88 protein-coding genes, 1 tRNA gene, 1 pseudogene and 1 other annotated feature are annotated in these 102201 nt (G+C 38.0%); of the genes and pseudogenes, 73 read left to right on the top strand and 17 right to left on the bottom strand.

Annotated features, from left to right (window positions below):
• The first annotated feature begins 516 nt into the window (after positions 1-516).
• The 11 genes from nirB to LI954_RS06850 all read left to right on the top strand — a co-directional run bounded on the left by nirB (position 517) and on the right by LI954_RS06850 (position 11551).
• Positions 517-2919, top strand: a complete 2403-nt coding sequence (gene nirB / locus LI954_RS06900) for a nitrite reductase large subunit NirB (protein ID WP_202066743.1) — start codon at positions 517-519, stop codon at positions 2917-2919.
• A gap of 1 nt (position 2920) precedes the next feature.
• Positions 2921-3229, top strand: a complete 309-nt coding sequence (gene nirD / locus LI954_RS06895) for a nitrite reductase small subunit NirD (RefSeq protein WP_202066744.1) — start codon at positions 2921-2923, stop codon at positions 3227-3229.
• Positions 3230-4195, top strand: a complete 966-nt coding sequence (cobA, locus tag LI954_RS06890) for a uroporphyrinogen-III C-methyltransferase (protein ID WP_229444050.1) — start codon at positions 3230-3232, stop codon at positions 4193-4195.
• A 232-nt stretch (positions 4196-4427) separates the two neighbouring features.
• Positions 4428-5210 carry a formate/nitrite transporter family protein gene (locus LI954_RS06885; protein WP_202066746.1) on the top strand — a complete coding sequence of 261 codons (783 nt, stop codon included), beginning with the start codon at positions 4428-4430 and terminating at the stop codon, positions 5208-5210.
• A 125-nt stretch (positions 5211-5335) separates the two neighbouring features.
• Positions 5336-5737 (top strand): hypothetical protein, encoded by a 402-nt coding sequence (locus LI954_RS06880; protein ID WP_229444049.1) that lies wholly within the window; start codon positions 5336-5338, stop codon positions 5735-5737.
• Positions 5738-5876: 139 nt separating this feature from the next.
• Complete coding sequence (gene hemC, locus LI954_RS06875; RefSeq protein ID WP_229444048.1) at positions 5877-6782, top strand: hydroxymethylbilane synthase; 906 nt, start codon at positions 5877-5879, stop codon at positions 6780-6782.
• Complete coding sequence (locus LI954_RS06870; protein WP_202066749.1) at positions 6783-7469, top strand: uroporphyrinogen-III synthase; 687 nt, start codon at positions 6783-6785, stop codon at positions 7467-7469.
• 58 nt (positions 7470-7527) lie between these two features.
• Positions 7528-8064: a dihydrofolate reductase family protein gene (locus tag LI954_RS06865; RefSeq protein WP_202066750.1), complete on the top strand. Its 537-nt coding sequence runs from the start codon at positions 7528-7530 to the stop codon at positions 8062-8064.
• Positions 8065-8221: 157 nt separating this feature from the next.
• On the top strand, positions 8222-8662 hold the full coding sequence (locus LI954_RS06860; RefSeq protein WP_202066751.1) for a CopY/TcrY family copper transport repressor: 441 nt from the start codon (positions 8222-8224) through the stop codon (positions 8660-8662).
• A 111-nt stretch (positions 8663-8773) separates the two neighbouring features.
• Positions 8774-11242 carry a heavy metal translocating P-type ATPase gene (locus LI954_RS06855; protein WP_229444046.1) on the top strand — a complete coding sequence of 823 codons (2469 nt, stop codon included), beginning with the start codon at positions 8774-8776 and terminating at the stop codon, positions 11240-11242.
• Positions 11243-11347: 105 nt separating this feature from the next.
• Positions 11348-11551, top strand: a complete 204-nt coding sequence (locus tag LI954_RS06850; protein WP_229441583.1) for a heavy-metal-associated domain-containing protein — start codon at positions 11348-11350, stop codon at positions 11549-11551.
• 52 nt (positions 11552-11603) lie between these two features.
• On the opposite strand, the gene LI954_RS06845 is transcribed toward LI954_RS06850, so the two are convergent.
• Positions 11604-12986 carry a PH domain-containing protein gene (locus tag LI954_RS06845; protein WP_229444076.1) on the bottom strand — a complete coding sequence of 461 codons (1383 nt, stop codon included), beginning with the start codon at positions 12984-12986 and terminating at the stop codon, positions 11604-11606.
• A gap of 21 nt (positions 12987-13007) precedes the next feature.
• Entirely contained in the window at positions 13008-13379 is a 372-nt protein-coding gene (locus LI954_RS06840) for a GntR family transcriptional regulator (RefSeq protein ID WP_202066754.1), read from the bottom strand.
• A 141-nt stretch (positions 13380-13520) separates the two neighbouring features.
• On the opposite strand from LI954_RS06840, the gene LI954_RS06835 reads away from it, so the two are divergent.
• From LI954_RS06835 to LI954_RS06810, 6 genes are all read left to right on the top strand, one after another.
• Complete coding sequence (locus tag LI954_RS06835; RefSeq protein WP_229441582.1) at positions 13521-14849, top strand: C1 family peptidase; 1329 nt, start codon at positions 13521-13523, stop codon at positions 14847-14849.
• Positions 14850-15461: 612 nt separating this feature from the next.
• A complete protein-coding gene (locus tag LI954_RS06830; RefSeq protein WP_202066756.1) occupies positions 15462-15695 on the top strand; it encodes a hypothetical protein in 234 nt (77 codons plus the stop codon).
• A 105-nt stretch (positions 15696-15800) separates the two neighbouring features.
• On the top strand, positions 15801-16532 hold the full coding sequence (locus tag LI954_RS06825) for an acyl-ACP thioesterase domain-containing protein (RefSeq protein WP_202066757.1): 732 nt from the start codon (positions 15801-15803) through the stop codon (positions 16530-16532).
• 128 nt (positions 16533-16660) lie between these two features.
• On the top strand, positions 16661-17494 hold the full coding sequence (locus LI954_RS06820) for a DUF72 domain-containing protein (protein ID WP_229444045.1): 834 nt from the start codon (positions 16661-16663) through the stop codon (positions 17492-17494).
• Positions 17495-17502: 8 nt separating this feature from the next.
• Positions 17503-18363 (top strand): Cof-type HAD-IIB family hydrolase, encoded by an 861-nt coding sequence (locus tag LI954_RS06815; protein ID WP_229444044.1) that lies wholly within the window; start codon positions 17503-17505, stop codon positions 18361-18363.
• The gene (locus LI954_RS06810) at positions 18350-18865 is read left to right on the top strand and encodes an HAD family hydrolase (RefSeq protein WP_202066760.1); all 516 of its coding nucleotides are present in this window, start codon (positions 18350-18352) and stop codon (positions 18863-18865) included. The genes LI954_RS06815 and LI954_RS06810 overlap by 14 nt, the downstream gene beginning before the upstream one ends.
• A gap of 93 nt (positions 18866-18958) precedes the next feature.
• Here the strand turns inward: LI954_RS06810 and LI954_RS06805 are convergent, their stop codons facing one another.
• Positions 18959-20308, bottom strand: a complete 1350-nt coding sequence (locus LI954_RS06805) for an aspartate kinase (RefSeq protein ID WP_229444043.1) — start codon at positions 20306-20308, stop codon at positions 18959-18961.
• Positions 20309-20803: 495 nt separating this feature from the next.
• Here LI954_RS06805 and ezrA point away from each other — a divergent pair, with 495 nt between their 5' ends.
• The 7 genes and pseudogenes from ezrA to LI954_RS06770 form a co-directional block, all read left to right on the top strand.
• The gene (gene ezrA, locus LI954_RS06800) at positions 20804-22525 is read left to right on the top strand and encodes a septation ring formation regulator EzrA (RefSeq protein ID WP_229444042.1); all 1722 of its coding nucleotides are present in this window, start codon (positions 20804-20806) and stop codon (positions 22523-22525) included.
• A gap of 163 nt (positions 22526-22688) precedes the next feature.
• A complete protein-coding gene (locus LI954_RS06795) occupies positions 22689-23837 on the top strand; it encodes a cysteine desulfurase family protein (RefSeq protein ID WP_202066763.1) in 1149 nt (382 codons plus the stop codon).
• 642 nt (positions 23838-24479) lie between these two features.
• Positions 24480-25694 carry a tRNA uracil 4-sulfurtransferase ThiI gene (gene thiI, locus LI954_RS06790; protein ID WP_229444041.1) on the top strand — a complete coding sequence of 405 codons (1215 nt, stop codon included), beginning with the start codon at positions 24480-24482 and terminating at the stop codon, positions 25692-25694.
• A gap of 314 nt (positions 25695-26008) precedes the next feature.
• Positions 26009-26653 carry a redox-sensing transcriptional repressor Rex gene (locus LI954_RS06785; RefSeq protein WP_229441575.1) on the top strand — a complete coding sequence of 215 codons (645 nt, stop codon included), beginning with the start codon at positions 26009-26011 and terminating at the stop codon, positions 26651-26653.
• A gap of 73 nt (positions 26654-26726) precedes the next feature.
• Positions 26727-27218, top strand: a complete 492-nt coding sequence (gene tpx / locus LI954_RS06780) for a thiol peroxidase (protein ID WP_202066766.1) — start codon at positions 26727-26729, stop codon at positions 27216-27218.
• Positions 27219-27293: 75 nt separating this feature from the next.
• Positions 27294-27518, top strand: a binding site (T-box leader).
• Between the two features lie 86 nt (positions 27519-27604).
• Positions 27605-30250 carry a valine--tRNA ligase gene (locus LI954_RS06775; RefSeq protein WP_229444040.1) on the top strand — a complete coding sequence of 882 codons (2646 nt, stop codon included), beginning with the start codon at positions 27605-27607 and terminating at the stop codon, positions 30248-30250.
• Between the two features lie 208 nt (positions 30251-30458).
• Positions 30459-30755: pseudogene (locus LI954_RS06770) on the top strand (transposase); the annotation flags it as partial.
• Here the strand turns inward: LI954_RS06770 and LI954_RS06765 are convergent.
• Positions 30724-33285, bottom strand: coding sequence for a YfhO family protein (locus tag LI954_RS06765; protein WP_229444039.1), 2562 nt, complete (start codon positions 33283-33285; stop codon positions 30724-30726). The pseudogene LI954_RS06770 and the gene LI954_RS06765 sit on opposite strands and share 32 nt — an antisense overlap.
• A gap of 463 nt (positions 33286-33748) precedes the next feature.
• Here LI954_RS06765 and LI954_RS06760 point away from each other — a divergent pair, with 463 nt between their 5' ends.
• The 5 genes from LI954_RS06760 to LI954_RS16050 all read left to right on the top strand — a co-directional run bounded on the left by LI954_RS06760 (position 33749) and on the right by LI954_RS16050 (position 37160).
• On the top strand, positions 33749-35071 hold the full coding sequence (locus LI954_RS06760) for a bifunctional folylpolyglutamate synthase/dihydrofolate synthase (RefSeq protein ID WP_229444038.1): 1323 nt from the start codon (positions 33749-33751) through the stop codon (positions 35069-35071).
• Complete coding sequence (locus tag LI954_RS06755; RefSeq protein ID WP_202066770.1) at positions 35058-35720, top strand: HAD family hydrolase; 663 nt, start codon at positions 35058-35060, stop codon at positions 35718-35720. Before LI954_RS06760 ends, LI954_RS06755 begins: the two co-directional genes overlap by 14 nt.
• Positions 35721-35772: 52 nt before the next feature.
• Positions 35773-36474, top strand: coding sequence for a RadC family protein (radC, locus tag LI954_RS06750; protein ID WP_202066771.1), 702 nt, complete (start codon positions 35773-35775; stop codon positions 36472-36474).
• A 147-nt stretch (positions 36475-36621) separates the two neighbouring features.
• Entirely contained in the window at positions 36622-36822 is a 201-nt protein-coding gene (locus tag LI954_RS06745; RefSeq protein WP_202066772.1) for a cold-shock protein, read from the top strand.
• Between the two features lie 209 nt (positions 36823-37031).
• Positions 37032-37160 (top strand): hypothetical protein, encoded by a 129-nt coding sequence (locus LI954_RS16050; protein ID WP_267491442.1) that lies wholly within the window; start codon positions 37032-37034, stop codon positions 37158-37160.
• A 75-nt stretch (positions 37161-37235) separates the two neighbouring features.
• Here the strand turns inward: LI954_RS16050 and rnjA are convergent, their stop codons facing one another.
• A complete protein-coding gene (gene rnjA, locus LI954_RS06740) occupies positions 37236-38912 on the bottom strand; it encodes a ribonuclease J1 (RefSeq protein WP_202066773.1) in 1677 nt (558 codons plus the stop codon).
• Between the two features lie 3 nt (positions 38913-38915).
• Positions 38916-39128: a DNA-directed RNA polymerase subunit epsilon gene (locus tag LI954_RS06735; RefSeq protein ID WP_202066774.1), complete on the bottom strand. Its 213-nt coding sequence runs from the start codon at positions 39126-39128 to the stop codon at positions 38916-38918.
• A 537-nt stretch (positions 39129-39665) separates the two neighbouring features.
• Here LI954_RS06735 and LI954_RS06730 point away from each other — a divergent pair.
• From LI954_RS06730 to LI954_RS06715, 4 genes are all read left to right on the top strand, one after another.
• Positions 39666-41396 carry an ABC transporter ATP-binding protein gene (locus tag LI954_RS06730; protein ID WP_202066775.1) on the top strand — a complete coding sequence of 577 codons (1731 nt, stop codon included), beginning with the start codon at positions 39666-39668 and terminating at the stop codon, positions 41394-41396.
• On the top strand, positions 41393-43159 hold the full coding sequence (locus LI954_RS06725; protein ID WP_202066776.1) for an ABC transporter ATP-binding protein: 1767 nt from the start codon (positions 41393-41395) through the stop codon (positions 43157-43159). Before LI954_RS06730 ends, LI954_RS06725 begins: the two co-directional genes overlap by 4 nt.
• A 312-nt stretch (positions 43160-43471) precedes the next feature.
• Positions 43472-43969 carry a gamma carbonic anhydrase family protein gene (locus LI954_RS06720; RefSeq protein WP_229444037.1) on the top strand — a complete coding sequence of 166 codons (498 nt, stop codon included), beginning with the start codon at positions 43472-43474 and terminating at the stop codon, positions 43967-43969.
• 66 nt (positions 43970-44035) lie between these two features.
• Positions 44036-44395: an iron-sulfur cluster biosynthesis family protein gene (locus LI954_RS06715; RefSeq protein ID WP_202066778.1), complete on the top strand. Its 360-nt coding sequence runs from the start codon at positions 44036-44038 to the stop codon at positions 44393-44395.
• Positions 44396-44444: 49 nt separating this feature from the next.
• Here the strand turns inward: LI954_RS06715 and LI954_RS06710 are convergent, their stop codons facing one another.
• Together LI954_RS06710 and LI954_RS06705 are read right to left on the bottom strand one after the other, a co-directional pair.
• Entirely contained in the window at positions 44445-45065 is a 621-nt protein-coding gene (locus tag LI954_RS06710; protein WP_229444036.1) for a flavin reductase family protein, read from the bottom strand.
• A gap of 31 nt (positions 45066-45096) precedes the next feature.
• Positions 45097-46068, bottom strand: a complete 972-nt coding sequence (locus LI954_RS06705) for a ring-cleaving dioxygenase (protein WP_229444035.1) — start codon at positions 46066-46068, stop codon at positions 45097-45099.
• 164 nt (positions 46069-46232) lie between these two features.
• Between LI954_RS06705 and LI954_RS06700 the strand changes: the two genes are divergently transcribed.
• Entirely contained in the window at positions 46233-46886 is a 654-nt protein-coding gene (locus LI954_RS06700; protein ID WP_202066781.1) for an HAD family hydrolase, read from the top strand.
• Between the two features lie 553 nt (positions 46887-47439).
• Here the strand turns inward: LI954_RS06700 and LI954_RS06695 are convergent.
• Together LI954_RS06695 and LI954_RS06690 are read right to left on the bottom strand one after the other, a co-directional pair.
• Entirely contained in the window at positions 47440-47928 is a 489-nt protein-coding gene (locus LI954_RS06695) for a hypothetical protein (protein WP_202066782.1), read from the bottom strand.
• A 149-nt stretch (positions 47929-48077) separates the two neighbouring features.
• Positions 48078-49274, bottom strand: coding sequence for a hypothetical protein (locus LI954_RS06690; RefSeq protein ID WP_229444034.1), 1197 nt, complete (start codon positions 49272-49274; stop codon positions 48078-48080).
• Between the two features lie 239 nt (positions 49275-49513).
• On the opposite strand from LI954_RS06690, the gene nox reads away from it, so the two are divergent.
• The 8 genes from nox to LI954_RS06650 all read left to right on the top strand — a co-directional run bounded on the left by nox (position 49514) and on the right by LI954_RS06650 (position 57799).
• On the top strand, positions 49514-50845 hold the full coding sequence (nox, locus tag LI954_RS06685) for a H2O-forming NADH oxidase (protein ID WP_202066784.1): 1332 nt from the start codon (positions 49514-49516) through the stop codon (positions 50843-50845).
• A 186-nt stretch (positions 50846-51031) separates the two neighbouring features.
• Positions 51032-52459 (top strand): endolytic transglycosylase MltG, encoded by a 1428-nt coding sequence (gene mltG / locus LI954_RS06680; protein WP_229441564.1) that lies wholly within the window; start codon positions 51032-51034, stop codon positions 52457-52459.
• A gap of 239 nt (positions 52460-52698) precedes the next feature.
• Entirely contained in the window at positions 52699-53172 is a 474-nt protein-coding gene (gene greA / locus LI954_RS06675) for a transcription elongation factor GreA (protein ID WP_202066785.1), read from the top strand.
• Between the two features lie 1034 nt (positions 53173-54206).
• Entirely contained in the window at positions 54207-54941 is a 735-nt protein-coding gene (gene liaF / locus LI954_RS06670; RefSeq protein ID WP_202066786.1) for a cell wall-active antibiotics response protein LiaF, read from the top strand.
• Positions 54941-56044 carry a sensor histidine kinase gene (locus tag LI954_RS06665; protein WP_202066843.1) on the top strand — a complete coding sequence of 368 codons (1104 nt, stop codon included), beginning with the start codon at positions 54941-54943 and terminating at the stop codon, positions 56042-56044. Before liaF ends, LI954_RS06665 begins: the two co-directional genes overlap by 1 nt.
• Positions 56019-56651 (top strand): response regulator, encoded by a 633-nt coding sequence (locus LI954_RS06660; RefSeq protein WP_229441563.1) that lies wholly within the window; start codon positions 56019-56021, stop codon positions 56649-56651. The genes LI954_RS06665 and LI954_RS06660 overlap by 26 nt, the downstream gene beginning before the upstream one ends.
• A 111-nt stretch (positions 56652-56762) precedes the next feature.
• The gene (locus LI954_RS06655; protein ID WP_202066788.1) at positions 56763-57428 is read left to right on the top strand and encodes a potassium channel family protein; all 666 of its coding nucleotides are present in this window, start codon (positions 56763-56765) and stop codon (positions 57426-57428) included.
• Between the two features lie 62 nt (positions 57429-57490).
• On the top strand, positions 57491-57799 hold the full coding sequence (locus tag LI954_RS06650; RefSeq protein WP_202066789.1) for a HesB/YadR/YfhF family protein: 309 nt from the start codon (positions 57491-57493) through the stop codon (positions 57797-57799).
• Between the two features lie 1071 nt (positions 57800-58870).
• Here the strand turns inward: LI954_RS06650 and LI954_RS06645 are convergent.
• Positions 58871-60361, bottom strand: coding sequence for a helix-turn-helix domain-containing protein (locus LI954_RS06645; protein ID WP_229444033.1), 1491 nt, complete (start codon positions 60359-60361; stop codon positions 58871-58873).
• A 271-nt stretch (positions 60362-60632) separates the two neighbouring features.
• On the opposite strand from LI954_RS06645, the gene LI954_RS06640 reads away from it, so the two are divergent.
• Positions 60633-61568, top strand: coding sequence for a glycosyltransferase family 2 protein (locus LI954_RS06640; protein ID WP_229444032.1), 936 nt, complete (start codon positions 60633-60635; stop codon positions 61566-61568).
• Between the two features lie 428 nt (positions 61569-61996).
• Here LI954_RS06640 and LI954_RS06635 read toward each other — a convergent pair whose 3' ends face one another.
• Positions 61997-62950 (bottom strand): phosphoglycerate dehydrogenase, encoded by a 954-nt coding sequence (locus tag LI954_RS06635; protein WP_229444031.1) that lies wholly within the window; start codon positions 62948-62950, stop codon positions 61997-61999.
• A 99-nt stretch (positions 62951-63049) separates the two neighbouring features.
• On the bottom strand, positions 63050-64141 hold the full coding sequence (ispG, locus tag LI954_RS06630; RefSeq protein ID WP_229444030.1) for a flavodoxin-dependent (E)-4-hydroxy-3-methylbut-2-enyl-diphosphate synthase: 1092 nt from the start codon (positions 64139-64141) through the stop codon (positions 63050-63052).
• Positions 64142-64640: 499 nt separating this feature from the next.
• Between ispG and LI954_RS06625 the strand changes: the two genes are divergently transcribed.
• From LI954_RS06625 to LI954_RS06500, 26 genes are all read left to right on the top strand, one after another.
• A complete protein-coding gene (locus LI954_RS06625; RefSeq protein ID WP_229444029.1) occupies positions 64641-65243 on the top strand; it encodes a superoxide dismutase in 603 nt (200 codons plus the stop codon).
• Positions 65244-65372: 129 nt separating this feature from the next.
• Entirely contained in the window at positions 65373-66344 is a 972-nt protein-coding gene (gene dapF / locus LI954_RS06620) for a diaminopimelate epimerase (protein ID WP_229444028.1), read from the top strand.
• A 91-nt stretch (positions 66345-66435) separates the two neighbouring features.
• Positions 66436-67242: a YveK family protein gene (locus LI954_RS06615; protein ID WP_229441557.1), complete on the top strand. Its 807-nt coding sequence runs from the start codon at positions 66436-66438 to the stop codon at positions 67240-67242.
• Between the two features lie 10 nt (positions 67243-67252).
• The gene (locus LI954_RS06610; protein WP_202066797.1) at positions 67253-67945 is read left to right on the top strand and encodes a CpsD/CapB family tyrosine-protein kinase; all 693 of its coding nucleotides are present in this window, start codon (positions 67253-67255) and stop codon (positions 67943-67945) included.
• A gap of 28 nt (positions 67946-67973) precedes the next feature.
• Complete coding sequence (locus LI954_RS06605; RefSeq protein ID WP_229441556.1) at positions 67974-68738, top strand: tyrosine-protein phosphatase; 765 nt, start codon at positions 67974-67976, stop codon at positions 68736-68738.
• Between the two features lie 18 nt (positions 68739-68756).
• Positions 68757-70556 (top strand): polysaccharide biosynthesis protein, encoded by a 1800-nt coding sequence (locus LI954_RS06600; protein WP_229444027.1) that lies wholly within the window; start codon positions 68757-68759, stop codon positions 70554-70556.
• A gap of 16 nt (positions 70557-70572) precedes the next feature.
• The gene (locus tag LI954_RS06595; protein ID WP_229444026.1) at positions 70573-71688 is read left to right on the top strand and encodes a DegT/DnrJ/EryC1/StrS family aminotransferase; all 1116 of its coding nucleotides are present in this window, start codon (positions 70573-70575) and stop codon (positions 71686-71688) included.
• Positions 71689-71705: 17 nt separating this feature from the next.
• Complete coding sequence (locus tag LI954_RS06590; RefSeq protein WP_229444025.1) at positions 71706-72347, top strand: sugar transferase; 642 nt, start codon at positions 71706-71708, stop codon at positions 72345-72347.
• Positions 72334-73512: a pyridoxal phosphate-dependent aminotransferase gene (locus tag LI954_RS06585; RefSeq protein WP_229444024.1), complete on the top strand. Its 1179-nt coding sequence runs from the start codon at positions 72334-72336 to the stop codon at positions 73510-73512. The genes LI954_RS06590 and LI954_RS06585 overlap by 14 nt, the downstream gene beginning before the upstream one ends.
• The gene (locus LI954_RS06580; RefSeq protein ID WP_229444023.1) at positions 73509-74474 is read left to right on the top strand and encodes an NAD(P)-dependent oxidoreductase; all 966 of its coding nucleotides are present in this window, start codon (positions 73509-73511) and stop codon (positions 74472-74474) included. Before LI954_RS06585 ends, LI954_RS06580 begins: the two co-directional genes overlap by 4 nt.
• A 10-nt stretch (positions 74475-74484) precedes the next feature.
• A complete protein-coding gene (locus LI954_RS06575) occupies positions 74485-75453 on the top strand; it encodes a hypothetical protein (protein WP_229444022.1) in 969 nt (322 codons plus the stop codon).
• Between the two features lie 20 nt (positions 75454-75473).
• Positions 75474-76445 (top strand): ATP-grasp domain-containing protein, encoded by a 972-nt coding sequence (locus tag LI954_RS06570; protein ID WP_229444021.1) that lies wholly within the window; start codon positions 75474-75476, stop codon positions 76443-76445.
• Positions 76442-77653 (top strand): glycosyltransferase family 4 protein, encoded by a 1212-nt coding sequence (locus tag LI954_RS06565; protein ID WP_229444020.1) that lies wholly within the window; start codon positions 76442-76444, stop codon positions 77651-77653. The genes LI954_RS06570 and LI954_RS06565 overlap by 4 nt, the downstream gene beginning before the upstream one ends.
• 14 nt (positions 77654-77667) lie before the next feature.
• The gene (locus tag LI954_RS06560; RefSeq protein ID WP_229444019.1) at positions 77668-78690 is read left to right on the top strand and encodes a polysaccharide biosynthesis protein; all 1023 of its coding nucleotides are present in this window, start codon (positions 77668-77670) and stop codon (positions 78688-78690) included.
• Entirely contained in the window at positions 78687-79796 is a 1110-nt protein-coding gene (locus LI954_RS06555; RefSeq protein ID WP_229444018.1) for a capsular polysaccharide biosynthesis protein CapF, read from the top strand. The genes LI954_RS06560 and LI954_RS06555 overlap by 4 nt, the downstream gene beginning before the upstream one ends.
• A gap of 2 nt (positions 79797-79798) precedes the next feature.
• Positions 79799-80923, top strand: a complete 1125-nt coding sequence (gene wecB / locus LI954_RS06550; RefSeq protein ID WP_229444017.1) for a non-hydrolyzing UDP-N-acetylglucosamine 2-epimerase — start codon at positions 79799-79801, stop codon at positions 80921-80923.
• A complete protein-coding gene (locus LI954_RS06545; RefSeq protein WP_229444016.1) occupies positions 80920-82218 on the top strand; it encodes a hypothetical protein in 1299 nt (432 codons plus the stop codon). Before wecB ends, LI954_RS06545 begins: the two co-directional genes overlap by 4 nt.
• Positions 82219-82235: 17 nt before the next feature.
• Entirely contained in the window at positions 82236-83177 is a 942-nt protein-coding gene (locus tag LI954_RS06540) for a glycosyltransferase family 2 protein (protein ID WP_229444015.1), read from the top strand.
• A 61-nt stretch (positions 83178-83238) separates the two neighbouring features.
• A complete protein-coding gene (locus tag LI954_RS06535; RefSeq protein WP_229444014.1) occupies positions 83239-84294 on the top strand; it encodes an EpsG family protein in 1056 nt (351 codons plus the stop codon).
• A gap of 227 nt (positions 84295-84521) precedes the next feature.
• Positions 84522-85619 carry a polysaccharide pyruvyl transferase family protein gene (locus LI954_RS06530; protein WP_229444013.1) on the top strand — a complete coding sequence of 366 codons (1098 nt, stop codon included), beginning with the start codon at positions 84522-84524 and terminating at the stop codon, positions 85617-85619.
• A 27-nt stretch (positions 85620-85646) separates the two neighbouring features.
• Positions 85647-87155, top strand: a complete 1509-nt coding sequence (locus LI954_RS06525; protein ID WP_229444012.1) for a lipopolysaccharide biosynthesis protein — start codon at positions 85647-85649, stop codon at positions 87153-87155.
• Positions 87156-87175: 20 nt separating this feature from the next.
• Positions 87176-88570: a Coenzyme F420 hydrogenase/dehydrogenase, beta subunit C-terminal domain gene (locus tag LI954_RS06520; protein ID WP_229444011.1), complete on the top strand. Its 1395-nt coding sequence runs from the start codon at positions 87176-87178 to the stop codon at positions 88568-88570.
• A 293-nt stretch (positions 88571-88863) separates the two neighbouring features.
• Entirely contained in the window at positions 88864-90048 is a 1185-nt protein-coding gene (locus tag LI954_RS06515; protein WP_229444010.1) for an LCP family protein, read from the top strand.
• 882 nt (positions 90049-90930) lie between these two features.
• Positions 90931-91632, top strand: coding sequence for a glucosamine-6-phosphate deaminase (nagB, locus tag LI954_RS06510; protein ID WP_229444009.1), 702 nt, complete (start codon positions 90931-90933; stop codon positions 91630-91632).
• A gap of 176 nt (positions 91633-91808) precedes the next feature.
• A complete protein-coding gene (locus tag LI954_RS06505; protein ID WP_202066809.1) occupies positions 91809-92555 on the top strand; it encodes a tyrosine-protein phosphatase in 747 nt (248 codons plus the stop codon).
• Between the two features lie 569 nt (positions 92556-93124).
• The gene (locus tag LI954_RS06500; RefSeq protein WP_229441541.1) at positions 93125-93787 is read left to right on the top strand and encodes an HAD family hydrolase; all 663 of its coding nucleotides are present in this window, start codon (positions 93125-93127) and stop codon (positions 93785-93787) included.
• A gap of 108 nt (positions 93788-93895) precedes the next feature.
• Here the strand turns inward: LI954_RS06500 and nrdF are convergent, their stop codons facing one another.
• From nrdF to nrdH, 4 genes are all read right to left on the bottom strand, one after another.
• A complete protein-coding gene (gene nrdF / locus LI954_RS06495) occupies positions 93896-94858 on the bottom strand; it encodes a class 1b ribonucleoside-diphosphate reductase subunit beta (RefSeq protein WP_202066812.1) in 963 nt (320 codons plus the stop codon).
• Positions 94859-95277: 419 nt separating this feature from the next.
• Positions 95278-97437 (bottom strand): class 1b ribonucleoside-diphosphate reductase subunit alpha, encoded by a 2160-nt coding sequence (gene nrdE / locus LI954_RS06490; protein ID WP_229444008.1) that lies wholly within the window; start codon positions 97435-97437, stop codon positions 95278-95280.
• Positions 97418-97795 carry a class Ib ribonucleoside-diphosphate reductase assembly flavoprotein NrdI gene (gene nrdI, locus LI954_RS06485; RefSeq protein ID WP_229441539.1) on the bottom strand — a complete coding sequence of 126 codons (378 nt, stop codon included), beginning with the start codon at positions 97793-97795 and terminating at the stop codon, positions 97418-97420. The genes nrdE and nrdI overlap by 20 nt, the downstream gene beginning before the upstream one ends.
• A 2-nt stretch (positions 97796-97797) precedes the next feature.
• Positions 97798-98019 (bottom strand): glutaredoxin-like protein NrdH, encoded by a 222-nt coding sequence (gene nrdH, locus LI954_RS06480; RefSeq protein ID WP_202066815.1) that lies wholly within the window; start codon positions 98017-98019, stop codon positions 97798-97800.
• A gap of 871 nt (positions 98020-98890) precedes the next feature.
• On the opposite strand from nrdH, the gene LI954_RS06475 reads away from it, so the two are divergent.
• The 4 genes from LI954_RS06475 (at position 98891) to LI954_RS06460 (ending at position 101945) form a co-directional block, all read left to right on the top strand.
• Positions 98891-99361, top strand: a complete 471-nt coding sequence (locus LI954_RS06475) for a ferrous iron transport protein A (RefSeq protein WP_202066816.1) — start codon at positions 98891-98893, stop codon at positions 99359-99361.
• Positions 99362-101512 (top strand): ferrous iron transport protein B, encoded by a 2151-nt coding sequence (gene feoB / locus LI954_RS06470; RefSeq protein WP_229444007.1) that lies wholly within the window; start codon positions 99362-99364, stop codon positions 101510-101512.
• A 3-nt stretch (positions 101513-101515) separates the two neighbouring features.
• Positions 101516-101650 carry a FeoB-associated Cys-rich membrane protein gene (locus tag LI954_RS06465; protein ID WP_202066818.1) on the top strand — a complete coding sequence of 45 codons (135 nt, stop codon included), beginning with the start codon at positions 101516-101518 and terminating at the stop codon, positions 101648-101650.
• 222 nt (positions 101651-101872) lie between these two features.
• Positions 101873-101945, top strand: a tRNA-Lys gene (locus LI954_RS06460).
• Positions 101946-102201 lie beyond the last annotated feature (256 nt).

The following is a 102201-nucleotide window of genomic DNA, read 5'->3' as shown; positions in this document are numbered from 1 at the left end:
ACGAGTAACCGCAGGAGCAAGAGTAGGTACGCTCGCCGCTTGTAAGCTCTAAATTGTGATGAGCACTTATGCGAGAAAATATCGAATTACTTCATTCTTCGATGCAATAAGGCGGACAATCCGAAATTTATCAAGAGATACTATTTTTGAATTTACCCAAAATTTTAGAAACTAATACAGAGAATCATTGAACTAACAGCATTTCGAAGCGTATTTCATTTGTTTAGAAAACAGCTTCTGTAACTACTGATATAATGGGATTTTTAGTGAATAATGGGTAGATTCAAAATACTATTCGATGGAATGAATAGATGTTGATTGGTCCTTTCTTGGAGCTTCCAAGATTTTTAGTATAGTTCGATTTATTTCCGAAGAGAGTTGGGAACTTTTATTTCTGTCCCACTCTCTTTCTTTATGCTTGATTTATTAGGAAATTCCCTAATAGTCAAAAAGAAAATAGATTGTTATGCTAAAAAATAGATTGTTCAAATGATCACAATTGGGAGGAACACACAAATGAAAGAAAAGCTTCTGTTGATTGGCAATGGGATGGCTGGCGTCCGTACGATTGAAGAAATTCTGGAAAGAGACCCAGATAAATACGAGGTTACGATTATAGGGGAGGAGAGTTACCCGAACTATAATCGAATTATGCTTTCCAATGTCCTTCAGAAAAAAATGACGGTAGATGAGATAATTACAAATCCTTTAACCTGGTATGAAGAAAATCAGATTCAGCTGATTAATCATGATCCGGCTGTTAAACTGGATGCGGAAAATAAATGTGCGACAACGCAGTCAGGAAAAGAAATTTTTTATGATAAATGTATTCTTGCTACAGGCTCAAGAGCGTTCATCCTGCCGGTAGAGGGCTCAACATTGCCCGGAGTTGTCGGTTTCCGAACAATTGATGATACAGAAGCAATGTTGGATGCCGCCAAAAACTTTAAAAAGGCAGTTGTTATCGGCGGCGGGCTGTTAGGACTGGAGGCAGCAAAAGGTTTGGTTGATCAGGGAATGGATGTGACTGTTGTCCATTTGGAGAAATGGCTGATGGAGACACAGCTGGATGCCAAAGCCGGAGAAATGCTTAAGGCAGACCTTGAGAAGCAAGGTTTGAAATTTTTAATGGAGAAACGGACAGAAAAAATTCTTGGAACAGATCGTGTAACTGGAATGACATTCAGTGATGGAACAACAATTGAAACAGATTTGATTGTGATGTCTGTAGGGATTCGTCCGGAAGTGACTCTGGCAAGAACTGCCGGACTGGATATCAACCGCGGGATTTTGGTTAATGACTTTATGCACACCAGTAATACACATATTTATGCAGTGGGAGAGTGTGTGGAACATAACGGACTGGTTTATGGCTTGGTGGCACCTTTGTTTGAGCAAGGAAAGGTTCTGGCGGATGTTTTAACTAACAGAGAAACAAAGCCGTATCAGGGCAGTACTACCTTTACCTCTCTGAAAGTTTCGGGCTGTGACCTTTATTCAGCTGGTGAGATTAAAGAGTGTGAAGGCGTAAACAGTATCGAAGCATTTGACGGGATTAATTTCACCTACAAAAAGATCTTTATCAGAGAAAATCAAGTAGTCGGAGTTGTATTGTATGGCGATACAGCAGAAGGAAACCGTTATTACAATATTCTTAGAAAAAAAGAGATCATTGATGACTATACACCGGTTTCACTACTGCATATGGCAGGAGAAGAAGCAAGTACGGATGTTGGGGAATGGTCAGATGACGAGATGATCTGCGGCTGTAATGGGGTAACAAAAGGAACGATTGTTAATGCCATTAATGAAAAGGAACTGACCTCTGTGGCAGATGTGACAAAGTATACAAAAGCCGGCGGTTCCTGTGGAAAATGTAAAACTGTTATTGGTGCTGTACTGGAACATACACTTGGCGGAGAAATAGTGAGTGCACCGACTGGAATCTGCAGCTGTACGCCATTAACAAGGGATCAGATTGTGACTCAAATCCATGCAAAACATCTGACTTCTTCAGAAGAAGTTTACAAAGAACTTGATTTCACTAATGCAGAGGGCTGTCCCAAATGTCGTCCTGCGATTAATTTCTATTTAAATGTTGCTTGGCCGAAAGAGCATGAGGATGAACGAGAGTCCAGATATGTCAATGAGCGGATGTATGGAAATATTCAAAATGATGGAACTTATTCGGTGATACCAAGGATGCGTGGAGGAAAGACAGATCCGCAGCAGCTGATTTTGATTGCCAAAGTTGCTGAAAAATATAATGTTCCGATGGTGAAAATTACAGGAAGTCAGCGGATTGGTCTATTCGGAGTGAAGAAAGAAGATATGCCGAAGATTTGGGAAGAACTGGATATGACAGCCGCCGCAGCTTACGCCAAAGCAGTTCGTTCTGTTAAAACATGCGTAGGAGCGAATTTCTGCCGATTTGGAACACAAGACTCACTAGGCTTGGGAATTAAACTGGAGCAGCGGTTTGAATTTATTGATACGCCGCATAAATTTAAAATGGGTGTTTCAGCTTGTCCAAGAAGCTGTGTCGAAAGCGGCGTGAAAGACTTTGGAATTATTGGTGTTGAGAATGGCTTCCAGATTTATATTGGCGGAAACGGCGGAACAGAAATAAAAGAAGCACAGCTGCTGACGACTGCAGAAACAGAAGAGGAAGTAATCGAAATCTGCGGTGCGATGCTGCAATATTATAGAGAAACAGGTGTCTATGCAGAACGGACTGCTCCGTGGATTGATCGTCTGGGCTTTGAAACAGTAAAAGAAGTTCTGTTGGATGCCGAGCATCGGAAAGAGCTGATTGTACGTTTAGATGAAGCTGTTGCAGGACGTCGAGGTAATCCTTGGGAAGAAGTTGTCAACAGTCAGGAATTACAAAATGAAATGTATACAGTAGGGAGAGCATAAAATGGAAAAAATATTTGTAGCCTCTTTAAGTGAACTGGTACCGCGAATCGGAAGAGAAGTTCTGATTGGAGATCAAAAGATTGCGGTCTATCGTTTAAGTGATGACCGTGTGAAAGCAATAGAGAATGTCTGCCCCCATAAACAGGGACCGCTTGCTGAAGGGATTGTGTCTGGTGATTTTGTCTTCTGTCCATTGCATGACTACAAAATTTCCCTAAATGACGGGATTGTACAGGACCCTGATGAAGGCTGTGTACGTACATTTGAAACAATGGTTGAAGGCGATAAAGTCTACGTTATGGTGGACTAGATGGGGAAAGTTTATTTTGTAGGTGCCGGTTCAGGAGATCCGGAATTACTGACTCTAAAAGGCAAAAGACTGCTGGAAACAGCAGATGTCATCATTTATGACCGCCTGGTTCATCCAATATTTCTGCATTTGGCTAAAGAGGAAGCACGATTCATTTTTAGCGGAAAATATCCAAAAAATCATGTATTGAAGCAGAAAAATATTAATGAGCTGTTGAAGGAAGAATGCCGGAAGGATCAGTTAATTGTACGTTTGAAAGGCGGCGATCCAAGTATATTCGGCCGTGTGGGAGAAGAAATCGCTGTTCTCAGAGAACAGGGCGCGGTTTACGAAGTTGTCCCTGGAATAACAGCCGCTTCGGCTGCCAGCAGCTACAGCGGCATCTCACTGACACACAGAGAACACAGCAGTAAAGTAACATTTGTCACTGCTCATCGCAAACAGGGAGAGCAGCTGGACTTTAAAGGTCTAACGGAAAAAGGGACTGTCTGCCTATATATGGGGGTGGAATATGCTGCTGAAACACAGCAAAAGCTGATGGAACAAAATGTTTCTGCGGAATTGCCTGTTGCTATTATTGAATGGGGAACAATGGGAAGACAACGTACCTTTACGACGAATATCCTTCAGATGATTGACTGTATTGCTCAGAATCAAGTCAAAAATCCCTCGATGATTGTTGTGGGAAATGTAGTTTCTGAACGGAAGGGTCCGGACTGGTTTGAACAAAAACCACTATTCGGTAAAAGACTGCTGCTGGTAGACACAAAGAAAATCTGTTTTGAAACAATCCTTGAGTACACAGAGCAAGGTGCTGATGTCTATGTAGTTCAGGTCGGTGAAGAAAGAGACCGGCGTTTTGATGAAGTAGACCGACAATATCTAAAGGATTATACATTTGATGAAGTGGTTTATTTAAGTAAACAAGTAACCGAAATAAATAAGAAACACTTACAGTATTTATAAATAGTTTTGACGGGAGAGCTCTACTCTCTCGCTGATATAGGGGACAGCGAGAGAACGAAGAGCAGCAGTACAGTGAGTTTATTTATCCAATGGAGACTGCATAAAGAGTAATGAAAAGATTGAACAGCTGGGGCATGCTTAAAGATGAACGAGGAATCTAAATTTTTTGGACAGTTCCCTGTTTGTGGTCTGCTCACAGGAATGAATATTCACAAAGAAAAGGAGATAGAGTATGGGGTCACTTCAACCACCGGAAATTGTAGATTTCACAATAGAAAAAGGAATACAAAAGGCACGAGGCAGCTTTTTGACATTAGCAGTGTTAGGGTTTTTAGCAGGAATGTTCATAGCTATTGCAGGAGTTGCCATGATTCGGACAATGGGGACAATGCCGAGCGAATGGGGGTCTTTGGTAAATGTTATTGGGGCAGCTGTTTTCCCTTTTGGGTTAATCTGTCTGCTGTTGGCAGGCGGAGAGCTGGTTACGGGGAACATGATGGTCGTTTCCATGGCTCTTTTTGCAAAAAAAATCAGCGGTAAAGAATGGCTGAGAAATATTGTCATTGTGACGGTGTTCAATTTAATTGGGTCGCTGTTTGTTGCGTATTTCTTTGGCTATCTCAGTGGTGCACTTCAAGGCGATTTTGCAGAACGTGCAATTCAGGTTTCCTTGGGGCGAACAAAAGACACCTTATTACAAGGGTTTTTATCAGGGATTGCCTGTAATATTCTAGTAAGTACAGCTGTTTATCTACAGTTCGCAGCGAAAGATTTTATTGGGAAAATTGTAGGGATTTTTCTGCCAATTATGGGCTTTGTCATTTGCGGCTATCAGCACGTTGTTGCGAATATGTTTCTGATTCCGATGGGGATTATTCTTGGAGGAAATACATGGGCAGAGTTTGGTAAAAATATGGTCAGTGTTTATTTCGGAAATTTAGCAGGCGGCGGAATTTTTATCGCCGGCATGTATTTTCTTGCATATAAAGTGGGTACACGAAAGCTTTCAAATTAGGGAGTTACTTGTGTAGCGCAGCTAACGTGCAGCTTCTAAAGAGGTTGCACGTTTTGCTTGTCCATATAATTGAGGTTGTGCCGAAGCTTCTCCATACGACGAGAAACCGCAGGAGCAATCTTTTTGTGCGACGAGAAATCGCAGGAGCAATCTTTTTGTGCGACGAGAAATCGCAGGAGCAATCTTTTTGTGCGACGAGAAATCGCAGGAGCAAAGGTCTTCATGCGACGAGAAATCGCAGGAGCAATCTTTTTGTGCGACGAGAAATCGCAGGAGCAAAGGTCTTCATGCGACGAGAAATCGCAGGAGCAAAGGTCTTCATGCGACGAGTAACCGCAGGAGCAAAGGTCTTCATGCGACGAGTAACCGCAGGAGCAAAAGTCTTCATGCGACGAGTAACCGCAGGAGCAAAGGTCTTTATGCGACGAGAAATCGCAGGAGCAAAGGTCTTCATGCGACGAGAAATCGCAGGAGCAAAGGTCTTTATGCGACGAGTAATCGCAGGAGCAAATACTGTATGTGTATGACAATACGTGGGATACGGCAACATTCCTTCTTTAAATAGAACTAGCCCATATCTATTTTTTCAAAAAGACCTGCGGCTAGAATTTTTGGATAGGTCCTAGTATGATAAGAGTAAATGTAGAAAAAGGAAGAGACTAAATCATGAGAACAGTTCGTGTAGGAACCCGCAATAGCCCGCTGGCTATGAAGCAGACAGAAATTATTATTGAACTACTTAAAGCAGTACACGGAGAGTTTCAAATTGACATTGTTCCCATGGTTACCACAGGGGATCGTTTGCTTTCTGTCAGTTTATCTAAAATCGGCGGGAAAGGTCTTTTTATAAATGAAGTGGAGAATGCTTTGGTGGCAGAAGAGATCGATTTTGCGGTTCACAGTTTAAAGGATATGCCGGCGGTGATGGCAGAGGGCTTGACGCTGGCTGCATTGCCTAAACGAGGAAAACCAACGGACTGTCTGATTTTCCGCAGAGTTCAAAGTATTTCTGAGCTGCCGGCAAATGCCAGAATAGGCACCAGCAGTCTGAGAAGAGACTTTCAGATGCGGCATTTGAAAACCGGCATACAAGTTGAATCTATTCGTGGAAATGTCGGAACCCGACTGAAGAAAATGGAGGAACAGAAACTGGATGCGATTGTTTTAGCATCAGCTGGATTGGATCGCTTAGACTGGTTTGAACAGTCAGAGTATGCGTATCAGGAGCTGCTGGTGGAAGAGTGTATCCCTGCAGTAGGTCAAGGCGCATTAGCTGTGGAATGTCGCGCGAAGGATCAGGAAATGATTGATTTCTTAAAGGTCATTGATGATCAGGAAAATCGCAAGCTCGTAACAGAAGAGCGTGCATTTCTTCGTGTGCTGAATGGAAACTGCGAGCTGCCTGTGGGTGCATATGCGCGGAAAATAGCAATTGGTTATCAGATGTTCGGTTTTTTGGGAGATAAAACGCAGCAGCATTCTGTTCAGAAAAGCCTTATCGTTGATGAAATTACCGGTGCCGGCAGGAAGCTGGGAGAAGAGCTGTTGAAAGAACTTGGGGACAGTGAATAGATGAGAAAAATTCTTTTGACCCGTTTACCTGAAGACAATATAGACGACAAACTGTATTTTCAACAACAACACTATACATGTATGGAAATTCCTTTGATGAGGCTGAGACCGCGGCTGATTGAAGAGAAACAAATAAAAAAATTGATTGATGCGGAGTGGGTCTTTTTGACTAGTCAGCACAGTGCAGCTTTTTTTATTAAATTATTGAAGGAACAAAAACTTCTTTCTGTTTTTCAGATTAAGAAATTCGCAGTAATTGGAGAAAAAACAGCAAATGCGTTAAGAGAAGCAGGGATTGAACCTGTTTTTCAATCGATTGTTCAAGCGAAGAAAAGTATGTTTAAGCAATGGATAGCAGATTGTTCAGAAGAACCAGTTAAAATTGTTTATCCTAAAAGCAGCCTTGCTAATGCGATCGGTGAAGAGTTGTTGTTGAAAGATGGGCATGAGCTTTTCACTTTTACCCTGTATGACAATGTATTCTCGGAATCAGCACGCCAGCAGTTGAAAGTCTATCTGGATGATCCGGAATTGTCAGCAGTTTATTTTACCAGTCCTTCTCTTTGGACCCGATTCTATGAAACTTGCAAGGAAATCAATTTCAACAGGGAACTTCATTTCTATTGTGTGGGTCAGACAACTCAGGCAGCAATTCATAAAGACGGTTTTAATGCTGAGATTAGATAGTCGGTTATCAGCATGTTCTACTGTATAATGAAAGTTGAAATTCATTAAAAAGGATGGGATGAATGTGCGGAAAGTGATCTTGTATATTGCGACAAGCTTGGACGGTTATATAGCAGAGACTGATGGTTCCATTGATTTTTTAACGGTAGAGACGGATGCACCGGAAGAAGATAACAGTTATGAAGAACTGTTGGAGCGGATTGATACAGTCGTTCTCGGAAGAACGACCTATGATCAGGTGGTAAACGAGCTTTCACCGGAGCAGTATCCGTATGAGGATAAAACATCTTATATTATTACGCACCATGAAAAACCAGAAAATGCTGATCTGATTTTTACAGCTGAACAGCCAGATAAGCTGGTTGAACGTTTGAAAAAAGAAGAAGGAAAAGATATTTGGATTGTTGGAGGCGGACAAGTGATTACTCCGCTGATTAACTGTAACCTCATTGATGAATATATTGTTACAACGATTCCGGTGATTTTAGGACAGGGAATTCCTTTATTTCAATCAATTAAGCAGTCAGTGGTATTAAAGAGTGTTGATTCCTATTGCAAAAACGGTATGATTACATCAACATACAGTAAGGTATAAGAATAATTGTAAATCCAGCGAGAATCAACTTTCAGTCTATAAGAAAGTTGATTTTTCTTTTTCTTAAATAAAAGTTTTGACAAGCAAAAGAAGATCAGGTAATATAAGAAATGAAGAAACGACTACAAATGTAAACGTAGGTAAGAAGAAGGTGATAATGTTGACGGAAACAAAAATTACAGATGCAGAATGGGAAGTTATGCGTGTTGTCTGGGCACAGGAAGAAACAACCAGCAATGACGTTTATACGATTCTGAATGAAAAGATGAAGTGGAAGAAGAATACCATTAAAACGCTTTTAAGCCGTCTGACTGAAAAACAGCTGTTGGCAACAAAGCCTTCTGGAAACAAATTTATCTATTATCCCTTAATAGAGGAAAGAAAAAGTCTTCGTACGCTTTCTGAAGAATTGCTGACAAAAGTCTGCAGCAGAAAAGTGGGACAAATTGTAGAAGTGATTATTAAGGAAAGTACGTTAAGCTTTTCCGATATTGAAAAGCTGGAGCAGCTGCTTCAGGAGAAAAAGGCGTCTGCAGCGGCAGAGGTAGCATGCAATTGCATACCGGGACAATGCCAGTGTCATTTAATTAAGGATTGAAATTAGTTGCTTTGAACGTAAAATTTTATTGAAGGGAAAGCAGAATCTTGGAGGAATTACGCCTGCATATAGATTTAAAATAATAGAAATCAACGCAAGGAGTTGAATAATGTGGAAACAAAAACTTTTGATATAGAAGGGATGAGCTGTGCTTCCTGTGCTCAAACAGTGGAAAAAGCTGCTGGCAAACTGATCGGAGTTGCCAAAGCGTCGGTTAATCTTGCAACAGAAAAGCTGACGATTCAATATGATGATCAAGTATTATCTGAAAAAGACATTAAACAGGCCGTTTCAGATGCGGGATTTCAAGCAGTCAGTCAGACTGTGCAAAAAAACTATTATATTGAAGGCATGACTTGTTCCTCCTGTGCTCAGACAATAGAAAAAGCAGTGAAGCATTTGAAAGGTATTGATTTGGCATCAGTAAATCTGGCTGCAGAAAAGATGGTGGTTCAATTTGATCCAGGGATTTTGAGTAGCGAAGAGATTTCATCTGCAGTGGAAAAAGTCGGTTACCAGGCTGTTGAAGAAGCAGGAAAAATCGATACGACAGATCAAGATCAGGAAAAGAAACAAAAACATATTAAAGAGATGTGGCATCGTTTTTGGCTGTCTGCAGTGTTTACCGTACCATTACTGTATATTGCTATGGGTCATATGATCGGTCTCCCGCTTCCGGCAGTGATTGATCCAATGATGAACAGCTCAGTCTTTGCTGTTTTACAGCTTATTCTGACAATCCCGGTTCTATATTTGGGCAGAAGCTTTTTCACAGTAGGCTTTCGTTCACTTTTTAAAGGGCATCCCAATATGGATTCTCTGGTTGCATTGGGAACAAGTGCAGCATTCCTTTACAGTTTATATGGGACGTTTATGGTATTTGAAGGACATGCCCACTTTGCAATGGAATTGTATTATGAATCTGCAGCCGTTATCTTAACTTTGATCACTTTAGGGAAATATTTTGAAGCTGTATCTAAAGGAAAGACGTCTGAAGCCATAAAAAAACTGATGGGACTGGCGCCGAAAAATGCTCGCGTGATCAGAGACGGCATGGAAATCGATTTGCCGATTGACAGTGTGAGGTCTGGCGATACGATTATTGTTCGCCCAGGTGAGAAAATTCCGGTGGACGGCATTGTCATGGAAGGCTCAACGTCTATTGATGAATCTATGCTGACAGGAGAAAGTATCCCTGTGGAAAAGAAAACAGGAGATTCAGTGATTGGAGCCAGTATCAATAAAAATGGCACCATTCAGTTTAAAGCAACAAAAGTAGGCAAAGAGACCGCTTTGGCTCAAATTGTAAAATTGGTTGAAGATGCGCAGGGCTCAAAAGCGCCAATTGCCAAAATGGCCGATAAAATTTCGGGTGTTTTTGTTCCAATCGTCATGGGCTTGGCTGTTTTATCAGGTTTATCATGGTATTTTATTGGTCAGGAATCATGGGTGTTTGCCTTGACTATTACAATTTCAGTTTTGGTTATCGCCTGTCCCTGTGCACTGGGCTTGGCTACTCCAACTGCTATTATGGTTGGAACAGGTAAAGGGGCTGAGAACGGTGTACTGATTAAAAGCGGAGATGCGCTGGAAACGACACACAAAATTCAGACCATTGTCTTTGATAAAACAGGGACAATCACAGAAGGCAAACCAGTTGTCACAGATATACTTGTGAAAAGCGGACTATCTGAAGAGCGATTACTACAATTTGCTGCTTCAGCTGAAAAGGGATCAGAGCATCCGCTGGGAGAAGCGATTGTCGCAGCGGCAGAAGAAAAAAGATTGTCATTGTACACGATGGAAAATTTCCAGGCTATTCCCGGACATGGAATTGAAGGTGTGATTGAGGGCAGTAAGTTTTTACTTGGTAATAAAAAGCTGATGATCGAACAGAAGATTGACCTGTCAGATTTTTTGGAACGCTCAGACAAACTGGCAGAGCATGGGAAAACCCCTATGTTTATTGCAAAGGATCAGCAGCTTGCAGGAGTTATTGCAGTGGCTGATACCATCAAAGACAGCAGTAAAGCAGCAATTGACTGCCTGCACAAGATGGGGCTTGAGGTGGCGATGATTACCGGAGACAACAAACGTACTGCTGAAGCGATTGCCAGACAAGTGGGAATAGACCGCGTTTTCAGTGAAGTACTGCCGGAGGATAAAGCAGCAGAGGTTAAAAAGCTGCAAAGTGAAGGGCTGAAAGTGGCGATGGTTGGCGATGGAATCAATGATGCACCGGCTCTGGCTCAGGCAGATATCGGTATAGCAATTGGCTCCGGTACAGACGTTGCCATAGAGTCAGCTGATATTGTGTTAATGCGCAGTGATTTGATGGATGTGCCTACAGCTGTTGAATTAAGTAAGTCCACCATAAAGAATATCAAGGAAAATCTTTTCTGGGCTTTTGCCTATAACACATTAGGTATTCCTGTTGCGATGGGTGTCCTTTATTTATTCGGCGGTCCCTTGCTGAACCCAATGATTGCAGGAGCGGCAATGAGTTTCAGCTCAGTTTCAGTTTTGCTGAATGCCTTGCGGCTAAAGAGATTTAAACCGTCATCAGTTTCAAAAAGATGAAGAGCAGAGTAGCTAGAAAGTGTCTGAAACGAAGGATGGAACACTAAAATAAATTAATTCTCAAATTAGAAAAATAAATAAACATACATCAAAGGAGAACGTGTTATGAACCAAACAGTAGCAATTGAAGGAATGAAATGTGACGGATGCGTAGGAATAGTTAAAGAAAAATTTGAAGCAATTCCCGGTGTGAAAGCTGTAGATGTACAACTGGATGAAAAAAAGGCAACGATTACAGCCGATAATGAAATTTCCAAAGAACAGCTGCAAGCAGCATTGGCAGATACGAAATTTACAGTAGCAGGATAATGCTGAGCAACCAAAAAAAGACCTTCGACATCTGAGGATGCCGAAGCTTTTTTTATTTGTTCACTTTTTTTATCAGTTCTTCATACTCTTTTTTCGTCTTTTCACCATCTTTATTTGTGTAGTAGTAGGTATAATTTTCTGTTTTTATTTCAATGATAGGCACTTCGTTGTTATAGACCAGCAAATAGGCGGATTCATCTCCTATACGGAATTCCCCGGTAAGATAATGGTCTGTTGCTGAACCGAACATACGAATTCTGTTGGCAGGAAGCTTATCAATCAGTTGAACAGAAGTGATTATATCCAAAGGGATTTCTCTCGTTTTTGAAAATGGTGCAGATAAAGAGATATCATCTGTTGTAACCGTCATTCGAAACGGATTACTTGAGAAATCACTGATCATTAATGGAATACTGGAAAGAGCCACTGCAGCTACTGCTACAATAAGCAATACAATCATTGAAATCTTACCGGCAGGTCTTCCCAGATTGGTTGATATATTCATCCCTAATCGGTCTGGAACGAAGATTCTGGGATCTTCCGGATTGATGTAAATACCGTAACGCCAGTATTGGTCTTCATCTCCATAGCGGTAATCCTTTGCCTGCATAATCAGCTGATCCTGCGTACGTCTGAGTTTAAACAGAAGGTAAAAAATGAAACCGACATAAATAGTGAGCAGAATGAAGTAGGCAATTGTTAAAATCATTCCAGACTGGTAAGACAATGTAATAGAAAGTATCGGTATAAATGACAGTGGACTAAAAATAAATGCAGATGAAACTAGCAGCAGAGACCAGTAATGACGCATGGCATCATTCACTTGTTGATTAATTATTTCATCATTCGTCAGCGGTTTTACTGGCAGCCGACTGACAAGATAGTGCAGGAAGATGAAAAGACCAGCCATAAGCAGAGAAATCACTCCAAAAATCGCTGTTCCCAAAGCCTGTTGATAGTTGGTGAAGCTGTAGATGGTTCCTCCCAGAGAAATCAGAATCCCAGGTAAATACCAATAGTAACTAAGCAGCTTCCGATTTTTATTTTGAATTAATTTAGTATCTACCAATAAAGGCTTTGTAGGGAGAATCCAGCCGTTTGTTATCTTCACGTGGGTCATTTTTCGAATGTAAAGTATCTCTGTGTAGTAGTTGACACCAAGCATCATAAACAAAGACAACATGAAGAACAGTAGGGTAATAGAATCATAGGTGGTAAGTAGTATCAGCAGATCAAAAATAGAAAAAGCTGCAGCAATCAATAACAGTCTCTTTTTGTATTCCTGCCGAACGTTCAGAACCTGCGGCTCGTTTAGTTTATCTTTTGGCAGGGTGGTCTCCAATATAATGTTTTTATGAGGATTGGCAATAATTCTGCCGAGCAGAGCCATTGAAAGATTTATGCCCAAAAGTATTAGTAAAAAAATTATGTTCATATTCATAGAAGCACGTCCTTATTATTTGAAATTCTGTAAAATCTGCGTCACAATCGCATGGATATCCTCATCATTTAACTGATGAATTGCTGCTTTCGCCAAAGTCAGCTCAAGTGCCTGATTAAATTCTTCGATAAATTCTTCTGTTGCGGGGGGAAATTCTGCCACCTTTGTTCCATTACGACGATCTGTGATGATGTAGCCTTCAAGCTTTAGTGTATTGTAGGCTTTTGAAACGGTCATCATATTTATACCGATTTCATCCGCCATTTGACGCACGGAAGGCAGTGACTCATTCGCCCCCAGTTTTCCTGAAGCAATTCCTAAAATGATTTGATTTCTGATTTGCTGATAAATGGGGATAGCACTTTTCATGTCTATTTCCATTAACATCTGCAGCACCTCGCAATTATAATGTATTTTGTATTATATAGTGTAATACATGTGGTGCAAAAAAGCAATAAACTTTCAGTTGTGAGATTTTCTAAGGAGTCCTATAATGGGAATGAGCTATTTTTAGGAAGGATGAGGAACATGTCAGAAATTAACAATGAAATAACTGGTAAATATAGAGAAAGGTTTGCAGAAAGTGATAAAAAACGAGCATTGCAAAACGCAGTAGTCAAAAACGGAATCACTGAATCAGCGGAAACGCAAGAAGCACAAGTTGAAAATGTACAGGTTTTTTCAGTAGATCTTTCAACTGGAAAAGCAGCAGACCAGAAGAAAAGCGGTCGCTGCTGGATGTTTGCTGCACTCAATACTTTTCGTCATAAAATGATCGACAGCTTTCGATTAAAGGAATTTGAGCTGTCACAAAACTACACTTTTTTCTGGGACAAGTACGAAAAATCTAATTATTTTTATGAAAATATTATTGCAACAGCAGATCAGAATCTGGACTCACGTAAGGTCGCATTTTTGTTGGCAACGCCGCAGCAAGATGGCGGGCAATGGGATATGATTGTTTCTCTGTTTAAAAAATATGGTGTGGTTCCTAAATATGTGATGCCGGAAAGCAGGAACAGCTCTAATTCTCAGGATCTAAACAAATACTTGAATAAGAAGCTGCGCAAAGATGCTGTGACATTGCGCAAGTTGATTGAGGCGGGTGAAGCACCTGAGCTTGTTCAGGAGAAGAAGACAGAAATGCTTGGAGAAATTTACAATTTTCTGGCGATTTCGTTAGGGACACCGCCTGAAACCTTTGATTTCGAATACAGAGATGAAGACAAAGAATATCACATTGATAAAGGTCTGACTCCCTTATCTTTCTATGAAAAATATATAGGAGTGGATCTGGATGACTACATTAGTGTGATCAATGCTCCAACTAAGGACAAACCTTTTAACAAAACCTATACAGTTGAAATGCTTGGTAATGTTGTAGGCGGTAAGCCGGTAAAATACCTGAATGTGGATATGCCTGTATTTAAGCAATTGGCTGTTCAACAGCTGGAACAAGGAGAATCAGTCTGGTTTGGTTGTGACGTAGGTCAATCTTCTACTCGGAAAAGCGGAATAATGGCATTAAATGCATATGAAATAGATGAACTTTTTGATATTGATTTTTCAATGACAAAAGCAGAACGTCTGGATTATGGTGAAAGCCTGATGACCCATGCAATGGTACTAACCGGTGTGGATGTGATCGATGGAAAGTCTGCAAAATGGAAAGTGGAAAATAGCTGGGGAGAGAAGATTGGAAACAAAGGCTTCTTCGTGATGAGTGATGCCTGGATGGATGAATACACGTATCAAATCGTGATTCGGAAAGATATCCTGACCAATGAGCTGTTGAAAGCTTGGAATGAAGAGCCTAAAATGCTGGCTCCATGGGACCCTATGGGAGCTTTGGCATAAATAATTGTGAACATAGAATGGTCTAAATAATTATTCGAACAAGGGACTGTGACAAAAGTATGTCTGAGATCCCTAAAACCGAATAAACGGTGTTCCAGAAGTTGTCTCTTCGGAAATAAGTCGAACTATACTGAAAATATGAGTAGCTATTTTCGTATATTCCGACTTATTTCTTGAGACAGAACACTTCTGTCACAACCTCTTTTTTAGACTAAAAATCGACTTAAGTGACGGCATAAAAATGACAGACAGTATCATTTCCGACTGGCTGTTTTTTCTTTGATGAAGCGAACTGGATACACAATAGTTTAAATACTTTGTTTGTCAGCTTTTTGTAGGTAAAAATTGATAAGCTTTTTCATAATGAAAAATAGACGTTTTCGTATTTTTGTCGAGGAGTTTTTAATAACTCTTATTGATAAAATGTATGTTAGGTATGGTTGATTCATTTCTTTGTTGAGAGAATAAGGGACAAGGATTGATCATTTTTCAGTAACTGTGAAAAACATTGAAAAAATGAAGCTTCTTAATAAGGAAGTGTCAACTCCGTTGAATGGGGAAATAAAATAGTTTAGCCAATTTTAGTTATCAAGATGCTCCAAGAGGTTCCATTTGGATTGCAGCAGGAGAGCCGGCAAGCTGGACACTGTCTTTTATGTTTCGTCTAAAGAAGTAGTTCAGACCATATATAAAACAGCATTGAAGGCAGGCGGGAAGGATAATGGGGAGCCAGAATACAGATCTCAATACAGTGAAAATTACTATGCGGCATTTGTCCACGACGTAATTCAGCATGGTTTGATTATTCATTCAAAAGATATGCTTCTATTTTGTTATTATATTTAATGATATTATTTTTAGTATCTATGAAATACAAGGATTTTTATCAGTATGTTATACTTTTAAAGAATGGAAACTGAAGCAGGTGACAAGGAAAAAGGAGAGGATTTAATGGGAAAAAGTTATACAATGCCCTACGAAGTTGCATATTATGATGGCGACATTACGAAAAGAATGACTCTGCCGTCTATGCTGGCAGTAGTCATCAAGACATCGGAGGAGCAAAGTGCACTTCTTGGTAGAGGAGCGGAATTTGTTGCCGGATTTGGTTTGGGCTGGGTGATCACCAACTATGAAATTGAAATAAAAAGATTACCTATGGTTGGGGAGAACATTCAGATAACCACTCAGGCGATGTCATATAATAAATATTTTTGCTACCGGAATTTTTGGATACATGATGAAGCAGGGGAAGAATGTGTTCAGATCAAATCTACTTTTGTACTGATGAATAAAAAAAATCGTAAAATGAGCAACGTACTGGAAGAAATTATTGCTCCGTATGAAAGTGAGAAAATCAAAAAAATTTATCGAAATGAAAAAATAGAGAAGATTGAAAGCGGGGTTTTTCATAATTATCGTGTTCGTTTTTTTGATATTGACGGGAACCAGCACGTAAATAATGCAATTTATTTCAACTGGCTGCTGGATGTACTGGGTTATGAGTTCCTTTCCAAGCATCAGCCGTTAAGAGTCAATGTAAAATTTGATAAAGAAGTTGAATATGGACATGAAGTGGAGAGTCATTATGAAGTACTGGAAAATGAAACAGGCCCATGGACACGTCACGAAATTCGGATAGAGGATCAGCTTTATTGTGAAGCAAATATCCAATGGATATAGCATACTAACAGAGTATGAACAAATGCAACAAAGTGAACGGAACGTGTTTTATTTTACAATTTATTTGTTCTTTAGATATGATAGAAAGAAGGAAAAGAAAGCTGAACGGCTAAACACTGGAGGAAAAAATGATACGATTGGGACTAACATCTTTTAGTGAACATGAAAGACTGACGGGGAAAAAACGCTCTACACTTTATGAATACGCCGGGCATTTACCACTAGTTGAAATGGATACTGCGTACTATGGCATTCCAAAGCAGGAATCTGTAAAAAGATGGGTGGAATCTGTTCCGGCAAATTTTAAATTTGTTGTTAAAGCATACAGCGGTATCAGCTGTCAGGGAGATTGGGAAACCTATTACAAAAATGAAGAGGAAATGATTCAGTCCTTTCTTCACAGTATGCAGCCAATTATTGACAGCGGAAAATTGTTTGCGTTTTTAGTTCAGTTTTCAGCCAGTTTTGGATGTACAAAGGAAAATGTCCGATATCTCGAAAAAATCGAAAAGTGGTTTAATGGTTTGCCGGTCGCTGTTGAACTAAGAAATGGAAGCTGGTATCAGGCTGATTATATTAAGTCCACTCTTGCTTTTATGAAAGAGCGAAAATTTTCTTTGGTTGTTGTTGATGAGCCCCAGATACCGATAAATCCAGTGCCCTTTTTTCCGTTTGCGACAAACCAAGCATTTATACTCCTTCGGTTCCATGGAAGAAATGCTGCCGGTTGGCTGGCCAATGATAAAGAGTGGCGAAAAAAACGGACACTTTATCGGTATAATTCAGCTGAGATTGCCAGTCTGAGTGAAGCGGTTAGAAAAATGTCTTTGGAAGTCAAAGAGACAGGGGTTATTTTCAATAATAATTCGGGCGGAGATGCAGCCGGAAATGCACTTGAAATGAAAAAGGTACTTAATCTGAAATATGAAGAACTGAATCCGAAGCAGATGGATTTGTTTTAAGGTGATGTATGATTAAAATAATTTTCTTTGATATTGATGGAACATTGGTTGACAGACGTGCGAAAGCTCTGGATTCCACCAGAAAAGCGATCTCCCAGGCTCAAAGTCAGGGGATTCTTTGTGGTGTTGCAACAGGGCGAAGCCCGATTCATTTGAGTGAACAGATTGATGCGCTGAATTTTGACGTTTTTGTAACCTACAATGGTCAGCTGGTCTATACAAAAGATGAGACTCTATATGAACGCATTTTCTCCAAAGAGGTACTTGAACAGATTGTTGATTTTGCTGATACAGGAAATCGGCAGTTGATGTTTGGCGGACGGCTGAAGATGGAAGGCAGCTCACTGATGAGGTTTGGACAGAACAGCAAAGCGAGAAAACTTGTGCGCTTTATACCTAAATGGTTCCCAGTTGCTGCTGCTCAGAATCTGCTGATTAAATATCGCTCAGTGAAGGAAGAATGCAGGTATCACGAACTGAACATTTTAAATGAAGAAATCTATCAGTGTGTTCTTCTCAGTTCTGCAGAAGAAATGGAAGATTTAAACAGACAGCTTCCTGACTGTACCATCACACGTTCGAATCCTTATGTGGTGGATATTATTCCGCAGGGTGGCTCGAAGCTTCGGGGAATTATGAAATGTATTGAAACCTTTGGATTTTCATTGAATGAAGTGATGACCTTCGGAGACAACTGGAATGATGTGGAAATGCTTGAAGGAACTGGAATTGGTGTGGCGATGGGAAATGCCCCGGATGGAGTAAAAGCGTCGGCAGATTTTGTTACTGCAACCAATGAGGATCACGGAATTTATCAGGCGATGGTTCATTATAAGATTATTGAGGAGGCAGTGTATGAAAATAGATAACCCATTTGATAAGACTGAAGAATTTCACCGGATATTTGATAATCGGAGACCTTCAGCACCTCAGGCTTTCACAGCGAAAACGGCATCAGCCAGAGCTGGTTTTAAAGCAGAAGAGCTGGTGGAATTTTTATACTCCTCAGCAAACAATGATATGGAAGAGTTTCATCGGTTGGTTGAACAGCTGAAAACAGATGTTGACACTGCTGAAAAGAAAATACTTGAAAAAGGTAAACAGATTGAGGAGGTTTTAGTTGATCAGGTAGATGCTTTAATAGACCTTCTCTATTTCACCTATGGCTCATTTTCTTTGCTGGGTGTTGATCCTACTGAATTATTTACCATTGTTCATGAAGCAAATATGGGAAAATTGTTTGAAGATGGCAAACCTCGTTATCATGAGGTCACTCATAAAGTGCTGAAGCCGGATGACTGGGAAGAGAAGTATGCTCCTGAACTCAAAATTAAAGCGGAGCTGGAGCGGCAGAAAAAGGAAAGCAGATAAAAAGAGCCCAGGAGAGAAAGATTTTCGCTCTGAGCTCTCTTATAAATAAAAGGTGCGGCTGTAAGTAAGTTAACTCACAGGACCGCATTTTTTTTAATTAAAAAACATATCATAAAGTGCCCGGATGGCTTGATTTTCCTGTTCTTTACGAATACCGAACATGATACTGACTTCTGAAGAGCCCTGGTTTATCATTTCCAGATTGATCTCATTTTTAGCCAATGCCATGGTACTGTCGGCAGTAACCCCGATGCGCTGGCGCATCCCTTCACCTACAATCATAATCATTGAAAGACCATGAGTAATACGCAGTTCATCCGGCTTTAACACTTCCTCCAGTTTGCTGATCAGCTGTTTTTCAATTGTTGGAGTTAGCTGACGCTCACGTAAAATAATGGAAATATCATCAATTCCAGAAGGCATATGCTCATAACTAAGACCCAGATTCTCCAAAATTTCCAAAACTTTACGACCAAAGCCAAGCTCTCTGTTCATCAGGTATTTACTGATATAGATATTTGCAAAATTTTGATCACTTGCAATTCCAACTACCGGCTCATGATCAGCTGCCCGCTTCGTTGTGATTAGTGTTCCCGGATGGGATGGGTTGTTGGTATTCTTGATAACTACCGGAATATTTGCTTTATAAGCCGGCATCAGCGCTTCGTCATGGAAAACGGCAAAGCCTGCATAAGCCAGCTCCCTCATTTCTCTGTAGGTCAGTTCCTTAATTGTTTTCGGATTGCTTACAATTCCCGGATGAGCAACAAAGATTCCGTCAACATCAGTAAAGTTTTCGTATAAATCAGCTTGAACACCTGCAGCCACAATAGAACCAGTGATATCTGATCCGCCTCTGGAGAAGGTACAGATTTCTCCGGCCTCTGTGTAACCGAAAAATCCAGGAATAACCAATATCTCATCTGTTTCTCTGAACTGACTGATTTTTTCGTAGGAAGATGGCAGAATACGGGCATTACCAGGTTCGTCTGTAACAATAATTCCTATATCACGCGGATTTTTATAAACAGCCTGCAGCCCGTTATCCTGGAAGAATGCTGCAACCAGCCGTGCGTTATTATTTTCTCCTCTTGCCAAAAAGGCATCAAATAAATGAGGATTGTTTTCTTTAGGAAGTGTGGTCAGTTTTTCAATAGACTGGCGAATATCTGTCAGAATATTCTTATTCATCCCCAGCTCGTCCATAATTAATTCGTAACGTGAAATAATCTGCTCAATGATCTCTTCTGTTCCTTCATTTTTCAGATACTTCGAATGATAACTGATTAAAAGATCCGTCACTTTAGTATCGTTGTCTGAACGCTTTCCAGGAGCAGAGACAACAACGAATTTTCGGGAAGGGTCCTCTTTTACAATTTGTAATACCTTTTGCAATTGTTCTGCAGAAGCCAGTGAGCTTCCGCCAAATTTAATTACTTTCACCTTTTCAGCTCCCTATTCTTTTAGAAATACGATTACTTTGATCTGGAATCCGATAAAAAAACAGTGATAATCGCACCTTTAATTCTCATCTTTTTATAATCTTAAGTAGTAAAAGAATACCTAAATTTCCACTGAAAAGCAACAGAAAATAGAACTTTTAGTTCTTTTTCCGAAAGCTGTAAATAATTCTCTTCATTTTTGTTTAAATCTTTGATACACTGAAAGAAGTGACATTTTATTCTTGATGAAAAGTCTATGCATAATTTGGCAGTGTCGGATACCTGTTGAGAAAAAGAAAAATATTTTATTAATTCCTCATTAAACTAGTGCTTGAAGGAATGCTTTGTGATATAATTTTCTATAGTTGTTTTTTACGAGAATGATTAAAATTAATTTCAGTCTTTCAAGTAATGCTTCTAGGCAATATACTGAGAGAACTCCCTATCCCTAAATATAGAATGCTAAGTAAATGTTGAGTAAACGGAGGAAACATTAATGAAAAACAATTTGATTATTATCGTGGTGTTAGTGATAATCATCGTTGCAGCTATCATATATCTGGTTGGACACTTTATGCGAAGGAAAAATCAGGCGAAGCTGAAAGCTCTCGAAAGCAGAAAAGAAGATCTTTTTGACCTTCCTGTGATTGAAGAAGTGGATGAAATAAAAAAAATGCACATGGTAGGTCAAAGTCAAAATACTTTCCGTGAATGGAATCAGCGTTGGGCAGATATTTCTACCCGTTCTTTTGCTGAACTGGAAAGTCAAATTTTTGAAGTTGAAGAATTAAATGATTCTTTCCGTTATATGAAGGCAAAACGCGCAGTAGCTGAAGCTGAAAAAACAATGGATGAAATGGAGTCAGAAGTTGAAGAAATTCGCAGAGGACTCGGAGAACTTCGCGACAGTGAAGAGCGCAATTCTTTGGAAGTGCAGAAAGCTCTGGATATCTATGAAGAAATCAGTACACTGCTGCAAGAAGAAAAAGAAGGATTTGGCTCTGCTTATTCAGAATTACAGAAGCAGGTTAAGAATATTGAGATTGAATTTACACAGTTCGTTACATTGAATACTTCAGGAGATCCTGTAGAAGCCAGGGAAGTACTTGAAAGTGCAGAACGCCATACGTATGAACTAGACGATGTGATGAAACGTATTCCTCCTTTACATGACGAACTTAACCGGACATTCCCGGATCAGATCAAGGAAATCGAAGAAGGGTACAAACGTCTGACGGATGATCATTTCGTTTTCCCGGAACAAAATTTCGAAGAAGAATTGAAGCGTGTGAAGAAGCGTGTGAAGAACTCTACAGTGGATCTGGAGAAAGCAGAAGTTGCTGCTGTTGAAGTGGCAAACAGAGATACTGAAGCAGCTATTGATGCGTTGTATGAAGTTATGGAAAAAGAGATTAATGCGAAGAAATATGTTGTAAATAATCAAAAAACAATAGGCGACTATATTGCTCACGTATTGCGTAATAACCGCCAGCTGATGATTGAATTGGATCATACTTCTCAAAGCTATACACTGAATCACAATGAGCTGGGACGTTCAAGAGGATTCCAGTCGGAAATCGAAGAACTGATTCGTCGTTATGAAGACTATGAACCAAAGATGGCAGAGCACACAGTTCCTTATTCTGAAGTCCAAGTATTCTTTAAAGACTGCTACCGTGTTCTAGCTGATATTGAAAATCAGCAAATGGAAATCGATATGTCTCTGAAAGATCTTCGTAAAGGCGAGAAAGAGGCACAGAAGAAAGTGGATCAGTTTGAGTTTCGTCTGCGCAACCTGAAACGTTTCGTTGAAAAGAAACGTCTGCCGGGTCTGCCAACTGATTACCTTGAATTCTTCTTTGTAGCGACAGACCGAATCGAAGAGTTGAGCAAAGCATTGAATCGTATTCGTATCAATATTGATGAAATTAATAAGCTTGCAGATTTATGTAATGAAGATTTGGAAATGCTTGATAAAAAGACGAACGATCTTGTGAACTCTGCTGCTTTAACTGAGCAGATGATGCAATATGCAAATCGTTACCGTCATACGAATGAAGCAGTCAACGAAGCAATGGAGCGCACCTTAGACTTGTTCTCCAAAGACTATCGCTATCAAGATGCACTGGATATTATTGGTACAGCACTTGAAAGAGTAGAGCCGGGCGCATTCAGACGGATCGAAGATATTTACTTCAAAAATTTAGATGCAGTTTAATGCAGGAAGCAGGACAGATAAATATGTCCTGCTTTTTCTTATCATGTAAACTTTGGTAAATGATAACGAAACATAGATGATTCAGTTCTGAAAAGGAATAATTGAAGTTGAGATTTAAAAGGACTATAATTTAAAAAGACTTTTTTTAGAAGGGCAGAGATAAATGATTTATTTTGATAATAGTGCAACAACACAGATTTATCCTCAAGTATTAGATACTTACCTGAAGACCAGTCAGCGGATCATTGGAAATCCTTCCAGTCTGCATGACCTTGGAAGTCAGGCTCATCGATTACTTGAGCAGGCAAGAAAACAGGTAGCTGAACTACTGTCAGTTGACTATTCGGAGATATTTTTTACCAGTGGCGGAACTGAGGGAGATAATTGGATTTTAAAAGGAACAGCTGTAGAAAAGCAGGCTTTTGGAAAGCATCTGATTATATCAAGTATTGAGCATCCGGCTGTTTCAGAAACAGCCAGACAGCTTGAAAAACTCGGATTTGAAGTTTCAGTCATTCCAGTAGATAAATGCGGGGTTATTCAAATAGATAAACTTGAACAGCTAATTCGAAAAGATACAATTTTAGTTTCGATTATGGCGGTCAATAATGAAATCGGCAGTGTACAACCTATTAAAGCAGTCAGTGCGCTTTTGGAAAAATATCCGACGATTCATTTCCATGTAGATGCAGTTCAGGCTGTGGGGAAGATCCCAACCTTAGAATGGCTGACACCAAGAGTGGATTTTGCTGTTTTTTCAGCACATAAATTTCATGGACCTAAGGGAGTGGGCTTTATTTACTGGAAAAAAGGGAAGAAGCTGGCACCTTTATTAACAGGCGGCGGTCAGGAAGATAATCAGCGGAGCGGTACGGAAAATATAGCAGGGATTGTTGCAGCTTCAAAAGCACTTCGGCTGTATTTAGATAAAAATAAAGAAGGAAAAGACCGAGTTGAACAAATTCGTAATGCGTTGATTGATGGACTTGCAATGTATTCCAATGTTCGTTTCTTTACTGAAAAGAGTTCGGATTTTGCTCCTCACATTTTATGCTTTGCATTAAAAGGGATTCGGGGAGAGGTGCTGGTTCATGCATTGGAAGAAAAACAAATTTACATTTCCACAACAAGTGCATGCTCTAGTCGTAAAAAAATGGTCGGGAGTACACTTCATGCAATGAATATTCCAGATGCAGAAGCAACATCAGCTGTACGAATCAGCTTGGATGAAAGCAATACAATGGCTGAGGCAGAACAATTTATGGTCATCTTCAATCAGCTGCATAAAAAGTTTTCAAAAATTAACGGATAAGTAAGATATGTCTGAAGACTCTGATGATGAATGTTTACGAAAAAATAGAGAGGGTCTAACTCTTTTTAAAGGAACAATGTTGCTACATTCTTAGTACGCATACCGTCTCATTAGATACTCTTAAATAAGTGACAACTCCTTTTATCTATGAATCTCGTATTATTTGATTTCGATACAAACATGTCTATTTAGAAAAGCATTGGGGACTGTGACAAAAGTATGTCTGAGATCCCTAAAACCGAATAAACGGTGTTCCAGTCTTTGTATGATTCGAGCATTCGAAGAAGCGTAGGGGGAAGTTTTTTTGTGCTTCTCAGTTATGCGCCGAGCATTCAAAGAAGCTTAGAAGCAAGTTCCTTTTCAGTATGCATACAGCTATCTCTTATAGTTTCCAGTCACATTTTGGTTTGAGATGCCTGCCTTATTTTTTGTTGATTCAACTAGCTGTATAAATAAGCGTTTGAAAAATCCTGCTCCTATGTTATAGTGGAACGGGATTTTGTTTCTGAAAATTATCATGATCCTGTATCCGGTTATTCAGTTACTATGCAGTGAAAACAATCAGTCGTTATGATAGGGGATACTAGCACATACTTTTTTACAGGAATGGACGTAATGGTTTAAAGAAAGGAATTTAAAAAAGTGAATTATTCAGAAATTATGGTTAGGTACGGCGAACTTTCGACAAAAGGCAAAAATAGAAAATCATTTATCATGCAGCTTGCACAGAACGTAAAAAGAGTGCTGGCTGATTTTCCAGAAGTGAAAATTCATGCGGACAGAGATCGCATGCATCTGTTGTTAAATGGGGAAGACAGCAGTCTGATTCTTCCGAAGCTGGAAAAGGTTTTTGGGATTCAGACATTTTCGCCGAGTATTCGTGTTGAAAAATCTGTACCTGCGCTAAAAGAAATGGTAAAGGAAATTATCAAAGAAGTTTATCAACCGGGACAAACCTTTAAAATTACTTCAAAGCGTTCAGACCACAGCTTTGAACTGGATTCCAATGAGTTGAACAGAGAACTGGGCGGTGCAGCTTTCGAGGTGTTCCCCGATATTCAAGTACAGATGAAGCAGCCGGATATTAATATTCGTGTGGAAATTCGCAGAGAAGGAGCGTATTTTTCCTATGAAACAATCCGTGGTGCTGGCGGGCTTCCTGTAGGAACAAGTGGAAGAGGAATGTTGATGCTCTCCGGCGGTATTGATTCGCCTGTTGCTGGCTATTTATCGATGAAGCGCGGAGTGGAAATCGAAGCAGTTCATTTCGCCAGCCCCCCATACACAAGTGAGCAGGCTCTGCAAAAAGCTAAGGATTTAGCCGCAAAGCTCGCTCCCTATTCAGGAAATGTTCAGTTTATTGAAGTTCCTTTCACGGAAATACAGGAAGAAATCAAGCGAGTAGTTCCGGAAGGATATCTGATGACGGTGACGCGAAGATTGATGCTGCGCATGACAGATGCCATAAGAGATATGCGGAATGGTTTGGTCATTATTAATGGTGAGTCACTTGGTCAGGTAGCTTCACAAACGTTGCAAAGCATGGTGGCTATCAACGATGTGACCAATACGCCGATTATACGTCCGGTAGTTTCGATGGATAAAATGGAAATTATTGAACTGGCAGAAAAAATTGATACATTTGAATTGGCCATTCAGCCTTTTGAAGATTGCTGTACAATTTTTGCTCCACCACAGCCTAAGACCAGACCTAAACTTGAAAAAGCACAGGCATATGAAGCACGTCTGGATGTGACTGGATTGATGGAGCGATCTCTTGCAAACTTGAAAGTTAGTGAAATAACAGCAGACAGCAGGGACCGGCAGGAGCAAGACGATTTTTCTGAGTTGCTGTAAAAAATAAATCAGGAGAGACGACTAAATAGTTCAGCTATTTATTTTAGAAATAGTATTTAAAAACAGTAAAAATCAGTTGCGGATTTTTACTGTTTTTTATTTTTCACGCCAGCTAATCGCGTCTTATTGTGAAACTATCTTCTGGATTTTAGCCACTGTTGTAAGTAAATGGGAATTGGTTGATGATAGGATGAGGAAGAGGTTAAGAAAAAACTGGATTTTATAAAAAAAATTACTTTTTTTCACAAAGATGTTGCTGAGTTTCTTAATGGATGTTACACTAGAATGTGAAGAAGTTAACAAGGAGAAGTATTATGGAAATAATGTCGAACGAAAAAAAAATACCAAAAGCAACAGCGAAACGCTTACCGTTATATTTGCGATATTTAAAAATGCTGGATGACTCAGGTGTCATTCGGATAAAATCAAGAGAATTTAGTGAGATCGTGCATATTCCGCCTGCAACAATACGCCGAGATTTTTCCCATCTGGGTGAGCTTGGCAGAAGCGGCTATGGTTATGATGTGCCTTATCTGATTCAAGTATTCAGTGAAATTTTGAATACAACAGAAGAAAAACGTATTGCACTGATTGGCTGTGGAAATCTTGGCAAAGCCTTGCTTAAGAATAATTTTCGCCGAAATGAAAATTTGAATATTATTTGTGCTTTTGATGTAAATGATGAAATTGTCGGAGAGAAGGTAAACGACATCTGTGTTCAATCGATGGACCAGTTAAGAAATGCGATTGAAGAGCAGGGAATTACTGTTGCAATATCGACTGTTCCGAGCAAATATGCTCAGACAGCAATTAATGAAATTGTGGATGCCGGAATAACTGCAATCCTGAATTTTGCACCAGACCGTGTAAATGTACCAAAACATGTAAATGTCCAGTATATTGACCTGACAACTGAACTGCAGACTTTGATTTATTTTGATACAGCATTCTCAAAATAAGCAGTAATTTTGAGTTCCTCCTGTTGTTCCTCTATACTTTAAAGCAGAGACTAGCTATTAGGAGGAAATTGAAATGATTGTAACGAGAAAAGGGAATGAAGTTGAGCTTGTTGGAGTACAGCCAAAAGTTGGAGAAAAAGCGCCAGATTTTACGTTGAAAAATCTGGAGGATAAGGCAATCACTCTTTCGGCGCTTGAAGGAAAAACGGTTTTGATCAGCGTAGTCCCTGATATTGATACCAGAATCTGTTCTATTCAAACCAAGCGGTTTAATCAGGAAGCCGGAACTTCTGAAGGTGTGGTGTTTCTGACGATTTCAAACAATACCAAAGAGGAACAAAGCAATTGGTGTGCAGCAGAAGGTGTGGATATGGAAATGCTTCGTGATACTGAAAATAGTTTTGGCGAAGCTTACGGCTTGTTTATTCCTGAAATGGGTCGACTTGCACGTGCAATTTTTGTCGTGGATAAAGAAGGAACTCTAGCCTATGAAAAGATCAGCCGGGAGATTTCAGAAGAACCGAATTATGCTGAAGCATTGGAGCAAGCCAAAGCCTTGAGCTGATTGACTTTCCTGCTTAGACCATGTAAAATAAATCCAGAGCATGAATTAAACAGGTTTGGGTAAAATAGAAATTTACTTGAGACGATGAACAAGAGGAGTACTGTCAGCAGGGATTTCAGAGAGAAGATCAGTTGGTGCAAGATCTTTACGAATTTGGCAGGAAGGTAGCTTGTGAGTCAATAATTTGAACGATTTTAGTAGAATTATTCGGGTAGTGAACGTTATCTCACTCAAATAAGAGGTGTCTGACAGAGTTCAGATACAATTTGGGTGGTACCGCGTAGCATATACGTCCTGAAACAGTAACGCTGTTTCAGGACTTTTTTGTTTTACCTGTCAGAAATATCGATTTATTCGTTAAAAGGAAGAGAAAGAAGGAGATACAAATGTCGGAAGAAAATAATTTACCTACGAAATATCAGCCTACAGAAATAGAACAAGGACGCTATCAAAAATGGCTGGATCAGGATTTGTTCAAGCCAAATGGAAATAAAGAGGCGAAGCCTTATTCTATCGTGATTCCTCCACCAAATGTTACCGGAAAGCTGCATTTAGGTCATGCGTGGGATACAGCATTGCAGGATATTATTATTCGCCAAAAGCGGATGCAGGGATATGATACTGTTTGGATTCCGGGAATGGATCATGCCGGAATTGCAACGCAGGCAAAAGTAGAAGAAAAGCTTGCAGAGCAAGGGATTTCCCGCTATGATCTAGGACGTGAAAAATTCGTGGAGCAGGTGTGGGAATGGAAAGAAGAGTATGCTTCTCATATACGTGAACAATGGGCAAAAATGGGCTTATCACTGGACTATAGCCGTGAACGTTTTACATTGGATGAGGGATTGTCAGAAGCGGTTCGAACTGTTTTTGTAAAGCTTTATGAGAAAAACTTGATTTATCGTGGGGAATACATCATCAACTGGGACCCGAAAGCAAGAACAGCACTGTCCGACATTGAAGTGATACACAAAGACATTCAAGGTGCGTTCTATCATATGAGCTATCCGCTGACAGATGGAACTGGTGTTGTGGAAATTGCGACAACACGTCCGGAAACCATGCTGGGTGATACGGCTGTTGCAGTTCATCCAGAAGATAAGCGCTATCAGGCTCTAATCGGAAAAACAGTCACACTGCCGCTAGTGAATAAAGAAATTCCGATTATTGCTGATGAGTATGTAGATATGGAATTTGGTACAGGTGTGGTAAAAATTACTCCTGCTCATGACCCAAATGACTTTGAAGTTGGGAATCGTCATGATCTCCCTAGAGTAAATGTCATGAATGATGATGGAACAATGAATGAACTGGCGGGGAAATATGCAGGAATGGACCGCTTTGAAGCACGCAAAATGATTATTTCTGATTTAAAAGAAATGGATCGTTTGATTAAAATTGAAAATATGACGCATAGTGTTGGTCATTCGGAACGTACTGGTGTGGTTGTAGAGCCGCGATTGTCTACGCAATGGTTTGTCAAAATGCAGCCGCTCGCAGATCAGGCGATTAAAAATCAGCAGACTGAAAATGCTGTTGAATTTTATCCTGAACGTTTTAACAATACGTTTACCCGCTGGATGGAAAATGTTCATGACTGGGTAATCTCTCGTCAGCTGTGGTGGGGCCATCAGATTCCGGCGTGGTATCACAATGAAACCGGAGAAATGTATGTGGGGATGGACGCACCTGCCGACAGTGAAAACTGGACACAGGATGCAGATGTATTGGATACATGGTTCAGTTCAGCGTTGTGGCCGTTTTCAACAATGGGCTGGCCGGATACGGAGAGCTTGGATTACCAGCGTTACTTCCCAACCAGTACGCTGGTAACAGCCTACGATATTATTTTCTTCTGGGTAAGCCGAATGATTTTCCAAAGTCTGGAGTTTACCGGTGAACGTCCATTCCAGCATGCGCTGATTCACGGCTTGATTCGTGATGAAGAGGGGCGGAAGATGAGTAAGTCTCTTGGCAACGGAATTGATCCGATGGATATTATTGAAAAGTACGGGACAGATGCCTTACGCTGGTTCCTGTCCAACGGCTCAGCTCCTGGTCAGGATGTTCGCTTTAGTTATGAAAAAATGGATGCTGCCTGGAATTTCATCAATAAAATTTGGAATGCCAGCCGCTTCGTAATTATGAATATCGAAGGAATGACGGTTGAAGACATTGATTTCAACGGAGAAAAAACAGTTGCTGATCGTTGGATTCTGACTCGTTTGAATGAGACAATCGCTCGGGTAACCGATTTGTTTGATCGTTTTGAATTTGGGGAAGCCGGTCGTTTGCTTTATAATTTCATTTGGGATGATTTTTGTGACTGGTATATTGAAATGAGCAAAGAAATTCTGTATGGTGAAAATGAAGCAGCGAAGCAGATCACAAAGAGTATACTTGTCTATACACTGGATAATATTTTGCGTTTGCTTCACCCGATTATGCCGTTTGTAACTGAAGAAATTTGGGAAAAAATTCCGCATACTGGTGTATCGTTGGTTGTTGCTGAGTATCCCACTGTGCATGAAGAGCTTTCTGATAATAAGGCAGCTCAAGGGATGGAAGTTTTGAAAGAAGTGATTCGTTCCGTTCGAAATATTCGTGCAGAGGTGAATACTCCTTTATCCAAACCAATCACATTGCTGATAAAGACAGCTGATGAATCTGCAGATCGATTCCTAATTGAAAATAAAAACTATATTGAGCGATTCTGTAATCCTGAAGAATTGACAATCAGCAGTGAGATTACTGCTCCAGAGCTGGCGATGTCGGCTATTCTTACTGGTGTGGAAATCTATCTGCCGCTAGCCGGACTGATTAATATTGAAGAAGAGGTTGCTCGCCTTGAGAAGGAACTGGGGAAATGGAATCAGGAAGTAACACGGGTCCAGGGTAAGCTGTCCAATGAACGATTTGTTGGTAATGCGCCTGAAGATGTGGTTCAGGCAGAAAAAGAAAAAGAAAAGGATTATCTGGAAAAACAAAAAACAGTTCGTGAAAGAATTGAGCAGTTAAAAACAATTCAATAAAAGACAAAAAACAGGAGTGTGGGACAATAGTCAGAAAAAAATCTGATTATTGCCCCACTTTTTTTGATTTTAAGGTATACAAAAAGCACACGACCTTATAAGATTAAAGTGACTAAACTCAACCAAAAAGGAGTGTGCCTTATGTTTAAAAATTATACCATTAATCAAACAACTTTACCATTAGATATAGAACAATATATTCCAGAAACATAGGAAGCGAAAAATCGATGTCGAACCTGTATTTGGTCATCTAAAGGCTCAATTGGCGTTCCATCGTTTCCACTTACGAGGGAAACAAGGGGCGAAGATCGACATTGGCTTGGCACTAATGGCACTAAATTTGAGGAAATTGGGAAAATATATGGAGAGGAAGACACGTAAAAAAGAAAGAACACGCTCGATTTTGATGATTATTGCCAAAATCGAGCGTGTTTTCTTTTTGAGGACGGACTATTGTTACAGTCCCTGTTTTTTTAACACTTATTCAGTTCTCTTTTTTTCTTGATATAGAGCCAGTAACGGAAGAACAGGAAACTGAAAATTGTTGCAAAAGTAATGATCAAGCCATAGTAATAGCTCATCGAACGATAAACCATTGCGATGGAATGTGTCCCTTCTTTTAGAGGGATTGCCATCAGATTGCCGGCGGCTTGTATCTGTTCAACAGCCTTGCCATTCGATTTAATCAGCCAGTTTTTATCATATGGAACAGAAAGGTAGAGCAGCTGATCCTCGTTTTTAACGGAAATATTCCCAAAGAGCTCACCCATTTTTGTCCAACGCAAGTCAATGGCTTTATTTCGTTTTGAAGCAATCACTGCATCGAAAGCTCGCTGGTCTAGACTGACAAGCTCCATGTCTTCAAGATTTATCTTCTTACGACTTTTGAGAGTAAGTGTAACTTTATCACCTTTAGTATAGTAGCCTAAGTTAAACAATTGATTTGTTTTGATATAGACATTAGGCTCAATCTTCTTGCCGTTGACAGAAAAGCTTTCAGTAGAGGACCATGAAACATTTGGAAGGTAAAAATAGAGTTCACCGGAAGCTGCTGTTATTGTTTCCAACAGTACTGTTTTTTCATCTGGCGAAATGGTTTCATTCGTTTTCTGAACAGGCTTAAAGTAATTTTCTGCTTCCGGTTTAAGTGCTTGAAGAAGATTTTCCTGATTTATGATCGGTTCATCTTCCATTAACTGAACATTTGCGAACTCTTCAGAAACTAGGAAGCCCATGCCGACAGCTTCAGGATTTTTATAGCCAACAGTCTGACCGTCAATTGAAACAGCTTCTCTGAATGTATTTTCAAAAGGAGTAATCTGATAGGAAACGTTAAGTAAAAAGTTCACTACCTGCGAGTCATCCACATAGGCAATTCTGCGATCGTTTTTCTGATATAACCCCAAATCGTTCAGCATATCCTGAGTGTCAGAGTGCAAAGTGGACGTATAGCTGGATACACCTGCATAGCCGTAAAGAATGGAGTCATTATAGCCATTGGTTTTTTCAGTATATCCTGCTTCATCAGAGATAATAGTTTGCTTGAAGCGTTCAAAGTCTTTCTTTTTCAGTGCTGCTAAAATAGCAGCTTGTTTTTTATAGTTTTGCTCAAAGGCTTGCTGATTGCCAAAAGGAATTTCTTTTACCGATATCCAATAGTTTAGCCCCAGCTCCATAAAAATTGATACAGTTAACAGTATTCCGAAGATTTTCCATAAAGCTGTTCCTTTTTCAGCCTTTTGTCTGTGATTAAGCAGTACATAATAAAGCCAGATCAGGACCAATGAAATAACTGAATAACTATAGGAAAGAATAAAATTCTTGTTAAATAGGAAAAGTGCACTGTAGCCGCCCATGAGACAGATTGTGTAAATCAGCGGAGCACTCAATGGCAGCTTTTCATCTGTCTGTAAACGAAGGAATGCTTCATAAGCAAATTTGATCACAATAAAACTGAAAATGAATGTATTTCGATAAGGGAACCCTGCCGGACTTTGAAACATATGCCAGACTGTATTAATAAGCTCAATCCAAAAGCTGAGAAACAAAAATAAAATGAGAAAGAGCGACAATTTTTTTTCTTTCTTCGGAATGGAAGGAAGTAAAAAGTAGGTAAGGAATAATAGGACGATTAAAATTCCTGAAAATACTGTTGGAAGATGTTCCAGTCTTAAATTAAAATCAACAGAGCCTATCCCGAATTGTGAAAAGAAAGAAAGACCAAACTTAGGATAAGGCAGAAAGGTCAGCAGATTGAAATCTGTCTTTTTCGTCTGCATCATCCCTTCCAGTGCAGGAAGGAGAATAAAACTTGTTGAAATTCCTGACAGGAAAGAAGAGATGAAAAAGATTTTTCCTTCTTTTATAAAACCAAGAATAGAAGGTGCGGCACTCAATTTAAGATACAGATAAATACTGTAGCCGACTGCAAAGATACAGGTCATGTATCCCATATAGTAATTAGTGAAAATCGACAGAAAAAGAATGGTGACATAAAGAGTCACTCTTTTTTCCTGCCAGAGCTTCTGTAGGCCTAATGCGAGAAGCGGAAATAAAATCAAAATATCCAGCCACATGAAGTTAATGCTGTAGGCGGCTGTAAAACCGCAAAGACTAAATGCTGTTGAGAAAATCCACGTAAAAGGAGAAACTTCAATATATGTCTTTTTCAAGTAGTAGAACATACTCATACCGATACATGAAATTTTCAACGTAATGATCCAGACAATCGCAACCGGCAGCTGCTCATGCGGAAAGAATAAGGTCAGTAAATTAAATGGACTTAATAAATAATAAGAGCTTAACGGGAAGATAGTATCGCCAATTCCGTTGGAAAAAGAATAGAAGGTCAAATTGCCTTCTTCAACGAATGATTTAAAATTGCTCAGAAACGGCAGATATTGACTGCCTAAATCACTTGCCAGAAGATTGTTATTTCCGAATGGGACAATACCCAAAATAATCCAGAGAACAATCAGTATTGTAAATGGGACGAAGAAGCTTCCGATCAACAAACTATTTTCTTTTATTTTCATTTTTGTATCACCTCAAAGCAAAAAAATTTTCCTATCAACAGGAATAATTGTTCAGCAGGATAAGTCTAACTTATTTAGAGCGAGAGTTCACGGATAGATCCTGATAACACAGTATTTCAGTTTAGCATGATATTGAATGATTCTCCAAAAAATTATGAGGGCTTTCATCCTCAGCTGCACTCTTACTCTGAAAGAAAAAAGAAAAATTTCTTTTTTTCAATAAGCCGGAATAGATTGACATGTTCCGACAATTGCTATTTTATCATATTCTGATTTTTAATAACTAAATTTGCTGAAAGAGCCTATATTTTTTATAGAATTTAAGAATTTCTTTAGTTATGAATAGGTAGGAGGAGGGTTATAACGTAAACCCTGTAATTTTACTGATTTGTTTCAAGAAATTGCCTTTATTAGTGAAATCGAACTAGGCTTTCGCTATAATAGAAGGTGTGAGGTGACAAAAATGTCAATAAATAGTGAAGAAGCAATTGAATGGATACACAGTCGTCTACCCTTTGGCTCACGTCCTGGACTGGAACGGGTGGAGGCTCTTTTGGAACGAGTGAATAATCCGCATAGAAAGGTTCCGACAATTCATATTGCCGGGACAAATGGAAAGGGATCTACAGTGACTTATCTGCGTTGTCTGCTGCAGGAAGCCGGAATTACCGTGGGGACATTTACGTCTCCTTATATTGAAGCTTTTAATGAACGAATTGCCATTGACGGCGAAGGGATTCCAGATGAACAGCTGATTCATTATGTGGAAAAATATCAGCCGCTAGTTGAGGAAATGGATAAACAAGATGAAATAAGCGGGATTACTGAGTTTGAAACATTAACTGCGATGGCTTTCGATTATTTTCTTGATCAGAAAGTAGATGTTGCAATTATAGAAGTTGGACTGGGCGGTTTACTGGATAGTACCAATGTTGTTGAGCCGATTTTAACAGGTATTACTACGATTGGGATGGATCATACAGAGATTCTGGGTGAAACGCTTGAAGAAATTGCTTTTCAAAAAGCCGGAATTATAAAAAATAATATTCCTGTTGTAACTGGAAATATTGAAGCAGCAGCATTGAATGTTATTGAAAAACAAGCAAAAGAAAAGCAGACCCCCATTTACCGCTTTAATCAGGAATATTCAATCGAATATGTACATTCTGATAAAGACTGGGGTGAAGTCTTTAGCTTTATTGGAGAACATGGTAAGATTCAAAAGCTCAAGACGCCGTTACTTGGTCAGCATCAAACGGAAAATGCGGGTGTAGCAATTGAATTGTTCTCTATTTATTGTCAGCTTACCGGGCAGCCTTTTCAAACAAAGACCGTTCGACAGGGCTTGCTGTACGCAAAATGGCCGGCTCGAATGGAAAAAATCAGTGATGAACCGTTGATTGTATTGGACGGTGCCCATAATGATCATGCGATGAAGCGTCTGGTAGAGAATCTGAAAACGGAATTTAAAGGTCGTTCCATTCATATTTTGTTTTCAGCATTGTCAACAAAGAATACCGATCAAATGATTAAGGTGTTGAAGAATGTGCCCAACACTCATTTATATTTGACCACATTCGAATATCCTAAGGCCATGAATTTGGATAAGTTTGAGAAATATACAGATGATAAAACAGATATTGTTTCTCTTTGGCAGTTTGGCATGGGGGAAATATTGGAAAAAATGACTAATGAAGATATGCTGCTGGTGACGGGCTCTCTGTATTTTGTTTCACAGGTACGTGAATTATTATTGACAATAGGAGGAAGTAATGAACAAATTTGATGGAGTTATTTTTGACATGGACGGCTTGCTGTTCGATACGGAGATGATTTATTATGACTCTTCACAGAAGGTTGCAGATGAAATGGGCTTTCCCTACACGAAGGAATTGTATCTTCAATTTTTAGGGGTTTCCGATGAAGAGGTTTGGGAAAATTATCATCGTATTTATCAGGACTTTGGACGGGAAACAGTTGATGAATTCATTCGCCGTTCTTATGCGGATACGATCAGCATGTTTGAATCCGGACAGGTACAGCTGAAAGAGGGGGTATTTGAATTGCTGGATTTTCTTGAAGAAAGCAATATCCCCAAGCTGGTTGCTTCAAGCAATGTTCGTCCTGCCATTGAATTACTGTTGGAGAATGCCGGAATTCGTGACCGGTTTCATCGAATTGTCTCAGCTGAAGATGTCAGCAGAGCCAAGCCAGATCCGGAAATTTTTCAAAAAGCTGTCAGCTTTCTGGGAACGCATCCGGAAAAGACACTGGTGCTGGAAGATTCTTCTCATGGAGTGAACGCTGCGTATGCTGCTGGAATTCCGGTGATTATGATTCCGGACCTGCTTCAGCCAGATGAAGATTTGAAAGGGAAGGCGCTGCAAATCTTTGACAGTCTGCTGGATGTACCCAATTATTTGAAAAACAAATAAATGAAGAGCTCTTTTGCGTATCTTTATGAGACCACGTAAAGGAGCTGTTTTTATGGAAGAAAAAAGGCTGTTCATTCATGAGATGCCGGAAGATTGTTTGCCCAGAGAGCGGTTGGAGGCTTTTGGTGAAAAGGCTCTTTCCAACCAGGAGCTGCTGGCGATTTTATTAAGAACGGGTTCGAGAGAACAAAATGTGATGGAGCTGTCTTCTACAATATTGAATCATTTTCGGCATTTAAATGAATTAAAAAATGCAACGCTGCACGAAATGATGTCAATTAAGGGAATTGGAAAAGTCAAAGCAATTGAACTGCGTGCGGCTGTTGAATTTGGTTATCGTTTGCAGCAAAGCAATCAGATGAAATATGGGAAAATATCCTCCAGCTATCAGATCGCTCAAAATCTAATTTATGAGCTGAGAGATTTTCAACAAGAGCATTTAGTCTGTCTGTACCTGAATACAAAAAATGAAGTCCTGCGGCAGGAGACGGTTTTCAAGGGATCACTAAATCAGAGTATTGCACATCCCAGAGAAGTTTTTAAAGGGGCGGTTAAGTATTCAGCTGCCCGTATCGTACTTGCACACAATCATCCGAGTGGAAATCCAACCCCTTCACAAAGCGATATTCATTTTACTCAAAGGATGGAGGAATGTGGAGAAATGATGGGAATTGAGATACTGGATCACATTATCATTGGACATGATGAATATATCAGCATGCGGGAGGAAAATTTTTTGAAGGGAGATAATTAGATTTCTTGCAAAAATATAGGGGCGCGTGTAAAATGTACTTGTAATCTTGTTTGGGACAGTATAGGAGTTTTTATTAGATAAAATCCTCTATCGTAGACGGGCAAAGTTACAATTATTTCAGTGCTTAAGCACGAGGAGGAACGGTTAATGGAACAAGGAACAGTAAAATGGTTTAACGCAGAAAAAGGATTTGGATTTATCTCTCGCGAAGATGGCAGCGACGTATTCGTACATTTTTCAGCAATTCAAGGAGACGGATTCAAAACATTAGAAGAAGGTCAAGCAGTAACTTTTGATGTGGAAGATTCAGATCGCGGCCCTCAAGCAGTAAATGTTGAAAAACAATAATTGACCATTCGAAACACCTGGTTCTTTTGAATCGGGTGTTTTTTTGAATTCTTAACAGAAATTTTCAGGATTAAAAATAGAAATGATCAGAGGGGGAGGAGTTTTAATTCTTAAATTGAAAAAGACTTTGATTGTCTCCGAGCTCAAAGGAACTTGCTGGAAAAATACAGAGATAATGAATCACTTTAGTGTTTTATAGGAGTTAGAAAATGCAGGATCATACTGGACTGGTTATTGATGTATCAATTAAAAGCAGAAAAGATGCAGTTGGCTTCAGATTAGTAAGAACAGGCTCACACAAGGATCAACTAGGTTTGAACGGCTCAGCTTCAAAATAAAAATCCCCGAAACCTGTTAAACTTTTTCAAGTTTTCGCAGTTTCGGGGATTGTACTGTTATTTGCAAAGTACCAGTTAATTTTCAACCATCATGATCATTGGTAAAATCATTGGATGGCGCTCTGTTTTTTCAAATAAATAAGGTTGTAAAGTTGCAGTGATCGCATCGCATAATTTTGCCTCTGTACAATTGTCATCTTTTAAGGCATCCCGCATTGCATGGAACAGAAGACGCTGTCCTTCGTTAATCAAATCGCCGGACTCTCTCATGTAAACAAAGCCGCGGGACAGGATATCAGGACCAGCCTGAATCTCTTTTTTCTTAACGTTGACCGTTGCAACTGCAAGTACCAGTCCTTCTTCTGAAAGAATTCGCCGATCCCTCAGAACAATGTTGCCGATATCTCCGACGCCGTTGCCATCTACATACACATCACTTGCATTGAAGTGACCTGCCATGCGGCCCTGATCAGCAGTTAGTGCAAGTACATCGCCATTTTCCATAATAAAACAATTTTCTTCAGGTATACCTACATCTTCAGCTAAAGAAGCGTGAATTTTCAGCATTCTAAATTCACCGTGAACAGGTACAAAGAATTTCGGCTTCATTAAACGAAGCATCAGTTTTTGTTCTTCCTGTCCTCCATGTCCGGAAGTATGGATATTGTTTATTTTTCCGTGAATTACTTCAGCACCTGCTTCGGAAAGCAGATTAATCAAACGGTTAACGCTAGTAGTATTTCCTGGAATAGGAGAGCTTGAAAAGACCACTGTATCTCCGGGCTGAATGGAAATCTGTCTATGAGTTCCATTTGCAATACGGCTTAATGCCGCCATCGGTTCTCCTTGAGAACCTGTGCATAAGATCATCGTTTCATTTGCCGGCAGCTGATTCAGCTGAGAAGCATCTACAAACGTTCCTCTAGGGACATTGATATAGCCTAGACGTTCACCATTAGCAATAGCATTTTCCATACTGCGCCCAAAAACAGCAATTTTTCTGCCGGTCCGGACAGCTGCATCAGCAGCTTGTTGAAGCCGGAAAATATTTGAAGCAAAACTGGCAAATATAATTCTGCCTTCAATTTTTTCAAAAATCTTTTGAATCGATGAACCAATGGTTTTTTCTGATTTAGTAAAGGTTGGAATTTCAGCGTTTGTACTGTCAGAAAGCAGACACAGAACACCTTCTTCACCAATCTTTGCCATACGATGCAGATTTGCAGGTTCTCCAACAGGAGTAAAATCGAACTTAAAGTCGCCGGTCGCAACGATATTTCCAGAAGGTGTTTTGACAACAACACCTAATGCATCCGGAATACTATGCGTTGTTCTAAAAAAGCTCACAGATGTTTTTCTGAAGCGAATTACTGTATCTTCATGGATCTCATGAAGATCAGCATCTCTCAATAAACCGTGCTCGTCCAGTTTGCTGGTAATTAGAGCTAAAGCTAAAGGACCTGCATAGACTGGGATATTTGCCTGCTTCAACAAGTAAGGAACTCCGCCAATATGGTCTTCGTGTCCATGAGTGATGACCAGTGCTTTAACCTTTGACAGGTTTTGGATGATATAACTATAGTCGGGAATAACATAGTCGATTCCCAACAGATCATCTTCCGGGAATTTAATTCCGGCATCAATCAAAATGATTTCATCCTGAAATTGTACGCCATAAGTATTTTTTCCGATTTCTCCAAGTCCGCCAATACCGAAGACACCGGTTTCGTTATTTTTAATATTTACTTTCATAGCTTAAAACTCCGTTAATTTAAATTCGGCGTGTTCTTGTTCATAAGCTAGATGATTTCCTTCAAGCAGCTGGACATATTCGATGTTGTAAGGCGTATTATCTTCAACTAGCTGGCGGACAACAACATCATTGTCCCCTTCAACATAAATTGATTTTGTATCCTCTCTTTTAGGATTTCTTATTTTTGTTTCTTGATAATAAACTTTGTATATCATAATTATTCTCCTCTGTACTTGCCTGTGCAAGTTTATTTATTGATTTCTGTGTGAAATGTCTACACAACAAAATGAGGTGGGGCTCCACCCTGACAAATATTTAACCATCAAAAACATGGAGTTTATGATGAATGAAGTCTAGCAGTCACTTCATTTTATTATGTGCAAAAGAAATTCAACCGTTCAGTGTGTTGTGTGAACAACAATTATTGATATTTTATCACAGAACCAGTCAGAAGTATAGAAAGTACTCCGAATATTTGGCAGTAATTTAAGAAATAGACCGCTAAAAAAATGAGGAACTGCCGGGATTTTATGTAAGAAACAATAAGAAAATACCAAAAGGAACTGAACGAAAAAAATGAGGAAAACCAGCAAAAATGTTTCTCTCTTTTATCGAAACAGCCGCTTGATCATGAGCAGGTTGTTCTTTTTATGGCAAGAGTTTAAATTTCTTTGTGTGGACGATTTACCGTGTTGTTCCTTTTATGCTATAGTAGAAGAACTGAACTAAAATTTGGAGGGGGAGATGATTACTTGAAATTGATGTGGCATTACACAATGAGATATAAGAAATTGCTGTTTGCGGATTTCATTTGTGTATTTGGGTTTATACTGATTGAATTGGGGCTGCCGACAATTTTGGCACGCATGATCGATCGGGGAATTCTGAAAAATGACTTTGATTATGTCAAGCATCAGGGAATTATAATGGTGGTCATCACGATTGTGGGCGTGACGCTGAACATCATGCTGGGTTATTTTGGTGCCAGAATAACGACAAATATTGTTCAGGATATTCGTAATGATTTGTTTGAAAAAGTGCAGACATTCTCTCATCATGAATATGAAACACTGGGTGTTTCTTCATTGATTACACGTACAACCAATGATGCGTATCAAATCATGCTGTTTATGGGGAACGTGTTGAGAATCGGTTTTATGACACCGATGATGTTTGCGGTAAGTCTGATTATGGTTGTCAGGACCAGTCCTTCTTTAGGGGTTTTTGTTCTGGGAGCGTTGCCGGTCTTGCTGGTTGCAGTGGTTTTGATTGCGAAGGTTTCTGAACCGTTGTCGAATAAGCAGCAGAAAAATCTGGACGGCATTAACAGTATTTTAAGAGAAAATCTTTCCGGTTTACGGGTAATTCGAGCGTTTGTTAATGAGAAATTTGAGGAGTCGCGTTTTAAAAAGGTCAATGAGGAGTACACGAACAGCTCCAAAAGTCTGTTTCGTTTGATGGCAGCTGCTCAGCCTGGGTTCTTTTTCCTGTTTAATATCGTGATGGTTCTGATTATCTGGGAGGGAGCTCTGCAGATTGATACAGGAAGTTTGGCTATAGGGGATTTAATTGCTTTTATTGAATACATATTCCACGCACTGTTTTCTTTCATGCTGTTTGCAAGCATGTTTATGATGTATCCGCGGGCTGCAGTTTCTGCTCGACGGATTCAGGAAGCATTCGACATGTCGCCTGACATTAAGGAAAACGAACAGGGAATTGTAGAAGCAGATAAGAAGGGCTGCATCGAATTTAAGGATGTGACATTTGCCTATCCCGGACACTCTCAAAGTCCGGTAATTCGCAATGTCAGTTTCACTGCTTCACCGGGAGAAACAGTTGCTTTTATTGGAAGTACGGGGAGCGGGAAATCAACACTAATTCAGCTGATTCCGCGTTTTTATGATATTTCAGAAGGACAGGTACTCATAGATGGTGTAGATGTACGTGATTACAAACTCAGTGCATTACGTGAAAAAATCGGTTATATTCCGCAAAAAGCACTGCTGTTTACAGGAACCATTGCTGAAAATCTTCGATATGGTAAAGAAGATGCTTCTATGGAAGAAATGGAGCGTGCGGCAGACATTGCTCAGGCGGCTGATTTTATTTCTCAGAAGCAGTTGGGCTATGATGAACTCCTTTCAGAAGGAGGCGCAAACTTCTCAGGTGGTCAGAAGCAGCGGCTGTCTATTGCCAGGGCAGTGATTCGAGATCCGGAAATCTATATCTTTGATGACAGCTTCTCAGCGTTGGATTATCAGACGGATGCAAAGCTTCGCGCCCGGCTGAAAAAAGAAACGACTCATTCTACTGTTCTGATTGTTGCACAGCGAGTAGGAACGATTATGCACGCAGACAAGATCATAGTATTGAACGAAGGAAACATTGTGGGAATGGGAACGCACAAAGAATTACTTGAGACGTGCCCGATTTATTATGATATTGCGGCTTCTCAATTGTCAGAGGAGGAATTAGCATGAAAAAAGGGCTTTCTTCCATCAAACGCTTAGGGAGATATATTGGACCATATAAAGCAACATTTATTCTGGTCATTGTCTTTACTATTCTGACAGTAGCACTGAATGCGGCAATGCCGTATGTTTCAGGACTGCCTATAACAGAAATAGCGAGAAATCTTTCTGAGGGAGAGGGAGTAAACTTTCCTTATGTCTTTCAGTGTCTGATTTGGATTTTAATTGTTGGTATCGGCTACTGTATTACACAGTTTTTTTCAGGATTTTTGATGGCAGCAGTAGTTCAGCATTCGATGAGAGATTTACGCAGAGATATTGATGAAAAAATCAATCGTCTGCCAGTTTCTTATTTTGACAAAAACCAGCAGGGAAACATTCTTTCACGGGTGACTAATGATGTGGATGCGGTCAGTAATGCACTTCAGCAGAGCTTTATCAATATCGTATCAGCAGTTTTGGGAATCATCATGGCAGTATCAATGATGTTTTACATTAATATTCGACTGGCATTAATCTCCATAATTATGATTCCATTATCTATTTTTATTTCAAGAACAATCGTTGGAATCTCACAGAAATACTTTCAGGGAATGCAAAATGCGCTGGGGGATTTAAATGGTTATGTTCAGGAAAATATGACTGGATTCAGTATTTTAAAATTGTATGGACGAGAAAAACAGACCTTGGATGGATTTAAAAAAGTCAATGAAAATCTGCAAAACTACGGCTTTAAAGCGACGTTTATTTCTGGTTTAATGATGCCGCTCGTTCAGTTGACAGCATATGCGACATATATTGTTATCGCTGTGATGGGAAGCAGAGATGTTATTTTGGGAGTTATTGCTGTAGGACAGCTGCAGGCGATGATTCAGTATATTTGGCAGATTAGTCAGCCAATGGGGAATATTACTCAGCTTTCTGCTGCTTTACAGAGTGCTTCGGCAGCGACAGGACGTGTCTTTGAGATTCTGGATGAATCAGAGGAAGAACTTAACGATCATGATACAGCTCTTCCAGAGCCGGTTAAAGGAAACGTGACGTTTGAAAATGTCAGCTTTAGTTATGATCCTGCAAAGCCTTTGATAAGAGATCTGAATTTTGAAGTAAAAGCAGGACAGACCGTAGCGATTGTAGGTCCTACAGGTGCGGGTAAAACAACGCTGATTAATCTTTTGATGCGTTTTTATGATGTAAATGGAGGGGCAATCAAGCTTGATGGGATTGATACTAAAGCCATGAACCGCAGTGATGTCCGTTCAGTTTTTGGGATGGTACTGCAGGATGCATGGTTGTATGAAGGAACGATTGCAGACAATATACGCTTTGGAAAGCTGGATGCAACAGACTATGAAGTTGTTGATGCAGCAGAAACAGCGAATGTTGATCATTTTATCCGTACAATGCCGGATGGCTATGAAATGGAGATTAATGCCGAAGGAGACAATATTTCACTGGGACAAAAGCAGCTGTTGACTATTGCTCGGGCAGTGATTTCAGATCCAAAGGTATTGATTTTGGATGAAGCAACCAGTTCTGTGGATACTCGTCTGGAGGCGCTGATCCAAAAAGCAATGGATAAGGTTATGCAGGGACGAACCAGCTTTGTCATTGCACACAGGCTGTCTACTATTCGTGAAGCAGACCTGATTCTGGTGATGAATCAAGGAGAAATCATTGAAAAAGGAACCCACTATGAACTGCTGGAGAAGGGCGGCTTTTATGAAAAGCTCTATAACAGCCAGTTTGCTGAAGACGGGGACTATGATTGATAAATAAAAATGTTAAAGTATGAGATTCTTCGGCAGTTGAAAATAGTCAGCTGACGGGAATCTTTTTTTGCAGTTAAAGAGCAGTATAATTTTTTTGTAGTTGTAAAATCAGCAGTATCAAAAGTTATTGAGAAAGTAAATCCAACATTGTCTAGCTTCATTAGCTAGCTCTCTTTGGCAATAAGGCTCAAAAAATTATCGCTATAATCTCTCGAGCGCCTATTTCTTGAAAGCTGAACGAGCTCGTGAAGCACTTCTTATACAGCAGGTTTTCTGAATTTGCTATACTGGGGATAGAAAAGAGGAGATTGTATGACAAAAGAAAAAAGATTTATTGCAGCCAGTGCAGATGTCTGCGGCGATGTTCAGCTGGGTGAGAATAGCAGTATCTGGTATCAGGCGGTTTTAAGAGGGGATAATCAAACAATAACAATTGGCAGAGGCAGTAATATTCAGGATGGTTCAGTTATTCATGTTGATCCGAATTTTCCTGTTCGAATAGGTGAGTATGTTACCGTAGGGCACCAGTGTATGCTTCATGGCTGTGAAGTACAGGACGGAGCACTGCTAGGAATGGGCAGTATCTTATTGAATGGCTCTGTAATAGGAAAAAGCAGTTTAATCGGAGCAGGCTCGCTGGTAACAGAAGGAACGGTTATTCCAGAAGGTGTTTTGGCATTCGGGCGGCCGGCGAAGGTAATTCGTACTTTAACAGAAGAAGAGATTGCCAAAAATAAAGAAAATGCAGAATACTATATTAAACTGACTAGAGAGCATCAAGCCGGAAGCTATCCTAGAACAGTAAAATAGAAGAGCGGACTAATCGGTATTTTTTATGGGAGGTGCTAAAATAAGAGCAGAGGGGAGTGGAGAATAATGTTTTTAAAAATGACAGACGAGGCACAGGCAAAGCTGCAGTATAGAGGCGATGGAGAAATTCTTTTGGATATGAATGACGGCGTGGGAGAATACTCAAAAGTAGGCATTTGTTCATTGGACACCAGTTTCCGTTTTCTTATTATAGACAAGGACCAGTCAAAAAAAGATTATGATACAGTGATCGACAGTACGATAGGAGAAATTCCTGTCAAAGAGTATTCCAAACGATATCTTGATGAAGAAATGACACTGGAGTTGGATAAGCGACTGCAGGTGCTGAAATTGAACAGCTCCAGCGGATTACTGGACGGACATGTGGAAATTATGGATTTGCGCCCAGAGATTATGCGCAGTTAAACAGTAAAAAAAGAAGAATGACAGATGAGTTTGCCTGCCATTCTTCTTTTTATTTTGGTCTTTCTATATCAAAAATTTCTCCAAGTTCTGCATAGCTGCTGCCGGCCAGCCGTGCAATGGGGTGGAAATTTTCGGGAAGTACATACTCTTTTTCACTGTCAAATAATGCCTCATCAAAATAAAAATCTGTTACTTCTGCGACAATCAGATCAGTGATTGGTTTGCCTTCACGATTTTTCAGAGGAATATGCTGATAAAGTCTGGCCTCCATCCTTAAGCGTGCAGCTTTAATGGCCGGAACTGAAACGGAACGGCTGGGTGTTGTTTTGATCTGATTCATTGCCAGTTCACTTTGATCTGGAGGTAAAGAAGCTGCTGTCAGATTCATTTGTTCTACTATCTGTTGGTCAATCAGATGAATTACCATTTCTTCATTTTGCAAGATATTGCGGGCTGTATCCTTCATTGCTCCTTCTTTTCTCAAAATAGCCAGAGTCATTAAAGGGAGATCAGAAGATGCAGCATTAAAGAAGCTGAACGGTGCAGCATTGATAACGTTTGTCTGATTGTTCAATGTAGTAACCCAGGCAATCGGTCTGGGAATAATACTGCCGGATAGAAATTTATACTGCTGCTTCTTTGAAAGTTGCTTACTTGGAAAATGAAGCATGTGGCTTCCTCCTCGCTGTTTTCTGTAATTTTTATCTGTGCGTATTTGCATCTGACGTATCAAAAGGTCGTACAAACTCTTCAATTTCTTTTCGTCTTGGTTCTAAAAACGGAGGTAAGGATAATTTTTCTCCTGCATGCTCATAGGTTTCGTCTTCAAGAAATCCAGGACCATCTGTAGCAAGCTCAAACAATACATGAGGCGCTGCCATGAAGTATTCGGATTGGAAATAGAAACGTTCCACAAATCCGGAATTTGGGAATTTCAGCTGATTGATTCGATTGATCCAGAATTTCAGTGCGCTTTCATCGGCAACGCGCAATGCCAGGTGATGGACATTCCCGAAGCCCTGTGAAGCTTTTGGCAGGTCCTCCCGATGCTCCACAATGATACTGCCGCCATTACCGCCGTCGCCAACCTCAAAAAGATGAAAGCTGCCTTCCGTACCTGTTAACTGAAAATCCAATACATCAACTAAAACGGTTTGCATATGTTCAAAATTTTCAACGGTTACAAAAGCAGGCCCTAAGCCAATAATAGCATACTCTACCGGTACATCGGTATTTTTCCATGGAGTGCCGGGGGCTGTGCCATGATCATTTTCGTCTGAAATCAACTGATAACGCTGTTCATCAAAATCTTCAAATTCTACATATTTTCTGCCGAAGCGTTCCTGCAGTTCACCATGCTCCACCTTATGTTTGTTGAAGCGGTCAATCCAATAGCTTAATGCTTCATCATTCTTTACACGGAATGAAGTTTTTGAAATGGAATCTGTTCCTTTTGTTCCTTTGACAATTCCGGGAAAATCAAAAAAGGTCATATCTGTTCCGGCACTCCCTAAATCATCAGTAAAATATAAGTGATAGGTTTCAATATCATCCTGATTGATGGTTTTCTTTATTAAACGCAGACCTAAAATATCTGTAAAGAAGCGGTAAATTTTCTCAGCACTTGAAGTCATTGCAGTAACATGATGTAATCCTCTAATTTTTGTATCCATAGGTAAACCCTCCAAATGTATTTTTTTATTAAAAATAACGAACTTACTAAAAGTAAGTATAAGAGCTAACCTGAATAAAAGCAACTGATACGACTTTCTTTCGAGCTGATATCGTTCCTTAATGAAAAGTATGCTAGGATAAGAAAGAAAAAGGAGGGAAACCAATGAAATACGATACGATTTTATTTGATTTGGATGGTACACTGACAGACTCAGGAGAGGGTATTCTGAATTCTGTGACTTATGCACTGGAGAAAATGGAGATGGAAGTACCGAAACAGAGTGAATTATTTCCGTTTATAGGCCCACCTCTAAAAGAATCCTTTATAAAAAAATTTGAATTGACTGAAAAAGATGCTGATAAAGCTGTGCAGTATTATCGCGAGTATTTCAGAGAGAAAGGGCTTTTTGAAAATGTTGTGTATGAAGGAGTACAGGAACTGCTGGAAACATTGCGGGATAAAGGTTGTCAGCTGTACGTTGCTACCTCTAAGCCGGAAGAATTTGCCAGAAAAATTTTAGACTATTTTGACTTATCAGGCTATTTTAAAGAGATTTATGGGGCCAGTATGGACAGCAGCAGAACTAAAAAAGCAGATGTTATTCATTATGCTCTGGAAAATGGGATGATTGAGAGAAAAAGGGCTCTAATGATTGGCGACAGAGAGCACGACATTCTGGGAGCAGAAGAAAACGGGCTTCCCGGCTTAGGCGTGCTTTACGGCTATGGGGATGCAGAAGAATTGATGAAGGCTGGAACAATATACTTGGCAAAAACACCGCTGAAGATTTATGAGTGGCTGTCTCAAGCAGAATAAATCTTCAACGAAGCAGTTATATGAGTAACTAGGGCGTGTCTGAAAACTCAAGCGGCGAATATTTTGATGATTTATATAGAACTCATCGTCATAAATACTCGCTTATGAACCACATAAGCTGCGTTTTCTTCCTTGATTTCAACAAAAATCACTGAAAAATTCGAATGCCACTAACTTTTCAGACACGCCCTAATGTTTTGTCCGTACATTCATCCACTCTATTGCTGTTAAATAAGAGCAATCTGGTAGGAGAAAGTTCTCCTATCAAGAAATGATGGGAGCTATGTTTGAGTTAGTGAAAAACGAAAAGATTGAATGGTCAAGAATTTCCGAAGTGTCAAAGGGAAATAACAGCTGTTTTACAAGGATCGTTACAGCTGATTTGACTCGATTTAGCAGCTGTTTCTATAATTTTTATAGCTAGTTTGACTCCAGTTAGGGATGAAATCGGCATTTTTTGCCGAGTTGCTCCCGTGCTGGCTGCACGTTTCTTGGATTAAAAGCATCACTTAGGTTTAATTCGGTCAATACACTAGGGCGTGACTGAAAAAATTTACTTGTACGTTGCAAGCTTCTTCTGGAACGCTAATACATCCGTAAGCGAAACATTTTGCATTGCACAAAGCATTTTTAATTTTGTATGCTCATCTGTTGTCTGACTGTTACTTAAAAATAGATGAACAGGTTTGGGAATAGTAATATTCGAATCCATACCGAAGGATGCTAATTGTTCCATACTGGCATTTCCATAGGTAAGCAGAAAACGAGAAATACGATAAACAGCCAGTTCTTTGTTCTCCAGAAGCTGGTAGAGCTTTTGGTAATGATCAAACGTAAAATTCATAAAATGTGGAAGACTTTGCAGTAGGAGCAGTTCTGTAGGAATTCCTGCCAGTTTCTCTGAAAGCTCAACGATAATCTCCAGACTATTTTCCTGAGAAAAAATTTGATTGGAAATTGCAGTAAATTTCTGGTACCGAAACTCACTGGTCTTGTGCACTTGTATTTTTTGTATCTTTTCGTAATAATCTGTGGTATTCATTTGGAAATGCCCTCCGGACGGCTTTAAAAACTCGCAGTTTTTTTATAATAAATTTTGTCTCCTAAATGTAGAATTGTAGATTTTAATGAAAAAAGACCGGCTGTGTCAAGTTTGTATATGACTTTGCCAGTCTTTTTGTTGTATGCTCTTTATAGTAACGCCTTATCTAATGCTTCATTTAAGCGTTTCATCTGATCTTTACTGAAAATCAGAGAACCGCTGTCCCGCAGTTCGTCGGCATCCTCCTGTGTAATTTCTTCAGGATACATCTCAATTGATTCAATCAGCTGGTCAAATTCTTCGTCGGTAAATGTATAATCTTCATCTTCATAAAGCTCTCCATAGAGGTCATCGTAGTAACTTGAATCATCTGATCTTCCCATAGCAGAACCATAAATAGAGCTGATGATCGCATCAAATTCATCCGTAGTCAGAACATTCTTTTTAGAAGGCACACTAATTTTTTCAGTATTTTTTTGAGGAGTCATTTTCATGGACAGAGTCAAGTCCATATCTGTAGTTTCGTCTTTAATAACCATATTAAATTTATAAGACATCGCACTGCTCTTTGTGTTGATACTGAGTTCTACAGAAAGGTCTTCAAGTCCTTCTGAGAACATCTCCGTAATATCAACGGATGACTTATCTGTTTTTCCTGATTTGCTCTCTTCCAAAGATTCCATAATTACTTCTGCAATTTGAGTGATCTCTTTTTTAGTGAATATATGTGTAATTACATCGTCCTTTTTAGTAAAGGTCTTTTTATCAAATGACTCCATCAATTTACGCAGTTTATCCTGTAGTTCTTTATCGTTTACTGTGCCGGCAGCTGCAGCAACGTCAGAGCTGCTGGATGCACCATCGGTAAATTCTGAACCGATCTCACCAACATCAATATATTTGCCATCCAGTTTTTTTAGATCAGAAGCACTGATGTCAATCGGATACTGTAGTGCGTTGGCTATATCTACAGCACCTGAGAAAAAGCTTGCAGATAAATACATTTTCTCTTTTTGAATGACAAATTGTAATGGCAGTGTTTGACCCAAAGCGTTCAGGTTCATCTCCATTTCCATTGTTTCATCATCCTGATTCAAAGCATAACTGCCGTCAACTGTAATATTTTCCAACTGACTGACCATCATGGCAGTATAGGCACTGTCGTCTTCATCACTTGAAAAATCAATATTGTCAATGCTCATTTCAAATTTTGCAGCATTGAATGTACTCTGTTCTGTAGAATATAGTGCATCTACAAACTCTTTTTGCGGATCATTGCTGCAGCCGACCAATGTAAAAACAAAGGCAGCAGTTAGAATACCTAACCCAATTCTTTTTAGTTTCATTTTTAATTTCCTCCTTTTACAGTATCTCTATTTTACTAGCTATTTAAAGAAAATTATATCCTTTTTTTGAAATTATTTTTTTTAAGTCCTTCTTTACTTGAAGGTTTCTTCTAAAAATCAATAATTTGTGCGCTATCTCTCAAAGTTTTTGAGGAATTTTAGATAATTTGATGAGCGTAGCCCCTTACATTGCGGTATAATGGAATAACAGTACCTATTATGAAATGGAGGGGATTTTTATGTCAAAAACAATCATTGTTGGAGCAAATCATGCAGGGATAGCAGCGGCAAACACACTGTTGGACAACTACAAGGATCAGGAAGTCGTAATGATTGATCGGAACACAAACTTGAGTTATTTAGGGTGTGGAACAGCTCTTTGGGTAGGTCGTCAGATTGATTCTTATGAAAATCTTTTTTATACGAAGAAAGAAGAGTTTGAAGCTAAAGGTGCAACCATTCATATGGAAACAACGGTTGATAAAATTGATTTTGATAAAAAAGTTGTTTACTGTAAGAAAAAGGATGGATCAGAATTTGCTGAAACTTACGATAAAGTTATTTTGGCAACAGGCTCGGCACCTATTTCTCCCAATATTCCAGGAAAAGATTTAAAAAATGTTGAATTCTTAAAGCTTTTTCAGGATGGACAGACAGTAGATGCAGCTATGGCGCAATCTGAAATTAATACTGTTGCAGTCATTGGTGCAGGTTATATCGGAGTGGAAATTGCAGAAGCAGCGAAACGCCGTGGAAAAAATGTTCTTTTATTCGATGCAGAAGAACGGTGTCTGCCTAATTACTATGATAAATGGTTTACAGACGATATGGATAAGGTGCTGTCAGACAATGGGATTGAACTCCATTACAATGAACTGGCAAAAGAATATAAGGGGACAGACAAAGTAGAAGCAATTGTGACAGATAAAGGGGAATATCCGGTTGATCTGGTGATTAACGCAATTGGCTTTAAGCCAAATAATCAGCTTGGCAAAGATCATTTGAAGCTGTTTATCAATGGCGCATATTTGGTGGATAATCATCAGCAGACAAGTGATCCAGACGTATATGCTGTGGGAGACTGTGCAACTATTTATTCCAACGCAGTTCAAGATACAACGTATATTGCTTTGGCAACAAATGCGGTTCGTTCAGGCATTGTCGGTGCGCATAATGTTGCAGGCACACCTCTTGAAGCAATTGGTGTACAGGGCTCGAACGGAATTTCCATCTTCGGCTATAACATGGTATCTACAGGGCTGACTGTTCAGGAAGCTGAAAAAGCCGGATTTAAAGTGAAATATACAGAATTTGAAGATACACAAAAACCAGGATTTATGTCAGAAAACAATACAGTGAAAATCCGTATCGTTTATGAAGAAGAATCCCGTCGAGTAGTTGGTGCCCAAATGGCCTCTTACACAGACATTTCAATGGGAATTCATATGTTCTCGCTGGCGGTGGAGGAAAGTGTAACAATTGATAAGCTGAAATTGTTGGATATCTTCTTCCTGCCGCACTTTAATCAACCATACAACTATATTACAATGGCGGCATTAAGTGCTGAATAAGGGATAATGATCGGTTATTTAACAAGACAGGGAGAGTAATTTTCCTATCTTGTTTTTTTTTCATCTAAAATTGTAAAAGAATTATAAGTTATCAGACAATTTTCTAAAAAAGTTTAATTTTTAAAGACTTTCATGTATAATGGTTGGAGTTAATAGAAGTTATGTAGAAAGTAAGGAGGATTAATTTTGGCAAACGATAACCAAAATAATCAAGATCATTCTGATTCTTCCTTCAAAGAGCAGATTCTACGCTCGATGAGAGTTGACGGCAGTGAGGATGATCACATGTCTTCTTCTGGAAATGAATATCAGAATCAGAGTGAGGAGCATTCTCAAGTAAATACCTCTGGCTCATCTGATTGGGAGTCTAATCAACAAGAAGCTCCTCAAAGCTATTCAAGAGTAGAAGCTTCACAGGGATTTGAGCAACAACCAATAAATAACAGTAATGACGATGAGCAGCATCGTACTTCTGAAAATAAAGACAATAGAGCGGATTCTTTCAAACGCACCCGGAAAAAAGAAGATCGCCTAGTAAATCGTATTGTGCTGCTGGTAATTTCTGTTTTGATTTTAGTGATTGCAATTTTTGGATTTACCTTCTATAAATATGTAGATGAGGGGCTGCAGCCATTAGATAAAAACGACAATAATCTAGTACAGGTCTATATTCCAGCTGGTTCTTCAAATAAGCAAATTGCTGCTATTCTTGAGGAAAATAAAGTAATTAAAAGCGGAATGGTTTTTAACTACTATATTAAGTTTAAGAATTTAGCAGATTTTCAGGCCGGTTATTATCAAATGTCTCCAAATATGACATTGGATGAAGTAGGCGGATTGCTTAGAGAAGGCGGAACAGCGGAACCAATGCAGATCGCTGACGGGAAAGTAACTGTTCCTGAAGGATACGATATTGATAAAATCGGAGATGCAATAAAAGAAAATACTGATTACAAAAAAGATGATTTTATTGCATTGATGCAGAACGAAGACTACTTCAATGCAATGCTTGCCAAATATCCGGATTTGCTTGGAAGTGCAGCAGAAGCAGAAGGTGTAAGATATCGGCTGGAAGGATACCTGTTCCCAGCAACCTATGATTACTATAAAGACGTATCCTTGGAAGACTTTGTAGATCAGATGATTGCAAAAACAGACAGTGTAATTGGCGAATATGCAGCAGCAGTTAATGCAAAAGGAATGACCAATCAGCAAGTTCTGACATTGGCTTCCTTGGTTGAAAAAGAAGGGGTGGAGGAAAGCGATCGCAGAAAAATTGCTCAGGTCTTCTTTAACCGGATTGCAGCCAATATGCCTTTACAGTCAGATATTTCTATTCTCTATGCTTTAGGAGAACATAAAGAGTTAGTGACCTACAAAGATCTTGAAGTAGATTCGCCATACAACCTGTATAGAAATACCGGATATGGTCCAGGACCAATGGATAGTCCAAGTGAACAGGCAATAGCAGCAGTACTGAACCCGGAAGAAAACAGCTATTTTTATTTTGTAGCAGATATAAAAACCGGAAAAGTTTATTTTGCAGAAACCTATGAAGAACATCAGGAATTCGTAGACAAATATGTAAACAACAGTACCGAAAAAAGTGATTAATTCAAGATTTGGAGTAATATTTTACGAGTCAGACTATTATGGTGTGGCTCGTTTCGCTTTGGTATATTTATGAAAGCGTTAGAATGTTTAAGTAACGAAAATTAAAAAATTAATGGATTCTTATTTACAATTTTAGAAAACCGTGGTAATCTTTTGTGGATTACTGATAACCCCCATATTTTGGGGGAACACAGAATGGTACATGATAGATTGTAGTAAGTTCGTAAGGGAGAATTATTATGGTAGAAAAAGTATTTCCTATGACGCTTGAAGGAAAAGAGAAATTAGAGCAGGAGTTGGAGGAATTAAAAACAGTTAAACGAAAAGAAATTGTTGAGCGTATTAAAATTGCGCGCAGCTTCGGTGACCTGTCTGAGAACTCTGAATATGAATCTGCAAAGGATGAACAAGCCTTTGTAGAGGGAAGAATTACAACGCTGGAAAATATGATTCGTTTTGCAGAGATCATTGACAACGATGGCGTTGATTCTGATGAAGTATCTATTGGTAAAACAGTCACATTTATTGAATTGCCTGATGGAGAAGAAGAAGAATATACGATTGTCGGAAGTGCTGAGGCAGATCCTTTTTCTGGAAAAATTTCAAATGATTCACCAATTGCACAGGCATTGATTGGAAAATATCTGGGAGACGAAGTCACAATTTCGACTCCGGGTGGAGATATGCAAGTCAAGATCACAAAAGTGAGCTAGGAGATTATGTTTAGAGGTAGTGACAAAGCTTCTTCATGCGACGAGAAATCGCAGGAGCAAATGTCTACATGCGACGAGTAACCGCAGGAGCAAGTTCTTTGTGCGACGAGTAACCGCAGGAGCAAGTTCTTTGTGCGACGAGTAATCGCAGGAGCAGAAGTGTTCCTCCTCAAGAACCAAGTAGGTAACATGCATCATCTACTCTGACAAGTCAATCGTAGTGATTTATGTCAATAAGTCGGAATATACGAAAATTGTCAAGGAACACTATTTATAAAATGAATAGCTGTGGATTGATATCTACTTGGAGCTTTCCGTATTTTTGAGAGTATTCGACTTATTTCCGAGATACCAGTTCTACTTTGCCACTTCTGCTTATATTTGTACTTTAGCAGAATGGTATGCGTAGTTTCGATAAGTATTCCTTGAATGAAACTAGCTCACTTGATGTAGTAGAACTGTATGCGTAGAAGAACTGCTGTCTCTACGAGTCTAACGGTTCTCAAGACAAAACAATACACTACACTTCATTTCGATCTCATCAATTTCTAAATGGCAAAGCCACTAAGAATTGAAGGACTTCGTTTCGATCCTCGAAGCATGTCTGAAGGACATGTAAGAACGTGTTCCTACGTTTCTTACAAATGCTCGGATCATACAAAGATTGGAACACTGTTTACTCAGCTTTAGGGGACTTAGGCATACTTATGTCATAGTCCCTTTTGGTTTATATTAAATTAGCCTATGGGATATTTTTTGTCTTATTATTTTAGCGGTCTTATGTTCATTGTTAGTGCACATTGGTGCAACTCATCAATAGTCATAAAATACAGAGTTATAAATTGCAGCGTAGAAAAGCGTGATTGAATATTGGTCTGAGTGTTTGAAGCAGCAGGGTAAAATTTTGAAAAGTCCTCTATTCTGCTTATATTCAGTTAAAATTCGGGCTAAAGACCTATAGTAAAATCCTTCCAAAGCAACTACTATTAAAGTTGAATTAAAGATATACTGTTGATAGAAAGGGGGAAAATAAAATGAATAACCCATGGAGATCCTTTATTCTGGTAGAAGCATTGCTGTTTGTCTTTGCTCTATGGCAGATTATACATAATACACCACTTCTTATTTTACTGATATTGGGTGTTTTAAGTGTCTTTTTTTCAGCAAGAAGAAGAGGGCATAAAAGCGGACTCATCAATTTTGTTTTAGTTACGGGAATCATCCTAATTTTCATTAGTCTGATTAACAGTCCGGCAGTGTGGTTGATGGTGGTTTTCGCCATTCTTTTTATTGGACTCAGAGGTGTGGAGATTTCAGGAATTGACCTTACTCAGCGGGCACCGTGGAAGAAAAAGCAAATGATGATTATCGAAACAACTAATGTTGAAAGTAAAAACGGCCGCAGGTTCAAACGGCCTTGGTTTGCCAATGAACGGATTGGCAGTAACGTGTACGAATGGGATGATATAAACATAGATATTCTCTCCGGAGATACAATTATTGATTTAGGTAACACATTATTGCCGAAAGACGATAACGTCATTATAGTAAGAAAAGGATTTGGACGCACCCGAGTTCTAGTTCCTCTTGGTGTAGATATCCTGTTGGAACATTCAACCTTTTTGGGGAATGTAACATTTGAGAATGAAAAATATCATCTGAAAAACGAATCTCTGAAAGTATACAGCGACAGTTACGACAGCAATCCAAGACGCTTGAAAATCCTTACAAATACCTTGGTGGGGGATGTTGAGGTGATTCGTGTATGATGGCTGGGAAAATCTCCAGACAGATGATTGCGCTGTATACAGCGTTCAGTACTTTTTTAGTCGTACTTTTTACCCTATATTCATATCTTTATTCCATCAACCAAAAAGACTGGTTGATGGAGCTTTTCCGTAGAAAGGTATTCTATATTCCGATTTTTTTCCATATTTTGCTGATTTCTCTGCTGGTGGGACTGTTGACTTTTGTGTTAATCACTATTGTTCAGAAGGCACAATATGGTAGAATTGAAGAAAAGCTGCGTTTGCTGGTAGCAGGAAATTATGATAGTCCGCTGTTGGTAAAACAGATTGCTCATGCAGAGAATGACAGCTATATTGGTGATATTGATGATGATATTCGAAAAGTTCGTGAAAAGCTGGTTGATATGTCAAAAGAGCTGCAACAGCTTAACAGTCGGCCTCAACTGGTAGATGGAGAGACCAGAGAAGAAATTCTGGAAGCAGAACGTCATAGACTGGCAAGGGAATTACACGATTCAGTCAGTCAGCAATTATTTGGTGCAATGATGATGATTTCTGCATTGAATGAACAGGCACAAAAGAACGGCACATCAGAAGCAGTAAAAAAACAAATGGCAATTGTCGGCGATGTGATTAATGCTTCTCAATCTGAAATGAGAGCATTGCTGCTCCATTTGAGACCAGTGAACCTTGAAGGAAAGAGCTTGAAAAAAGGAATTGAACAACTGCTTACAGAACTGAAGACCAAAATTAAAATTGAACTGACATGGGATGTTGAAGATGTTTGTTTGAATAACAATATTGAGGATCATCTGTTTCGGATTGTTCAGGAGCTTTTATCGAATACACTGCGTCATGCGAAAGCCAAGGAACTGGAAGTCTATCTGCATCAGGTAGGTGAAAACGTTTTGTTGAGATTAGTGGATGACGGTGTCGGTTTTGATATGAATGAAAATGAGAATAAGGCCGGAAGCTATGGGCTAAAGAACATTCGCGAACGTGTTGCCGGTATGGGCGGCATAATAAAAATTATCAGCTTTAAAGGACAGGGAACAAGCGTGGAGATTAAGGTACCCGTTATTAAGGAGGAACTTGCAGATGATCAAAGTAATGTTGGTAGATGACCATGAAATGGTGCGTTTAGGTGTTTCTTCCTACTTATCTATTCAAGAGGATATTGAAGTGATTGGTGAGGCGGAGAATGGAAAAATCGGTTACGAAAAAGCATTGGAACTGAGGCCGGATGTAATCTTAATGGATCTGGTCATGGACGAAATGGATGGAATCGAATCAACAAAAGCAATTTTAAAAGACTGGCCGAAAGCCAAAATTATTATTGTCACCAGTTTTATAGATGACGAGAAGGTTTATCCTGCTATTGAAGCCGGAGCAGCCGGATATCTCCTGAAAACATCAACAGCGCATGAGATTGCAGATGCCATTCGAGCGACATTCCGCGGTGAGCGTGTATTGGAACCGGAAGTAACAACAAAAATGATGGAGCGGCTGATAAAAAAACAAGAGCCGGTGTTACATGATGATCTGACGAATCGTGAATTTGAAATTTTATTGCTGATTGCGAAAGGTAAAAGTAATCAGGAAATTGCGGATGAGCTGTTTATTACACTGAAAACAGTAAAAACCCATGTTTCCAATATTCTGGCCAAACTAGACGTGGATGACCGGACACAAGCAACCATTTATGCATTCCAACATCAGCTGACAAAATAATATCTTAAGAGGATTTGTTTTAGACTGTTTAAAAGCAATTTTGCAGTGACAATGAGTAATCATTAGCTGCTGTACATAGGGTAAATCTATTATTAGGAGCAGACGACAATCATGAAACAAAATTTTGCAGTAATTGGGTTAGGGCGATTTGGCGGCAGTATCTGTCAGACTTTGGTGGAATCCGGTCAAGAGGTATTGGCTATTGATAGTAATGAAGACCGTGTAAACGAATATATGAATATTGCAACACATGCTGTTGTTGCTAATGCGCAGGATGAAATGACCTTGCGTTCATTGGGGATTCGAAACTTTGACCATGTTATTGTTGCAATTGGTGAAGATATTCAGGCGAGCATTCTCGTGACCCTTATGGTGAAGGAACTGGGCGTAGCCAATGTTCTTGCCAAGGCAGTGAATTCCTATCATGCACGCGTTTTGGAAAAAATCGGCGCTGATACTGTTGTTCATCCGGAACGGGATATGGGAATCCGGTTAGCACATAAGCTTGTTTCAAGAAATATACTGGACTATATTGATCTTTCCAATGAATTTTCTTTGGCAGAAGTTCATGTGTCAAATCCAAAATTTTATAATAAGACCCTAGCTGAATTAAATTTTCGTCAAAGGTTTGGTTTAACTGTGGTTGCAATACGACGTTCACAAACAGAAGTCATTGCATCTCCGGCTGCAGAAGAAATCGTTCAGGAAAATGATAATCTACTAGTAATCGGCAACACTGCTGATGTGGATTTACTGGATGAAAAAATGAGTCAATAAGCACTTTCTGTTAGGAAACAATCCCTTCTATGCTACAATGTTCAGGTAGGGAGGGAATAGAGATGAAATTAACTGTTACACCGCAAGCTCAGCAGTGGTTTGAGGAAGAAATTGATCTTGAATCCGGAAAAGGCATTCGTTTTTATGGAAAGGTTTATGGGAAAACGGATGTTCATGAAGGATTTTCAGTAGGATTATCTGTGGAAGCTCCTGAAACACCTCTGGTTGAGACAGATGTAGAGGGGCGCCGTTATTTTGTAGAGGAGTCGGATGACTGGTTTTTCAAGGGCTATGATCTGGTTGTTGATTATGATGAGAAGCTGGATGAGCCAAAATATTTATTTGAAAAGAACAAAGACTTTAACGTGTAAAAAGAGGTTGTGACAAATACTCATGAGGGCTATCGCCCACACCAAACAGAATGAAAATAAAAAACGATCAACCTACATGCTATTTCCTGTCATACTAAAGAGGACAGAAGAGCTTGTAGGTCGATCGCTTATTGAGGTTCTTCTCCAAGTTAACCTTGAGGGACAAACTAGATCGTTCTACTTATTTGCTCCTGCGGTTACTCGTCGCACAAAAAGCTTGCTCCTGCGGTTACTCGTCGCACAAAAAGCTTGCTCCTGCGGTTACTCGTTGCACAAAAAGATCTGCACCGATCATTAGGTTACAGAACCTGCGTATAAGAAGTGTTCTGCCTCAAGAACCAAGTAGGTAACATGCATCAGCTACTCTGACAAGTCAATCGTAGTGATTTATGTCAATAAGTCGGAATATCCGAAAATTGTCAAGGAACACTATTTATAAAATGAATAGCTGTGAATGGATACCTTCATGAAGCTACTCATATTTTCAGTATCGTTCGACTTATTTCCGAGATGTTGTCTGCGATTACTTGGCACAGTTTAGGACCGACAAGTGCTAGTTCTACTTTGCCACTTCTGCTTATATTCGTACTTTAGCAGAATGGTATGTGTAGTTTCGGTAAGTATTCCTTGAATGAAACTAGCTCACTTGATGTAGTAGAACTGTATGCGTAGCGGAGCGTAGAAGAACTGCTGTCTCTACGAGACTAACGATTCTCGAGACAAAACATTACACTGTATCCGTTTTTCTGCATCCTCGGTTCTCACTACACTACACTTCGTTTCGATCTCATCAATTTCTAAATGTCAGAGCCATTAAGAATTGAAGGACTTCGTTTCGATCTCATCAATTTCTAAACGGCAGAGCCGCTAAGAATTGAAGATTCGTTCCGATCCTCGAAGCATGGAGGGGCTTTGTTCCTACGCTTCTACGAATGCTCGTCACATGTCTGAAGGGCAAGTAAGAATGCTCGGATCATACAAAGACTGGAACACTGTTTATGTGGATTTGGGGGTCTCAGACATACTAATGTCACAGGCCCTTTTTGTGTATATGTATCTATTTCCACCTACTCAGCCAGCCATAAATGTATTTACTTTTTCTTCATATTTTTCCAGCAGGCTGGATAGAAGAATGGCCTGATAATTCTCCATTTCATTTAAGGCAATCAGTTTAAAGTTACCCTTTCTTCGTGTATTCTTTGATAAAAGCAAGGGAGAGGTGGCTATGTAAAAATCATATTCCTCCTTTGCAGAGGACGTAATTAGTTCGGCTTGAACAAAAGGAATCTTGGCTAAAAATCTAGAAAGGGATTGTGAGACCATCGCATTCTGAAAAAGAATGACGCCTACATGCAGCTGATGATTATTTTTACTCTTTTCATAGAAAGGCAGTAAAAATAATGTACAACTGTAAACTAAATGATTCAAACAATTATTAATCCAAACATACTGAGACCTTTGGGAAGCCTTCACTAAATAATCTTGAATCTTTTCGTACAATGGATCAAACAGCGGATGATTCCTCTTGAAAAGTTCATAGGAAAAGTCAACTGATAAGGGCAGTGAAGCTTCACGACTGGCGTGATTTAGGAATGTTGTGAAAATATTAGCGTGTAATAAGTCCGATTCCTCTTCACTTAGAGTTATTCCATCAAGGAACCCCATATAAAATGTTTGAAATTGATTGATTAGCTCACCTAACGGATGGTGATTATCAAGCATATAAGATTTTACATAGGTGAGTCGTGGATCATTAGCGTGCAAGAACGGGTTCCAGTAAAACAGCATGTACGACAGAAAATCACGTTCTCTTAAACGATGTTTTTCTGTAACGCCACGTACCCTCAGTTCCTCTAAAAAAGAGAAATTTGTTTCCGGATAAATCAGCTGATCAAATGGTGTCACTCCCAAATAGAAGCCTTTTTCTATACGCAGGCGATTGATTGAGATTAATAAAAACCATTGTCTAGGTTCAACATAAGTCATCCATTGTTTGTCTTCAGAATCAAATAATTCAAGTCCACGTCTTTCTTCATTTAAAACGGTGAAAAAATCTTCTCCAAAAGAAGTCAGCCAAAAAAAGTTAAAATAGAGGATACGAATGGTTGCTTCATTTCCTGTTATTTTCATTTTTGAGCAGTTGATATTGATATCGAACTTTTTAATATAGCTAATGAGCGGCTGCAGTTTTCTCAGGGCAGAGGCACGGCTTATGAAATTTTTTTCACAAAAATCTTCAAGCCGATAATTCTTTTCAAAAAGTGAAGCAAATAAAAATTTATACGCAATGCTTTTCTGAAATAGGTACTGTTCATAAGAAATTTGAATAAGCGCTTCTTTTTCTATCATGATTTTTCCTTCATCAGTCAATAAAGCTATATTAGATTGTTGATTTAGATCATCGTTCATTTCAGCGAACAAGGATACTAGTCTGGCGTATGAAAGTTCAGTAAATTGTTTGAAGTGGCGAGTGGAATAAATACCATCATCCAATTCCAACAACTGATGAAACATGGATAACTTTTTTCGAGCGAAGTCATCTAAAGCAATCGTTTCTAGCATAATTATCTCCTTTGCGGTGAAGTTGGGTAGTTAAAAATTTTTCCGACCCTATTAACAACATAATAAACAGGGAAAATCAGAATTACAAGAGAATTTTTGAATATTTATGTTTTTTTATAAATAAAAAATCTAGAAAATGTTCGGTTATTTTAAATTTTATTGCTAGTTATCTTTATTTCAATAAAAGGTAGTCTGTTATTTAATGCCCGTTGTTCGGGAAAAGCATAATATGATATAATTAGGAAACAGAAATTCAGTGGGAGGAAAAAGGATGATATCAATTGTTGTTCCTTGTTACAATGAGGAGGAAGCAATTCCTTCTTTTTTTAAAGAGGTAGAAAATATTAGAGAACAGCTCACGCATGAGATTGAATATATATTTGTCAATGATGGGTCCAAAGATCGTACGCTTGCTTGTCTGAGAGCGTTGCATAAGCAATATCCTGACCGAGTGAGATATTTGTCTTTTTCGAGAAATTTTGGGAAAGAGGCGGGGTTGTTTGCAGGATTGCAGGCTGCAAAAGGAGACTTAATTACAGTGATGGATGCAGACCTTCAGGATCCTCCGGATTTGCTGCCGCAGATGGTTCAGATGATTGAAACGGAAGATATTGACTGTGTTGGAACCAGAAGAACAACAAGAGATGGAGAGCCGGCAATTCGAAGCTTTTTTGCCCGACTATTTTATAAGCTGATTAATAGAATCGGTGAGACGGAGATGGTAGACGGTGCCAGAGATTTTCGTCTGATGACGAGACAGATGGTTGACAGTATTTTGGAATTAACGGAGTACAATCGTTTTTCAAAAGGGATTTTCAGTTGGGTTGGCTATAATACAAAGTATTTATCTTACGAAAATAGAGAACGGGTGGCTGGAGAAACAACATGGTCATTTTGGAGCCTGTTAAGTTATTCGATTGATGGAATCATCAATTTTTCTGAGGTGCCTTTAAATATCGCCTCTTACATTGGGGCATTTTCCTGTATTGGTTCAGTTATTACGATGATGGTTATTTTATTTCGAACATTGATATATGGCGATCCAACAAGTGGCTGGCCTTCCATGGTTTGTATCTTTCTTTTTGTTGGAGGACTGCAGCTTTTATGCTTAGGTATCATCGGTAAATATATCGGAAAAATATTTATGGAAACAAAAAAACGACCGGTCTTTATTGTTAAAGAGACGGAAAAGGATAATGATAAATAAAGAGGTAAGGACAGAAGTGTTCAGCTCCAAGCACTCAGCAGGTAACATGCATCATCTACTCTGACAAGTCAATTGTAGTGATTTATGACAACAAGTCGGAATATCCGAAAATTGTCAAGGAACACTATTCATAAAATGAATAGCTGTGAATTGATACCTACTTGGTTCTTGGGGCAGAAGACTTCTGCTCCTGCGGTTACTCGTCGCACGAAAAGCTTGCTCCTGCGGTTACTCGTCGCACGAAGAACTCTGCTCCTGCATTTACCCGTCTCACTGGGAAGCTCTTAAATATGCCGAGTAACCGCAGTCAACAAAAAAGCTTTTTACCTCTGTTCTGCCATGTACTTAAATTTTTCAAAAGTTCTAAGTCTGGGAATTATTTCTAACCAGACTTGTTTTAAGTTCAAAAAAGTTTAATTTTCTTGTATTTAATAGCCTTTTTCAAGGTTGATCTGATTCTTTTTCAACTTGCCTGTTTCAACGAAACTCGTAAGATTCGTTAGGAATATGTCCGTCAGCTTCTGTTTAAACTTCGGTGTGATTCCTGATGTATGAGAGGTAATCAGAACGTTATCCATTGTCCAGAATGGGTGGTTATCGGGCAGCGGTTCCTTCTCGAAAACGTCTAATGCTGCAAAACTGATCTGGTTGCTCTGAAGAGCATTAACGAGTGCTTCTGTTTTAACAGATGGTCCTCGACCGACATTCACAAAAATGGTACCCTTTTTCATTGCCTGAAACATTTCTTCGTCATATAAATGATATGTTTTGTTTGTGAGAGGGAGGATGTTTACAACAATATCCATATCTTTGACAATTTTACTTAGATTTTTTTGCGAGTAGCATTCCGAAAAGCCAGAAGCAGGATGTCCGGTCGAATTAATACCGTATGTCCTTATTTTCATAGCTTGAGCGAAGGACGCCAGCTGCTGCCCAATCTGTCCGGTTCCGACAATCAGCATATTTTGTTCAGATAACTGTTTGAATTCACCCTCCCGATTTGTCCAAGAGTTAGCCTTGATGGCTCTTCGCAGACCTCTGAATTCAGCTAACAGAACGCCAAGTACATGCTCAGCAATCGAGATTTTATGAATCCCGCTGGCGTTCGACAGAAGAATCTCATTTTCCGAAAATGTCTGGAGATCTAAAGAATCAACGCCAGCGGAAATAGACTGTACCCATTTTAGTCTACTGTTTGGATTTTTTAACAGCTCTGGTCCAAATGAATGATTCCAGCCAAGCATGATGACAATGTCTTCTTTATTGAATGATGTGTCTTCGTCAGTAGAATCAATGACTAAATAATCGTTACTGACTGCTTTGATTTGCTCAATCTGTTCCGGTTTTAATTTTTCCTGTAAATAGATAACAGGTTTTGTCATATGAATCAGCTCCTCTAAGCTACAATTGTATCAAAGATTGAGGAGAACAAAAAGAAATGAGATTTACATCCAGTATAGACATAAACCTCATTCATTTTTTTAGATTTCTTCTCCGCGTGCATATGCTGCAGCAAGCAGATCTACTTCTTTTTTCAATTCTTCAACCATGATTTCTTCTGGAACGGTTCGAATAATTTTTCCTTTTTTAAAGAGCATACCTTTTCCCTGTCCGCCGGCAATCCCAATGTCCGCTTCGCGGGCTTCTCCGGGACCATTCACGGCACATCCCAAAACAGCAACTTTAATCGGCGCTTTAATTTTTTCTATATACGCTTCAATTTCATTTGCGATAGGAATCAGATCGATTTCAATTCGTCCGCAGGTAGGGCAGGAAATCAATGTGGCTGCATTACTGGCCAGACCAAATGCCTTCAATACTTCGCGGGCAACTTTGATCTCTTCAACAGGATTTGCTGAAAGAGACACACGACAGGTATTTCCAATACCACGGGAAAGCAGTGCGCCGAGACCGGCAGCTGATTTGATTCCGCCTGAAAATTGGGTGCCGGCTTCAGTAATGCCCAAATGTAAAGGATAGTCAAAGCTTTCAGCAGCAAGGCTGTACGCTTCAATGGCAAGATTTACGTCGCTGGCTTTCAATGAAACAATAATATCGTAAAAGTCCACATCTTCCAGAATTTGAATATGTTCTTTTGCACTGGCAACCATTGCTTCAGCAGTTGGGTAACCATATTGCTGAAGAAACTTCTTCTCCAGTGAACCAGCGTTAACACCAATTCGAATAGGGATTCCTTTGGCTTTGCAGGCAGTTACAACTTTTTCCACTCGATCTTTTCGACCGATATTTCCAGGGTTGATTCGAATTTTATCAACGCCTTGTTCAATGGCTTTTAAGGCTAAACGATAATCAAAATGAATGTCAGCGACTAAAGGAATATGAATCTGTTCCTTAATAGCTTGTAATGAGTTGGCTGCAGCTTCATCTGGAACTGCTACACGAACGATCTGACAGCCGGCCTCTTCCAGTTCCAAAATTTGGGCAACAGTTCCTTCAATATCGTGTGTTTTCGTTGTACACATACTCTGAATGAATAATTCATTACTTCCGCCAATTGTTAAATCCCCTACTTTTATCGGACGTGTATCTTTTCGATGGGTAATCTTGCTCATTTTGTTTTCTCCTTTGCTGTTCCAAAAGCTGAATTAATTTTCTGCAGCCAGAGTTTTTTTCTGTTAAGTGTTTATTCAGAAATGAAAAACAGAGGCTGTCTTTATGTCGAAATTTTTGTCTGTTCAATACTTCAGTAATAAATGCATGAAATAGTAGTTTATTTTCTAATAAACTATACTATCATATTCTGCAGAAAGAAGTGCTATAAAAATGTTTAAAAAATTGCTAAGAATAGGAAAAGATTGATAACTCAACTTTTTGAACGAAATAAACAAGATGTATATAAGCAGCTTTAAACACCGTCAATTAAAATTTGGCTAGATTATCTTTAACCGAACTACCTTATTCAATTAAGCGTTGAGCAAAAAAACGATCGTTAAATACAATATAGTGAAATTTCCTTGTGACTTGCAGGCAATTACTTTGAAGGTTGCTGTCAAATTTGATATGCTTAGTGATGTAGAGAATTTAAAACATTGATTTTGGAGGAGATTTGCCATGACTTACACTTTACCTGATTTACCTTATGCTTATGATGCATTGGAACCAAATATCGATTCAGAAACAATGCATTTGCATCATGATAAACATCATAATACTTACGTAACAAACTTAAATGCTGCGATTGAAAAATATCCTGAACTTGGTGAAAAATCTGTAGAAGAATTAATCGCTGCAATTGACAGTATTCCTGAAGATATCCGTACAGCTGTTAGAAACAACGGCGGCGGACATGCGAACCATTCATTCTTCTGGGAAATTATGAGTCCAAATGGCGGCGGTGAGCCGACTGGTGCGATTAAAGATGCAATTGATGAGGCTTTTGGAAGCTTTGATACGTTTAAAGAAGAATTCAAGGCAGCTGCTACAGGACGTTTTGGTTCTGGTTGGGCTTGGCTGGTTGTTAATAACGGCAAGCTTGAAATTATGTCTACACCAAATCAAGATTCTCCTTTAATGGAAGGCAAAACTCCTGTTTTAGGATTGGACGTTTGGGAACATGCATATTACTTGAAATATAAAAATGTACGCCCGGATTATATTGCGGCATTCTGGAATGTTATAAATTGGGACAAAATAAACAAATATTTTACAAAATAATTACAAATTTAAGACAAAAGTGTAATGATCATAAAAAAGAGAGAATCAGTAAAGAAATTACTGTTCTCCTCTTTTTTTTTATGGCATACTAGTAATTAGAGTGTAATTTTAAGAGGGAGGCTTCTTTAAATGGATGTTACTTTACAGAAAGTTCATGGTTCTGAAAATGATTTTTTTATCTTGGATGAAATAGATTTGCCGGAGCCATTGGTTCATACAGAAGTTGATCAGTTGAGGAAATCACTATGTGATCGGAATAACGGACTATTGGGCGGCGCAGATGGCATTCTGTTTGTTGGGAAAGTAAACAAAGGTACAAGTCTGGCGAAAATGCGGGTCATTAACAGTGATGGCAGTGAAGCGAGTATGTGCGGGAACGGTCTGAGAACGGTAGCAAGATATTTGACTGAAAAGTACAATCAGGAATATTTTACAGTTGAGACGATGTTTGCAGAATTAAAAGTCGGAAGAACAGATGACTTTTCAAAAGATGTTCCTGCTTATCAAGTGGAGATCTCTCCAGTCAGCTTTGAGAAAGAAGCTGTTCCCATGAATTATTCTCAGCAGACAGTAATTGATGAAATTATTCCGGAGCTGTCAAAAACAATCAAATTTTCTGTGGTATCAGTTCCAAATCCCCACATGATCGCATTTGTAGATCATGAGGAATTGGAAAACGGAGAGCTGGAAAGAATAGCTGCATATGTAAATGGAACAAATCCGATATTTCCCGATGGCATCAATGTCAGCTTCGTTGAAATTTTGAGAGAAAATGAATTGTTTGTGCGTACATTTGAACGAGGTGTCGGACTGACAAGTGCCTGCGGAACAGCGATGTGCGCCAGCAGTTTGATGTATACACTGCTTTATACGAAAATATTTTACCAGAGAATTACGGTGAGAAATGCAGGCGGGCTGGTTAAGACGGTTGTTCATGAAAACAGTGACGGCGGATACTGGATGGAATTAATAGGTAATGCAACGATTACGCATTATATTAAAGGTTCCATTGCTGATTTCATGTATAGGGATTTCGAGAAGCTTATGATTGAAGAAACCAGGGAGCAGGAAGCTTACAAAGAGTTTTTAGCGCAAAACTAATTTTTATTGGAACAACAAGGTATTTCGGCGAATAGTTTGTTGTTCATTTATTTATAAATATACTATTTTAATGTATCATCAGGAGGAAATAATGGAAGAGATAATAAGTTTACAAGATATCTTTAGAATTTTACAAAAACGACTGTTATTAATTATTTTTTGCATGGTTGTTGGTATCAGTGCCGCAGGTGTATTAACCTTTTTAGTGATTACGCCAAAATACAGTTCACAAGCACAGCTGATTGTACGGCTTCCACAAAGTGAAGCGACCAATGTCAATGATATTAATGCCAACCTGCAGATGATTAATACATATAAAGATCTGATTACCAGTGATACAGTCATAAATGTAGTTCAGCAAAAAATCAAAGAGGAATACAATCAGGATGTTTCGATTTCAGAATTGAAAAATAGTCTGTCGGTAAAACAATCTCAGAATTCTCAGATGTTTTCCATCAGTTCGACCACAGATAATCCTATTTTATCCGAACGTATTGCAAATCAGATCACTGCTGTTTTTCAGGAAACTGCGCACAATACACTAAGTGTTGACAAGATATCGGTGATTTCAAATGCATCGGCAAATACAACTCCTGTTTCTCCGAATAATAAGTTGAACTTGGTCATCGGTTTAGTTGGCGGTTTGATGCTGGGGATATTGTTCGCATTTATTATGGAATTCTTTGATAGAACATTGAAGGATGAAGCGTTTATCACAGAAGACCTGGGGCTGCCTCTTTTAGGTGCCGTACAAAATATGACGTCGAAAGAATTGAATGTAAGAATTGCAAGAGCCGCTGTTAATTCCGACTATCAGAATGCAGAATACAGGGAGTTCAGTGAAAATGTCCAACCATCTGATAATCAGCCTTTGCGCAGAAAACGGAAAAGAGTATAGGAGAGAAGACATGACAAGAAACTATAAAAATTCAGTCAGTGAACAAGGTGTAAGTTTGATTACTTTGGCAGATAAGGCTTCACCTGTATCAGAACAATATCGGACGATCCGTACAAATATTCAGTATTCCATGATGGATCAAGAGATGCGTACCCTCGTTATTACTTCGTCAGGTCCCGGGGAGGGGAAATCTACGACAGCAGCGAATTTGGCTGTGGTTTTTGCGAGCTCGGGGAAGCGGGTATTGCTGGCAGATGCAGATATGAGAAAACCAACAGTAGCGAAAACATTTAACCTTTCAAATTCAGATGGGCTGAGCAATATTCTTGGGAGACCACAGGTGAACCTGGATCAAATTATCCAAAATTCCGGCGTACCTAATCTGTCTGTCCTGCCAAGCGGTCCAAAGCCGCCAAATCCCTCAGAGCTTTTAGGCTCTGTCAGAATGGGCAAACTGCTGGAGCTTTTGGAAAGAAATTATGATTTAGTCATATTTGACATGCCTCCGATTGTTACAGTTACGGATGCGCAGGTTTTGGCTTCAAAAGTAGATGGCACAGTGCTTGTTGCAAGAGAGAATGTAACCAACAGAGACTTGTTGAAAAAGGCGAAGAATTTACTGAACTATGTGGATGCCAATCTTTTGGGCGTTGTTTATAATGGTTCAAGAAAATCGTCAGATCAGGGCTATTATTACGGCTAATATGTTTTAATTAACAGGAGGGGTTCAGATGATTGATTTACATTGTCATATCTTACCGGGAATCGACGATGGAGCTCAAACAGTGGAAGATGCTGTCGCAATGGCTGAGTCAGCCGCAGCACAGGGAATAGAGCATCTTCTATGTACTCCTCATCACAATAATGGAAAGTATGACAATCCTGCAGAAAATGTTATTTTACGGGTACATCAGTTGCAAAATCTGCTGGATATGAGACAGATTCCCATTACGCTGTATGAAGGTCAGGAAGTCCGTATCAGCGGCGATCTGCCGGAACAGATCAAAGCAGGAAAAATTTTATTTGTTGATTTAAATAACAAATATTTGTTAATAGAATTTCCTGCAAATGAAATTCCGGTGTATGCCGAACGCCTTTTCCTTGATTTGATTGCCATGGGACATCGTCCGATTATTGTCCATCCAGAGCGGAATCAGAGGTTTATTGAAGACCCGAACCGTTTGATCCCATTTATTGAACTGGGTGCATTGACACAAATGACTGCCCCCAGTTATATCGGTATCTTTGGAAGAGAAGTTGAGAATACGGCAAAACAAATGGTGGAGAATAATTTAGTTCATATGATGGCCTCAGATGCACACAATGTGCGAAGAAGGAACTTTTTTATGAAACGGGCATTTGAAGAGATAGCAAATGATTTTGGGAAAAGAAAAGTAACTGCGATGGAATTCTGTGCACGAGATGTGCTCAATGGTGATGAAGTAGATATTCTATCGTTTAAAGAAATCAGGCGGAAGAAATTCCGATTGTTTTAGAAAGAGTGGCTAAAAGGGATGAGTAGAAAACAAAAATTAGTTTTGTTGTTGTTGATAGATTCTCTGATCATTGTTGGGGCAAATATTTTTTCTTATTTTTATATGGCGCCCTATATTGAGATTACTGTCAACATCTTGATTTTAAGCGCAGTACTACAGTTAGCTTTTTACATAGCGCTAGGATTTATTTTTAATATATTCACACGGATAAATCGGTTTACTAATTTAAAAGAGATGATTGCGATTTTTTCTGCAACGACTATTGCCTGGTTGGCTGAAGTAATCATTCTCTTTTCAAAAAGTCGAAGAACATTATTCCTAGCGTATCTGATTACAACCTTTTTGATTATTTCCAGTCGGTTGGTATGGCGTCTAATTGTTGAATGGAAGAGGAATGGAAAGCATATCTCAGATTCGAAGGCAAGGAAGACTTTGATTATCGGTGCAGGAGAAGGCGGCCGAATTTTACTGACAAGTTTGAGCAATTCATCAACTAGTAAAGATATTAAAGTGGTGGGTTTCATTGATGATGCATCAGATAAATACCGTATGTATTTAGGCGGAATCAGAGTGTTGGGAAATACAGAATCTATTCCTACACTAGTAAAAGAATATGGGATAGAAATGCTGACAGTGGCGATTCCTTCCTTGAAGAGAGAAGAGCTGCAGCGGATTTTGGATATTGTTACTCCTTTGGGATTGCCGGTGAATGCCATGCCGGCGCTGGAAGAGCTTGCTTCGGGAAATATCACTATTTCCGGTTTGAAAAAGATCAATGTTGTTGATCTGCTTGGAAGGGAAGAAGTTCAACTGGATGTAGATCAGCTGGAAGGGCAGATAACAGATAAAGTGATTTTGGTTACTGGAGCAGGCGGGTCCATCGGTTCGGAAATTTGTCGACAGATAATGAAATTTAAACCTAAGCAATTACTGCTGCTGGGACATGGTGAAAATTCAATTTATCTGATTCACAGAGAATTATTTTGCAAGTATGAAAAGCAGCCAATAGAAATTATTCCGATTATTGCAGATATCCAGGACAAGCAAAGACTTGTGGATGTAATACAGCAGTATCGTCCGGATATTGTGTATCATGCAGCTGCGCATAAGCATGTTCCTCTGATGGAAGAAAATCCTGTGGAAGCATTGAAGAATAATGTATTTGGTACGAAGAACATAGCTGAAGCAGCTAAAGAGCAGCAGGTTAAAACATTCGTTATGATTTCTACGGATAAGGCTGTTAATCCGCCAAACGTAATGGGTGCGACGAAACGAATCGCTGAAATGATTGTGACAGGAATGAACGAAGAAGGTAACACGAAATTTTGTGCTGTACGATTTGGCAATGTTCTTGGAAGCAGAGGAAGTGTTATCCCTGTGTTTGAAGAGCAGATTCAGCAAGGTGGACCGGTAACTGTTACAGATTTCCGAATGACTCGTTACTTTATGACCATTCCTGAAGCCAGCCGTCTGGTAATTCAAGCCGGAGCGTTAGCAAGAGGCGGGGAACTTTTTATTTTAGATATGGGTGAGCCGGTTAAAATCTATGATCTGGCAAAAAAAATGATTCAATTGTCAGGCTATCAACAAGATGAAATTGAAATTGTTGAGACAGGTATTCGTCCGGGAGAAAAGCTGTATGAAGAACTGCTGGTAAGCAAAGAAAAGAATGCTGAACAGGTCTATGATAAAATATTTATTGGCAGTGTAAACGGTTTTTCAATTGATACTGTGATGTCTTTTGTTGGCCAGTTGCCGGAAGACAAAGTAGAAATAAGCAGGAAATTAGTAGAGTTTGCAAATGAATCGAATAGGTGAAAGGTAGGAATATTTTATGACAGAAGAAAGAATATTTCTTTCCTCTCCTCATATGAGTGATGAAGGTTATGAAAAAAAATTTGTGGAAGAAGCATTTGATACCAATTGGATTGCTCCATTAGGACCTAATGTTGATAATTTTGAAAAGGAATTTTCTAATTATATAGGTATTGACAATGCTGCAGCATTGTCATCTGGTACGGCTGCTATTCATTTGGCATTGAAGGCTGCAGGAATAAGGCAAGGAGATATTGTTTTTTGTCCTACATTAACATTTGCTGCAACAATTAACCCAGTCATTTACGAAAGGGCTATTCCCGTATTTATTGATAGCGGTGAAAAAACATGGAATATGGATGCCAAAGCATTGGAGCAAGCCTTTCTAAAATATCCAGAGGTCAAAGCAGTTATTGTGGTTCATTTATATGGCTTATCAGCGGACATGGATGCTATCATGGAATTATGTCGTAAGCATAAAGTAGTGGTAATTGAGGATGCAGCGGAGTCGCTAGGAACTTTGTATAAAGCACAGTACACAGGAACATTCGGTGATTATGGAATATATTCGTTCAATGGAAACAAAATAATCACGACTTCTGGTGGCGGTATGTTGGTATCAAAACAACAAGAAAAAATAGAAAAAGTACGTTTTTGGGCTACTCAATCTAGAGATGCTGCTCGTCATTATCAGCATAGTGAGTTGGGCTATAATTATAGAATGAGTAATGTACTTGCTGGTATTGGCAGAGGGCAACTGAAGGTTCTAGATGAGAGAGTAGAAAAAAAGCGGAAGATATATAAGAAGTATCAAGCGGGTTTGAGTGACATTTCAGAAATTGGTTGGATGCCCAGTAATGAGTGGGATTACGCTAATTACTGGCTTAGCTGTATTACAGTGAATGGTGCTGTTACACCCACGCAAATAATGGATGCTTTGGAAGAGAAAAATATTGAGTCACGTCCAATATGGAAACCTATGCATCTTCAACCTTATTATGCCAAATATAGCTATATCGGAAATGGTTTTTCAGAAGATTTATTTAATAAAGGAATCTGTTTGCCATCAGACACAAAGATGAATGAAAAACAAATGGATCAAGTAATCGAAATTATTAGATCGTTATATAAGTGAGAGGGTTTGTGTAGAAGATGTACAAAAAATATATAAAGAGACTTTTTGATATTTTCTTTGCAATTTTGTTAGGTCTTCTTCTTAGTCCCATTTTACTGATTATTGCTATCCTGATAAAGGTAAGCAGTGAAGGACCTGTTCTGTTTTTACAAGAACGGTTGGGTAAAGATAAAGAAGTATTCAATATATGCAAGTTTCGAACAATGGTTACAAATGCAGAAAAATCAGGGGATGGCCTTTTTGTATTTTCTGAAAATGATAATAGGATTACTAAGATAGGTAAATTTTTAAGAAAAACCAGCTTGGATGAGCTGCCTCAATTGTTGAATGTGTTAAAAGGAGAAATGAGCTTTATCGGTCCAAGACCACCAGTTTGCTACCATCCTTATAAAATAGATGAGTATCCTGAAGAGTTTGATCCAAGATTTACTGTGCTTCCAGGAATAACAGGTCTAGCTCAAATCAAATTGAGAAATGGTGCAGTGTGGGATGAACGAATGCATGTAGACAACGAATATGTTGCAAATATAAGTTGTTCAAAGGATATTTCGATTTTTATAAAAACAATCACTACAATTTTTAAAAGTGAAAATGTTGTTATTTCTGACAATCATAGAAAACAATTGGAGAGAAGGAAAGAAGAAAGTGATATGGAATGAAAAATTAGACGAAAAGCCTACTAAGGAATTTGGAGAGGCTGTAGTTGAACGTAGAAATGTTGGTGGGAAGATCATTTCGATGGGGTTAGGAGAGCCAGATTTGGAAACACCCAGCTATATAGTTGATGCTATGTTTGAGGCGATAAAAGAAGGGTACACTAAGTATTCAGCAGCTCAAGGACTTCTTGAACTTAGAGAGCGGATTGCAAAGGATTTATCTGCACGGGTTGAGGTAAATTATTCTGCAAATGAGGTTGTAGTTTTGCCAGGAATTAAGGCTGCAATCTATTTTTCATTGTGCAGTATTCTTGAGCCAGAAGATGAAGTTATCTACTGCACACCTTGTTATGTTAGCTATCCAACCCAAATACTATTGGCAGAACCTAAAGCCAAACTAGTACCTTTTGATTTAAGTGAGGGGAATTTTGAGTTTGATCTTGAGGCTTTTAAAAATAAGATAACAGATAAGACAAAGGTTCTATTGATGGCAAATCCAAACAATCCAACTGGAAATATTTATACAAAAGATGTGATTGAAAAGATAATAGAAATATGTAAAGAGAAAAACATCTATATTATTTCTGATGAGGTATACGATAAACTTGTTTTCAGCAATAAGGAATTGGTCACCTTTTCTCAGTATGAAAGCATTAAAGAACAACTGGTGGTTGTCAATGGCTATAGTAAGTCTCACGCAATGACAGGTTGGAGACTTGGTTATGCAGTTGCCAATAAAGAATTAGCTAGAAAAATGAGTGTGCTGAATTTCAATGTAAACACAAATACAACAACATTCATACAAAAAGCAGCTTGCTCAATTTATGACCATGGATTTGATCATTTGGTTGCTTATAATAAGAAGTTAAAAGAACGAATGGAGTACTTTCACGAGCAGGTGAATCAGGTCAATGGTTTGTCGGGCGTTTTACCAGATGCCGGTTTCTTCTATTTTGTTAATATTAAAGAAACTGATATGACTTCTAATGAGTTTTGTGCAAAATTAGTTTTAAAAACAGGTGTGGCTGCTACCCCGGGGATTGCTTTTGGTGACAACTGGGATGATTATATAAGGTTTTCACTGGCTGTACCTTTTGAGGTTGTGGAGTCGGCTGCTGGTTTGTTAGTAGATTTTACCGAGCAATTGAAAATAGGGGACAGTAAATGAATATTTTAATGACTAGAAGACTCTTTGAACAGGATATTGATTACATAAAAAAAGGGATAAAAAAACGGACGGACAAACCTTTTCAATTAATTGAGCTGACTGAATACACGGAAGAAAATATTTTAAGTCGATGTGAAGAGGCAGATGTATTGTTAGGTCCCTTTGTAACAGAGACAATTGTAGAAAAAGCCAATCGATTAAAGTTCATTCAAATTCCGTGGACTGGTTTAGATACCTTTAATTTCAAAGCAGTTCAGAAATTTTCAGGAATTATTTGCAATTCTCATTCAAATTCAAATTCAGTATCAGAGTTTGGAGTTGCTCTTTTATTGAATCTTATTAAGAAAATTTCTTTCCATGACCAGTTAATGAGAACCGGTGATTGGAATAGAGATGAAAAAGCTATGACTTTGAAGTCGATGTCACTTAGTAATGCAAAAATTGGAATTATGGGATATGGTGCAATAGGTAGAAAAATGGGGAAAATACTCAAAGGGTTTGGTTCTGAGATTTATGTACTAGCTAATAAAGATGTTCAATTTCCTGAGATAACTGAAATATTTGCATTTTCCAGATTAAAAGAGTTTTGTAATCAAGTAGATATTATCATTTGTTCACTGCCCTTAACAGAGGAAACTAGAGGTGTTTTTGGAACAGATGTTTTTAATGAAATAGAAAATAAGCCATACATCGTGAATGTTTCAAGAGCAGAAATATTTGAGCCTAGAGCGTTGTATGATGCACTGAGTAACGATAGTATATCAGGGTATGCGAGTGATGTTTGGTGGAATCCGAATCAAGAATTAGATTTTGAGCGTTTCAGCAATGTTGTTTTCTCTCCACATAGAGCGGGGTATGTTGAAGGTGCACTACCTCATTTAGATGATGTAATAACAAACTTAGCGAACTTTATTACTGGAGGTGAGGTACTCAATATTGTGAATATTACTAATCAATATTGACGAATATACTATGAAAGAAGAATATATTGTTATCGGTCCTGGTAGTGATTATGTAAAACATATTTTTAGTGATATTGATAATTTTGAAGGGGGAACTCTATTTGCGACACCGGTTAAGGACGGTAACAAACTCCTTACACTGGTCCATCATATTCATTTTAGTTTAGCAATAAATCGAAAACTGAATCTACCATTTAAGAGAGTATGGAATAACTATTACTCACTATCTCAGGTGAAGTTTGATGATAGTGTTCAGTATTATTTAGTTTTTACTGATATTAGTGCTTGTAGATATTCTTACAAATATTTATGTGAGTTATCTCGGAAGAAAAATGTGAAACTAGGGATATCAATTCTAAATATTATGTCAGCTGTAGGATCGTTGCTTAAAGAAAAATTAGAGCTTTTTGATTACATTTTTTCTTTTGATAAAAAAGATTCTCAAAAATATGGTTTTATTTTTTGGCCACTTATCTATTCTAGTAGTCCTGAAGTGGAGAAAGAAAATTGTATAAATCGCGCATTTTTTGTTGGGAATGCCAAAAGACGGTTAGACATTATTCATGGAGTATTCGATCAGCTATCGCAATTAGATATTCCATCAGAATTTTATGTTTCTAAAGTTTCAAAAGATAGGCAAGTTTACACTCAAGATCCACATTTTCATTATAATCAATGGCTCAATTATAAAGATGTAATGATGGAAACTCAAAGATCTAACTGTGTCGTAGAAATAGTGGATGATAATCAAAGTGGATTAACACTAAGAAGCGCAGAAGCAATAACCATGAATAAGAAGATTTTGACAAACAACGAGTCTATAAAGTTATCTAAATTTTATGACCCTAAAAGAATTTTTATATTTAAAGATCCTAAAGAGATAACTCTTGAGTTTTTCAATCAGAATCTTGAAGTTGATTATCAGTATGACAATTCGTTTTCTCCGGAAATGTTGATTAAATATATGAAGCAGAACTAATAGGAACAAGGAGAGTGGAAATGAATATATTAATTCTAAGTTGCGGGACAAGGAATAAATTAGTACGTTATTTTAAAAAAGAATTTTCTGGTGTTGGGGAAATAATTGCCACAGATTCCAGTGAATTGGCACCTGCATTATATGAAGCTGATAGATATTACATTGTACCAAAGATAGAGGAAGAACATTACCTTGAAAAGATTTTATCTATTTGCAAAAAGGAATCGATTAGTCTTGTCTTAACACTTATTGATCCTGAAATTAGCTTGATTTCAGAGAATAAACAATTATTTGAAGCAATAGGGTGCATTACCTTAACCTCTCCGAAAGAAGTCGTAGACAGGAGTCTTGATAAATTGGCCATGTTTAAACATCTTGAGAGCTTGGGGATAAGAACGCCGAAAACATATGATTCATTTCAAGCGGTGTGTAAGGATATTAATGAGGACAAGATAATTTTTCCGCTTTTTGTTAAGCCTAGGATGGGCAGTGCCAGTTCTGGTATTTCTGTTATTGAGTCAGAAAGAGTGCTTGCCAATTTATTTGAAGATAATAAAGAACCAACAATCGTGCAGGAGTTTATGGACGGAAATGAATACGGTGTAGATGCTTATATTGATATTCTCTCAGGAGAGCTAATTTCTATTTTCATAAAAAAGAAGTTGAAAATGCGTGCTGGTGAAACAGACAAGTCAGTTTCCATAAGGAATGTTGAGTTGGAGAATTTTATAATTGATTTTATAGAGAAGAGCGAATACAGAGGTGTAATAGATATTGATGTATTTGAAAAGGACGGTTTTTATTACATTTCAGAAGTGAATCCTAGATTTGGTGGAGGGTATCCTCATGCTTATGAATGTGGAGTGAATTTCATAGAATACATAAGAATAAATCTTGAGGGTCGTGTAAATGTTGTAAATATCGGGAATTATGAAGAAAATGTATTTATGATGAAATATAGTGATGTATTAATAAAGAGGTTAAAAAAATGAATATCTTATTTTTAACTCTATCCAATATAAATTCTTTTGACGATCAGGGGATTTATATAGATTTATTAAATAGTTTAAGAGCAAAAGGGAATAATGTCTATATTGTTTCGCCAATAGAAAAGCGAAATAGAGATACAGGTAGGCTTATTAAAGAGGGTAGTTCATATATTTTAAAACTGAAGGTTGGCAATATTACTAAAACAAATATGATTGAAAAGGGTATTAGTACCTTGCTGATTGAAAAGCAGTATATCAATGGAATAAAGAAGCATTTTACAGGTGTTACTTTTGATTTAGTTTTGTATTCTACACCACCCATTACATTGGAAAAAGTAATTAGATATGTCAAAAAAAGAGATAAAGCGAAAACATATTTACTTTTAAAAGATATTTTTCCTCAGAATGCTGTAGATTTGAAGATATTAGAACCCAAAGGATTGAAATCAATTATCTTAAAATACTTTTTCAGGAAAGAAAAACGGCTGTATGAAATTTCAGATTATATTGGATGTATGACAAAAAATAATGTAGATTTTATTTTATCAAATAATGAAATTGAACCTCAAAAAGTAGAAATATGTGCAAATTCAATTTACCCGGTTGAGATTATTTCAGAGGACAATGAAAAAAAAGAAATTCGAAAAAAATATGGAATACCTCAAAACAGTGTAGTATTTATTTATGGAGGGAATCTGGGTAAACCTCAGGGAATAGAATTTTTACTTTCTAATATAACTAAATGTAAGTTCAGTGAAGCCTTTTTTATTATTGTTGGATCAGGTACTGAATACAATAATTTAGAAGCCAGTATAAATTCTATGGAATTAAATAATGTTTTGTTAATTAGTTCACTTCCTAAAGAAGAATATAATTGGTTAGTCTCGACTGCCGACGTTGGAATGATTTTTTTAAATCCAGATTTTACTATTCCAAATTTTCCTTCACGCTTTCTTACATACCTTCAAGCATCACTGCCTGTTATAGCAGCAACTGATGATAATTGTGATCTTCAATATCTGTTGGAAGAAAATCGGTTAGGATTTTGGAGTAACACACGAGATGCTGAAAAATTTAAAAATAATGTAAAAGCATTGCTTGATGCAGATATTAGAAAAGAAAATTCATCGTATTCTTACAGCTTTTTAAAGGAGAATTACGATGTAAGTAAGGCATCAGAAATTATACTAAATCATTTTAATATGGAGTAGAAAGGAAATAATGAATGTTTAAAGAGAAGGTTCTTTTAATCACAGGCGGAACGGGTTCATTTGGAAATGCTGTAATGGATCGGTTTTTAGATACTGATATCAAGGAGATACGTATTTTCTCGCGTGATGAAAAAAAGCAGGATGATATGCGGAAAAAATATTCAAATGACAAACTTAAGTTTTACATTGGAGATGTGAGAGACTATAACAGTGTTCAAAACGCAATGCATGGCGTAGACTACATTTTTCATGCAGCGGCGTTAAAGCAGGTTCCTTCCTGTGAATTTTTCCCAATGGAGGCTGTAAAGACTAATGTTATCGGTACTGAAAACGTACTGAATGCTGCGATACAGGAAAAAGTAAAAAAAGTAATTTGTTTATCAACGGATAAAGCTGCGTATCCAATCAATGCAATGGGAATCTCAAAAGCAATGATGGAGAAAGTTTTCGTTGCGAAAGCTAAAACAGCTGAGGATACAGAGACAGTTATTTGCGGAACACGCTATGGAAATGTTATGGCTTCTCGTGGTTCAGTTATACCGTTATTTATCGATCAAATCAAAAATGGTCAGGAGCTAACAATCACTGATCCGGAAATGACTCGTTTCTTGATGAGCTTGGAAGAAGCTGTTGAGCTTGTAGTTTTTGCCTTCCAGAATGCTGTGGCAGGAGATATCATGGTTCAAAAATCACCGGCTTCAACAGTTGGTGATTTGGCTCAGGCGGTAAAAGAGTTATTTACTGTAGACAATCAGATTAAAATCATTGGTACGCGCCATGGAGAAAAGCGTTACGAAACACTGCTGACAAAAGAAGAATATTTAGTTTCAGAGGACATGAATGACTTTTATCGAGTGCCAGCGGATACTAGAGATTTGAATTACGACAAGTATTTTGTTGAAGGAAATCAAGAACTTACAAACGAGGAAGAGTACAATTCTGACAACACACAAAGATTGAGTGTGGAACAAATCAAAGAAAAATTACTGGAATTGGCTTATGTGCAAGAAGAGTTGAAAGCGTGGAATAGCCGATGAACATTCTTGTGACGGGAGCGAAAGGTTTTCTTGGTAAAAATTTGATTGCAGAGCTTAGAAACCAAGAATTTAGTCAGATTTTGGCATTTGATGTGGAGACACCGAAAGTGCTCCTTGAAGACTATTGTAAACAAGCAGATTTTGTGTTTCATTTAGCTGGGGTTAATCGTCCAGAAAAAACAGAAGAGTTTATGGAAGGAAACTTTGGCTTCACTTCAGAATTGCTAGCATTGTTGAAAAAGCATAACAATCATTGCCCTATTATGATTTCATCTTCGATACAAGCTGCTTTAGATAATCCTTACGGGAAAAGTAAGCAAGCAGGAGAAGAGTTGCTAGAAGCTTATGGGAAAGAAAACGGCGTTGCTGTATTCATCTATCGTTTTTCAAATCTATACGGAAAATGGTCGCGCCCTAACTATAACACTGTAGTTGCAACTTTCTGTCATAAAATCGCTCGGAATGAAGAAGTTACAGTAAATGATCCAAATGCAGAAATGGAACTTTGCTATATTGATGATGTCGTGAAGGAGCTGATTCGTTGCCTTAAAGGAAGCCCCACAAAAGACGGACAATATTGCATAGTTCCTAAAATAGACAAGACAACTGTTGGTGAGCTGAAGCAGCTGATAGAGAGTTTTAAAGATAGTCGTAAGACGCTGGCTGTTCCAATGCTTGGAAATATGTTGGAAAAAAATCTGTATAGTACCTATTTAAGCTTTTTACCAGAAGATGATTTTTCTTATGATTTAAAAATGAATATAGATAGCCGTGGTTCTTTCACTGAATTTCTAAAGACGAGCGACAGAGGTCAAGTGTCTGTGAATATCTCTAAGCCTGGTATTGTTAAAGGAAATCACTGGCACCATACAAAAAACGAAAAATTTTTAGTAGTGAGTGGTAAAGGCGTCATTAGATTTAGAAAAATTGATACCAATGATGTGATCGAATATTTCGTTTCAGAGGAGAAGCTGGAGGTTGTGGATATTCCTGTAGGTTATACACATAACATTGAGAATCTTGGAGAAACGGATATGGTTACTGTCATGTGGGTAAATGAAGTCTTTGATCCCAATCATCCGGATACCTATTTTGTGGAGGTTTAATTGTGAAGAAATTGAAAGTAATGACTGTAGTAGGAACAAGGCCTGAAATTATTAGACTTTCAGCGGTTATTAAGAAGCTGGATGCTTCAGAGGCTATTGAACATGTTCTAGTCCATACAGGGCAAAATTATGATTATGAATTGAACGAAGTATTTTTTGAGGACTTTAACTTAAAGAAACCAGATTATTTTTTAAATGCAGCAACGGGTACGGCTGTTGAAACCGTGGGAAATATTTTTATCAAGATTGATCCAGTATTGGAAGAAGTTCAACCAGACGCCTTCCTGGTTTTAGGAGATACCAATAGTTGTTTAGCTGCAATTGCGGCTAAAAGAAGACATATCCCAATTTTTCATATGGAAGCAGGAAATCGTTGTTTCGACCAGAGAGTGCCAGAAGAAACAAATCGAAAGATCGTTGACCATACAGCAGATATCAATTTGACTTATAGCGATATAGCACGTGAATATCTGTTAAGGGAAGGGTTACCTGCAGATCGAATCATTAAGACAGGAAGCCCAATGTTCGAAGTATTGAATTCTCGAAAAGAAGAAATTGAGCAATCAAACATATTGAAACAGTTGTCTCTGAAAAAAGGGGAATATTTTGTTGTTTCTGCCCATAGAGAAGAAAATATCAGCTCAGAAGAAAATTTCATGGATTTGGTAGATAGCTTAAACAGTATTGCTGAGGTTTATGGGTTGCCAATTATCATAAGTACCCACCCACGTACGATGAATATGATCGAGAAACTAGGGATCAAGTTTCATGAATTGATTCAAACTATGAAACCAATGGGCTTTATTGACTATAACAAGCTGCAGATAAATGCAAAAGCTGTATTAAGTGATAGCGGAACAATCAGTGAAGAATCCTCTATTTTGCAGTTCAAAGCATTGAATATCCGACAAGCACATGAGCGTCCAGAGGCAATGGAAGAAGCGAGTGTAATGATGGTTGGTCTTAAAAAGGATCGTATCATGGAAGGGTTAGCTGTTTTGGAAACTCAGGAAGAAACGACATTAAGACATGTTTCTGACTACTCAATGCCAAATGTTTCTGAAAAAGTATTGAGAATTATTCTATCTTATACGGATTATGTGAATCAAGTGGTGTGGAGAAAATGAATTCAAATTCTCCTAGGGTACTAGTGATTAGTAATAATGCTTTTAGTGATACTAGTAATAATGGCAAAACCTTAGCTGCTATTTTCTCGGGTTTAAAAAATGTAGAAGTTGCCCAATTGTATTTCAAAAATGAAGTTCCAACGTCAGCTATAACGGATACTTATTTCAAAATCACCGATCAAGAAATGTTAAATAACTATTTTTCTTTTAAAAAAAATGCAGGAAATAGGATTGATAACTCAGTTTTAGATAATACTGAGTTATCGGCGCCGCTAATCAACCATACAACACCATCAATTTCGAAAAATCAATTGGCACGAATTTTTAGAGAGATAGTTTGGAAAAGACGAAGTTGGAAGAATAATAAACTCTTTTCTTGGATTGATGAATTCAATCCAAATATTATTTTATTTTGTGCTGGGGACTCTGAATTTTCCTATGATATAGTGGATGTAATTCAAGAAAAATATAAAACTAAACTATGCGTCTATATGACAGATGACTATATCCTCCCGAGAAAAAATAAAAGTATTTTGTTTGAAATACGAAGGAAAAAAATTAAAAAGGTAATGGCTAAGGCTATCATGAGAAGTGATGTGCTATTTGTTATTTCGGATAAAATGAGTGAGGTCTATGAGGGTGTTTTTGGGAAACAAAGTATTGTTTTAAAAAATATGTCAGAATCTTTATTGCTTAATAGTAGAGCACCTAAACAAAGGTCTAATGACATTAGTTTTGTCTATGCTGGTGGATTACATTTTAACCGTGATAAAACGCTTATGGAACTTGCAGATGTATTAGATAAATATAATAGTATTGAAAAAAATGAAATTAAGGCGAAGTTGCATCTTTACACAAATAATAATATAGACAAGCTGGATTTTGAGAGGTTAATCGGATTTGATTCTGTGGAGTATCAGGGATTTGTTTCTTCGAAAGAACTTAAGGTAGTTTTAAATGAATGTGATATACCAGTTCACGTAGAAGCCTTTGATCAAGAGAGTGTTGAATCCACTAGACTATCCTTATCAACAAAAATACCTGAATATATGTCATTAAACAAACCAATACTTGCTATTGGACCATCAGAACTTGCTTCAATGAGCTATTTAGCTCCATTCGCTTGCTGTGTTACAAATATTAAGGACTTGGAAGATAAAGTTGAAATTTTGTTGAATAGCAAGGAAGTAAGAGCATCACTGGCTGAAAAATCATTTTTGCAGTACAGTGAAGAATATGATAAGGAAGCGTTCGAAAAGAAAATGAGTGAATTATTTAACTCAATATTATTGTAAGAATCAAGGAGAACATAATGAACTGTTTGATTAGTATAATTGTGCCAATTTATAATGCTGAATCTACATTAGATCGTTGTATACAGTCTATCCTGAGTCAGTCACATTCAAATATTGAACTTATATTAGTGAATGATGGTTCAAAAGATCGTTCATTGGAGATCTGCAAAAAATATGAACGAATGGATTCCAGAGTTTCATTAATTAATAAGGAAAATACAGGAGTTTCCGATAGTAGAAACTTAGCTATTAAATCTGCTGTAGGAGATTTTATTGGTTTTGTGGATAGTGATGATTTTATTCATAGTGAAATGTATACTACAATGATTTCACAAATTTTAAGAGACAGAAGCCAAATTTGCACGTTGGCTAATTATACAATAAAACCAAACAGTCTTTTTAAGGAGAGGAGATCGTCCTTTAATAAAGAGACTGCTCTTACTAGCCTTTTTTTAATGCAGTTTCCTACATCAGTATGGGCGTATTTGTATGAAGCTAAGCTATTGAAGGACAATTTATTCGATAAAAACATCCATTTTTTTGAAGATTTCGAAATAAACTATAGGATTATTAATTCTTGTGACAAAGTCTCACTATGCTATGAGCAGCTATACTATTATGAAATCTCAGATGGCAGTATAAATAGAGCAAAACTGAATAAAAAAAGGATGAGCTGTCTAAAGATATATGACACTATTGATGAAGATATACAAAAGAAATTTCCAAGTCTTATTTTCTCTAGAAGCCATTTTATAGTTTCGATGATCCACCCTTTAGCTTCTTATGGAGTAGATGATAAGTTATTAATTGTAAAATTAAAAAAAGAAGCTAGGAAAATATTATTTTCTTTATTAAAATCATCAGAAGTACCGATAAAATACAAAGTAGCAATAGTAATTGCTTCCTTTAATCCTGTAATGTTTTCAGTAGTAGGCTCTATAACTGGAAAATCAAAATAGAGAGTTTTTACTTATTAAGTAACGATTAGTATGGGTGAATGTTTACAGAGAGGAATTGCGTATGGGAATTTATGTTATTACTAATATAGTAATAGTTGTATTAGGACTATTTTGTGGATTGAGCCAGCATAAAGATAAATTACTGAGTTATATTTTTATTATTCCTAGTTTTATCATGCTCTTTATTATATCTGCATATAGAGGAGATTTTGCAACAGATTATAGAGGATATGAGAGTCTCTTTTATACGTATAATCAATTTGGTTTCATTGAAGTACTTAGAGGAGATTTATACCAAGAAAAAGGGTATATATTTTTAAGCCGAATGGTGGGAGAATTTACAGATAATCCGATATATTTATTTATTGTTGTGTCGTTTATAATTTTATTTATCTTTTATCATCAATTCCAGAAGTATTCCACATACATGTGGTTAAGTGTTTTAATGTTTGTAACCATAGGTCCTTTTTATACTTCGTTCAACATAATGCGTCAAATTTTAGCAGTTGCTATAATTTTTTCTGGCTCTAGATTTTTATATGAAAGAAAAATGATTAAATACTTTTTGATAGTGTTTTTAGCATCACTATTTCATAGAACCTCTCTAATAATGATAGTTGCTTATTTTATACTTAACTTTAAGTTGAGTATAAAGAATATCATTGTTCTGTTCTTTACTTCTGTAGTTGCTATGCTCTATTTAGATAGAGTAGTTTTAATTATTCAAAATTTCTTTTACTCGGGTTATACTGAAAATTCTTATGGGATGACTGGGTTATCTTTTACCAATGTAGTTGTACCAATCACGATTTTAGTATTTTGTCTTTTTCATTATAAAAAGATTGATCTAAATAACACTATTCATAGAGTTTGGATAAATGCTGTTTTTTTCTATGTTTTCTTTAGTATTGCAGGTTTACAGATTCAAATGGTTCAGCGATTGTCTGAATTTTTCAGACCATTTGTAATGTTGAGTGTGCCATTTTTGTTGTCTAAGATAGCCAATAAAGAAATAAAAATTATAACAATAGTAGGTTTAGTATTTGTATTGGTTTTATATAATTATATTATGCTAAGTGGATCTGGTTATGATCCGTACTATTTTATCTGGGATTGAAACCTTTAGTTGTTTTGCAGATAAAAATCAAACTCTTTTCAGATTATAGGAAGTAAACTTTTAAGTATCTATAGAAAACAAAATTCAATTATTATCAAAACAACACTTTGAATTTTGCTAATGTTTAGTTTTTTTAAAATTTGAAATGCTGATAATGAATCTTGATGAGCAACATGCTTATTTTACTATTAGATTCAAGAATAAAATGAGTCAACATGGGGGTTTTTATGAAAATCTGTATATCAACAATAACTGATTATAATAATTATGGAAATAGACTTCAAAATTATGCGTTGCAAAAAACTTTAGAATCTTTGGGCTTTGAGGCGGAATCGCTAAGAAATTTTTCTATAGTTGATAATCGAAATGTTATGCAAAAAACTATTGATGTGTTGCGAAGCGGCAAGCTTTTAGATAGGATACTACCAAAAAGAAAATCGAAATTGCCTGCAGAAGTTGTTTTAGCACGTAAGCAAAATTTTACAAGTTTTACAAGTGACTTTATCCATGAAACAAGTTTTAAAGTTGATCAAAATACTATAAATTTTGATTTTGAAAAAAATTATGATTACTTCATTGTTGGAAGTGACCAGGTCTGGAATCCACAGTTTCAAAGATTTTCAACACTAGATTTTATTCCATATGCTGAGAAAAAAAAGCGGATATCTTATGCTGCGAGTTTTGGAGTAGGGTCAATTCCTGATGCTGAAAAGAATATTTATATTCAAGGCCTAAATGGAATTGAAGAGATATCAGTTAGAGAAGAAAGTGGTGCTTCAATAGTGAAGACGTTAACTGGCAGAACAGTACCTGTTGTCTTAGATCCAACTTTCTTGTTGAAAAAGGAAGAGTGGAGTCATTTAATTGATGAGCATGCATCTGATGGAAAGTTCTTATTGACTTATTTTTTAGGAACACCTTCTGAAATAGAGATGAAATACATAAATGACTATGCTAAAGCAAACAATTTATCAATCAAACATTTGAATAATTCCTGTGATTTAGATACATGGACAAGCGGACCAAAGCAGTTTATTCAGCTTTTTTCTCAAGCGACAGCCATATTCACAGATTCATTTCATGCATGTGCATTCTCCTTAATATTTGAGAAACCATTTATAGTTTTTGAAAGACATGATCACTTAAACTCCATGAATTCGCGTATTGATACTTTATTGAATACTTTCCATCTCAATGCTCAGAAATTTGATGCGGAAAATCTTGAGTTTGATATAATAGTAAAATACGATGACACGAGAACGGTATTAGAAAAAGAACGAGCGAAATCTTTCTCATTCTTAAAGCAAGCACTGAATATAAAGTGACATTTATGACAGTTAGGAGTTGATTTTATGACTCAAAGGAAAATTGGAATAGTATTATCGTATGGTAACTTAATAACAAAAAATTTGGTAATGTTTTTATATACGCCACTATTGCTTCGGATTTTAGGACAGTCTGAGTATGGAATCTATCAGATGGTAAACTCTGTCATGACATCCTTATCGTTATTTAGTTTAGGATTCGGAAGTTCCTATATTCGTTTTTTTACTAGAAGCAAATTAAAAGATAATAAAGATCAAGTAGAAAAATTGAATGGGATGTATCTTTTAGTTTTTCTCTTTATGGGATTTTTAGCTATACTTGGCGGAGTAATTTTGATTTTAAATGTTAATAATTTGTATGAAAATACGTTAACTCCTACTGAATTATACACAGCAAGATACTTAATGGTTTTAATGATTATTAATATCGGATTAACCTTCCCTAACTCTGTTTTTGATTGTAATATAATGGCATCTGAACAGTTCAAATTTCAATATTCCAGACAACTATTTCAGACGGTAATTGCACCTGTACTAACAATTCCTTTCTTGTTATTAGGTTTCAAATCGCTGGCAATAGTTTTTGTTCAGACCGCATTAACATTGCTATTTCTTTTATTAAATGCGAGATTTGCTATTTCAAAATTGAAAATGAGATTCCAATTTAAAAATTTAGATGTTTCCTTACTAAAGGAAATCAGTATTTTTTCTTTCTATATATTTTTAAATCAAATTGTAGACCAGGTAAATTGGAATGTTCCAAACTTTCTTTTAGGAATTTTTGCGGGTGCTAAATCAGTTGCAATTTTTGCAGTAGCAAACCAGATTAAGTTGATATTTATGTCAATGTCTACTTCATTTTCAAGTGTCTTTATACCTCAAATCAATAAAATAGTTAGTGAAGAAAATGATAATAATAAGCAATTAACTAATGTGATGACAAAAGTTGGGCGATTTCAAGCTGTAATTTTACTATACATTTTTGGTGGATTTATTTTGCTTGGGCAATATTTTGTGGAAATTTGGGCAGGGAAAGGGTATGTAGAATCATTTTATGCAGCCATTTTAATGATAGTACCGTTGTTTGTACCCCTCATTCAAAATGTGGGTATTGAAATTCAGAGAGCAAAAAACATGCATAAATTTCGCTCGATTCTTTATACGATATTTGCTGGCATAAATGTACTGATTACAATTGTTACAATTAAAATGTGGGGGATTTTAGGAGCTACATTAGGGACATTCATCACGATGATTGTTTGTAACGGTTTAATCATGAATTGGTACTATGAAAAGAAAGTGCTACTTAATATGTCGTATTTTTGGAAGTCGATTTTACCATTATTTATTCCTTTTCTAATTTCAACACTATGTTTGAGTTTTTTTAAAACATTTGTAGCCATAAATTCGTTATTCAGTTTTATTTCATATGGCATTTTGTATACAATTTTCTTTGCTTGTATCTATTATTTCTTTAGTATGAATGATACAGAGAAAAATTTGGCACATACTTTTCTAAAACGAAGGAAAAAATAAAAAGAATTTGAGGAGTTAATATGGCAAAAAATACAACTGATAATGTTCTTAAAAATGTTATTGATGGTGATTATTGTTCAGGATGTGGTCTTTGTGCTGCTCTTGATAAAAGATATACAATGGAGATTGATGAAAACGGCTGTATTAAGGCAAATTATCGACCATCTGATTCTGAACAATTTTCTGTAGAAAGAGTTTGTCCGTTTTCCAACCAATCAAAAAATGAAACAGAGTTGGGTGAGCTTATTTTTGGTGATACTAAGGATATACAACAAGATGTAAATTTAGGATTCTTTCTGAATACATTTGTTGGAAATGTAAAAGAGGATAGTTATCGATTGAATGGAAGCTCTGGCGGTATTGGAAGCTGGGTAACCGACAAATTACTTCTGTCAAAAAAAATAGATGGCGTCATACATGTTAAAGAAAATCCAAGCGCTGATAATGTTATGTACTCATATCAAGTTTCATATTCTGTAGATGAAACAAGAGAAGGAGCTAAAACAAAGTATTATCCTATCGAATTGTCAGAAGTTTTAAGAAAAATAAGAGGAGATGGGAAGACATATGGAATTGTGGGTGTACCTTGTTTCATCAAAGGCATCAGATCTGCCTGCATCCAAGACCCCATTTTATCAAGTCAAATAAAATTTACTGTAGGTTTGGTTTGTGGTCATTTGAAATCCAAACTGTTTTCTGAAGCAATTGGTTGGGAGTGTGGAGTAGAACCTGAAAAGCTTGAAAAAATAGACTTTAGAAAGAAATTGGAAGGTAGAAAAGCCAGCGATTATGGTGTTGAAGTTTTTGAAAAAGGTTCTGATAAAACTGATTCAAAAATAGTTCCAACGAGATCGTTATCAACAACAAATTGGGGATTAAGTTACTTTAAGTATAACAGTTGTGATTACTGTGATGATGTACTAGCAGAATTAGCTGATATCACAATTGGTGATGCATGGTTGCCAGATTATGAACAAGACTCCAAAGGAACAAATATTGTTATTATAAGGAATAAGGAAATTCTTGATTTATTTGAAGAGAATAAATCTGAGTTGGATTTAAAAGAGGTAAACAAAGAGGAAATCGTTAAATCTCAAGCAGGTGGGTTCAGGCATCGAAGAGAAGGTTTGAAATATAGATTATTTTTGAAAGAGACAGCAAATGAGTGGATCCCTCAGAAACGAGTTATTCCATCAAGTAACCATATCTCTGAGAAACGAAAAAAAATCTACTATTATCGAACTGTTTTGACAAAAGAAAGTTTTAATGGAATGAAAACGGCTAAAAAATTAAGTAGCTTTAATGAATTCCAAAAATATATGAAACCATTTGAGAAAGAATATTCAAAATTAAATAAGGTGTCATTTTTAAGAAGGATTATAAGAAAAGCAAAGCGAGTGATCATTTCTAGTTGATTTTGGCAGGTTCTGATAAAAAACATTACATTTTGGTTTGAATAGCATTCGGTTGTTTACTGGTACTGACGGTATCTCCAATCGCTTCGAAAAAGAATTATCAGATGTAGAATCTAAAATATATACTAGAGACCTATTTAGAAGGGATTAACCACTGCCCCCTTTTTCATATATCCCCTATTTTACAATTGTGTTAAGAAATCATGCCAATTTTTCAAAAATATTGCTAGGTGGAGTAATTTGTGAGAAAATGATTTAGTGTAACGATTCTTGCGTAAATGAGGAAGTGTCTTATGAATTTATGGAAAAAACTAGTACTGTCGTTCTTGGGCTTGGTTTTTATAATGATCGCCGGAATCTGTGCCTATGGACTGAAAATCTATTCTGATGCCAGCAGTACGGTGACAGATGTATATGAATCAATCGAACGGGTGTCAACAAAAAGAGAGGTCGCCGTGAGTATTGATGCTCAGGAACCATTCTCTGTATTGCTGATGGGAATCGATAATGGGGACCTCGGCAGAACAGAAGAAGATGGCGGTCGATCGGATACAATGATGGTCGTAACAATTAATCCTAAAGAAAATAAGTCTACTATCCTTAGTTTAAGTCGGGATACTTTGACGGAACTGGTAGGAAATGATACGACAGACAAACTAAATCATGCGTATGCTTATGGCGGCGCAAAAATGACGATTGACACAGTTGAAAATCTTTTGGATATTCCAATCGATAACTATGTATCCATTAACATGAAAGGGTTAAAAGATTTGATTGATGCTGTTGGCGGAATCGATGTGGATAACCCTTATGATACAGAGCTTGATGGGATTATTTTACCTAAAGGTCCAATGACGTTAAATGGTGAAACTGGTTTGGCGTATGCCCGTTACCGTTACGATGATCCAGAAGGCGATATAGGCCGTCAAAAACGTCAGCGGGAAGTAGTTGAGAAAATCGTTAATAAAGTTCTGAGCTTTAGCGGTGTGACTCAATACAAGAGTATTTTAAATGCAGTTAAGGATAATGTGAAAACTGACTTGACCTGGGATGATATGATTGACATTCAAAAGAAATACATGAATTCATTTGGAACGATTGAATCTCTTCAGCTGGAAACACAAACAGAAGAAATTGATGGTGGTTCTTACCAAATTTTGAATGCTGACAATCTGTTTGATGTACAGACAAAATTGCGTGCGCAGTTGGGCTTGGCTCCAAATGATGCGATGCTTGCCGAGTTGACTGAGAAGCTTTCTGTTTATGCCGTGAATTCAGGCACAGGCTATACTGGTGATGCTGATTATTATGATTCAGGTTATGCTGACCCAGGAACAACGGGCTATAGTCAGGACTATGGCTACACAGCTCAGGGAAATGTAGATCAGGGCTATGCGGAGTCAACACCGATTGAGGAACCGACAACACCAAGCTACGAAATCAATTCGGACTATGTACCGGAATCTGCAGGTTATTGACCTTTGGAGTAAGATACTGTCAGTTAAAGTGAAGTAATGAAGAAGCACTGATTCATCAGCTGCTTCTTTTTTATGTCATTGGATAGAGTGGAATGATTAATCCTGATGTTTTAAAACTGCAAATGACGGCGAGGGTTGGCAACTGAGGTTGTGACAAAGCTTCTCCGTGCTCCCGCATAAACGGAACTGGCAACGCAGCATAGTTTAGGACCGGCAAGTGCTAGTTCTACTTTGCCGCTTCTGCTTATATCAGTACTTTAGCAGAAGGGGATGTGTAGTTTCGATAAGGATTCCTTGAATAAAACCAGCTCACTTGATGTAGTAGAACTGTATGCGCAGCGGAGAGTAGAAGAATTGCTGTTTCTACGAGTCTAACGATTCTCAAGACAAAATATTACACTGTATCCATTTTTCTGCGCCTACAGTTCTCACTACATTACACTACACTTCGTTTCGATTTCATCAATTTCTAAACGGCAGAGCCGCTAAGAATTGAAGGACTTCATTTTGATCTCATCAATTTCTAAATGACAGAGCCATTAAGAATTGAAGGACTTCGTTCCGATCCTCGAAGAATGTAGGGGCTTTGCTCCTACGCTTCTTGGAATGCTCGAATCATACAAAGACTGGAACACTGTTTATTCAGTTTTAAGGGTCTGAGGCATACTAATGTCGCAAATCCGAATCACTATTTTTCCTATTTTTATAGGGTGTGACATTTTCTATAGTCCGTAAATAAGCGGTCTTCAAATAGCACCTTAAAAGCTCAGTGAATCTATTCACTTTAATCATTTTTTTATTTTCTTCTAGTGGTAATTAGAAAGGAAATATGCTATAATTGGACTATACCAAAATTCGGAATGTTAAAGGGGACAATCGATCATGAAAATTATTCGTGTGGCAAATGCAGAAGAAGGCGGAAAAAAAGCGTTTGAATTGATCAAAGAAGGTATGGATGTTGGAGCAAAAGTGTTAGGGTTGGCAACTGGAAGTACACCGGAAACTTTATATAAAGAAATGGTGGAAAGCAATTTGGATTTTTCTGAAATGACTTCTATTAATTTGGATGAGTATGTTGGACTTGGTGAAAGCGATGATCAAAGCTACCGTCATTTTATGAATGAAAAACTGTTTAATAAAAAACCATTTAAAGCAACCTATGTTCCTAATGGAAAAGCAGAAGATTTAACTGCTGAATGCGAGCGTTATGAAGGGATTATCGACAGCCATCCTGTTGATATTCAAATTTTAGGGATTGGTCAAAATGGGCATATCGGCTTTAACGAACCTGGAACTCCTTTGGATAGCTTGACTCATGTTGTTCAGCTGACAGAATCTACAATCAATGCGAACAAACGCTATTTTGATAAAGTAGAGGATGTACCGACAACTGCAGTTTCAATGGGGATCGGTTCAATCATGAAAGGGAAGAAAATGATTTTAATGGCTTATGGTGAAGCAAAAGCGGATGCTGTTAAAGGAATGATTGATGGACCCGTAACTATTGATATGCCGGCAAGTGCTTTGCAAAATCATTCAGATGTAGTTGTAATTATTGACGAAGCTGCTGCATCAAAATTATAATTAATTTCAATGACTGCTGTAAAATTTTACAGTGGTTTTTTTTCATCTCATTTTCTCGAAAAATTAGTGTTATAATGAACATATAGGTTAAAGTATTTCTGAAAAATTGAATAAATAGAAATTTTTCTATTAAAATATCACTAAATCATCGTTTAGTCAGTATCTAAGGAGGTTCTATGAATTTAGCAAATTTTAGGCAATTAGGCGGTATTCAAACAAATACCGGTAAAATGGTAAAAAAAAATCGTTTATTAAGATCTGGAGAAGTGTATCAGCTGAATAAAAAAAGTTTGGATGCCCTTCATGAACATGAGCTGGTAAAGATCATTGATTTGAGAGGCGAGAAAGAAATCACTACTCGACCGGATGATCAGCTGAACAATGTTTCTTATCAGTGGATTGATATCATGAAAGACGTTCACCATGATGCGAGTATGGAGGACCTTTTTGATGTTGCTGATATCGGAGCGGTTGACAGACATATGATTGAGATCTATGAGAACTTGATTTTGAATGATGGAGCACAGGAAGGATACAGAAAATATTTTTCTGAGCTGCTTTCTATAGAAAAAGGCAGCGTTCTTTTCCATTGTTTTGCAGGTAAGGATCGTACAGGTGTTGCTGCAGCATTAACGCTGGAGCTGTTGGATGTGCCGAGAGAGTCGATTTATGTTGATTACTTAGAAACAAATGTACAGCGGCAAAAGCCCAATGAACTGTTTTTGGCAGAGGCAGCTGCAAAAGGGTTGTCTCCTGAACAACTGGCAGGAATGAAAGTTGCCATGGAAGTGAAAAAAGAATATCTGGATCGTGCCTACCAGCTGATTGATCAGCATTTTGGCGACATTCAGAGCTATACAAAAGATGTGCTGAAATTAAGCAAAAATGATATTCAGTTATTAAATCATCTGTATGCTGAATAGCTGGAATATTTAGTTTGTCAGGGAAACGTAGAAGAAGTAAGGTGTGAGGAATACACTTATTTTTTCTACGTTTATCTGTCTGTTTAAATAGATGAAACATAATGAATAGTTCAGAAACGATGCTGGGAAAATAGTATTGGGTGTATTTTCTCCGGCAGGTTTAAAATAAAGTGAACGGATTATTAGATTATTTGGTTTGGAGGGTTGGCTATTTGACCTTTAGGGAGAGCTGACACAATCCAACATTACTATTACGAATGTATTAGAAATTGCTATTGTCGGTGTAGCGAGCAGTCTTTCTAAAATAATCAGTGTACTGCTGCAGGAAGTATTGGTGGAATTATCAGACTGCTGATCTGCATTCAGCTTATGCTGTTATTAAGACACTATTTTGAATATTCATAAGATTTATTTATTAAGAAAAAGCAGTACAATTACTGAGCCTGAGTTGCAGAAAGATGATGATATTTAAAGATTGCTGTTACTGCTGATTGTGGGAGCTTAATTGAATAAGGTTATATGACCAATCAGGCTGTATCAATTTTTTAGAAATAAGAGGGGAGAAGCGAATGATTAAGGGAATAATTTTTGATATGGACGGTGTTCTGGTTGATTCAGAATATACATTTTTGGAGTCAAAAACAGAGCTTTTGAAAGATGAAGGATTTCCAATGGACATCAGTTACCAGTACCAGTTTATGGGCACTACATTTGAATTTATGTGGCAGAAAATGAAAACAGAGCTGTCTTTGCCTCGTTCTGTGGCTGAATATATTCAGGATATGGATGATCGCAGAGCTGCGATGATTAAAAGAGATGGGATTCGTCCGATTAAGGATACAGTTTCTTTTGTCAGGCATTTAGCTGAAAGCAACTTAAAAATGGCTGTTGCTTCGTCTTCTCCAAAAAGGGAAATTATTTATAATCTAAATGAGCTGGGGATTACTACCTGTTTTGATGCATTGGTAAGCGGGGAGGAAGTAGCTCATTCCAAACCAGAACCGGATGTCTTTTTAGAGGCTGCCAGACAAATAGGGATTGCCCCGAAAAACTGTCTGGCTTTTGAAGATACAAGGAATGGCAGTCTGTCTGTGAAAAATGCGGGAATGTTTTGCGTCGGGTTTGAAAATCCAGATTATCCTGCGCAAGACTTGAGTAAGGCAGATCAGATTATCCGCAGCTTTTCAGACATTCAGCTATCAGATTTGCAGGAATGGTTTTCAGCAAAGTAAAACTCAAAAAATGAGTGAAAAGACATGGTACCTGAAGTACCCCTCTTTTCACTCATTTTTTTATTGTTTTCATTTAATCGTTCGATATACAATATTTATTTGAAAGATTTATTCCATGCCAATCAGATAATCATCGTCTTTCATTGCTTCAACCTGTCCAAGCAAGTAACCATTCCCTACTTGAGAGAAGAAGTCATGGTTGCTTGTACCGGTGGACAAACCATTCATAACAATTGGGTTTACGTCGTTAGCAGTGTCTGCAAACATTGGGTCCATTCCCAAGTTCATTAAGGCTTTGTTGGCATTATAGCGAAGGAAGGTTTTTACTTCTTCAGTCCAGCCTAATCCATCATAAAGCTCTTCTGTATACCTTTCTTCATTTTCATATAATTCATAAAGCAAGTCATACATCCAGACTTTTATTGCTTCCTGTTCTTCTTCAGAAAGCTCATTAAATCCAAGCTGAAATTTATAGCCGATATAGGTACCATGAACTGATTCATCACGAATGATCAGTTTGATGATTTCTGCAACGTTTGGCAGTTTATTGTTTCCCAGATAGTAAAGAGGTGTATAAAAGCCTGAATAGAAAAGGAATGTCTCCAGAAATACACTGGCAATTTTTTTCTCTAAAGGAGTACCATGTTTATAAATTTCATTGATTCGTTCTGCTTTTTTCTGCAGGTAGACATTTGTATTGGTCCATTCAAAGATATCATCTATTTCTTTTTTTGTATTAAGTGTACTAAAAATAGAAGAATAGCTTTTCGCGTGAACGGATTCCATAAACTGAATATTGTTCAGTACAGCTTCTTCATGGGGAGTCCGTACGTCTTTTCTTAGCTGATCCATCCCGCTTTCTGATTGAACTGTATCAAGCAGGGTCAATCCGCCAAACACGTATCCTACAGTTTGTTTTTCCATATCAGACAGTGTCCGCCAGTCATCCAGATCGTTTGACAGTGGAATACGGGTGTCCAGCCAAAATTGTTCTGTCAGTTTCTCCCAAGTTGATTTATCAATGATATCTTCGATTGCATTCCAGTTAATCGCTTCATAATAAGTTGCCATGATTTCTTCTTCCTTTCTGCCTGTTCGTTCACCAAAAATTAACTGAAAGACAAGATGATGCTATGTCCTTAGTATGTCCTAGCCTTCTGAAATCGAATAAACGGTATTCCAGTCTTTGTGTGATTTGAGAATTGCAGTAACATGAGAGCTGTAGACACAAAAGCAACTCTTCTGCGCTTCGTTGCATATACAGCTCTATTACATCAAGTGAGCTAGTTTCATTCAAGGGATATTTATCGAAACTACGTATACCATTCTACTCTGCTAAAGTACGGATATAAGTAAAACTGGCAACTCAAGATAAGAAAGGTCTGTCACAGCCTTGAGCTTCTCTCAGTTAATGTTTTAAATTTAATGGTAATATTAATACTTGATTATTTATCATTCAAAGAACTGATTTTACCGGAAGCTTGAAGTTGTTAGATGACACAGCTTTCGCACTGATTGCTTCCGATTTCTTCTGAATCTTCTGTGAATGTCCGTACGTAATAGATGGACTTGATTCCTTTATGGAACGCATAGTGACGCAGGATATTTAAATCTCTCGTCGTTTGTTTTGTTCCTTCTTTCCAGTCGTACAAGCCTTCAGGAATTTCAGAACGCATGAACAGTGTCAGACTCATTCCCTGATCCACGTGCTGCTGTGCAGTCGCATAAACGTCAATTACTTTGCGCATATCCATATCGTATGCAGAAGTGTAGTAAGGAATCGTATCGTTTGCAAGGTAAGGTGCAGGATAATAAATTTTCCCAATTTTCTTTTCCTGACGTTCTTCAATTATTCGTGTAATTGGATGGATGCTAGCACTTGTATCATTAATATAAGAAATAGATCCGTTAGGTGCAACAGCTAAACGGTTTTGGTGGTACAAGCCGTCTTGTTTCACCGCGTCACGAAGCTCTTTCCAGTCTTCTGTAGTGGGAACAAAAATATCACCAAACAATTCTTTTACTTTATCAAATTTAGGCGCTATTTTGTTATCGATATATTTTTCGAAATAAGTACCGTCTGCATAAGCAGATTTTTCAAAGTTATGGAATGTCTTCTTGTATTCTTTGGCAATTTGATTACTTTCCACTAAGGTCCAGTAGTTCAACAGCATGAAGTAGACATTTGTAAAGTCCAGTGATTCTTCTGAACCGTATTCCATATGATTTTTGGCAAAGAAGGTATGAAGACCCATTGCCCCTAAGCCGATGGTGTGGCTTAGTTTGTTTCCGTTTTGAATTGTTGGTACAACGTCAATATCAGAAGAGTCTGTGACAAATGTCAGTGCACGGGTCATTGCTCGAACGGATTTACCAAAGTCAGGGCTTTCCATCAAATTAACAATATTTGTTGAACCAAGGTTACAGCTGATATCTGTTCCCAGTACTTCATATTCCTGTTTGCCGTTGATTACAGACGGTGTCTGAACCTGCATGATTTCTGAACACAAGTTGCTCATAATGATTTTTCCGTCAATCGGATTTTGTTTGTTCGCTGTATCAATGTTCACAACATAAGGGTAACCGGATTCCTGCTGAAGCTTGGAAATTTCATTTTCAAGATCACGGGCTCTGATTTTCTTTTTGCGAATATTTGGGTTGGCAACCAGTTTGTCATATTCTTCGGTAATATCAATATAAGAGAAAGGTACGCCATATTCTTTTTCTACACTATAAGGGCTGAATAAATACATATCCTCATTTTTACGAGCCAGTTCATAAAATTTATCAGGAACAAGAACGCCTAAAGATAAAGTTTTTACACGTATTTTTTCATCCGCATTTTCTTTTTTAGTAGATAAAAACATTTCAATGTCCGGATGGAACACATTTAGATAGACAACACCGGCACCTTGACGCTGTCCCAGCTGATTAGAATAGCTGAAGCTGTCCTCGAATAATTTCATGACCGGAACGACGCCGCTGGCAGCCCCTTCATACCCCTTGATTGGTGCACCTGCTTCACGCAGATTAGAAAGGGTAATCCCAACGCCGCCGCCGATCCGTGACAACTGCAGCGCTGAGTTGATGGAGCGGCCAATGCTGTTCATGTCATCTGTAATTTGAATCAGGAAACACGATACAAGTTCGCCGCGGCGCTGTCTTCCTGCATTTAAGAAAGAAGGAGTAGCAGGCTGATATCTTTGATGAATCATTTCGTCTGCCAGCGTCAGTGCCAGCTCTTCATCTCCATCAGCAAAATACAAGGCATTAAATGCTACACGATCTTCATAGCTTTCCAGGTATTCTGTACCTTCATTGTTTTTCAGTGCATACTGAGAGTAAAATTTATAAGCAGCCATAAATGACTTGAATTGAAAATTTTGTTCATCAAGAAACTGATACAGGCGCTCGATAAAGACCATTGAATACTTTTTGATAAAGGCCTGTTCAATATAGTCGTTTTCAAGTAAATAGTTGATTTTTTCTGCGGTATTCGCAAATTTTTTTGTATTCGGTACAGCATTTTCTTTAAAAAAAGCTTCCAGTGCCTCATGATCTTTATTTAATGGAATCTGTCCGTTTACCGGGCGATTAATTTCATTATTTAATTTAAAATAGCTGACATCTTTAATTTCTTTTAGACTCAATTTCACTCACTACTTTCTTAAAGGATTCAACATCTTCGTTTGTACCGCTAAATTCAAAAGAAAAAAGCAGTGGTACGTCGTAATCTCGTGCAATATCTTTTGCAGTATAAACAAATAATTCAGCAAAATTTCGATTACCACCGCCAGCTACTCCCTGTAAATTGTCCTTGTTGGTTTTATAATCCAAAAAATCATTTACAACTTCTGTGATTTCTATGTCATAGGTAGGAACAACTAAAATAAATGGCTCATTTATCTCAAAAAAAGGATTCGCAGGCTCAATTTCATAAGCTGGCAAATCCAATTTTTTTATGAAGCGTCTTGTCTGTCCTGTAACACTAAAATAGGCTATCTTCATGATTAAGACAATTGTTTCAATTGATCTGGACGGAAGCCGACTACTGTAGCTGCATCAGAAGTGATGACAGGAACACTTTGATACCCCTGATCTTTTAACCAATCAATCATTTCAGGTTGATTATCAATATTAACTTCCTCAAAAGGGATATTATTTTCGTTTAAAAAGCGTTTTGCCATGTTGCATTGAATACAATTATTTTTAGAAAAGATTTTTACGTTCATAATTTTTTCCTCCTCAATTAATCTACATTCCCTAGTATAATTCTCTTAAAAAAAAAGTCAACACTTAGGCACTATATATTGTGGTTGTTTTTTTGTCGAACACAAAGTTTTGTGTTTTTTTAATATTTATGAAACTCAGTAACTATGAGAGTTCTGGTGTGGAGTATGGTCTTTTTTTGTTTATAAATTGGCGAAATAAAAAATTTTCAGCCAAAAAATTACCACCTAAAATACAAGATATAGTGTCTGTTTCTTTCTGGACACAAGATTAGGCTCTGTCTGAAAACTCTAGTGGTGAATATTTTCGTGGAAGTCATTGTCATAAAGCCTCGTTTATGCACTATACTGCCAACACTTTTCCAAGTAGACGCGTTTGTATCGAGAATCGAACAAGGTGAGACTCGTAGATACAAGGATTTTCCACTGATACAGGAACAGCTAGTGGAATGGTATGCGAACCGACAATCTGATGAATTAACAATAATTCATTCCTGTATTAAAAGTTTGCTTCTGCGCTTCTACGAATGCTCGTCGCATGTCTTAAGGTCGTGCAAGAACTTGCTCCTACGCTTCTACGAATGCTCGTCGTATGCCTTATGCTCATACAAGACATGCTAACGGTTTTCCAAGTAGACACGTTTGTTCAATTCTCGATACAAATGTGTTTGTTGAGAAATGTGTTGGTAATATCTGATTGCTCTATAGTTTTTAGACATACCTTAGAACGTTTTTTTCAACGAAGCAGAGAATAATTGTTCAATTCCTTACAAGCAGCATTGACATCGCTTTGTGAAAGCGTTATTCTATTGATAATGATTCTCAATTTCATTCATAAAGAGTTGAAACTTTTTCACAAAAAGGAGGTAGAATGATGCTGACACTAATAGAAGCAGAATTAAATAAGGTATATACAGTGAAGGAAATTAACACTGAAGAATCTTCAAAAAAGCATTTAAGTGATTTGGGATTGATTTCTGGAGGGAAAGTGGCTTTGGTGAGCTACTCAAAAGGAAATGGGATTATCGTTCTTCATAACAGTCGTATTGCATTGAATGACTCTGTTTTGAGGCAGGTTGTCATCGGTGAGGAACAGGAACAGGAAGAGACCTGGTTGTCTCTGGATCAGCTGGAGGTTGGTGAGAAAGTTAAGGTGGTCAGTATTTACGGGAAAGGTGCTGTCCGTCGCCGCTTGATGGATATGGGCTTGACGAGAAATGTCAATGTTTTGATACGAAAGCGGGCGCCATTGGGAGATCCGATTGAAATTAATTTGCGGGGCTATGAATTAACCCTTAGAAAAAATGAAGCAGAGCTTGTTTTGGTAAGGAAAGAGGTGGGCTAAATGAGCTATCATATTGCACTGGCAGGAAATCCCAATAGCGGGAAGACAACAGCTTTCAATGGGTTGACCGGAGCAAATCAATATGTAGGGAACTGGCCGGGAGTAACCGTGGAGCGTAAAGAAGGAAAATGGAAAAAGGATAAAGAAGTGATTCTTCATGATTTACCGGGGATCTACTCATTGTCTCCTTATACACCAGAAGAAGTAATTGCCAGAGATTACCTGCTGGAACAAAATCCGGATGTAATTATAAATATTATTGATGCAACGAATCTGGAAAGAAACTTATATTTGACCACACAATTAATTGAAACAGGAATTCCGATTGTTTTGAGCCTGAACATGATGGATATTGTTGAAAAAAATGGCAAGAAAATTAATTTTGAGAAACTGGCTTATAGTTTAGATGCTGAAGTGCTTGGTATCAGTGCGGTGAAGAAGCGTAATTTGGATAAATCGGTTGAAGAAGCACTGCATCATGTTAGGAAAGCTTCCGGAGACCTTAGTTACCCTCAATATGATAAAAGACTGGAAGCAGCTTTAAATGAAATCATTGCAGTGTTGGGACAAAGTGTACCGGAAAAACAAGCCAGGTTTTATGGGATCAAGTTATTTGAACGTGATCCAAAAGCTGCGGCTAAGCTGAGATTGTCTGAAACACAAAGAAATGAGATCGAAGAAATTATCAAAATTACTGAGAAGTTATTTGGTGATGACAGTGAAACGATTGTCATTAATGAACGTTATGAATTTATCTCTAAACTGATTGCACTCTGTGCGATTGAAGAAGATGAAATTAATTTGAAGCTAAGTGATAAGATTGACCGTATCGTTACAAACCGCTGGCTGGCCTTACCGATTTTTGCTTTTGTGATGTGGCTGGTTTATTATCTGTCCATTCAAACCATTGGTGTTATGGCGACCGATTGGGTGAATGAGGAACTGTTTGGTGCCATTATTCCTGAGACGGTTGAATCTTTACTAGAGAGCTGGCAGGTGGCCGGCTGGATGCAAAGCCTTATTTTAGAGGGTATTATTGCCGGAGTTGGAGCAGTACTTGGTTTCCTTCCGCAACTGGCAGTTTTATTCCTCTGCCTTGGTTTTCTGGAAGACTGCGGATACATGGCACGGATTGCATTTGTCATGGATCGGATGTTTAGAAAATTCGGATTATCCGGAAAATCTTTTATTCCCATGCTGATTGCCACAGGATGCGGAGTACCGGGGATTATGGCAAGTCGAACGATTGAAAATGAAAAAGACCGCCATATGACGATTATGGTTACAACGTTTATGCCATGCTCAGCAAAATTGCCGATTATTGCATTAATTGCCGGCGCATTCTTCCCGAACAGCAGCTGGGTTTCTCCTTCTGCCTATTTTCTGGGTATCGGTGCAATAGTACTTTCAGGAATTGCATTAAAGAAAACAAAGATTTTTTCTGGTGATCCGGCACCCTTTATTATGGAACTGCCGACGTACCATATGCCTCATCTGAAAAATATTCTTCGTTATTCTTATGATAGAAGTAAAGCATTTGTTAAAAAAGCAGGAACAATCATTTTCGTTTCCAGTATTATTATCTGGTTCACGTCAACGCACTCTTTCAGTATGCAGGAAGTGGAAGGCGGAGAAAGTATTCTGGCGGGGCTTGGCAGACTGATTGCACCGATTTTTGCACCATTAGGCTGGGGCAATTGGCAGGGAGCTGTAGCGACGATTACCGGATTGGTTGCTAAGGAAAATGTAATTGGAACGTTTGGTATTTTGTTTGGTCACTTGGAAGAAGTATCTGAAAACGGTGTGGAATTCTGGAGCGTGCTTCAAGGAGCTTTTACACCGATCTCTGCTTATTCATTCCTGGTCTTTAATTTATTGTGTGCACCATGCTTTGCTGCAATCGGAGCAATTCGTCGTGAGCTGCCTGATTTGAAATGGTTGGCAGGAGCAATCGGTTATCAATGCGGCTTGGCTTATGTGGTAAGCTTCATCATCTATCAATTTGGGCATATTATTTTTGAACAGGGAACTGTAGGAATTGGAACGGTTATTGCAGCAGGATTGGTCGCTGCAATTGTTTACCTGCTAGTAAGAAAGCCAAAATCTGCAGAACCAGTGCTGACTGTTCTACCGGCTATTGAAAGGGGATAGAAAATGGCAACAATTATTTTATCTGTTCTTATATTTGGCAGTGCAGGATACGTTGTGTACGCTAAATTGAAAAAAGGTCAGGACTGTTCGGACTGTCACACGACCTGTCCGGTGAAAAAGGAACAGGATCAGACATAAGAATATTATTATAAAAGGAAGATAAAAAAACAACTGAACAGCAGCTGGAATTTGCTGCCAGTCAGTTGTTTTTATACAGAATCAGAGACCATTAATGCTGGAAAATGTGGAACTGCAGCACTGAAAACGGTTGTTTCCAATAGATTTAAAATCCTTTGAATTTTAATTGATATTTTTCTTGAATAACTAAGTTTCAGGTGCTACAATAAGTAAGTGTCATTTGGGACGTTAGCTCAGTTGGTAGAGCAGCTGACTCTTAATCAGCGGGTCGCGGGTTCGAGCCCCTCACGTCCCATTGGGTGCCAAACCCACGAGAATGGTATTCTGTCGGCGTTTTAGGACGTTTAGAAGATGGAATACGCATTCTCTTTTTTTGTTTTTTTAAAGTGGTGAGTGCCTAAAAATGCCTATTACAAATGGGTACATTCTTGGCTCTTTGTCAAATCGGACTGATAGTATCACCAATGAACATCGGAAGAAGGAATCGAACTCCTTCTCCGGTGTTTTTTATTTGTATTGAATAAGGCCGTTGAGTAAGAAAATTCGGGTAC

The sequence above is a fragment of the Enterococcus sp. CWB-B31 genome (assembly GCF_020567645.1).
Classification (GTDB): Bacteria; Bacillota; Bacilli; order Lactobacillales; family Enterococcaceae; genus Enterococcus_L.
Note: the sequence above shows the minus strand (reverse complement) of the source record. Positions and strands in the feature narration are given on the sequence as shown.

What these genes read in the sequence shown, in the direction of transcription:
- nirB (WP_202066743.1), top strand. Translation starts at nt 517, where the DNA reads ATGAAAGAAAAGCTTCTGTTGATTGGCAATGGGATGGCTGGCGTCCGT.
- nirD (WP_202066744.1), top strand. Translation starts at nt 2,921, where the DNA reads ATGGAAAAAATATTTGTAGCCTCTTTAAGTGAACTGGTACCGCGAATC.
- cobA (WP_229444050.1), top strand. Translation starts at nt 3,230, where the DNA reads ATGGGGAAAGTTTATTTTGTAGGTGCCGGTTCAGGAGATCCGGAATTA.
- LI954_RS06885 (WP_202066746.1), top strand. Translation starts at nt 4,428, where the DNA reads ATGGGGTCACTTCAACCACCGGAAATTGTAGATTTCACAATAGAAAAA.
- hemC (WP_229444048.1), top strand. Translation starts at nt 5,877, where the DNA reads ATGAGAACAGTTCGTGTAGGAACCCGCAATAGCCCGCTGGCTATGAAG.
- LI954_RS06870 (WP_202066749.1), top strand. Translation starts at nt 6,783, where the DNA reads ATGAGAAAAATTCTTTTGACCCGTTTACCTGAAGACAATATAGACGAC.
- LI954_RS06865 (WP_202066750.1), top strand. Translation starts at nt 7,528, where the DNA reads ATGAATGTGCGGAAAGTGATCTTGTATATTGCGACAAGCTTGGACGGT.
- LI954_RS06860 (WP_202066751.1), top strand. Translation starts at nt 8,222, where the DNA reads ATGTTGACGGAAACAAAAATTACAGATGCAGAATGGGAAGTTATGCGT.
- LI954_RS06850 (WP_229441583.1), top strand. Translation starts at nt 11,348, where the DNA reads ATGAACCAAACAGTAGCAATTGAAGGAATGAAATGTGACGGATGCGTA.
- LI954_RS06845 (WP_229444076.1), bottom strand. Translation starts at nt 12,986, where the DNA reads ATGAACATAATTTTTTTACTAATACTTTTGGGCATAAATCTTTCAATG.
- LI954_RS06840 (WP_202066754.1), bottom strand. Translation starts at nt 13,379, where the DNA reads ATGTTAATGGAAATAGACATGAAAAGTGCTATCCCCATTTATCAGCAA.
- LI954_RS06835 (WP_229441582.1), top strand. Translation starts at nt 13,521, where the DNA reads ATGTCAGAAATTAACAATGAAATAACTGGTAAATATAGAGAAAGGTTT.
- LI954_RS06825 (WP_202066757.1), top strand. Translation starts at nt 15,801, where the DNA reads ATGGGAAAAAGTTATACAATGCCCTACGAAGTTGCATATTATGATGGC.
- LI954_RS06820 (WP_229444045.1), top strand. Translation starts at nt 16,661, where the DNA reads ATGATACGATTGGGACTAACATCTTTTAGTGAACATGAAAGACTGACG.
- LI954_RS06815 (WP_229444044.1), top strand. Translation starts at nt 17,503, where the DNA reads ATGATTAAAATAATTTTCTTTGATATTGATGGAACATTGGTTGACAGA.
- LI954_RS06810 (WP_202066760.1), top strand. Translation starts at nt 18,350, where the DNA reads ATGAAAATAGATAACCCATTTGATAAGACTGAAGAATTTCACCGGATA.
- ezrA (WP_229444042.1), top strand. Translation starts at nt 20,804, where the DNA reads ATGAAAAACAATTTGATTATTATCGTGGTGTTAGTGATAATCATCGTT.
- LI954_RS06795 (WP_202066763.1), top strand. Translation starts at nt 22,689, where the DNA reads ATGATTTATTTTGATAATAGTGCAACAACACAGATTTATCCTCAAGTA.
- LI954_RS06785 (WP_229441575.1), top strand. Translation starts at nt 26,009, where the DNA reads ATGGAAATAATGTCGAACGAAAAAAAAATACCAAAAGCAACAGCGAAA.
- tpx (WP_202066766.1), top strand. Translation starts at nt 26,727, where the DNA reads ATGATTGTAACGAGAAAAGGGAATGAAGTTGAGCTTGTTGGAGTACAG.
- LI954_RS06775 (WP_229444040.1), top strand. Translation starts at nt 27,605, where the DNA reads ATGTCGGAAGAAAATAATTTACCTACGAAATATCAGCCTACAGAAATA.
- LI954_RS06765 (WP_229444039.1), bottom strand. Translation starts at nt 33,285, where the DNA reads ATGAAAATAAAAGAAAATAGTTTGTTGATCGGAAGCTTCTTCGTCCCA.
- LI954_RS06760 (WP_229444038.1), top strand. Translation starts at nt 33,749, where the DNA reads ATGTCAATAAATAGTGAAGAAGCAATTGAATGGATACACAGTCGTCTA.
- LI954_RS06755 (WP_202066770.1), top strand. Translation starts at nt 35,058, where the DNA reads ATGAACAAATTTGATGGAGTTATTTTTGACATGGACGGCTTGCTGTTC.
- radC (WP_202066771.1), top strand. Translation starts at nt 35,773, where the DNA reads ATGGAAGAAAAAAGGCTGTTCATTCATGAGATGCCGGAAGATTGTTTG.
- LI954_RS06745 (WP_202066772.1), top strand. Translation starts at nt 36,622, where the DNA reads ATGGAACAAGGAACAGTAAAATGGTTTAACGCAGAAAAAGGATTTGGA.
- LI954_RS16050 (WP_267491442.1), top strand. Translation starts at nt 37,032, where the DNA reads ATGCAGGATCATACTGGACTGGTTATTGATGTATCAATTAAAAGCAGA.
- rnjA (WP_202066773.1), bottom strand. Translation starts at nt 38,912, where the DNA reads ATGAAAGTAAATATTAAAAATAACGAAACCGGTGTCTTCGGTATTGGC.
- LI954_RS06735 (WP_202066774.1), bottom strand. Translation starts at nt 39,128, where the DNA reads ATGATATACAAAGTTTATTATCAAGAAACAAAAATAAGAAATCCTAAA.
- LI954_RS06725 (WP_202066776.1), top strand. Translation starts at nt 41,393, where the DNA reads ATGAAAAAAGGGCTTTCTTCCATCAAACGCTTAGGGAGATATATTGGA.
- LI954_RS06720 (WP_229444037.1), top strand. Translation starts at nt 43,472, where the DNA reads ATGACAAAAGAAAAAAGATTTATTGCAGCCAGTGCAGATGTCTGCGGC.
- LI954_RS06715 (WP_202066778.1), top strand. Translation starts at nt 44,036, where the DNA reads ATGTTTTTAAAAATGACAGACGAGGCACAGGCAAAGCTGCAGTATAGA.
- LI954_RS06710 (WP_229444036.1), bottom strand. Translation starts at nt 45,065, where the DNA reads ATGCTTCATTTTCCAAGTAAGCAACTTTCAAAGAAGCAGCAGTATAAA.
- LI954_RS06705 (WP_229444035.1), bottom strand. Translation starts at nt 46,068, where the DNA reads ATGGATACAAAAATTAGAGGATTACATCATGTTACTGCAATGACTTCA.
- LI954_RS06700 (WP_202066781.1), top strand. Translation starts at nt 46,233, where the DNA reads ATGAAATACGATACGATTTTATTTGATTTGGATGGTACACTGACAGAC.
- LI954_RS06695 (WP_202066782.1), bottom strand. Translation starts at nt 47,928, where the DNA reads ATGAATACCACAGATTATTACGAAAAGATACAAAAAATACAAGTGCAC.
- LI954_RS06690 (WP_229444034.1), bottom strand. Translation starts at nt 49,274, where the DNA reads ATGAAACTAAAAAGAATTGGGTTAGGTATTCTAACTGCTGCCTTTGTT.
- nox (WP_202066784.1), top strand. Translation starts at nt 49,514, where the DNA reads ATGTCAAAAACAATCATTGTTGGAGCAAATCATGCAGGGATAGCAGCG.
- greA (WP_202066785.1), top strand. Translation starts at nt 52,699, where the DNA reads ATGGTAGAAAAAGTATTTCCTATGACGCTTGAAGGAAAAGAGAAATTA.
- liaF (WP_202066786.1), top strand. Translation starts at nt 54,207, where the DNA reads ATGAATAACCCATGGAGATCCTTTATTCTGGTAGAAGCATTGCTGTTT.
- LI954_RS06665 (WP_202066843.1), top strand. Translation starts at nt 54,941, where the DNA reads ATGGCTGGGAAAATCTCCAGACAGATGATTGCGCTGTATACAGCGTTC.
- LI954_RS06660 (WP_229441563.1), top strand. Translation starts at nt 56,019, where the DNA reads ATGATCAAAGTAATGTTGGTAGATGACCATGAAATGGTGCGTTTAGGT.
- LI954_RS06655 (WP_202066788.1), top strand. Translation starts at nt 56,763, where the DNA reads ATGAAACAAAATTTTGCAGTAATTGGGTTAGGGCGATTTGGCGGCAGT.
- LI954_RS06650 (WP_202066789.1), top strand. Translation starts at nt 57,491, where the DNA reads ATGAAATTAACTGTTACACCGCAAGCTCAGCAGTGGTTTGAGGAAGAA.
- LI954_RS06645 (WP_229444033.1), bottom strand. Translation starts at nt 60,361, where the DNA reads ATGCTAGAAACGATTGCTTTAGATGACTTCGCTCGAAAAAAGTTATCC.
- LI954_RS06640 (WP_229444032.1), top strand. Translation starts at nt 60,633, where the DNA reads ATGATATCAATTGTTGTTCCTTGTTACAATGAGGAGGAAGCAATTCCT.
- LI954_RS06635 (WP_229444031.1), bottom strand. Translation starts at nt 62,950, where the DNA reads ATGACAAAACCTGTTATCTATTTACAGGAAAAATTAAAACCGGAACAG.
- ispG (WP_229444030.1), bottom strand. Translation starts at nt 64,141, where the DNA reads ATGAGCAAGATTACCCATCGAAAAGATACACGTCCGATAAAAGTAGGG.
- LI954_RS06625 (WP_229444029.1), top strand. Translation starts at nt 64,641, where the DNA reads ATGACTTACACTTTACCTGATTTACCTTATGCTTATGATGCATTGGAA.
- dapF (WP_229444028.1), top strand. Translation starts at nt 65,373, where the DNA reads ATGGATGTTACTTTACAGAAAGTTCATGGTTCTGAAAATGATTTTTTT.
- LI954_RS06615 (WP_229441557.1), top strand. Translation starts at nt 66,436, where the DNA reads ATGGAAGAGATAATAAGTTTACAAGATATCTTTAGAATTTTACAAAAA.
- LI954_RS06610 (WP_202066797.1), top strand. Translation starts at nt 67,253, where the DNA reads ATGACAAGAAACTATAAAAATTCAGTCAGTGAACAAGGTGTAAGTTTG.
- LI954_RS06605 (WP_229441556.1), top strand. Translation starts at nt 67,974, where the DNA reads ATGATTGATTTACATTGTCATATCTTACCGGGAATCGACGATGGAGCT.
- LI954_RS06600 (WP_229444027.1), top strand. Translation starts at nt 68,757, where the DNA reads ATGAGTAGAAAACAAAAATTAGTTTTGTTGTTGTTGATAGATTCTCTG.
- LI954_RS06595 (WP_229444026.1), top strand. Translation starts at nt 70,573, where the DNA reads ATGACAGAAGAAAGAATATTTCTTTCCTCTCCTCATATGAGTGATGAA.
- LI954_RS06590 (WP_229444025.1), top strand. Translation starts at nt 71,706, where the DNA reads ATGTACAAAAAATATATAAAGAGACTTTTTGATATTTTCTTTGCAATT.
- LI954_RS06580 (WP_229444023.1), top strand. Translation starts at nt 73,509, where the DNA reads ATGAATATTTTAATGACTAGAAGACTCTTTGAACAGGATATTGATTAC.
- LI954_RS06575 (WP_229444022.1), top strand. Translation starts at nt 74,485, where the DNA reads ATGAAAGAAGAATATATTGTTATCGGTCCTGGTAGTGATTATGTAAAA.
- LI954_RS06570 (WP_229444021.1), top strand. Translation starts at nt 75,474, where the DNA reads ATGAATATATTAATTCTAAGTTGCGGGACAAGGAATAAATTAGTACGT.
- LI954_RS06565 (WP_229444020.1), top strand. Translation starts at nt 76,442, where the DNA reads ATGAATATCTTATTTTTAACTCTATCCAATATAAATTCTTTTGACGAT.
- LI954_RS06560 (WP_229444019.1), top strand. Translation starts at nt 77,668, where the DNA reads ATGTTTAAAGAGAAGGTTCTTTTAATCACAGGCGGAACGGGTTCATTT.
- LI954_RS06555 (WP_229444018.1), top strand. Translation starts at nt 78,687, where the DNA reads ATGAACATTCTTGTGACGGGAGCGAAAGGTTTTCTTGGTAAAAATTTG.
- LI954_RS06545 (WP_229444016.1), top strand. Translation starts at nt 80,920, where the DNA reads ATGAATTCAAATTCTCCTAGGGTACTAGTGATTAGTAATAATGCTTTT.
- LI954_RS06540 (WP_229444015.1), top strand. Translation starts at nt 82,236, where the DNA reads ATGAACTGTTTGATTAGTATAATTGTGCCAATTTATAATGCTGAATCT.
- LI954_RS06535 (WP_229444014.1), top strand. Translation starts at nt 83,239, where the DNA reads ATGGGAATTTATGTTATTACTAATATAGTAATAGTTGTATTAGGACTA.
- LI954_RS06530 (WP_229444013.1), top strand. Translation starts at nt 84,522, where the DNA reads ATGAAAATCTGTATATCAACAATAACTGATTATAATAATTATGGAAAT.
- LI954_RS06525 (WP_229444012.1), top strand. Translation starts at nt 85,647, where the DNA reads ATGACTCAAAGGAAAATTGGAATAGTATTATCGTATGGTAACTTAATA.
- LI954_RS06520 (WP_229444011.1), top strand. Translation starts at nt 87,176, where the DNA reads ATGGCAAAAAATACAACTGATAATGTTCTTAAAAATGTTATTGATGGT.
- LI954_RS06515 (WP_229444010.1), top strand. Translation starts at nt 88,864, where the DNA reads ATGAATTTATGGAAAAAACTAGTACTGTCGTTCTTGGGCTTGGTTTTT.
- nagB (WP_229444009.1), top strand. Translation starts at nt 90,931, where the DNA reads ATGAAAATTATTCGTGTGGCAAATGCAGAAGAAGGCGGAAAAAAAGCG.
- LI954_RS06505 (WP_202066809.1), top strand. Translation starts at nt 91,809, where the DNA reads ATGAATTTAGCAAATTTTAGGCAATTAGGCGGTATTCAAACAAATACC.
- LI954_RS06500 (WP_229441541.1), top strand. Translation starts at nt 93,125, where the DNA reads ATGATTAAGGGAATAATTTTTGATATGGACGGTGTTCTGGTTGATTCA.
- nrdF (WP_202066812.1), bottom strand. Translation starts at nt 94,858, where the DNA reads ATGGCAACTTATTATGAAGCGATTAACTGGAATGCAATCGAAGATATC.
- nrdI (WP_229441539.1), bottom strand. Translation starts at nt 97,795, where the DNA reads ATGAAGATAGCCTATTTTAGTGTTACAGGACAGACAAGACGCTTCATA.
- nrdH (WP_202066815.1), bottom strand. Translation starts at nt 98,019, where the DNA reads ATGAACGTAAAAATCTTTTCTAAAAATAATTGTATTCAATGCAACATG.
- LI954_RS06475 (WP_202066816.1), top strand. Translation starts at nt 98,891, where the DNA reads ATGCTGACACTAATAGAAGCAGAATTAAATAAGGTATATACAGTGAAG.
- feoB (WP_229444007.1), top strand. Translation starts at nt 99,362, where the DNA reads ATGAGCTATCATATTGCACTGGCAGGAAATCCCAATAGCGGGAAGACA.
- LI954_RS06465 (WP_202066818.1), top strand. Translation starts at nt 101,516, where the DNA reads ATGGCAACAATTATTTTATCTGTTCTTATATTTGGCAGTGCAGGATAC.